This is a genomic window from Rhizobium sp. P1_C7 (assembly GCF_056406295.1).
Map to the genome: position 1 here is coordinate 57,672 of NZ_JBFUAL010000014.1, position 100,527 is coordinate 158,198.

94 protein-coding genes and 4 pseudogenes (1 of these 98 cut by a window edge) are annotated in these 100,527 nt (G+C 58.9%); 39 read left to right on the forward strand and 59 right to left on the reverse strand.

Features of this window, described 5'->3' with window-relative positions; genetic code table 11:
* From AC1D2R_RS21170 to AC1D2R_RS21200, 7 genes are all read right to left on the reverse strand, one after another.
* Positions 1-90, reverse strand: the beginning of a protein-coding gene (locus AC1D2R_RS21170; RefSeq protein WP_477970140.1) for a FadR/GntR family transcriptional regulator. 678 nt of this gene lie to the left of the window's left edge; only the first 90 of its 768 coding nucleotides appear in the window; the start codon lies at positions 88-90; the stop codon falls past the left edge of the window.
* 25 nt (positions 91-115) lie between these two features.
* Positions 116-1,177 (reverse strand): four-carbon acid sugar kinase family protein, encoded by a 1,062-nt coding sequence (locus tag AC1D2R_RS21175; RefSeq protein WP_477970142.1) that lies wholly within the window; start codon positions 1,175-1,177, stop codon positions 116-118.
* Positions 1,174-2,166: an ABC transporter ATP-binding protein gene (locus tag AC1D2R_RS21180; RefSeq protein ID WP_477970144.1), complete on the reverse strand. Its 993-nt coding sequence runs from the start codon at positions 2,164-2,166 to the stop codon at positions 1,174-1,176. The genes AC1D2R_RS21175 and AC1D2R_RS21180 overlap by 4 nt, the downstream gene beginning before the upstream one ends.
* Entirely contained in the window at positions 2,166-3,173 is a 1,008-nt protein-coding gene (locus tag AC1D2R_RS21185; protein ID WP_477970146.1) for an ABC transporter ATP-binding protein, read from the reverse strand. The genes AC1D2R_RS21180 and AC1D2R_RS21185 overlap by 1 nt, the downstream gene beginning before the upstream one ends.
* A complete protein-coding gene (locus AC1D2R_RS21190; RefSeq protein WP_477970148.1) occupies positions 3,173-4,132 on the reverse strand; it encodes an ABC transporter permease in 960 nt (319 codons plus the stop codon). The genes AC1D2R_RS21185 and AC1D2R_RS21190 overlap by 1 nt, the downstream gene beginning before the upstream one ends.
* A 2-nt stretch (positions 4,133-4,134) precedes the next feature.
* Positions 4,135-5,091, reverse strand: coding sequence for an ABC transporter permease (locus AC1D2R_RS21195; RefSeq protein WP_477970150.1), 957 nt, complete (start codon positions 5,089-5,091; stop codon positions 4,135-4,137).
* A gap of 140 nt (positions 5,092-5,231) precedes the next feature.
* Positions 5,232-6,881: an ABC transporter substrate-binding protein gene (locus tag AC1D2R_RS21200; protein ID WP_477970152.1), complete on the reverse strand. Its 1,650-nt coding sequence runs from the start codon at positions 6,879-6,881 to the stop codon at positions 5,232-5,234.
* Between the two features lie 303 nt (positions 6,882-7,184).
* On the opposite strand from AC1D2R_RS21200, the gene AC1D2R_RS21205 reads away from it, so the two are divergent.
* From AC1D2R_RS21205 to AC1D2R_RS21240, 8 genes are all read left to right on the forward strand, one after another.
* Entirely contained in the window at positions 7,185-8,087 is a 903-nt protein-coding gene (locus AC1D2R_RS21205; RefSeq protein ID WP_477970154.1) for a dihydrodipicolinate synthase family protein, read from the forward strand.
* Between the two features lie 11 nt (positions 8,088-8,098).
* Positions 8,099-9,286 carry a sialidase family protein gene (locus AC1D2R_RS21210; RefSeq protein WP_477970156.1) on the forward strand — a complete coding sequence of 396 codons (1,188 nt, stop codon included), beginning with the start codon at positions 8,099-8,101 and terminating at the stop codon, positions 9,284-9,286.
* A 359-nt stretch (positions 9,287-9,645) separates the two neighbouring features.
* A complete protein-coding gene (locus AC1D2R_RS21215) occupies positions 9,646-10,779 on the forward strand; it encodes an iron-containing alcohol dehydrogenase (protein WP_477970158.1) in 1,134 nt (377 codons plus the stop codon).
* A gap of 30 nt (positions 10,780-10,809) precedes the next feature.
* On the forward strand, positions 10,810-11,799 hold the full coding sequence (pdxA, locus tag AC1D2R_RS21220; protein WP_477970160.1) for a 4-hydroxythreonine-4-phosphate dehydrogenase PdxA: 990 nt from the start codon (positions 10,810-10,812) through the stop codon (positions 11,797-11,799).
* Between the two features lie 93 nt (positions 11,800-11,892).
* A complete protein-coding gene (locus AC1D2R_RS21225) occupies positions 11,893-12,858 on the forward strand; it encodes a hydroxyacid dehydrogenase (protein WP_477970162.1) in 966 nt (321 codons plus the stop codon).
* 34 nt (positions 12,859-12,892) lie between these two features.
* Positions 12,893-13,951 carry an Ldh family oxidoreductase gene (locus tag AC1D2R_RS21230; RefSeq protein WP_477970164.1) on the forward strand — a complete coding sequence of 353 codons (1,059 nt, stop codon included), beginning with the start codon at positions 12,893-12,895 and terminating at the stop codon, positions 13,949-13,951.
* Between the two features lie 112 nt (positions 13,952-14,063).
* Positions 14,064-14,864, forward strand: a complete 801-nt coding sequence (locus AC1D2R_RS21235) for a potassium channel family protein (RefSeq protein ID WP_477970166.1) — start codon at positions 14,064-14,066, stop codon at positions 14,862-14,864.
* 140 nt (positions 14,865-15,004) lie between these two features.
* Entirely contained in the window at positions 15,005-16,216 is a 1,212-nt protein-coding gene (locus AC1D2R_RS21240; RefSeq protein WP_477970168.1) for an ROK family transcriptional regulator, read from the forward strand.
* On the opposite strand, the gene AC1D2R_RS21245 is transcribed toward AC1D2R_RS21240, so the two are convergent.
* From AC1D2R_RS21245 to AC1D2R_RS21280, 8 genes are all read right to left on the reverse strand, one after another.
* Positions 16,207-18,228: a beta-N-acetylhexosaminidase gene (locus AC1D2R_RS21245; protein WP_477970170.1), complete on the reverse strand. Its 2,022-nt coding sequence runs from the start codon at positions 18,226-18,228 to the stop codon at positions 16,207-16,209. The genes AC1D2R_RS21240 and AC1D2R_RS21245 overlap by 10 nt on opposite strands.
* 21 nt (positions 18,229-18,249) lie before the next feature.
* Entirely contained in the window at positions 18,250-18,720 is a 471-nt protein-coding gene (locus AC1D2R_RS21250; RefSeq protein ID WP_477970172.1) for a GNAT family N-acetyltransferase, read from the reverse strand.
* Positions 18,721-18,733: 13 nt separating this feature from the next.
* Entirely contained in the window at positions 18,734-19,666 is a 933-nt protein-coding gene (locus AC1D2R_RS21255; protein ID WP_477970174.1) for an ABC transporter ATP-binding protein, read from the reverse strand.
* A complete protein-coding gene (locus tag AC1D2R_RS21260) occupies positions 19,663-20,478 on the reverse strand; it encodes an ABC transporter ATP-binding protein (protein WP_477970176.1) in 816 nt (271 codons plus the stop codon). Before AC1D2R_RS21260 ends, AC1D2R_RS21255 begins: the two co-directional genes overlap by 4 nt.
* Positions 20,475-21,377 (reverse strand): ABC transporter permease, encoded by a 903-nt coding sequence (locus AC1D2R_RS21265; protein WP_477970178.1) that lies wholly within the window; start codon positions 21,375-21,377, stop codon positions 20,475-20,477. The genes AC1D2R_RS21260 and AC1D2R_RS21265 overlap by 4 nt, the downstream gene beginning before the upstream one ends.
* Positions 21,374-22,357, reverse strand: coding sequence for an ABC transporter permease (locus tag AC1D2R_RS21270; protein WP_477970180.1), 984 nt, complete (start codon positions 22,355-22,357; stop codon positions 21,374-21,376). Before AC1D2R_RS21270 ends, AC1D2R_RS21265 begins: the two co-directional genes overlap by 4 nt.
* Before the next feature lie 25 nt (positions 22,358-22,382).
* Positions 22,383-24,068, reverse strand: a complete 1,686-nt coding sequence (locus AC1D2R_RS21275) for an ABC transporter substrate-binding protein (RefSeq protein WP_477970182.1) — start codon at positions 24,066-24,068, stop codon at positions 22,383-22,385.
* Positions 24,069-24,239: 171 nt separating this feature from the next.
* Positions 24,240-25,148 (reverse strand): LysR family transcriptional regulator, encoded by a 909-nt coding sequence (locus tag AC1D2R_RS21280; RefSeq protein WP_477970184.1) that lies wholly within the window; start codon positions 25,146-25,148, stop codon positions 24,240-24,242.
* Positions 25,149-25,260: 112 nt separating this feature from the next.
* Between AC1D2R_RS21280 and hglS the strand changes: the two genes are divergently transcribed.
* The 6 genes from hglS to AC1D2R_RS21310 all read left to right on the forward strand — a co-directional run bounded on the left by hglS (position 25,261) and on the right by AC1D2R_RS21310 (position 32,099).
* The gene (gene hglS / locus AC1D2R_RS21285) at positions 25,261-26,661 is read left to right on the forward strand and encodes a 2-oxoadipate dioxygenase/decarboxylase HglS (RefSeq protein ID WP_477970186.1); all 1,401 of its coding nucleotides are present in this window, start codon (positions 25,261-25,263) and stop codon (positions 26,659-26,661) included.
* Between the two features lie 103 nt (positions 26,662-26,764).
* Positions 26,765-28,297: an L-piperidine-6-carboxylate dehydrogenase gene (gene amaB / locus AC1D2R_RS21290; RefSeq protein ID WP_477970188.1), complete on the forward strand. Its 1,533-nt coding sequence runs from the start codon at positions 26,765-26,767 to the stop codon at positions 28,295-28,297.
* Between the two features lie 8 nt (positions 28,298-28,305).
* Positions 28,306-29,538 (forward strand): pyridoxal phosphate-dependent aminotransferase, encoded by a 1,233-nt coding sequence (locus AC1D2R_RS21295; protein ID WP_477970190.1) that lies wholly within the window; start codon positions 28,306-28,308, stop codon positions 29,536-29,538.
* 207 nt (positions 29,539-29,745) lie between these two features.
* Entirely contained in the window at positions 29,746-30,096 is a 351-nt protein-coding gene (locus AC1D2R_RS21300) for a hypothetical protein (protein WP_477970192.1), read from the forward strand.
* Positions 30,093-31,229, forward strand: a complete 1,137-nt coding sequence (locus AC1D2R_RS21305) for a calcium:cation antiporter (protein WP_477970194.1) — start codon at positions 30,093-30,095, stop codon at positions 31,227-31,229. The genes AC1D2R_RS21300 and AC1D2R_RS21305 overlap by 4 nt, the downstream gene beginning before the upstream one ends.
* Positions 31,230-31,337: 108 nt before the next feature.
* Positions 31,338-32,099 carry a bestrophin-like domain gene (locus AC1D2R_RS21310; RefSeq protein WP_477970322.1) on the forward strand — a complete coding sequence of 254 codons (762 nt, stop codon included), beginning with the start codon at positions 31,338-31,340 and terminating at the stop codon, positions 32,097-32,099.
* A gap of 211 nt (positions 32,100-32,310) precedes the next feature.
* Here the strand turns inward: AC1D2R_RS21310 and AC1D2R_RS21315 are convergent, their stop codons facing one another.
* The 10 genes from AC1D2R_RS21315 to AC1D2R_RS21360 form a co-directional block, all read right to left on the reverse strand.
* A complete protein-coding gene (locus tag AC1D2R_RS21315; RefSeq protein WP_477970196.1) occupies positions 32,311-33,240 on the reverse strand; it encodes a DMT family transporter in 930 nt (309 codons plus the stop codon).
* 342 nt (positions 33,241-33,582) lie between these two features.
* On the reverse strand, positions 33,583-34,641 hold the full coding sequence (locus AC1D2R_RS21320; protein WP_477970198.1) for an ABC transporter ATP-binding protein: 1,059 nt from the start codon (positions 34,639-34,641) through the stop codon (positions 33,583-33,585).
* Between the two features lie 4 nt (positions 34,642-34,645).
* Positions 34,646-35,476 (reverse strand): carbohydrate ABC transporter permease, encoded by an 831-nt coding sequence (locus tag AC1D2R_RS21325; RefSeq protein WP_477970200.1) that lies wholly within the window; start codon positions 35,474-35,476, stop codon positions 34,646-34,648.
* Positions 35,477-35,480: 4 nt separating this feature from the next.
* On the reverse strand, positions 35,481-36,416 hold the full coding sequence (locus tag AC1D2R_RS21330; RefSeq protein WP_477970202.1) for a carbohydrate ABC transporter permease: 936 nt from the start codon (positions 36,414-36,416) through the stop codon (positions 35,481-35,483).
* Between the two features lie 91 nt (positions 36,417-36,507).
* Positions 36,508-37,767: an ABC transporter substrate-binding protein gene (locus AC1D2R_RS21335; protein ID WP_477970204.1), complete on the reverse strand. Its 1,260-nt coding sequence runs from the start codon at positions 37,765-37,767 to the stop codon at positions 36,508-36,510.
* 41 nt (positions 37,768-37,808) lie between these two features.
* Positions 37,809-38,975 (reverse strand): PLP-dependent transferase, encoded by a 1,167-nt coding sequence (locus AC1D2R_RS21340; protein WP_477970206.1) that lies wholly within the window; start codon positions 38,973-38,975, stop codon positions 37,809-37,811.
* The gene (locus AC1D2R_RS21345; protein ID WP_477970208.1) at positions 38,972-39,694 is read right to left on the reverse strand and encodes a FadR/GntR family transcriptional regulator; all 723 of its coding nucleotides are present in this window, start codon (positions 39,692-39,694) and stop codon (positions 38,972-38,974) included. Before AC1D2R_RS21345 ends, AC1D2R_RS21340 begins: the two co-directional genes overlap by 4 nt.
* A 1,151-nt stretch (positions 39,695-40,845) precedes the next feature.
* Entirely contained in the window at positions 40,846-41,295 is a 450-nt protein-coding gene (locus AC1D2R_RS21350; protein WP_477970210.1) for a hypothetical protein, read from the reverse strand.
* Between the two features lie 170 nt (positions 41,296-41,465).
* The gene (locus AC1D2R_RS21355; RefSeq protein WP_477970212.1) at positions 41,466-42,542 is read right to left on the reverse strand and encodes a Fic family protein; all 1,077 of its coding nucleotides are present in this window, start codon (positions 42,540-42,542) and stop codon (positions 41,466-41,468) included.
* Positions 42,543-44,014: 1,472 nt separating this feature from the next.
* A complete protein-coding gene (locus tag AC1D2R_RS21360) occupies positions 44,015-44,194 on the reverse strand; it encodes a hypothetical protein (RefSeq protein ID WP_477970214.1) in 180 nt (59 codons plus the stop codon).
* Positions 44,195-44,830: 636 nt separating this feature from the next.
* Between AC1D2R_RS21360 and AC1D2R_RS21365 the strand changes: the two genes are divergently transcribed.
* Positions 44,831-45,688 (forward strand): hypothetical protein, encoded by an 858-nt coding sequence (locus tag AC1D2R_RS21365; protein WP_477970215.1) that lies wholly within the window; start codon positions 44,831-44,833, stop codon positions 45,686-45,688.
* Between the two features lies 1 nt (position 45,689).
* Positions 45,690-48,749, forward strand: coding sequence for a hypothetical protein (locus AC1D2R_RS21370; protein ID WP_477970217.1), 3,060 nt, complete (start codon positions 45,690-45,692; stop codon positions 48,747-48,749).
* A 208-nt stretch (positions 48,750-48,957) separates the two neighbouring features.
* On the opposite strand, the gene AC1D2R_RS21375 is transcribed toward AC1D2R_RS21370, so the two are convergent.
* Together AC1D2R_RS21375 and AC1D2R_RS21380 are read right to left on the reverse strand one after the other, a co-directional pair.
* Positions 48,958-49,389: a metallophosphoesterase gene (locus tag AC1D2R_RS21375; protein WP_477970219.1), complete on the reverse strand. Its 432-nt coding sequence runs from the start codon at positions 49,387-49,389 to the stop codon at positions 48,958-48,960.
* Positions 49,386-49,616 (reverse strand): hypothetical protein, encoded by a 231-nt coding sequence (locus AC1D2R_RS21380; RefSeq protein WP_477970221.1) that lies wholly within the window; start codon positions 49,614-49,616, stop codon positions 49,386-49,388. The genes AC1D2R_RS21375 and AC1D2R_RS21380 overlap by 4 nt, the downstream gene beginning before the upstream one ends.
* Positions 49,617-50,048: 432 nt before the next feature.
* Here AC1D2R_RS21380 and AC1D2R_RS21385 point away from each other — a divergent pair, with 432 nt between their 5' ends.
* Positions 50,049-51,245: a M14 family metallopeptidase gene (locus tag AC1D2R_RS21385; RefSeq protein ID WP_477970223.1), complete on the forward strand. Its 1,197-nt coding sequence runs from the start codon at positions 50,049-50,051 to the stop codon at positions 51,243-51,245.
* Positions 51,246-51,968: 723 nt separating this feature from the next.
* On the opposite strand, the gene AC1D2R_RS21390 is transcribed toward AC1D2R_RS21385, so the two are convergent.
* Entirely contained in the window at positions 51,969-52,169 is a 201-nt protein-coding gene (locus tag AC1D2R_RS21390; protein WP_477970225.1) for a hypothetical protein, read from the reverse strand.
* 127 nt (positions 52,170-52,296) lie between these two features.
* Positions 52,297-52,506: a cold-shock protein gene (locus AC1D2R_RS21395; protein ID WP_477970227.1), complete on the reverse strand. Its 210-nt coding sequence runs from the start codon at positions 52,504-52,506 to the stop codon at positions 52,297-52,299.
* A 297-nt stretch (positions 52,507-52,803) separates the two neighbouring features.
* On the opposite strand from AC1D2R_RS21395, the gene AC1D2R_RS21400 reads away from it, so the two are divergent.
* Positions 52,804-53,022 (forward strand): hypothetical protein, encoded by a 219-nt coding sequence (locus AC1D2R_RS21400; protein ID WP_477970229.1) that lies wholly within the window; start codon positions 52,804-52,806, stop codon positions 53,020-53,022.
* Between the two features lie 234 nt (positions 53,023-53,256).
* Here the strand turns inward: AC1D2R_RS21400 and AC1D2R_RS21405 are convergent, their stop codons facing one another.
* Together AC1D2R_RS21405 and AC1D2R_RS21410 are read right to left on the reverse strand one after the other, a co-directional pair.
* Entirely contained in the window at positions 53,257-53,502 is a 246-nt protein-coding gene (locus AC1D2R_RS21405; RefSeq protein WP_477970231.1) for a hypothetical protein, read from the reverse strand.
* 54 nt (positions 53,503-53,556) lie between these two features.
* Positions 53,557-53,829 (reverse strand): BON domain-containing protein, encoded by a 273-nt coding sequence (locus tag AC1D2R_RS21410; protein WP_477970233.1) that lies wholly within the window; start codon positions 53,827-53,829, stop codon positions 53,557-53,559.
* A gap of 850 nt (positions 53,830-54,679) precedes the next feature.
* On the opposite strand from AC1D2R_RS21410, the gene AC1D2R_RS21415 reads away from it, so the two are divergent.
* Entirely contained in the window at positions 54,680-54,880 is a 201-nt protein-coding gene (locus AC1D2R_RS21415) for a DUF2269 family protein (protein ID WP_477970235.1), read from the forward strand.
* On the opposite strand, the gene AC1D2R_RS21420 is transcribed toward AC1D2R_RS21415, so the two are convergent.
* The gene (locus AC1D2R_RS21420; RefSeq protein WP_477970237.1) at positions 54,877-55,527 is read right to left on the reverse strand and encodes a TetR/AcrR family transcriptional regulator; all 651 of its coding nucleotides are present in this window, start codon (positions 55,525-55,527) and stop codon (positions 54,877-54,879) included. The two genes, AC1D2R_RS21415 and AC1D2R_RS21420, sit on opposite strands and share 4 nt — an antisense overlap.
* 199 nt (positions 55,528-55,726) lie before the next feature.
* Between AC1D2R_RS21420 and AC1D2R_RS21425 the strand changes: the two genes are divergently transcribed.
* The gene (locus AC1D2R_RS21425; RefSeq protein ID WP_477970239.1) at positions 55,727-56,680 is read left to right on the forward strand and encodes a homocysteine S-methyltransferase family protein; all 954 of its coding nucleotides are present in this window, start codon (positions 55,727-55,729) and stop codon (positions 56,678-56,680) included.
* Positions 56,681-56,754: 74 nt separating this feature from the next.
* Here the strand turns inward: AC1D2R_RS21425 and AC1D2R_RS21430 are convergent, their stop codons facing one another.
* From AC1D2R_RS21430 to AC1D2R_RS21450, 5 genes and pseudogenes are all read right to left on the reverse strand, one after another.
* Positions 56,755-57,390, reverse strand: a complete 636-nt coding sequence (locus AC1D2R_RS21430; RefSeq protein ID WP_477970241.1) for a hypothetical protein — start codon at positions 57,388-57,390, stop codon at positions 56,755-56,757.
* A 271-nt stretch (positions 57,391-57,661) separates the two neighbouring features.
* A complete protein-coding gene (locus tag AC1D2R_RS21435) occupies positions 57,662-58,357 on the reverse strand; it encodes an SIP domain-containing protein (RefSeq protein ID WP_477970243.1) in 696 nt (231 codons plus the stop codon).
* Complete coding sequence (locus AC1D2R_RS21440; protein ID WP_477970245.1) at positions 58,312-58,803, reverse strand: SLAC1 family transporter; 492 nt, start codon at positions 58,801-58,803, stop codon at positions 58,312-58,314. The genes AC1D2R_RS21435 and AC1D2R_RS21440 overlap by 46 nt, the downstream gene beginning before the upstream one ends.
* 121 nt (positions 58,804-58,924) lie before the next feature.
* A pseudogene (locus AC1D2R_RS21445) lies at positions 58,925-59,323 on the reverse strand (SLAC1 family transporter); the annotation flags it as partial.
* A gap of 554 nt (positions 59,324-59,877) precedes the next feature.
* Positions 59,878-60,444 (reverse strand): hypothetical protein, encoded by a 567-nt coding sequence (locus AC1D2R_RS21450; RefSeq protein WP_477970247.1) that lies wholly within the window; start codon positions 60,442-60,444, stop codon positions 59,878-59,880.
* 581 nt (positions 60,445-61,025) lie between these two features.
* On the opposite strand from AC1D2R_RS21450, the gene AC1D2R_RS21455 reads away from it, so the two are divergent.
* Positions 61,026-62,144: an OpgC family protein gene (locus AC1D2R_RS21455; RefSeq protein WP_477970249.1), complete on the forward strand. Its 1,119-nt coding sequence runs from the start codon at positions 61,026-61,028 to the stop codon at positions 62,142-62,144.
* Between the two features lie 148 nt (positions 62,145-62,292).
* Here the strand turns inward: AC1D2R_RS21455 and AC1D2R_RS21460 are convergent, their stop codons facing one another.
* Together AC1D2R_RS21460 and AC1D2R_RS21465 are read right to left on the reverse strand one after the other, a co-directional pair.
* Positions 62,293-62,724 carry a hypothetical protein gene (locus AC1D2R_RS21460; RefSeq protein WP_477970251.1) on the reverse strand — a complete coding sequence of 144 codons (432 nt, stop codon included), beginning with the start codon at positions 62,722-62,724 and terminating at the stop codon, positions 62,293-62,295.
* 93 nt (positions 62,725-62,817) lie between these two features.
* On the reverse strand, positions 62,818-63,165 hold the full coding sequence (locus AC1D2R_RS21465) for a c-type cytochrome (protein ID WP_477970253.1): 348 nt from the start codon (positions 63,163-63,165) through the stop codon (positions 62,818-62,820).
* A gap of 79 nt (positions 63,166-63,244) precedes the next feature.
* Between AC1D2R_RS21465 and AC1D2R_RS21470 the strand changes: the two genes are divergently transcribed.
* Positions 63,245-63,454 (forward strand): hypothetical protein, encoded by a 210-nt coding sequence (locus AC1D2R_RS21470; RefSeq protein WP_477970255.1) that lies wholly within the window; start codon positions 63,245-63,247, stop codon positions 63,452-63,454.
* A gap of 30 nt (positions 63,455-63,484) precedes the next feature.
* Here the strand turns inward: AC1D2R_RS21470 and AC1D2R_RS21475 are convergent, their stop codons facing one another.
* Positions 63,485-64,417: an AraC family transcriptional regulator gene (locus AC1D2R_RS21475; protein WP_477970257.1), complete on the reverse strand. Its 933-nt coding sequence runs from the start codon at positions 64,415-64,417 to the stop codon at positions 63,485-63,487.
* 141 nt (positions 64,418-64,558) lie between these two features.
* Between AC1D2R_RS21475 and AC1D2R_RS21480 the strand changes: the two genes are divergently transcribed.
* Together AC1D2R_RS21480 and AC1D2R_RS21485 are read left to right on the forward strand one after the other, a co-directional pair.
* Positions 64,559-64,969, forward strand: a complete 411-nt coding sequence (locus AC1D2R_RS21480; RefSeq protein ID WP_477970259.1) for a nuclear transport factor 2 family protein — start codon at positions 64,559-64,561, stop codon at positions 64,967-64,969.
* A gap of 386 nt (positions 64,970-65,355) precedes the next feature.
* Complete coding sequence (locus AC1D2R_RS21485; RefSeq protein WP_477970261.1) at positions 65,356-65,637, forward strand: hypothetical protein; 282 nt, start codon at positions 65,356-65,358, stop codon at positions 65,635-65,637.
* Between the two features lie 84 nt (positions 65,638-65,721).
* Here AC1D2R_RS21485 and AC1D2R_RS21490 read toward each other — a convergent pair.
* Together AC1D2R_RS21490 and AC1D2R_RS21495 are read right to left on the reverse strand one after the other, a co-directional pair.
* Positions 65,722-67,318, reverse strand: a pseudogene (locus tag AC1D2R_RS21490) (DHA2 family efflux MFS transporter permease subunit).
* A 24-nt stretch (positions 67,319-67,342) separates the two neighbouring features.
* Entirely contained in the window at positions 67,343-68,509 is a 1,167-nt protein-coding gene (locus AC1D2R_RS21495) for an HlyD family secretion protein (RefSeq protein WP_477970324.1), read from the reverse strand.
* Positions 68,510-68,783: 274 nt separating this feature from the next.
* On the opposite strand from AC1D2R_RS21495, the gene AC1D2R_RS21500 reads away from it, so the two are divergent.
* Complete coding sequence (locus tag AC1D2R_RS21500) at positions 68,784-69,449, forward strand: TetR/AcrR family transcriptional regulator (protein ID WP_477970263.1); 666 nt, start codon at positions 68,784-68,786, stop codon at positions 69,447-69,449.
* 550 nt (positions 69,450-69,999) lie between these two features.
* On the opposite strand, the gene AC1D2R_RS21505 is transcribed toward AC1D2R_RS21500, so the two are convergent.
* Positions 70,000-70,521 (reverse strand): hypothetical protein, encoded by a 522-nt coding sequence (locus AC1D2R_RS21505; protein WP_477970265.1) that lies wholly within the window; start codon positions 70,519-70,521, stop codon positions 70,000-70,002.
* A gap of 423 nt (positions 70,522-70,944) precedes the next feature.
* Between AC1D2R_RS21505 and AC1D2R_RS21510 the strand changes: the two genes are divergently transcribed.
* Complete coding sequence (locus tag AC1D2R_RS21510) at positions 70,945-72,450, forward strand: L,D-transpeptidase family protein (protein ID WP_477970267.1); 1,506 nt, start codon at positions 70,945-70,947, stop codon at positions 72,448-72,450.
* A 182-nt stretch (positions 72,451-72,632) separates the two neighbouring features.
* Here AC1D2R_RS21510 and AC1D2R_RS21515 read toward each other — a convergent pair whose 3' ends face one another.
* From AC1D2R_RS21515 to AC1D2R_RS21545, 7 genes are all read right to left on the reverse strand, one after another.
* Positions 72,633-73,898 (reverse strand): NtaA/DmoA family FMN-dependent monooxygenase, encoded by a 1,266-nt coding sequence (locus AC1D2R_RS21515; RefSeq protein WP_477970269.1) that lies wholly within the window; start codon positions 73,896-73,898, stop codon positions 72,633-72,635.
* 45 nt (positions 73,899-73,943) lie between these two features.
* A complete protein-coding gene (locus tag AC1D2R_RS21520; protein WP_477970271.1) occupies positions 73,944-74,864 on the reverse strand; it encodes a hypothetical protein in 921 nt (306 codons plus the stop codon).
* Between the two features lie 12 nt (positions 74,865-74,876).
* Positions 74,877-76,127, reverse strand: a complete 1,251-nt coding sequence (locus AC1D2R_RS21525; protein WP_477970273.1) for an acyl-CoA dehydrogenase family protein — start codon at positions 76,125-76,127, stop codon at positions 74,877-74,879.
* A gap of 165 nt (positions 76,128-76,292) precedes the next feature.
* Positions 76,293-77,294: an ABC transporter permease gene (locus tag AC1D2R_RS21530; protein WP_477970275.1), complete on the reverse strand. Its 1,002-nt coding sequence runs from the start codon at positions 77,292-77,294 to the stop codon at positions 76,293-76,295.
* A 3-nt stretch (positions 77,295-77,297) separates the two neighbouring features.
* Positions 77,298-78,230, reverse strand: a complete 933-nt coding sequence (locus tag AC1D2R_RS21535) for an ABC transporter permease (RefSeq protein WP_477970277.1) — start codon at positions 78,228-78,230, stop codon at positions 77,298-77,300.
* Positions 78,220-79,833 (reverse strand): dipeptide ABC transporter ATP-binding protein, encoded by a 1,614-nt coding sequence (locus AC1D2R_RS21540; protein WP_477970279.1) that lies wholly within the window; start codon positions 79,831-79,833, stop codon positions 78,220-78,222. Before AC1D2R_RS21540 ends, AC1D2R_RS21535 begins: the two co-directional genes overlap by 11 nt.
* Before the next feature lie 5 nt (positions 79,834-79,838).
* On the reverse strand, positions 79,839-81,596 hold the full coding sequence (locus AC1D2R_RS21545) for an ABC transporter substrate-binding protein (protein WP_477970281.1): 1,758 nt from the start codon (positions 81,594-81,596) through the stop codon (positions 79,839-79,841).
* Between the two features lie 356 nt (positions 81,597-81,952).
* Between AC1D2R_RS21545 and AC1D2R_RS21550 the strand changes: the two are divergent.
* The 5 genes and pseudogenes from AC1D2R_RS21550 to AC1D2R_RS21570 all read left to right on the forward strand — a co-directional run.
* Positions 81,953-82,177 (forward strand): annotated as a pseudogene (locus AC1D2R_RS21550) (hypothetical protein); the annotation flags it as partial.
* Entirely contained in the window at positions 82,174-82,521 is a 348-nt protein-coding gene (locus AC1D2R_RS21555) for a hypothetical protein (RefSeq protein ID WP_477970283.1), read from the forward strand. The pseudogene AC1D2R_RS21550 and the gene AC1D2R_RS21555, both read left to right, overlap by 4 nt.
* Positions 82,518-83,651: an LLM class flavin-dependent oxidoreductase gene (locus AC1D2R_RS21560; protein WP_477970285.1), complete on the forward strand. Its 1,134-nt coding sequence runs from the start codon at positions 82,518-82,520 to the stop codon at positions 83,649-83,651. The genes AC1D2R_RS21555 and AC1D2R_RS21560 overlap by 4 nt, the downstream gene beginning before the upstream one ends.
* A gap of 18 nt (positions 83,652-83,669) precedes the next feature.
* On the forward strand, positions 83,670-83,987 hold the full coding sequence (locus AC1D2R_RS21565; protein ID WP_477970287.1) for a hypothetical protein: 318 nt from the start codon (positions 83,670-83,672) through the stop codon (positions 83,985-83,987).
* A complete protein-coding gene (locus tag AC1D2R_RS21570) occupies positions 83,984-85,210 on the forward strand; it encodes a GNAT family N-acetyltransferase (RefSeq protein WP_477970289.1) in 1,227 nt (408 codons plus the stop codon). The genes AC1D2R_RS21565 and AC1D2R_RS21570 overlap by 4 nt, the downstream gene beginning before the upstream one ends.
* 121 nt (positions 85,211-85,331) lie before the next feature.
* Here AC1D2R_RS21570 and AC1D2R_RS21575 read toward each other — a convergent pair whose 3' ends face one another.
* Positions 85,332-86,234: a LysR family transcriptional regulator gene (locus AC1D2R_RS21575; RefSeq protein ID WP_477970291.1), complete on the reverse strand. Its 903-nt coding sequence runs from the start codon at positions 86,232-86,234 to the stop codon at positions 85,332-85,334.
* A gap of 188 nt (positions 86,235-86,422) precedes the next feature.
* Here AC1D2R_RS21575 and AC1D2R_RS21580 point away from each other — a divergent pair, with 188 nt between their 5' ends.
* On the forward strand, positions 86,423-87,589 hold the full coding sequence (locus tag AC1D2R_RS21580; protein ID WP_477970293.1) for a serine hydrolase domain-containing protein: 1,167 nt from the start codon (positions 86,423-86,425) through the stop codon (positions 87,587-87,589).
* Between the two features lie 112 nt (positions 87,590-87,701).
* Here the strand turns inward: AC1D2R_RS21580 and AC1D2R_RS21585 are convergent.
* A pseudogene (locus tag AC1D2R_RS21585) lies at positions 87,702-87,849 on the reverse strand (IS6 family transposase); the annotation flags it as partial.
* 345 nt (positions 87,850-88,194) lie between these two features.
* Between AC1D2R_RS21585 and AC1D2R_RS21590 the strand changes: the two are divergent.
* Complete coding sequence (locus AC1D2R_RS21590) at positions 88,195-88,485, forward strand: hypothetical protein (RefSeq protein ID WP_477970295.1); 291 nt, start codon at positions 88,195-88,197, stop codon at positions 88,483-88,485.
* 503 nt (positions 88,486-88,988) lie between these two features.
* On the opposite strand, the gene AC1D2R_RS21595 is transcribed toward AC1D2R_RS21590, so the two are convergent.
* Both AC1D2R_RS21595 and AC1D2R_RS21600 read right to left on the reverse strand, forming a co-directional pair.
* Entirely contained in the window at positions 88,989-89,879 is an 891-nt protein-coding gene (locus AC1D2R_RS21595; protein ID WP_477970297.1) for an NAD-dependent epimerase/dehydratase family protein, read from the reverse strand.
* 250 nt (positions 89,880-90,129) lie between these two features.
* Positions 90,130-91,056 carry an alpha/beta hydrolase gene (locus tag AC1D2R_RS21600; protein WP_477970299.1) on the reverse strand — a complete coding sequence of 309 codons (927 nt, stop codon included), beginning with the start codon at positions 91,054-91,056 and terminating at the stop codon, positions 90,130-90,132.
* Between the two features lie 208 nt (positions 91,057-91,264).
* Here AC1D2R_RS21600 and AC1D2R_RS21605 point away from each other — a divergent pair, with 208 nt between their 5' ends.
* Positions 91,265-92,158 (forward strand): LysR family transcriptional regulator, encoded by an 894-nt coding sequence (locus tag AC1D2R_RS21605; protein WP_477970301.1) that lies wholly within the window; start codon positions 91,265-91,267, stop codon positions 92,156-92,158.
* A gap of 294 nt (positions 92,159-92,452) precedes the next feature.
* On the opposite strand, the gene AC1D2R_RS21610 is transcribed toward AC1D2R_RS21605, so the two are convergent.
* Positions 92,453-93,343 (reverse strand): haloalkane dehalogenase, encoded by an 891-nt coding sequence (locus tag AC1D2R_RS21610; protein ID WP_477970302.1) that lies wholly within the window; start codon positions 93,341-93,343, stop codon positions 92,453-92,455.
* 417 nt (positions 93,344-93,760) lie between these two features.
* Between AC1D2R_RS21610 and AC1D2R_RS21615 the strand changes: the two genes are divergently transcribed.
* Positions 93,761-94,237 carry a MarR family winged helix-turn-helix transcriptional regulator gene (locus tag AC1D2R_RS21615; RefSeq protein WP_477970304.1) on the forward strand — a complete coding sequence of 159 codons (477 nt, stop codon included), beginning with the start codon at positions 93,761-93,763 and terminating at the stop codon, positions 94,235-94,237.
* Positions 94,238-94,966: 729 nt separating this feature from the next.
* Here AC1D2R_RS21615 and AC1D2R_RS21620 read toward each other — a convergent pair.
* Positions 94,967-95,860 carry a LysR family transcriptional regulator gene (locus tag AC1D2R_RS21620; protein ID WP_477970306.1) on the reverse strand — a complete coding sequence of 298 codons (894 nt, stop codon included), beginning with the start codon at positions 95,858-95,860 and terminating at the stop codon, positions 94,967-94,969.
* Positions 95,861-95,963: 103 nt separating this feature from the next.
* Between AC1D2R_RS21620 and AC1D2R_RS21625 the strand changes: the two genes are divergently transcribed.
* Positions 95,964-96,875 carry an NmrA/HSCARG family protein gene (locus tag AC1D2R_RS21625; protein WP_477970308.1) on the forward strand — a complete coding sequence of 304 codons (912 nt, stop codon included), beginning with the start codon at positions 95,964-95,966 and terminating at the stop codon, positions 96,873-96,875.
* Positions 96,868-97,137, forward strand: coding sequence for a DUF2798 domain-containing protein (locus AC1D2R_RS21630; RefSeq protein WP_477970310.1), 270 nt, complete (start codon positions 96,868-96,870; stop codon positions 97,135-97,137). Before AC1D2R_RS21625 ends, AC1D2R_RS21630 begins: the two co-directional genes overlap by 8 nt.
* Before the next feature lie 82 nt (positions 97,138-97,219).
* Here AC1D2R_RS21630 and AC1D2R_RS21635 read toward each other — a convergent pair whose 3' ends face one another.
* Entirely contained in the window at positions 97,220-97,753 is a 534-nt protein-coding gene (locus AC1D2R_RS21635) for a zinc-binding dehydrogenase (protein ID WP_477970312.1), read from the reverse strand.
* Between the two features lie 34 nt (positions 97,754-97,787).
* Entirely contained in the window at positions 97,788-98,174 is a 387-nt protein-coding gene (locus AC1D2R_RS21640) for a hypothetical protein (RefSeq protein ID WP_477970329.1), read from the reverse strand.
* Between AC1D2R_RS21640 and AC1D2R_RS21645 the strand changes: the two genes are divergently transcribed.
* Together AC1D2R_RS21645 and AC1D2R_RS21650 are read left to right on the forward strand one after the other, a co-directional pair.
* Positions 98,118-98,636 (forward strand): helix-turn-helix domain-containing protein, encoded by a 519-nt coding sequence (locus AC1D2R_RS21645; protein ID WP_477970326.1) that lies wholly within the window; start codon positions 98,118-98,120, stop codon positions 98,634-98,636. The two genes, AC1D2R_RS21640 and AC1D2R_RS21645, sit on opposite strands and share 57 nt — an antisense overlap.
* A gap of 693 nt (positions 98,637-99,329) precedes the next feature.
* Complete coding sequence (locus AC1D2R_RS21650; protein ID WP_477970328.1) at positions 99,330-99,488, forward strand: hypothetical protein; 159 nt, start codon at positions 99,330-99,332, stop codon at positions 99,486-99,488.
* On the opposite strand, the gene AC1D2R_RS21655 is transcribed toward AC1D2R_RS21650, so the two are convergent.
* Positions 99,448-100,211, reverse strand: a protein-coding gene (locus AC1D2R_RS21655) for an IS5 family transposase (RefSeq protein WP_477970314.1) whose coding sequence is annotated in 2 segments (ribosomal slippage) — positions 99,448-99,896 and positions 99,896-100,211 — 765 coding nt in all. Because the reading frame shifts where the segments join, the coding sequence is not laid out codon by codon here. The two genes, AC1D2R_RS21650 and AC1D2R_RS21655, sit on opposite strands and share 41 nt — an antisense overlap.
* Between the last annotated feature and the right edge of the window lie 316 nt (positions 100,212-100,527).

The following is a 100,527-nucleotide window of genomic DNA, read 5'->3' on the forward strand; positions in this document are numbered from 1 at the left end:
ATCGACCAGCTTCACCGCCTTGCCGCGTTCCGGCTTGGCTGCTGCCGGGGCTGGTCGCCCGCTCGCCGATGCTCCGTTTGCTTCATCCACGTTCATTCTCCCCGCCGGCATCGTCTCACGCCAGCTGATTCTGCGGTATCACTCTTAGCAAACTATCCGAATTCCCAAAGCCCCCGGACTTGACGGCACAGCGCAAGGCGGCACCATCTGCCGCAATCACGTCGAACCAGGGAACGCCCGCCTCGATCTCACCCTTGGGTCTCAGAACGAAAATTCCCAGTTCCCGGAAAACGGCGAGTGCCGTATCGCCACCGCCGACCATCACCATGTCCGGCCGCGTGTCCTCTATCACCGATTTCACCCCTTGCGCAAAGCGACCTGCAACAGCCGCCCCCTCGCCCGAGATCTCTCCTGTACAATGCAAGAGCACCGGCAACGCCAGGCCTTCGCCGTGTTCTATCGCTCCCATCGGAGCCTCGATGCTCGCGCCCAGCATGCCTGAAGCCTCGAGCCTTGCCATCTGCGCCGCGGTGATCGGGTCGCGGGAGCCGAACGCGAAGACGGTCTTCAGCGTCGCCTCGAACTGTCCCGAGGGCTTGTTCGCCTTGCCGATGCTGCGGGCAAACGCGCTGCCGATGCCACGTGCGCCGACGGCGAGCGTCGTTTTCCAGTCGTGCTCCTTGATCAGTCGGTCGAGATCACTGTCACTCTCGGCATCGACGATGAGAACCGCCTCGCGACGCGGCTTGAAGAGATCAGCGATCGGCAGTGGCTCGTCCACGCCGCGCCCGACGACATGCGCGTTGCGGGTGAAGCGTTCCTGATCGGGAATGGCAGGGGCAAGGACGATCTCCTGGTGACCGAAAACGGCGGCGAGTGCCGCACTTTCCGCGGCCACATTGCCCTTCAGTCGCGAATCGATCTTCTTCAGGACGATTTCAGGTGAGGCGGCAAGAAGTGCGCTGGCCGCAAGGCCGACCCTTCTTGCCGCTTCCTCCTCCGGGAGAGCTCTTGAGGCCGTGTTGACCACGACGACGTCAGCGCCTGATGCCAGCGCCTTGGATATCGCTTCGATCTCGATCGCGACGACGACGGAAAGACCGGCATCGACGAAGGGCGTACCCGTGTCGAGGGCGCCGGTCAGATCGTCGGCGATGATCGCGACCTTCAACGTCATGCGGTCTGGCCCGTATTGACGGCATGGCATGCGACGAGATGGCCGGGTTTGGCTTCCTTCCAATCGGGCACGACCTTGCTGCAGACGTCCATCGCGATCGGGCACCTTGTGTGGAAGCGGCAGCCGCTCGGCGGATTGAGCGGGCTTGGCACGTCGCCCTGCAGGATCTGCCGGGTACGGGTGCGCTCAAGCTCCGGATCAGTCTCGGGCACTGCAGACAGCAGCGCCTTGGTATAGGGATGCAGCGGGTTTTCGAACAGCTCCTCACGGGTCGCAAGCTCCGCCAGGCGACCGAGATACATGACGCCGACGCGCGTGCTGATATGGCGCACGACCGCCAGATCGTGGGCAATGAAAAGATAGGTCAGGCCGTATTTTTCCTGCAGGTCGAGCAGCAGGTTGATGATCTGCGCCTGGATCGATACGTCGAGCGCCGAAATCGCTTCGTCGCAGACGATGAACTTCGGCTGGCATGCCAGTGCCCGGGCGATCACCACGCGCTGGCGCTGACCGCCGGAGAGTTCGTGTGGATAGCGTTGCGCAAAGCGTGTCGGCAGACCGACGTCGGTGAGCAGCGTTGCGATCTTGTCCTTGAGCTCTGCTTTGGTGCAAAGCTTGTGGAACAGGATCGGCTCTCCGATCGCCTCGCCGATCGTCATGCGCGGATTGAGCGTCGAATAGGGATCCTGGAAGACGATCTGCAGGTCGCGGCGGAAGGGCCGCATCTGCTTCTCGTCCAAGGTCGCCAGATCCTGGCCCTTGTAGACGACCTTGCCACTGGTCGCTTTGTAAAGGTTGAGGATGGTGAAGCCGGTGGTCGACTTGCCGCAGCCGGATTCGCCGACAAGGCTCAGCGTTTCGCCTTCCATGATATCAAGATTGACGTTGTCGAGCGCATAGACGGTGGCCTGGCGCTCGCCGAAGGCGCCCAGCTTGACATGGAAATGCTTGACGAGGTTTTCGATCTTCAGCAGCGGTTGGGCACCCATCACGCGGCCTCCTGCATTTTCTGGACGACGAAACAGGCGGTGCGGTGGTTGCCGGCGCCGCTCAACGGCTCCAGCTTCGGCACGCTCTCGTGGCAGATGGCTTCGGCCAGCGGACAGCGCGGCGCAAACGGACATCCCTTCGGGCGGCGGCCGGGTTCGGGCGGCGTACCGCCGATCGAGCTCAGCCGGCTTGCCGGTGCATCCGAGAGCTTCGGGATCGAGGCAAGCAGGCCCCGCGTATAGGGGTGGCTCGGGTGAGCATAGAGTTCATCGACCGGTGCGTCCTCGACCACGGTGCCGGCATAGAGCACTGCCACCCGATCGACGAGACCGGCGATCAGGGCCAGATCGTGGGTGATCCAGACGACCGACATGCCGAGCTTGGCGCGCAGATCCTTCACGAGATCGACGATCTGCGCCTGAATCGTGACGTCGAGTGCCGTCGTCGGCTCGTCGGCGATCAGAAGCTTCGGATTGCACGCAAGACCCATAGCGATCATCACACGCTGGCGCATGCCGCCGGACAGTTCGTGCGGATAGGCCTGCAGGCGCTCTTCCGGGCCGGGAATGCCGACAAGGCGCAACAATTCGACCGCCCGGATGCGTGCCTCGGATTTCTTCATGTTGCGGTGGTAGATCAGCGGCTCGCAGATCTGGTCGCCGACCCGCATCACCGGGTTCAGCGAGGTCATCGGATCCTGGAAGACGAAGCCAATATCGCCGCCGCGCACCTTGCGCAGCTCGCGGTTCGACATCTTCTGCAGATCCTTTCCGTCGAAAATCGCCGTTCCCTTCGTCACCTTGATCTTGTTCGGCAGGAGCCGCATCAGGCTCAGCATCGTCAGGCTCTTGCCGCAGCCGGATTCGCCGACGACCCCAAGCGTTTCGCCCTTGTTGACGTAGAGGTCGATGCCGTCGACCACGACCGCCGGACCATTCCGGCCGTCGATCTCGACCGTCAGGTCGCGAACATCAAGCAGTCGTTCGTTGGATTTGGTGATGGTCATCACTTGTTCCCCCGAGGATTGAGTGCGTCGTTGAGGCCATCACCGAGGAAGCTGAAGGCGACCGAGGCAAGCCCGAGAACCGCTGCCGGGGCAGCAAGCAGGTGGGGATAGTGCTGCCAGACGCGCAGGCCGTCCGAGATCATGTTGCCCCAGCTGGGGGTCGGCGGGTTGACGCCGACGCCGAGGAAGCTGAAGGCGCTTTCCAGGACCATAGCGGTACCGAGGCCGGCGCTGACGGAAACGATCAGCGGGCCGAGTGCGTTCGGAATGACGTAGCGCTTCATGATGATCCAGTTGGAAAGACCGAGCGCCTGGGCCGCCGTGATATAGGGCCGGCCGCGGATCGACAGCACCTGGGCGCGAACGAGACGCGCATAGGGCGGCCAGGAGATCAGCGCCATCGAGCCGAAGACAAGCATGAAGTCGACCCAGATCGTCTGGCGATAGAACGGATTGAGCGTCGCCAGATACTGCGCTTCCATCCATTTCGTGATCGGCGACTTCAAGGACGCGTTGATGACGACGACGAGCAGCAGGTTGGGCACCGACATCGTCATGTCTGTCAGCCACATGATGATGCGGTCGAACGGATTGCCGAAGAAACCCGCAATGGCACCGAGCACGACGCCGATAAGAACCGCAATGACGGTGACGACGACGGCGACCAGAAAGGCAGTGCGGGTGCCGAAGACAACGCGGCTGAAGACATCGCGGCCGAGATCATCGGTCCCGAACAGGTGATGCAGCGAGGGTGCTGCATTTCGGGCCTGAAGGTCCTGGCTCAGATAGTCATAGGGCGTGAGGTAGGGCCCGAATATCGCAGCAAAGGCGAGGATGAGCACGACGATCAGGCCGAAGACGGCGAGCCTGTTGCGCTTCAGGCGATACCAGGCATCGCGCCACAGGCTGACCGGTGCTTCGTCCGGGGTCGCGGTCGGTGAGAGAGGGATGGCGGACATGGTCAGCGGCTCCTTCTTGCATCATTGGCGCGTGGATCAAGCAGCGGATAGAGGACGTCGACCAGAAGGTTCGACAGCATGACTAGGAAGGATCCGATAAGCGTGATCGCCAGAATGACGGGATAGTCAGAGTTGATCAGCGCCTGGACCGTCAGGCGACCGAGACCGGGCAGACCGAAGACCAGTTCGACGAAGATCGCGCCGTTGACGATCGTGATCATGATCAGGCCAAGCTGGGTAACGACGGGCGTCAGCACCGGGCGCAGGATGTGTCGCAGCGCAACGACGATCTCCGGCACGCCCTTGGCCCGGGCCGTGCGGACGAAGTCTTCAGACAGAACCTCGATGACGGCGGCGCGCGTCTGGCGCACGATCAGCGCGATCGGCTGGAAGGAAAGGACAAGAAGCGGCAAAATGATGCGCACGTCGAATACGCCACCCCAGCCGTAAGGCACATTGGCATGCGGCAGGAGCACGATCAGACCGACCATCAGAAGCGGGCCGGCGACATAGGCCGGGATCGCCCAGAGAAACAGCGCCGAGCCGAGAATGGCATAGTCAATGCGGCTGTTCTGGTTCATGGCGGCAATCATGCCGAGCGGAATGGCGACAACAGTCGTCAGGATGATGGAACAGAGCGCAAGCTTGAAGGAGACAGGTGCGGCAGCAGACACCATCGCCCAGACCGAGCGGCCCGAGGTCAGCGAATTGCCAAACTGACCATGCAGCAGGTTCCAGATGTAAAGGCCGAACTGCTCGATGAACGGTTTGTTCAGGCCCGCGCTTTCGCGAATGGCTTCGATACGCTGCGGATTATAGGCGACATCGCCGGGCGCACGCAGAAAGATCAGCTTAATCGGATCGCCGGCGCCGTAGAAGGCCAGCGCGTAAACGGCCAGCATCACGATCAGAACGGACGGAATCCAGATGGCAAACCGGGTTAGCACGTAGCGTAACAAGGTCACCTCCCACCGGTTGGTAGACACGTTTCCGCGTCAACGCGGACATGCGATGTCTTCTTGAAATTTGCGCGAAGGCCTTGCGGTCTTCGCGCGGTTGTCAAAATGCCCAAGGGCTATCTTTGGAACGCTTGACCGGCTCAGCCGATCGAAATGTCCCAGGGCGCCACGACCTGCCAGTCGAGGTTCTTGTCCATACCCTTGACCTCCTTGGTGGCCCAGCGCGACATCGCCTGAGAGTACCACGGAATGAAGGCCCAATCCTCGCGGAATGCCTTCTGGGCTTCCTGCGCGAGCTTGATGCGCTCGGGATCGTCGGCAGCCTTGGTCGCGGCTGCGGCGAGCGCCGCATCCACCTTCTCGTTCTTGTATCCACCGAGCTTGTTCTGCGCGTTCGACGACGTCGAAGCGATGCAGCCAGCAAGGTAGGAAACGGCATCGGGAACGCGCGTGCCGACGTCGTCGCGGAAGATCTGGACCGCGTTCTGGTCGGGACCGGCATAAGCGTCCTGCTGAGGCTTCATGTCGACGGCCGTGATGCCAAGATTCTGGCGCCATTGCTCGGCGATGAACTGGGCTGCCGCCTGGATTGCCGGCGCCGAAATGCCGACGAACAGGATCTTCGGCAGACGGTCCGGGCCACCGTAGGTGGATTCGGCAAGCAGCTTCTTGGCGGCTGCCGGATCGTAGGGATAGGGTTCGAAGCCCGAGTTCTCGGCGCCGGGTACCGAGTTCAGGATCTGGTCGGCCTTCTTGTGCGGACCATCCGGATAGGAGGCCTTGAAGAGACCGTCGCGGTCGATTGCCATGATGAGCGCCTGGCGAACCTTCGGATCGTCCATCGGCGCACGCGTGACGTTGAACCAGAAATGCTGGCTCGTCGGAATGATCGGGCCGGCGGAAAATTCAGGCCCGAGGTCCTGGATGATCGTCGAGGTGACCAATTCGGTGTGAGCATTGAATTCACCCGACTTGATCAACGACGTCGCGGTGACGTTGTCTTCGATCGAGGTGATTTCGATGCGCGCCAGCTTCGGCTTGGGGCCAAAGAAATTCTCGTTCGGCTCGAACACCAGCTTGCCGGCGTCGATATCGAGGCTGGTCAGCTTGAACGGACCGGAAAACACAGCGCCGCTCTCGGGCTTGTACCAGTCGGCGATTTCCTGGCCGTCGCTGCCGCGCGACTGTGCCGCCTTGGTGATCGGAGCGATGTGGTTGGCAAGACGCATGAAGAAGATCGGATCGACGTCCGCCAGCGTGACGACAACGGTACCCTCGTCAGGCGTTGCGACGCCTGCAAGTTCGGTTGCGGAGCCACCGCTGATCTCCTTGTAACCCTGGACCTTGCCGAGCACCTGGTCGGCGCGCTGGCTCTTGGTGTTGGGCATGGACGCCACTTCCCAGGATCCCTTGACGTCGGCCGCGGTGATCTTGCTGCCGTCGGAGAACACGGCCTTGGGGTCAATCTTGAAGGTCCAGACCTTGTTGTCGGGCGATTCCCAGCTGGTGAAGACGTAGGGCTTGATCTTGCCTTCGCTGTCGAAATACATCGGCGAGGCCCACCAGATCGAGTTCCAGCGGAAGGGCACGCCACCGCCGCGCAACGGCGACCAATCCTGGTTGAAGGCCGGGTTGGCAACCTTCAGGACCTGGCCTTCGTCGGCAAGCACGATGCGGGCATTCATCCCGAAAACCGTAAGGCCGACGCCGGCCGCAAGGCCGAGCTTCAGCGCATCGCGGCGCGACATCTGCGTCTTTTGCGCAGCATTCTGTTCATTCCGATCAGTCATCTTTTCCTCCCATGACAATATCCGTGACGCCCTCACCTTCACTCTATCCCGAAGCGCGTCATGTATGCAGCAGACAGTCGCGCGATAATGTAAATATGTCAACAAAAATTAATCTGGCGCCGGCGGTCCTCTGGCATCAAAATATTTTATATATATTTTTCAATGCCTTAAAAAATCGATGCCCGGCTTCCGCCTATTGTCATATTGACAACACGCCTTGCGAGGATGAAGAAAACGGCACCCTGCGGGCCAGACGTCCCGCCCTTGCCGCCCGGTGCGCGGCCTTCATCCGAGGAGGACGACATGAACGATCACAAGATTACTGGCGTATTCAGTGCTGCCGCAACGCCGCTCAACGCCGATGGCAGCCCGGATCTCGGACTGTTTACGGCCCATTGCCGCACGCTTCTTGATGAGGGTTGTCATGGCGTGGCACTTCTCGGCACCACGGGCGAAGCCAATTCCTTCTCGTCGAGCGAGCGCCGCGCCATCCTCGAAGCGGCACTGAAGGCGGGAATTCCGGCCGACGCGCTGCTTCCGGGCACCGGCGTGGTGGCCATTCCTGAAACGGTCGAACTCACCAGGCACGCGCTTTCCCTTGGCGTGACCAAGGTCGTCATGCTGCCGCCGTTCTACTACAAGGGCGTGTCCGATGACGGCCTGTTTGCCGCCTATTCGCAGGTCCTGGAAAAGGTTGCCGATAGTCGCCTGCAGGTCATTCTCTATCATATTCCGCAGGTTTCTGGCGTGCCGCTTTCTGTGCCGCTGATCGGCCGGTTGATCGAATCCTTCCCCGAAACCGTCGTCGGCATCAAGGAATCTGCCGGTTATTTCAATAACATGCAGGCGATCATCGCCGCCTATCCCGGCTTCTCCGTTCTTGCTGGCGCCGACCCACTGCTCTTGCCGCTCTTAAAAGCAGGCGGGGCCGGCTGCATCACGGCCACGTCCAATCTTGTCGCGGGGTCGCTGCGCGCCGTCTACGACCACGTCCATGACGAAGCGCGGACCGCCGACGTCGACGCCGCCCAGGCCAGGATCAATGCCTTCCGTACTCTGTCCAATTCCTATGTGCAGATCCCGACGATCAAGGCGATGGTGGGGCTGAAGACCGGCAACCCGTCGTGGAAGCGCACCCGCGCGCCACTGATGCCGATCAGCGAGGCAGATTATGCCGCGCTCTCCGAGGCCTATGCCAAGCTGTAAGGAGGATGACAATGACCTTCACGGGCTTGCAGCCGGACGCGGTTCCGGCACTGATGACCGGCGAAATTGTCGCCAACAAGAGTGAAAAGGGACGCGAAGACGCCTATCTGCCGTCCCCATGCATCCAGAACCACGCCGCCAACCTTGCCTTTCTGCCGGATGGCACACTCACCTGCGTCTGGTTTGGCGGCACCATGGAGGGGATGGGCGACATCTCGATTTACATGTCGCGCCTCGCGCCTGGCGCCACCGGCTGGTCGCAGGCAGAAAAAATGTCCGACGATCCCGCAAAATCCGAGCAGAACCCATTGATTTTCAAGGCTCCTGACGGAACCGTGTGGCTGCTCTACACGTCCCAGACCTCCGGAAACCAGGATGGTTCTATTGTCAAATACCGGAAATCGGCCGACGGCGGGAAGACATTCGGAGATGTCGGTGTTCTCTGCGATCTTCCCGGTACCTTCGTCCGTCAGCCGATCATCGTGAACGGCAGCGGAGACTGGCTTCTTCCGGTCTTTCGCTGTGTCGGATTGCCCGGGGAACGCTGGACCGGAGATGCAGATACGGCTGGCGTCCTGATCTCCGGCGACCAGGGCAAGACCTGGACGATGACAGACGTGCCGGACAGTCTGGGCGCCGTTCACATGAACATCGTGCCGCTTGCCGGTGACAGTCTCGTCGCCTTCTACCGCAACCGTTTTTCGCAATCCGTATTGTCCAGCCGGTCTTCGGATGGCGGCAGGCACTGGAGCGCGCCAGAGCCGATCGACCTGCCCAACAACAATTCTTCGATCCAGGCAGTCAAGCTAAAAAATGGCGTTATCGCAATGGTTTACAACCATTCCAATGCGCTGACATCCGATGCCAGAAGGCAGTCGCTCTACGACGAAATCGAGGGCGAGGAAGACGTCGAAGCAGCGCCGGTAACGTCGACTACGCGGCAGAAGGCGGTCTGGGGCGTTCCCCGTGCCCCCCTCAGCCTTGCCTTCTCCAGCGATGGCGGCCAAAGCTTCCCGCGCCATGTCGACCTCGACACAGGAGATGGGTTCTGCCTCAGCAACAACTCGAAGGACGCGGTCAATCGCGAATTTTCCTACCCTTCGATCGTCGAAGGGGCCGATGGTGTCGTGCACATCGCCTATACCTATTATCGCCGGGCCATCAAATATGTGCGTCTCTCACAAGCCGCACTCAAGTGACCTGACAGCTTGTCAGTTGTGAATAGTGTGAGGCTGACGCGTCATCTTTTGACAGATTCTCGCGTCGGCCAGCCGATCTGCCGCTTCAGATTTGACAAATAGGCGCTGTGATCCCGGGTCTCCGGTGACAGCCCCTCCCGCGATAGCAGCGATGGCAATTTATCATTGAAAATATACGCAATAACAAAGAACTAGTACCGGAATCCTCACCTTTACCACGTTGCCACGCCGACTGATCGGTATGAATTCTTCGACAAATTCGCTGTGAAAGCTTGCCAAGCCAATCAGCATTGTATAACAACTTTACATCTTGGCGGCAGCATCATATGCCGCACGATCTTGCAGGGAGGAGTGGTCCAGTGGTCAGCTTGGATTCGCCTATCACGATAGTCCGGCCGCATTTGATCGAGTTCGGCGTCGGCACCGCCGATCGGCTCGGAAAGTGGGCGAGCGAAAAAGGCTATGCCCGCATTCTTGTCATCTCCGACGCGTTCAATGCGAAGCGGGTCGATCTCTTGGCGCTCAAGGGCGACGTCACGGTCTTTGCCGACGTGACACCGGAGCCGGATACGGCCAATCTCGACAAGGTTCTTGCCGCGGCCAACGCTGCCGATGCGCAGCTGGTGGTCGGGTTCGGCGGTGGCAGCGCCATGGATCTTGCAAAGCTTGCCGCCGTGCTTGCGGGCTCGTCGCAAACGCTGCATGAGGTTATCGGCCCCAACAAGGTCAATGGCCCCCGTCGCGTCGCGCTGGCGCAGGTGCCGACCACGTCAGGCACCGGCAGCGAAGCCGGTATCCGCGCGCTCGTCACGGATCCGAAGACGATGGCCAAACTGGCTGTCGAAAGCATTCACATGCTCGCCGACATCGCCGTCGTCGATCCCGCACTGACCTTCACCGTTCCGGCCGGCACGACCGCTGCAACGGGTGTCGATGCCATGGCGCACTGTGTCGAGGCCTTCACCAATCGCAAGGCGCACCCGATGATCGACCTCTATGCGATCGAAGGAGCCCGGCTGGTCGGCAAGTACCTGGCGCGAGCGGTGAGTGACGGTTCCGACGCCGAGGCGCGCGCCGGCCTGTCGCTCGCATCTCTCTATGGCGGTTTCTGCCTCGGTCCGGTCAACACCGCGGGCGGCCACGCGCTAGCCTACCCGCTCGGCACGCGCTGGCATGTGGCGCATGGCGCGGCAAACGCGCTGATCTTTCCGCATGTGCTTGCGTTCAACACGCCGTCGGTTCCTGAAAAGACGCGCGCCATCATGGATGCGCTCGGCCGCAAGGCTTCGCAGGATATTCGGTCGGTCTTTGACGCGGCCTATTCCTTCTGCGCCGAGCTCGGCATTGAAATGAAGCTCTCGGGGCTCGGCGTACCGCAAAGCGATCTCGACGCCATGGCCGACGATGCCTTTGCCATCCGGCGCCTGCTCGACAATAATCCGCGCGATCTGTCGCGCGCCGATATCCGCTCGATCTATGAGGCCGCCTACTAGGCGCGTGCCACGCGAAAAGGAATGTGACTGATGGACAGGAATGCGAAAGTCGCCGTGACGCTGGGCGATCCGGCAGGCGTCGGGCCTGAGGTGATCGTCAAGGCGCTGGCAGCCATGCCCGAGGTAGAGCGCCGCGATTTCGTGATCGTCGGCAACACCGAGGCCCTGGAGCGGGCCAATCGTGCCGCTGCCACCGGATTGTCGTTCGCGCCCGTCGATGCTCCCGGCGCTGGCAGGATTGCCGTCGATGAGGTGGACCTTGGTGCACCACTGCCAGAAATCGGCAAGGTCAGCCCGGTGGCTGGCGACGCCTCCGTGCGGTACATCACGCGTGCAGTCGACCTCGCCATGTCCGGCGCGGCCGACGTGATCGTGACCGCACCGATCAACAAGGAAGCGATGAACCTCGCCGGCCATCATTTCGACGGTCATACCGGACTTTTGGCGCATCTGACGGGATCGAAGAGCTCGTTCATGCTGCTCGCCTCCGAGCGGCTGAACACCATCCACGTCTCGACGCATATCTCGCTGAAGGGTGCGATCGAGCGCGCCAAGACAGAGCGCGTGCTGGCCACCATCGAGGCCGGGCACAATCATTTCATGCGGCTCGGCCAGAAGGCGCGCATTGCCGTTGCCGGTCTCAATCCACATTGCGGCGAAAATGGACTGTTTGGCACTGAGGATATGGAATTCCTGGCGCCCGCCGTCGAGCAGGCACAGGCCAAGGGCATCGACGTCGTCGGTCCGATCTCGGCAGATACCGTGTTTGCCCGCGCCTATAACGGCGCATTCGACCTGGTGATCGCGCAGTATCACGACCAGGGCCACATCCCGATCAAGCTCGTGGCCTTCGAGACTGCCGTCAACGTATCGCTTGGTCTGCCGATCGACCGTGTCTCCGTCGACCACGGCACCGCCTTCGACATCGCCGGAACCGGCAAGGCCAATCACGTCAACATGCTGTCTGCCATCGCCTATGCGCGGCTGATGGCTCGATCGCCGCGCCGCCAGGCGGCCTGAGCGCTTCGTCAAGCGCTTCGTCAGGGGAACCTTATCCCTTCGCCATTGTGCGTCGCACCGGCGATGATCTGTGGCTCAATGAGGAGATGCGCGATGGACAAGACAGTTGTCATACTCGGCGGAGACCTCGCACCCGAGGGGCGCACGCTCCTTCAGGCAGCCGGCGTCACAGTCGTGTCAACGCCCCCCTATATCGACCGGCAGGCCGTCATCGAGGTGATGAACGCCAACCGGCCGGATGCCGTGATTGTGCGTCTCATCACTGACATCCTGGGGCCTGAGGAAATGCAGGCCGGAGGGAGGCTTCGCCACATTGCCAAGCACGGTGTCGGCACCAACGACATCGACGTTGCCGCCGCGATCGGTCTTGGAATTGCCGTGTCGATGACGACAGGCAGCAACGGGCATTCCGTTGCCGAGCACGCACTCGCTCTCATCATGGCGCTCGTCAAGGAGCTTCCGAAACAGGATGCGCTGATCCGCGACGGCATCTGGGACAAGGGCCAGTACGGGGGACGAGAGTTGCGCGGCCAGCACCTCGGTCTGGTCGGCTTCGGCTTCATCGGCCAGACGCTTGGTAAAATGGCGGGCGCGATCGGAATGATCGTATCCGCCTTCGACCCCCATACCCCAGACAGCGCATTTTCCGATGTTGTCAGCCGGACCGATGATCTGGACACACTCCTTGCAGGTTCCGACATCGTCAGCCTGCACTGTCCACTGACCCCTGAAACACACAGGCTGATCGATGCCCGCCGCATCCGGCTGATGAAGCCCGGCGCGTTCCTGATCAATACCGCGCGCGGCGAAGTCGTCGACGAGAACGCACTCGTCTTGGCACTGGAGGAAGGCCATCTCGCAGGCGCCGGACTGGACAGCTTCGCGCTCGAGCCGCCTGGTATTGGAAACCCGTTATTTCAGCTCTCCAACACGCTTGTGTCGCCGCATGTGGCAGGCGTCACACTGGATGCCAAGCGGGCGGTTTCCGTGATGTCAGCGCAGAACGTTCTGGCTGCGCTCAGCGGCCAAACCCTCGCGCCGCGGTTCCTTGCGCGCTGACCATGCCACGGTCGACATAACCACGGAGAGATCGATGCCTGACGCCCCTGATATCCGCTATTCGCCTGAAGCGCTGCGCGACTTTGCAATCGCGCTCTTTGTCGCCGCCGGCCTCGAAAGCGAAAAGGCCGCCGCGGTGGCCTACTATCTCGTCGAAGCCGATTTGATGGGCCACACCACACACGGTCTGGCTCTGGCGGGCTGGTATCTTCAGAGCATTGCCGACGGTGTGATGACGCGCGAGGGACGGCCTGTCGTTGTCTCCGATCGCGGTCCATCGGTCGCCTGGCGCGGACAGCGTCTCCCGGGTGCCTGGCTGACGTCCGAAGCCGTCAAACTTGCCTGCGACCGTGCAGCGGTTTACGGGACGGCGACGATTGCAATTGCCGACAGTCATCACATCGGCTGTCTCGCCGCATATCTGCCAATCGCCACAGAGCGTGGTTACATGGTCAGCATCGCATCCTCCAGTCCATCCGGTGCACAGGTTGCGCCCTTTTGCGGACGTAAGGGCGTCTACACGCCCAATCCCGTCGCCCACGGCATTCCGACATCAGGAGATCCGATCCTGATCGATATCAGTGCATCGATCACCACCGTCAACATGGCGCAGCGGCTGATCCGCGAGGGGCGGCAATATGATCACGACTGGCTGCTTGACGAGGACGGCAAGCCGAGCCGCGATCCTCGGGTGATCGAGCGCGGTGGCACGCTGCTGCCAACGGGAGGGGTGGATCACGGGCAAAAGGGCTACGGGATGGCGCTCCATGTCGAGGCGTTCACACAGGGCCTTGCAGGCTACGGGCGCGCGGACGCTCCCAAAGGAACCAATGCGGCCGTGACCGTGCAGGTCTTTGACCCCGATGCATTTGGCGGCCGTGAAGCATTCGCGCGCCAGACCGACTGGCTGGTCGACGCCTGCCATGACAATCCGCCTCGCGAAGGCGTCGAGCGCGTCCGTTTGCCTGGCGAAAATGGCCTGGCGCGCAAGCGTCAGGCGCAGGCCAGTGGTCTCGTGCTGTTTCCCGGCATACTTCAGCCATTGCTGCAGCACGCAGAAAAGCTGGGCGTCGAACCTCCGAAGGCGCTTTGAGGAAAGGCCGCGGGCACTCCATTGATGGCGGGCCGGCGCGATCTTGCATCGCGCAGCCATGAATTGCGCGTGTCCTCATTGCATCGCGGACTGCGGCTGCTAGTTTTGCCGGATGAGCAACACGCGCCTCGATCAAAACCCCGAGCCCGATCGACTGAAGGACCTCAGGAACAGTCTGCGTTGGCTGCAGGGCGGACAGGATGTCCGTTCCCTTCGCCTGCAAGGCGTGCTTGCAGCCGTCGATCTGGCGATCCTGGCCTTCTTCCTGTTCGGCCCCTATCTCAGAGGAAGTTCCTATCTGGTTCTCGACTATACGATCGCCGTCTGGATCGGTCTCGAACTTGTCGCGCAAGCCATCATCGCCGGAGATGCAAAGGCCTTCGCAAAAAGGTTCATGACATGGGTCGATGTTTTCATACTGGCGACTTTGCTGTTTCCGGACCTCCTGTTCAATTTTGCTTTCCTGCGTGCCATCCGTATCTGGGCGATCGGCAACAACATCCTTTTGAAAGAGGGATTGCGCAGGCTGGGTTACAATCAATGGCTCGACGTCGTCCGCGCCTGCCTTAACCTCGTTGTCTTCCTGTTTATCGTCACCGGTTTCGTCTACACGAGCTTCTTCTACAACGAGGAAGGCGCCGAAGGCTTCGTTGATGCGCTCTATTTTACAGTGGCCACTGTGACCACGACAGGGTTTGGCGATATCACACTGCCTGGGATACCGGGAAAGCTGACCTCGATCGTGACAATGATCATCGGCATCTCGCTCTTCGTGCGCCTCGCCCAGGCAGTCGTGCGTCCATACAAGGTACGCTTTGCCTGTCCCCAGTGCGGGCTACAGCGTCACGACGTGGACGCGGTTCACTGCAAGGCGTGCGGACACCTTCTCAACATTCCGGACGAAGGTCGGTGATCCCTGCCGCGGCATAGCGGATCCCTGCCGTCGCAATGCAATCCACTGGATATCCTCGCGCTAACCCCGTATGCGGTAAGCACAAGGGCGACGGCCTCCACATTCCCGTGTAAATTCGCCCGGCGCTGCAAGTTGAAGACATGAAGGCAATTTCAGGTACAAATCTCGAGCAGGCAAAGTCGCACAATCGGCGTGTGGTGATCGAGGCGATCAGGACGAACGGCCCGCTGTCGCGCGCAGCGCTGGCGCGTCTGACGGCGTTGAGCACGCAGACCGTCTCCAACATTGTCGAAGAGCTCGAGGGTTCGAAGCTTCTGAAGGCGGGAACTCCGCTGAAGGCGACGCGTGGGCAACCGATCACGCCATACTCCATCAATCCGAACGGTGCCTATTCGGTCGGCCTGGAACTGGAACGCCACCACGCGGTAGGGGTCCTGACGGACCTGTCGGGAAGCGTCCGGGCAAGGATCGAGCGTGCCGTCGACCGGCCGACGCCGAGCGAGGCGATCCCCATCCTGGCCGGTATAGCGCAGGATCTGCAAACAAGCTTCCGGTTCGACCGAAGCCGCCTTCTGGGTGTCGGTATCGCCATGCCCGGTCGCTATGCCTCCGAAGGGGTCACGTCGCTGAGCCCCGTCACGCTTCCCGGATGGCAGAATTTTCCAGTCGCTTCAGAACTTCACCGCCTCGTCGGGGTCCCGGTTCTCGTCGAAAACGATGCAACCGCTGCAGCTATCGGTGAGCGACTGTATGGCGTTGCACGCGGCCTGAGCAGCTTTGTCTATCTCTTCCTCGGTGGCGGCATCGGCGCCGGGATGTTTCTGGACGGCCACCTCTACAAGGGCAGCCGGAACAATGCCGGAGAGATCGGCCACATGATTGCGGTTCCAAACGGGGACCTTTGCACATGCGGCAAGCGCGGCTGCCTGGACCGGTACGTGTCGCTCGGAACGGCCTACGAGCATCTCGGAATTCACAACCCCGACAGCTCTTCGCTCGAAGAGCTGGACACCCTGATCGACAATGCGGGGTCATCGCTCGACGCATGGCTCGACGCGGCAGTCGAGCCGATGCGTCAGACGATCGACTTTCTGGAACTTGCCTTCGACCCGCAGACCATCGTCCTTGGCGGGTCCATGCCCCCTTCCCTGTTGAAGCGGCTCGCCCTTCGGCTGGAACCGCTGCATGTGCCCGTCAATCCGACCGCCGAGCGCGCCATTCCCCGCATCATGGTGGGCGCGACCGGCAGGGACACGGCGATCCTGGGCGCCGCGGCACTGCCGATCTTTTCGGAGACCAACCCCCGGTTCGACGTCCTGCAGAAGCCTCTGGCCCGATCCCGTCACGGATAGTCGTAGAGGACCGGCATCAGTCCGGCGACGGCCTTGAAGCGGTCCCACGACTTGTCTGAGGGCTTCGTCCAGCCGCTTTCGGCAAGCGCCGAGATGCGCGGGAAAACCAGACGATCGAACACGGCACGGTCGGTCATCGGCTCGGACCAGATGCAGGCCTGGATGCCGCGCAGCCTTTTCTTCTGTTCGTCGGTCCAGCCTTCCACCGGATCGAAGTTATAGAGCTTCTCGGGCTCGGACCAGCCTGCCCAGCTCGCGCCCGGCTCATCCCAGTCGGGGCTATTGGCCATGTCGAGATAGTAGACCTGCCCAGGGCAGACGACCATCTCGTAACCCTCCCCGGCAAGAGCTGCCGAGACTTCGACACTGCGCCAGCCGCAGAGATAGCTTTTCGTCTTGTCGATGACATTGCCATGGGCCGCTTCTTCCCATCCGCCGGTGATGCAGCCCTGCTCGGCCAGGAACTTCTGGACGCGCGCCAGAAATACGGCTTGCAGAATGGCGGCGCCGGATCCGTCGATGTCGTCGGCGCCGTGGGTGTTGGTGATTACATTCAGGCGCTTGGCATGTGCCTCGGCCGTCGCATCGCCAGCGATGTCGCGCAACCGGGCAAGCGCTTCCGGCGAGCCCGACCAAGCCCCGAGCGGAACCTCGTCGGCACCGATATGGATCGTCTTGAACGGGAACAGCTCGATCAGTTCGCGCAAGATCGTCTCAAGGACCTCGTAGGTCTTTTCACGGACAGGATTGATGCAATTGTCGGGGAAACCCTGGACCGAGAAATAGCTGCCGATCTCGGCCGGATCGCGCAGTTCCGGGATTGCCTGCTGCATGGCAAAGCAGTGCCCGGGCACGTCGAGCTCAGGCACGACCTCGATGCCGAGCTCCTTGGCATGCGTGACGATCTCGCGGACGGCTGCCTTGGTGTAGTAGCCTCCGGTACGCGCCGGGCCCGATCCGAGAAGCGGCGGAACTGCCAGCCCATGTCCACGCCATGCGCCGATCTCCGTCAATGCGGGATAGGCGTCGATCTCGACGCGCCAGGCTTCGTCGTCCGACAGATGCCAGTGGAAGCGATTGACCTTGTTCCAGGCCAGGATGCTCAGAAGCTTCTTGATCTCCGCCTTGCCGTAGAACTGACGCGCGACGTCGAGATGCAGTCCACGCCATCCCATCGAGGGCTCGTCTGATATGTTGCCATCAATCGGGAACTTGAAAGCATGCGGGTAAAGATGGGCGCCGCGCCAGATCTGCCCGAGCGTGATCAGACCGTAGAGCAGCCCCGTCTGCGTCGCCGCCGAAATCCGCACGAGGTCGCCCGAAAACGCGATTGAATAGGCTTCTGGCGCAACCCCCTCGACTACGTCCAGCATGACCGGCATACCGCCTTCGGATGCCTGACGCACGATACCCTCGACGGCAAAGAGATCGTCAACGAGGGCTGTGAAAGCCTCCGCGGCCGCAAGCGCGCTCGGATCGCTCGCATTGAGCGCAAAGCCCGGCGGCAGGGAACGCCTGCCCGACACAGACACATGGTTTGGCCACGGCACGATGGAAACCGATACCGGAGGGTTGACGGGCACCGGATAGATTTCGGCACCACGCTTCAGCGGCGCATTGTTGGCAAGGGAGCGCGTCGGCTCCACCGAAAGCGACAGGGTGCTGCCGTCGGCAAATGCGAGGTAGGCGCCAGTCGCTCCATCCGTCCAATGGTGAAATGGCCAGCTCAGGGCCGAAATCGAGATCGTCCAGGTCTTGCCCGCCTCCAGCACGAAGTTTTCGGGGGGCAGAAACTGCGTGAAATTCGACAGTCTCTGGCCGATCGTTCCACCTTCGATCTGAACGGCAGGGTCGACGCGGCCCGGGCCGCTGATGCAGAGCGTAAAGTCGGAAATCGTCTTCGAGGAGAGGTTCTTGAGGCTGAGTGTATAGGCCTGGGCTCTCTCATCCGAGGCGGGGAGCCATGAGGTTTCGAGCCGCAAGGCGGGTTGGCGTTGTGTCGACATGATCATCTCTTGATTGCGTTTATGGGATCAGACCTTGAGCATCCCGGCGTAGACGCCGGGTGCTGAATTGGGGATCGGCATGGCGCCGACCGCTTTCTCGTAGAAGGCTGCCGGTCCGACATCTCCGATGATGGCGTAACCATAGCCCATGGTTTTGAGATCGACGAGGCAGGCGGCGAGCAGCGCATGGCCAATTCCCAGCCCGCGCGCTTCTGTCTGTACGCCCGTCGGCCCGAAAAAGCCGCGCGCGATGGATTCATGGCAGGCAAAGCCTACGAGCTCTTGATTGCGGGTTGCGATGAAGCATGTCGGCGGCTGACGCGAAAGTGCCACGGCGGCTTCGCTTGCCCAACCGTCGCCGAATTCTTCGGCGACCCATCTGGTGACGGCTCTTGCTTCCGGCGCAAGCGCGCGCCTGATCGTTACGCCGGCATCTTTCATCCTGGCTTCACGCACGGTGTTCGGTTCCAGGACCGAGAGATTGACGAGATAGTCCAAAGGCTGGCCTCCTTCAGTTCGGTGCCGCAAGCGCGCGGACAAAATGGTTTGGTCCGACCTGCTCGACGGTAGCCGAGGGCGGTCGGCTGAGCGCGCGGACCCTTTCGGCCCGCTCCAGAAACCGCGCGCTGCCACCTGTGACAAACGGACGGCTGCCATCGGGAACCGCCGACAGGAGCAGCTGCGTATAGGGGTGCCGGGGCTCGCCGATGACGGCGTTGGTCTCACCCCATTCGACCATCTGGCCGGCAAACATGACGACGATCTCCTCCGCCACATGGGCAGCGGTCGCGATATCGTGGGTGATGTAGAGCAGCGCCAGGTTCTTTTCACGCTTGATGCGCGCAAGCAGCTCGAGAATGCCCATGCGTATCGAGACATCGAGCATCGATGTCGGTTCGTCTGCCACGAGCACGCTCGGCTGTACGGCGAGTGCACGGGCAATATTCACGCGCTGTCGCTGTCCGCCCGAAAGTTCATGCGGAAACTTGTGTTTCGTGACTGAAGGATCGAGCCCGACATCGGCAAGGAGTTGCCAAACCGCGCTCGAGAGCGCTGCCTTGCCGGCCGCATGTCCGTGCAAAATGAGTGGTCTCGACAGGTGGTGGTCGATCGAGAATACCGGGTTGAGCGACGAAAACGGGTCCTGAAACACCATCTGGACCTCGCGGCGATAGGCCCGTTCGTCCTGTGCTGTGCCGATGGTGGTGACATCGCGCTCCCGAAAGCGGAGCTTGCCGGCGGTAGGCTGATCCATGCGTGCAATGATACGGGCACAGGTCGTCTTGCCGCAGCCCGATTCTCCGACCAGAGCGAGCGCCCTGCCCGGATTGAGGGAGAGCGAGATACCGCGCAATGCATGAACAGGGCCGAAACGGCGTTCGATGTCGTCAAGCCGGATAACCGCTTCGGATGGTGCCGGGGAAGGCTGAGGATGAATGTTCATGCGGTCTCTCCCGCCAGATGGCGATGGCCGGGAAGCTGCGGTATGGCGTTCCAAAGTTTGCGCGTGTAGGCGTGCTCCGGCATTTGGCTCACCTGGCTGACGTCGCCGACCTCCACGAGCTCCCCCTTCAGCATGACGCCGATCCGGTGGCAGAGCTGAGCCATCAGATGCAGGTCGTGGGTGATGAACAGCACCGAGAACCCATAGGTCCGCTGCAGATCGATCACCTGCTCGAGGATCTCGCGTTGCACCACGACGTCGAGCGCCGTCGTGGGCTCGTCCATGATGATGAGTTCCGGCCGAAGTGCCAGGCAGATGGCAATCACGATCCGCTGCCGCATGCCGCCGCTGAACTGGTGCGGGTAGTCGGTGATCCGGCTGACGGGAATTCCGACCAGCTTGAACATCGCCTCGGCCTGTTCGCGCGACTGGCTCTTCGAGCAGCCGGTATGCCTGTAGAGCACGTCGTGAAACTGTGCGTCGATGCGCATAAGCGGATTGAGCGAGTTCATGGCGCTCTGGAAGACCATGCCGACCCGCTTCCAGCGGATCTTCTGCATGTCGCCTTCCGGCAATTTCAAAAGGTCCTGTCCGTCCAGGATGATCTCGCCGCCGGCGACCCAGGCCGGCACCTTCGAGAGACGCGTGATTGCGTAGGCAATCGTGCTCTTCCCGCAACCTGATTCGCCGGCGAGACCGAACAGTTCGCCGCGGCCGATGTTGAACGAGACATTCTTGACCGCTCTGAACTCACCCTTGTCGAGGAGATAATCGACGTCGAGATTACGGATCTGAAGCAGATCATGGCTCATCGGGCGGCCTCCAGCTTGCGATTGCGCGCACGATTGAGGCGGAGCCAGCGGCTGAGCGCCGGGCCGGATCTCAGCTGCGGATTGGCGATTTCGTCGAAGGTGAAGTTGACCAGTGCCAGCCCCAACCCGATCAGCGCGATACCGGCTGCCGGTGTGGCAATGTCCCACCAGGCACCGACGATGATGGCCGAGGAATTCTGCGCATTGTAGAGCATCGTTCCCCAGCTCACCTGAAGAGGATCGCCGAAACCCAGATATTCGAGCGTCGTCTGGGCAACGATCGAATAGATGATGCTGCCGACGAGGTTGATGCCGATCAGCGGCAGGAGGTTGGGCAGCAACTCGACGAAGATGATCCGCCAGCGCGGCTCGCCGATCATCCTGGCGGCGGTGACGAAATCGCGGCTGCGCAGCGCAAGCGTCTGAGAACGCGTCATGCGCGCGCCCCACGGCCACGAGGTCAGCGTGATGATGGTCATGATCGCCATCGGTCCGACCGTACCCGCAAACGAAGCGAGCAGGATCAGCAACGGGATATTCGGTATGACAAGCACGGCATTGGTCGCAAGATCAAGCACTGCATCCGTCTTGCCGCCGACATAGCCGGCGATCAGGCCGATCACCGTGCCGACCACGGTGATCGCGATACCCGTTGCAAAACCGACCGCGATCGAGGTGCGGGCACCCCAGACGAACTGGGTATAGACGTCGCGCCCCATCTTCGTGGTGCCGAGGACGTGCTCGAGGCTGGGCGGTTGGTGCGAGCGGCCGACGCGTGCGCTGGGCGCGCCCGGCGCAATGATCGGGGCGAAGATGGCCATGAGGCATAGTGTGCAGATGATCACCAGCCCGAAGAGCGCCTTCTTCTGCTGTCGGATGAGTTTCAGAGCGGCATTCATTCGGCAGCCTCCCTCAGTCTGGGGTCGACCAGACCATAGATCATGTCGACGAGAAGATTTGCGCCCAGCGTGGCGAGGGTCATCAGGAGGAGCTGGCCCTGGATGACCGGGTAGTCGCGCGCGACGCTCGCCGTGAACAGTGTCAGGCCGAGGCCCGGATAGTTGAAGACGATCTCGGTAACGATCGAGCCGCCGAAGACGGCGCCGAGCATCAGCGCCAAGTTGGTCAAGACAGGCAGCATCGCGTTTCGTGCGCCGTAGCCGAACATGACGGTTGTGGATCGCAGGCCCTTTGCCCGGCCCATCGTCACGTAGTCTTCGCCGAGCACCGAAATCATGGAGGATCGCATCGTCGTCTGGAATTCGCCGATGAGGTATGGCGACAAGGTAAGGACGGGCATGATCGCATGAAAAAACACGCTGCCGGCGAACGCGAAGTTCAGTCCGGGGTCGAGGCTCGGATCATAGGCATAGCCGACAGGAAACCAGCGCAGAGACACGCCGAAGATGAACAGCGTGGTCAGTGCGACGATGACAGGCGGTACCGCGATCATGACGACGGAAAGAGGCGAAACGACCGTGTCGAAGCGACCGCCGCGCCGCCAGGCAGCGATCGCACCAAGCGTCACGCCTGCAAACAGCGAGAAGGTGATGGCGGTGATGACCAGAAACGCCGTCCATAGCGTCGATCGGCCAAGCACCTCGACCACTGTTTGCGGATAGTATTTCACCGAGACGCCGAGATCGAGCGTCGCCAGTCCCTTCAGGTAGTCGATGAACTGGGTCGAGATGGGCGCATCGACTGCGCCGAAACGGGCCTTGATCGCCTCGATCGCCGCCGGTGTCGCGCGCGATCCAAGTTGCGCGATCATCGCGTCAACGGGGGTCCCCGGCATGAGCCGGGGAACGGTGAAGTTCATGACGATCGCAAAGAGCAACGCGACCGCATAGACGCCGAGGCGTCGGGAGGAGATACGCATTCTGTCGTTTCCTTCGGCCTTTGTGCTATTGCACGGGCTTCAGACGAAGAAGGTGCATCAACCGCATGCGGTTGTTGTCGTGGTTTTCGGGGTTCATCACCGGCTCCTTGTCGGTCACCCAACCCGTGAAGCGCTTTGTCGAGAACTGGTACCAGGTCGGTCCATTGAACACCGGGATCATGGGGAAATCGTCGGCGACGATGACCTGGACCTCGTCGAACAGCTTCCGGCGGTCTTCGTCGGTGGTTGCCTTGCGATAGGCATTGAAGGCCTCGTCGAGCTTGGGATTGGAATAACGCGTCGCGGCACTGGTGATGCGGCCGGCAAAGGCCGTCGACATCGCCTGGTAGTAGCCGCGGAACGGCGTCGAGCCGTCTGCACGCGAATTCAGGGCAACGTCGAAGCTGCCGTCGAGAAGCTGCTTCTGCCACTGCTCGTATTCCGGCGTTGCCACCGAGACGTTGAGGCCGCCGGCGCGCAGTCCTTCAGCCGCGATCTGCGCGTCGTCGATCCAGTCGGTCCAGCCGTTCGGAATGATGATTGTAAACTTGATCGGCTCTCCGGCGGCGTTTGCCCTGAAACCGTCGTCAGCCTTCTTGTAGCCGGCATCGTCGAGGATCCTGTTGGCCTTGTCGACGTCATAGGCCATCCATTCGTCGGCCGCCCCTTCTGCCGCCTTGTTGCGCCAGGCCTCAAACCGTGGCGGCAGGCCGCTCGCATGCTGGCTTGCCACCGGGTAGCCGAAGCCTGCGACATCGACCATGGCCGTGCGGTCCATCGCAAGGCTGAAGGCGCGGCGAAATTTGAGGTCGTTGAAGGCCTTTGCGTTGGCGGCATTCTCCGTCTTCAGGTTCATCTGGAACGCGACGGTTTCAGCCGGCGGCTGCCAGTAGCCGTTGTTGGCAGGGTCGAGCGCCACAAACGTCTTGTCGATCTGCGGCAGGAACGAGCCGATCCAGTCCATCGTCCCCTCTGGCAACAGAGCGAGCATCTGGTCGTTGCCCGATATCTGCGGCAGTTTCAGGCAGTCGACGTGCAGGGATGCCGCGTCCCAATAGTTCGGATTGCGGCACTGCTCGTAGACCTGTGGTGTGAACCGGCGGATCTCGGTCATCGGCCCCGAGCCGACGGGATTTTCGTTCTTGAATGCCACCGGATCGGCAACGCCCTTCCAGATGTGCTCTGGCACGACAGCCAGATCGGCAAGCGATTCGGGGAATTCGGTATTGACGTCCTTTAGGTTGATCTTGACCTCGCTTGGTGATGGCGCCTCGACGGAAGCGATCGTGTCGCCGACACCGGCGGTGTCGACCGCGGGGTTCTTGAGCATCAGCTCCAGCGTGTACTTGACGTCCGCCGACGTCAGCGGCTCGCCGTCCGACCACTTGACGCCGTCACGCAACACGTAGGTGATCGATTTCAGGTCATCGGAGAACTTGTAGCTCGTGGCCAGCCGGAAGATCGGCTTGCCCGCATCATCGGCATTGAAGATGACCAGCGGCTCGTAAATGAAATCCATCGTGCTCTGGCGACGCCCGGCAAGATCGAAGGGGTTGAAATTGCGCACCCAGCTCGTCTGCTCCTCGATGTGCATCGAGAGCGTTGCTTCCGCCCTTGCCGCCGTGGCGAAGGCGCCATCATAGGCCAGAGACGCCGCAACGCCCGTGGCCGCCAAAAGCAGATTGCGACGCGTAATCGTAGCATAACGCATTGTTTTCATGTCACTATGTTCCCGTCTTGCGTTTGATTTGATTTAGTCAATCAATTTGATTTAATCAAACTACGATTTTCGGACGCGGTCAATCGGGCTTTCCAAAAAATTCGGGGGACAGTGGGAAGGGATGGGAAAGAGCGTCGCGAGGCTCAACCCGCGCGTTGCCAATCAGGCAGATTTTCCCCTGGAGACCTGCGACAAAAGCCAGGCCGTGAAGGAGAGCCCAAGCGTATGCTCGCGCTTGCCGTCAGGCGTCACAACGTAATAGCTGTTTTCGGTCGGCATCGGCTGATCGAACACGATCTGCAGCGCGCCCGAGCTCAGCTCCTCCTCGATCAGATAGAGCGGAAGAAGCGCAAAGCCGATGGCCGCGACGGAGGCTTGGATGATCATCGAGAACTGGTCGAAGCGGTTCCCGCGATAAGAGGGCGCTGTGTCGATACCTGTGGTTTCGAACCATTTCGGCCAGAGGCGTGGGCGCGTGGCCAGATGCAGGAGCGGTCTGCCAGCGAGTTCAGCCGGCTCCAGAACCGGCATCGCCTGCAGCAATCGCGGGCTGGCAACGGGAACCACGACCTCTCCACACAGAAACGTACAGGTTGCCCGGGCCCAGATCGGTTGGCCATAGTGGATCGCAAGGTCGAAGCTCTCCTGCTCGAAATCGAATGGCTCGGACCGTGACGATATGTCGAGAAGTGTGCCGGGATTGGCCAACAGGAAATCCGGCAAACGGGGCGTCAGCCATCGGCTCCCGAACGTCGGGAGCGTCGCCACCGACAGTGTGGCGATGGCGTCCGCGCCGGAAGCCGCCCGGATCATCATCTCCTCGGTATGGTGCAGCAAGCGCCTTGCCTGGGGCAGCAAGCGTTTGCCGGCGTCCGACAGGATCGCCCGCTGGCGTACGCGCTCGAACAGAAGAACGCCCAGCTGGCCCTCAAGCTCCTTGATCTGGCGACTGATGGCGCTCTGCGTCAGATTGAGCTCAACGGCCGCGCGCGTGAAGCTGCCGTGGCGCGCGGCGGATTCAAACGACTGCAATGTCGTCAGGTCAGGCATCAGTCGTCGGGGTATGGTCATTCCAAAACCGCATCATGTCAGCTTCATTCGTCGCTATTTCTCTCTACTCCAGGCGCGATATGATCGCAATCAAGAATGAACTCCAGGAACAACCTTGAAATCGAGAGAAGATATGTCGACCAGCAGTTTTGTCTCCTCCTGCTCCATCCGCTCGGCGTTTTCGGCCGCAATGTCTGCGATGTACCGGACCGAAGTCCCGGCATATGGGACCTTGATGGAAATCGTCGCCAAGGTGAACGCGGAGACCCTGGCGGCAGATCCCGCACTGCACGCCAGACTGGAGGAGACAGACACGCTGGAGCGCGTCTCGCAGGAGCGCCACGGTGCGATCCGCCTTGGCACGGCCGGCGAGCTCTCGATGATGCGACGCGTCTTCGCTGTCATGGGAATGTTCCCGGTCGGTTATTATGATCTCAGCGAGGCCGGCGTGCCGGTTCATTCCACCGCCTTCCGGCCGGTCGGCGATGCGGCGTTGAATCGCAATCCGTTTCGGGTGTTCACCTCTCTTCTGCGCCTCGATCTGATCACCGACGAGGCGCTGCGCGCTGAGGCTCAGGCAATCCTGCAGAGCCGGACGATTTTCACAACGCCTGCCGTCGAGCTGACCGACAAAGCCGAGCGGCAGGGCGGTTTGGACCAGGACGACGCACAGCGCTTCGTTTCGGAAGTTCTGGAAACCTTTCGCTGGCATGATCATGCCAATGTGGATCTCGCCATGTACGGCCGCCTGCATGATGCCCATCGGCTGATTGCCGACGTCGTCTCGTTCAAGGGACCGCACATCAACCACCTGACGCCCCGTACCCTCGATATAGACAGGGTGCAGCACCTCATGACCGCATACGGCATCGCGCCGAAGGCAGTTGTGGAGGGTCCGCCGACGCGAGCCTGCCCGATCCTGCTCCGGCAGACATCGTTCAAGGCGCTGGAGGAGGCCGTGTCCTTCAGGGATGCCGACGGCAATTGGCAGAAGGGCACGCATACCGCGCGCTTCGGCGAGATCGAAAGCCGCGGTATCGCGCTGACGCCCAAGGGCCGGGCGCTCTACGACGCACTGCTTTCGGATTCGCGAAAGCGCGTCCGCCCCGCCGCGGACGGATCCAATGCCGCCGCATACGAAAAGGCGCTCGCCGATGCGTTCGCCCCCTTCCCCGACAGCTGGACCGGCATCCGCGACGAGGGGCTCGGTTATTTCCGCTACTCCCTGACCCAGAAGGGCTTGATTTCAACTGCGTCGGAGGATGCCAGCATCGAGGGTCTGATCGAGGATGGCTTCGTCCGCTTCGATCCCATCGTCTACGAAGATTTCCTGCCCGTCAGTGCGGCCGGCATCTTCCAGTCCAATCTCGGCGGCGAGACCGCCCAGGAGTTCGCCGCAAGTCCGAACCAGCAACGCTTCGAACGCGACCTCGGCGCGGCGGTTCTCAACGAATTCGATCACTACGCCGGTATCGAGGCTGCATCGATCGACGATTGCCGTGGCCGCCTCTTGCGGGCGCAGGCCGCTGAATGACTGACAGGCCGTTGATCGGCACGGGTATCGTCCCTCTGCGAGGGTGCTGACGAGACCCTTGCTGCTTGACTGACGTTTCAACACAACAGGAAAGGGTCGTGACATGACCATAACGACAAGAACAATCAACGTTGTCCAGGAAGCCGCCGCACTCCTTGAAAAGATGGGCGTCGACAAGGCGCTCTATAGCGGCGGCGACATGGCTTCCTGTAGCCCGGTGACCGGCCAACAGCTCGCCAGCCTGCCGAGTGACAGCCCGCAGGCGGCCGTGGCCAAGATCGAGAAGGCGGATCTTGCCTTCCAGAGCTGGCGCCTTGTGCCTGCACCCAAGCGCGGCGAACTCGTCCGGCTGCTGGGCGAGGAACTGCGCGCCTTCAAGCCCGAGCTCGGTCGTCTCGTATCAATTGAAGCTGGTAAGATTCCCTCCGAAGGTCTTGGCGAAGTCCAGGAAATGATCGACATCTGCGACTTTGCAGTCGGCCTCTCGCGCCAGCTCTACGGCCTGACCATCGCAACCGAACGCCCTGGGCACCGGATGATGGAAACCTGGCATCCTCTTGGCGTCGTCGGCGTCATCTCCGCCTTCAACTTCCCGGTCGCCGTCTGGGCCTGGAATGCGGCTCTCGCACTTGTCTGCGGCAATGCCGTCGTCTGGAAGCCGTCCGAGAAGACGCCGCTGACTGCGTTGGCCTGCCAGGCCATCCTTGATCGCGCGATCGCGCGTTTCGGTGATGCACCGGAAGGCGTGAGCCAGGTACTGATCGGCGATCGCGTCGTCGGCGAGGCGCTTGTCGATCACCCGAAGGTTCCGGTCGTCTCGGCCACGGGGTCGACGCGCATGGGAAGAGACGTCGGACCACGACTTGCGCGCCGCTTTGCCCGCGCCATTCTGGAACTCGGCGGGAACAATGCCGGTATCGTCTGCCCCTCGGCCGATCTCGACATGGCCCTTCGCGCCATCGCCTTCGGCGCCATGGGAACCGCCGGCCAGCGCTGCACGACGCTTCGCCGCCTCTTCGTGCACGAGAGCGTCTACGACCAACTCGTGCCGCGCCTGAAAAAGGCCTATGCCAACGTGTCGGTCGGCAATCCACTGGAAAGCACGGCGCTGGTCGGTCCGCTGATCGACAAAGCCGCCTTCGACGCCATGCAGAAGGCGCTTGGTGAGGCTCGCGCCCACGGCGGTGTGGTCGCAGGCGGCGAGCGCATCGATCTCAGCCATGACAGAGCCTATTATGCCAAGCCTGCCCTGGTCGAGATGCCGGCACAGGTGGGTCCGGTGTTCGAAGAGACCTTCGCGCCGATCCTCTATGTGATGAAGTACAGCGATTTCGATCAGGTCTTAAGCCATCACAACGCCGTCGGCGCCGGCCTGTCGTCATCGATCTTCACGCTTGACCTGCGCGAAGCGGAACGCTTCCTTGCCGCCGATGGCTCCGACTGCGGCATTGCCAACGTCAATATCGGCACCTCAGGCGCCGAAATCGGCGGTGCGTTCGGCGGCGAGAAGGAAACCGGCGGCGGCCGTGAATCCGGCTCGGATGCCTGGAAGGCCTATATGCGCCGCTCCACCAACACCATCAACTATTCCCGGGCGCTGCCGCTTGCGCAGGGCGTGTCCTTCGAGATCGAATAGGATCGGCCATGACCATCAACACACGGGTCGAGGAGGCAGGCTTCAGGCCCGCCTCCAGACTGTCCTCCATCGGCGTCTCGCAAATCCTGCAAATCGGCGCGCGCGCTGCCGCCATGAAGCGGGACGGCAAGCCTGTCATCATTCTCGGCGCTGGCGAGCCCGATTTCGAAACGCCCGAGCATGTCAAAGAGGCCGCCTGGGAGGCGATGCAACGCGGCGATACCAGGTACACCGCACTTGACGGCACGCCGGCGCTGAAAGAGGCGATCCGCGCCAAGTTCGCGCGGGAAAACGAACTGTCCTACGGTGTTGACGAGATTACCGTCGCAACCGGCGCCAAGCAGATACTTTTCAATGCCATGATGGCAACTGTCGACCCGGGTGACGAGGTGATCATCCCGACGCCTTACTGGACCTCCTATTCCGACATCGTGGAGATCTGTGGTGGAAAGCCCGTGCTTGTTGCCTGCGACGCAGCCAACGGGTTTCGTCTGAAGGCGGAGCAACTGGAAGCAGCAATCACGCCACAGACGCGCTGGCTGATGCTGAATTCGCCGTCCAACCCATCGGGGGCTGCCTACAGCGCCGAAGATTACAGGCCGATCCTCGCGGTTCTGCTCAGGCACCCGCATGTGTGGCTGATGGTCGACGACATGTACGAACACATCGTCTATGACGGCTTCCGGTTCGTGACCCCGGTGCAGCTGGAGCCGCAGCTTCGCGAACGGACGCTCACCGTCAACGGTGTGTCCAAGGCCTATGCCATGACGGGGTGGCGCATTGGCTATGCCGGCGGTCCGAAAGCCCTCATCAAGGCAATGTCAGTGGTGCAAAGCCAATCCACATCCTGCCCCTCCTCCATCAGTCAGGCTGCGGCGGTAGCGGCCCTCAACGGTCCGCAGGATTTTCTGGTGGAACGAACGGAGAGCTTCCGGCGCCGGCGCGATCTCGTCGTGTCCGGGCTGAATGCCATCGACGGTCTCGACTGCCGCGTTCCGGACGGCGCCTTCTACACGTTCTGCGGATGTGGCGGCATTCTCGGTCGCATGACACCTTACGGCCGCATGATAGAGACCGACAGCGACTTCTGTGCCTACCTCCTGGAAGAGGCGCATGTCGCCGTCGTGCCGGGCTCGGCGTTCGGCCTCTCGCCGTTTTTCCGGATCTCCTATGCTTCCGCCGAGAGCGATCTGAAGGAAGCACTTCGTCTGATTGGCGTGGCGTGCGACAAACTTGTCTGACACGATCGAGACGCGAGGCCGGATATCGGTCTCGCGTCGACAAGTCCGGGCGGATGCCCCCCGACTGGAGCAGGTGGCAAACGGCAGCCCGAAGTAAGTAGGCAAACCGTCGATATTTCACATAGCCTGATCAAGTGGCCAAGTGTATCAATACACTCTCATAATTCGCTCCGCCTGGGGGGCTGAGAGGATTCCAAGGGTCAACAGATGGGCCGCAAGACAACGGTTTGCGCAGTATCGGTTCTGGTGGCTCTCGCACCGATGACGGCCTTTTCGAAAGGCGCCCAATATAGCTGCGCCGATGGTTTGCGCATGACGGATGACGTCAGCCCGCCTGACCGCCCTTCAGGCACGGTATTTGCAACCCCGGCTAGGACGACGCGCGGATCGACGATCCATCCACCCCTTACCCCGACAGTCATTCCCGGCGACATGGAATTTCGAACCCACGAAGGTCCTGAATTCAAGGTGCGTGAAGCCGTCACCTGGAGGGCTCATCCGGTTGCGGGCCGTGTTGTCCGTCCCGTTCCCGACAACTGCGGAAGTGCGGCAGCGTGACGGCGGGGCCAGGCATGTCACGACACGCAGGCGTTGGAGGATTGGCGCGCCGGGAGTGGTTTCTTGCCATCAGCCTGCTGACGAGTATCGTCTTCCTTGGCTACGGCGAGTTCCTTTTCAGATTGCTTCAAAATCCCGTCTGGCTGACGGCAATCTTCCTGTGGCTGTTTTCTGTCGTGCTCGGCTCGGCACTGTCGGTGGTTCGCCACGCCGACCACCTTGCGGCGCGGCTGGGAGAACCCTACGGGACGCTTATACTGACCTTGGCCATCACCTCGATCGAGGTCATGGCCATTTCCGCCGTCATGTCCCATGGTGAAAACAACCCAACGCTTGTTCGCGACACTCTGTTTGCCGTGGTGATGATCATTCTCAACGGAATGGTTGGCCTGTCGCTGCTCGTCGGAGCCTGGAGACGTCACGAGCAGCGCCACAATCTGCAGGGCGCCAATGCCTATCTTGGGGTCATCGTGCCTCTGGCGGTGCTCAGCATGATCATGCCGAACTTCACCCACGAACCGGACGGACCCGCCTACTCCACCATCCAGCAAACGGTCCTGGCCTTCATCTCCGTCGGGCTCTACAGTGTGTTCCTCATCCTGCAAACGGGCCGTCACCGCGGCTTCTTCATTGATGATGGCGAGGAAGGCTTGTCGCCCGCACATGCAGCCACGCACGCAGGTCCCCTGTGGCCCTCCGTGGTGCTGCTGTTTGCCTACATGGCGCTGGTAGTCTTCCTGGTGGAACAGCTTGCACCGCCAATCGACTATTTCATCGAGACGCTGCACGCGCCTGCAGCCCTCGGCGGCGTCGTGATGGCCGTGCTCGTTGCCACACCGGAAGCCATCAGCGCCGTGCGCGCTTCGGTCGCAAACCACCTGCAGCGTTCGGTGAACATCTTCCTGGGTTCCGTTCTCTCGACCATCGGATTGACCGTTCCGGCGATGCTGATGATCAGCCACCTCAGCGGCAATCCGATCGTGCTGGGACTGGACCACAGCAATCCCGTGATGTTGATATTGACGCTTGCGCTCAGCGTGATCACGTTTGCCAGCGGGCGCACGCATCTCATGCAGGGCGCAGTCCATCTTGTGTTGTTCGTTGCCTATTTTCTGCTGATTTTCGAAACCTGAGGAATGGGATCAGATGCTTTCCTTTGCCTTCAGCCCCCGTGGCGACCGAAAATGCACGATCCGAACTCGATGGAAGTCGATCACGGCCGGTATTGGCGCGGGTTCAAGATGATGGCGCTGGCGACCGGATGTGTCATCGCGCTTCTTTTGTCAGTAGCCACCATGCTCGGTGCCTGGATCAGCGGGCGTCTTCCAGACCACCATCTTTCGACAGAATCGAAGGACGCGATCAAGCTTGCGACGGCGGTTGTCGGTACGCTGTCTGCGCTTGCGATTGGCTTCCTGGTTGCGTCCGCCAAGACGACATTCGACGATGCTGAAACGGAACTCAAGACATCAGCTGCTCGCCTCGTGCTGCTCGACCGGGTGCTGGCGCAATACGGCCCCGAAACGGCTGAAGCGCGCGATTGGCTTGCCGACCTCGTCAAGGTGCGCATCAATGACACGTGGGGCAGCGACGCTGGAGAGGTCCCGAAAAGCGCCCTTCAGGATGATCTGGGGATCGAGCCCGTCCAGAAGCTGCTAAGGGCGATTGCGCCCCAGGACGAGGTGCACAGGCTTTTGAAGGCCCGGGCGCTGGAGGTGAGCAGCGCGATTGCGGAGGGCCACTGGCTGGTGCTCGAAAGCGATAATGAAGGTCTGCCCACCGCCTTCCTTGTCGTCCTCACCTTCTGGCTGACGGTGATCTTCCTGACGTTCGGGCTCCTGTCGCCCCACAATGCGACTGTGATATCCATCATCATTATCTGTGCGGTGTCGGTCGGCGGAGCTATTTTCATCATCAACGACATGGCACACCCCTACGCCGGTCTGATCCACGTATCAGACGGGCCACTGCACGCTGCGCTATCCAAGATGGGCCTTCCGTAGCGTCCGGGACGACATCACCAGTGCCGGATCAACTGGCGGCGTCTTCATTCGGTTCGCGTATCATTGGTCATCGTGGATATCATAACCCCACTCTACGAAGCAGCACGTTCTCCTAGACGAGGCTGCCGACACCTCTTTGGTGAAGCCGCCATCCGCGGTTTCCGTGCGGAGGCGATCGGCCGCCACCGGCCATCGCGTCCATGGGAATACCTTAGGAAGACACACCGGATCTGCCAGCCGGGCGGTTCTTGGAATGCGCCCGAGGCTCGCGCCACATTGTAAACAAACCCGCGCCGACGACAATCGCCGTACCAAGCAACATGTTCCAGCTCAGCGTTTCACCGAAGAACACCACTGCAATGACAGCACCGACCACGAGCTGCAGATAGGTCAAGGGTTGGACCTCGGACGCCTGCAGGAAATCGTAAGCGCGGATTAGGCAATAGTGACTAACCGAGCCGCTGACGCCGAGTGCTGCAACGAACAGCCAGTCCGATTGAGCAATTGGTGCCCAATAGAAGGGACCAACAATCGAAATGGCAACCGCCCCACCGACCGCCGTGTAAAATAGGCTCGTGAATGCCTGATCGTGGCGACTGACAGCCCGTGTCGCAACGCTATAGGTGGCGAACATGAAGGCACATATCAGTGGCACCAAGAGATAGGCGCTGAATTGGCCACCCGTGGGATTGATGATCAGAAGCACGCCAGACAGGCCGGCCAGAACCGCTAACCACCTCCGCCAGCCGACGTGCTCACCGAGAAATGGTATCGACAGCACCGTGACGATCAAGGGTGAAGCCTGAAAGATGGCCTGGGTGACCGCAAGTCCCGTATGAGCGAGTCCGAAAACGAAAATCGCAATCTCGGCGACCAGCAAAACGCCGCGCATGATCTGGAGTGCCGGACGTTTGGTTGCAGCGACCGCTCGAAGCCCGCCCAGGCGCCTGGATGAAAAAAGAATGACGAATGCAGCGAAAACCCAATAGCGGATCATCGTGATGAAAATGGGCGAGTATCGTTCGCCAAGATATTTGGAGAAACTGTCCTGGATGGCGAAGATGAACACAGCAAGGAGCGTGAACGCATACCCACTTGCCTTTTTACTGTCCTTGAAGATCGCACTGCCTCCCGCTTTCACCTCGCGAGAAGACTCGCGTCCGGAGGACCACCTACTGCTGCTTCTCTCTTGTCCTCAAGCCCATAACGGGCGCATCCAGTACATTCCGAAGGTTTTTCGGGCGAGAGGAGGGAATGCAACCGCGCCCGCAGGGGGAGCCGCAATTTGACCCATGACTGACCCATTTTGGATCCGACGGCTGTTCACTATGCTTCGGCGGGATCGACAGCCGTCTGGTGTCCATCGGTCCTGCCTTGATCGGGAAGGCGGCGTTTGCGTGTGCAAGCGCAAAGCGCGGCCGCGCGCCGATCCTCGGCGGGGCGAACCCATGCTCGCCCCGCCCTTACTTTGCGGCCTCGCGCTTTAGTCAGCCCGGTTTCCTTTTCCGTCGAATACATGCAGATGCTGGGCTGGGAAGGCGACCGTAACTTGCGGTCCGGCAGTAAGGGCATCGCGATTCTGCGTGAATATCTTGAATGGCAGGCCGTGGAGCGACAGGTGCAGAATGATGCCGAAGCCCGTCGGCTCGATCAGTTCGACCGTGGCCGTCATGCCGGTTCCGTCGGAGGTCATGGTCACATGTTCGGGTCGGATGCCGATCGTGATCTGGTCACCGTCCGAAAGGGCAAACGGCTGAGAAAGCCCAATGATCGTGCCGTCCTTCAACCGCGCACTGCCATTGCCGTAGGTGGCCTCGAGAAAGTTCATGCCCGGTGAGCCGATGAAGCCTGCGACAAAGAGATTAGCAGGGCGATCGTAAAGCTCGAGCGGACTGCCGACTTGCTGGACAACGCCGCCATGCATGGCAACGATCCGGTCCGCCAGCGTCATGGCCTCGATCTGGTCGTGGGTCACATAGACCGAGGTCGCCTTGAGTTCGGCATGCAGTTTCTTGATCTCGGCGCGCATCTGCTCGCGCAGGCGCGCGTCAAGGTTCGACAGCGGCTCGTCGAAGAGGAAGGCCTTCGGCTGTCGCACGATGGCACGGCCCATCGCCACGCGCTGGCGCTGTCCGCCCGAAAGCGCCTTTGGACGGCGTTCAAGCAAGGGGTCGAGGCCGAGCTTGGAGGCAGCCGCACCGACGGCACTTGCGATCTTTTCCTTCGCCGTTTTCCTCAGCTTCAAGCTGTAGCTCATGTTGCCGGCGACGTTCATATGCGGATAGAGCGCGTAGGACTGGAACACCATGGCAATGTCACGGTCCTTCGGATGCAACTCGTTGACGCGGTTTCCGGCAATGCGGATCTCACCGCCAGTCACGTCCTCGAGGCCGGCGATCATGCGCAGCAGCGTCGACTTGCCGCAGCCCGAGGGGCCGACGAGGACGACGAACTCGCCGTCCTTGATGCGCAGGTCGACGTCGTGCAGCACCTGCACGTGGCCGTAAGCCTTCTTGACGTTCTGGATATCGATCGATGCCATGTGATTAACCCTTGACCGCGCCGGCCGTCAGGCCCTGGACGAGATAACGCTGGATGAGCAGGAAGAAGAGACCGGCCGGGATGAGCGCGAGAACGCCCGCCGCCATCATCTGCCCGAAATCCACCGAGAATTTGGATACGAAGGTGAGAAGCCCGACGGGGAAGGTTGCCGCATCGTTGCCGTTGATCAGCATCAGGGCGAATAGCAACTCGCTCCACGCAGCCGTGAAGACGAAGCCGAGCGTTGCCGCAATGCCCGGAAGCGTCAGCGGCAGGATGATCTGCCGGAAAGCCGTGAACTGCGTCGCGCCGTCAATCATCGCCGCTTCTTCGAGATCCCTTGGAATGCCGTCGAAGAAGGACTGCATCAGGAAGGTCGCAAACGGCACGTTGAAGGCTGTGTAGACGACGACGAGGCCGGTCAAGCTGTTGGTGAGATGCAATGGCGAGAGGATCTTGAAGATCGGCGCCACGAGCATGACCAGCGGGAACATCTGCGTCAGGAGCATCAGCGCCACGATCCAGTACTTCGCCCGGAAATTGAAGCGCGACAGCGCGTAGCCGGACAGCGAGGCGCAGATCGTGACGACGATGGCCGTCGATCCCGACACGATCAGGCTGTTCTTGAAGAACGTCGGAAATGCGCTGTGCTGAATGACGAAGGTGTAATGTTCCCAGGTCGTCCGCGACGGCCACATGCGCACGCCTTCGGAATAGAGCAGGTCGTTCGGCGTGACCGAGACCTTCAACAGCCAGAAAAGCGGAAACAGCGCAAAGGCGATGTAGCAGAGGATTGCCAGTCGGTGGGCGATGGTCGGAAGGATGGATCGTCTCATGGCCTCAATCCTTGTTCAGCAGTGTCTGCCGCAGCAGGATGATCAGCATCGAATAGGCAAGCAGCAGGCCGAGCAGCACCAGCGCGATCGCCGAGGCGTAGCCGAAGTCGAGCCGCTTGAAGGCCTGGGTGAAGATATAGCTGGCCACGATCTGCGTGCGATCGGCCGGCCCACCCCCGGTCATGACGACAATCAGGTCGGCAAAGTTCGAGACCCAGACGGTGCGCAGAAGCACCGTGATGGCAATCGTCGGCGCAAGGAAAGGGAGCGTGATCGATCGGAAACGCTGGAACCACGTGGCGCCGTCGATCGAAGCCGCTTCGTAGAGGTCGCGCGGGATCGCCTGCAACGCGGCGAGCAGCGTGATCGCAAAGAATGGAATGCCCCACCATACGTTGGCAATGATCGGACCCCACATCGCATAGTGCGGATCCGACAGGATGTTGGCCGGCTCGTTCATCAGCCCAAGTGCGTAGAGCCAGTGCGGGATCGGTCCGATCACCGGATTGAAGAGCCATGCCCAGTTGAGGCCGGCTAGAAAGGAGGGAACCGCCCAGGGCAGGAACACCAGTGCCTGTACGATGCCCCTGCCCCAGAACGGCTTGTCGAGCAGGAGTGCAAGGATGAGGCCGAAAACGAACTGCAGCACGACGGAAGCCCCGGTCCACCAGAGCGTATTTCTCAGTGCGCCGTAGAATGCGCCATCCTGGGAAAGCGCGCGAAAGTGGTCGAGACCGATAAACCCGCCTGAGAAAGGATTGAGCAACTGGATGTCGCGGAATGCGTAGGAGACACCGATCGCCAGCGGCACAAGCATCACCGCAATGATGAGGATCAACGATGGCGCGCTGTAGAGATATGGTTCCGAGGCGTCGGCGACGCGCTTCAGCCACGACCTTCGGTCACGGCGACTGTCGAGCGTATCGGCGGTCATGGTCATCAGGCAAAATTCCGTTTTCGCAGCGCCGGTGCGCTGTCGGCATCAGGGAGAAGGGCAGCGGCGGATCGCTCCGCCGCCGCGAGATCGCTGATTACTTCTTGGCGAGGTACTTCTGCTGCGCCTTGGTGAGATAGTCTGCCCACTGGTCGGCCAGTTCCTTCGGCGTGATATCGCCGAGCAGTGCCTGCTGTGTCGTCTTGATCGCAAGGGAATCCTTGAAGAAGGCGAATTCTTCGAGGTAGGTCGGCATTACGGTCGGGACGATGTTCGGATCTGCCAGCTCGTCGAACCAACCCTTGAACTGGTCGCTCGCATAGAAGGGATCCGTTGCTGCCGAGGTGTGGACCGGAAGAGCACCGGTGCGCTTGTTCCACTCGATGTTGCCTTCCGGCGCCTCAAGCGTTTCGATCAGCTTCCAGGAGAGGTCCTTGTTCTGGCTGGTGGTGAACATCGACCAGCCGGCAAAACCGATCGTCGTAAAGCCCTTGCCGCTCGGGCCGACCGGCATCTTGGTGACGCCGAAATCCTCCGGCTTCATGCGCTGGGCAACAGCGATCAGCGCGTCGGGATCCTGGTCGAGCATCGCACAGGTGCCGGAGTAGAAGCCGGCAACGGTCTCGTTGAAGCCCCAGTTGACACTGTCCTTCGGTGCCAGGCCCTTCTTGTAGAGATCGACGACCCATTCAAGACCCTTTGCCCAGCCTTCGCTGTTCATGGTGGAGGTGCCGTCGTCATTGAAGAACTTGTTGGAGCCGGCCATGGTCGCGCCGAACATCACCCAGCCGTTCAGGCCGCCCGGACCGCCGCGCAGGCAGTAACCGGATTTGCCCGGCAGCTTGGAGACCTTCTCTGAGGCGGCGACGAACTCGTCCATCGTCTTCGGAGGCGCAGAGACGCCGGCTTCCTTGAACAGATTCTTGTTGTAGAACAACGCCCGCAGATAAAAGCCGTAGGGCAGCATATAGGCGGTGTTCTTGATGTCGCGACCGAGTTCCAGTGCGCGCGGCGTCAGACCCTTGGTGTATTCCCACTTCGCAAGATACGGCTCAAGGCTCTCCAGCATGCCATTGTTGGCATAGAGCGAGAGCCAGGTGTCGGGCATTTCCATGACGTCAGGCGTGTCGCCGGCCGATACCATGGTCGCAAACTTCTGGAACGCTTCATTCCAGGGCAGCGAGATGATGTCGACCTTGGTGCCGGGATTGGCGGCCTCGAACTTGCCGACGATCGACTTCAGCGTCTCGGTACGCTCCGGGCTGGTGATGACCTCGACGAGTTTCAGCGTGGTATCGGCAAGTGCCGTTCCAGCCATCATCGTGGCAAGCAGGGTTGCGGTTATCAGTCTTTTCATAGTCAGTTCCCCCTTCCAGGTTTTTCCTCAGGTTTTTAGTTTCACGAAGCGACGGCAAGCGCCTCTTCGATATCTCTCCACAGGGCTTCGGTTCCTTCGAGGCCGACATGGAGGCGTACGGACCGCGCATGGATTCCGAACGTATGCGCGGAATTCGGTTGTGCCTTTTGCTGGAGCACGACCTCGCCTGGTACGATCAGGCTTTCATGCCCACCCCAGCTCACACCCAGTTTGAAGAGCTTGAGGTGATCGGCAAAGGCGCGGATATCGACGCCTTCGCGGAATATGAATGAGAACAGGCCGGACGTGCCGTTAAGGCCGGCAGGCAGTCGGTTGGCAAGACCGGGGTGGCAGACGGTTTCGACGACATCCAGCTCCTGCAGGCGCCTGGCGACCGTCAGCGCGGCGGTCTCGTGCGCCTTCATGCGGATCGGCAGCGTGCGCAGGCCACGGATCAGGAGCCATGCATCGAACGGCGAAAGCTTGCCGCCGAGATAGGGATAGGCCTCGGCCTTGATGCGGGCAATCATCTCCCTGGAGCCGGCAACGACGCCGGCAACGACGTCGCTATGGCCGCCAAGATACTTGGAGGCCGAGTGGATGACGAGGTCGACACCCAATGTCAGCGGCCGCTGGAAGAACGGACTGGCCCAGCTGTTGTCGATCATGGTGACGACGCCGTGCTGCCTGGCAAGTGCGGCCAGCGCCCCGACGTCGTGTGCCTCCATCACCCAGCTCGTCGGACTCTCCAGGTAGAAGACCTTCGCACCCGGCAGTGCCTTGGCCACGGCCTCTTCATCACGACCGTCGACATAGGTGACCTCCACCTTCATCCGCTTCAGGATCGTGCCGAACAGGCGGAAGGCGTCGGGGTAGACATGCTTGACCGCTACGATGCGGTCGCCGGGTTCAACGAAACTCAAGACTGCAGACGAAATCGCCGCCATGCCGCTTGCAAAGCCGAGTGCGTCTTCTGCACCTTCGAGCTTCGCCAGCATTTCCTCGAACATGCGCACGGTCGGATTGAGACCACGCGTGTAGATCGGCCGAACCTTCTCGCCGCGATAGGAGGCGATCATGTCGTCGTAGTCGGAGAAGGTAAAAAGTGACGTCTGGAAAATCGGCGGCACCACTGCTTCGGCAAAGTGTCCTTCGTCGTGCGCGGTGATGAGGGAGGCAAGTTCGAACGGGTCTGCACCGTTGCTCATTGGGACATTTCCTTGATGTCTTCCTCGACGACTGCGAGGATTTTCAGTGTCTCTTCCCGCGCGGCCTCCGGGCTCCGGGCAGCAATCGCGTTGAAGAGGGTGCGGTGGAATGGAAAGGAGCGCCGGGCAAAATCCTGACGCTCGAACGGGTGTTCCCAGAACTGCCAGAACGTCTCGCGCATCTGCTCGAGAAGCTGACGGAAGAGCGGATTGTGGGTGGCGTCGTAGATAGCGAGGTGGAAGGCAAGATCCTCCGGACCCGAAGTGCCCTTCTCGATATGGACGCGCTCCATCTCGTCCAGGTTTTGCTCGATGAAAACCAAATCCTGCTCAGTTCTCTTCGAGGCTGCGACCATGCAGGCCTCGCACTCGATGCCCCGGCGAACCTCCAACGTCTGCAACAGAGCATCGCGCATATGCGCGGTGTCGAGCGATAGCGGCATATGGATGGTGGCCTTGGAAACCGGCTTCAGCAGGTAGGTGCCGCTGCCTTTGCGGGTCTCGGTGACACCCAACGCCTGGAAATGCCGGATGGCCTCACGGATCGTGGAACGACCAACAGCCAAGGCAGCCATCAGCTCGCGCTCGGCCGGCAGGCGATCGCCTGCTTTCAATCGGGCACGCTCGACGTAGTCGGCGAGCGCGTCTGTTACCTGACGTGCCCTGTCCATCGCCGGAAGCGGCCGAATGACCGGCCTATCGCTGGTTGGTGCCTTCATGGTTCCCCAAATTTTATAGGCAGCGAGACCATTTAAATTGGTCTGACATCCTAGCATTTATCAAAGATTCCGAGACGTCAAGGGCTCGATGTATGTAGAGGACGCCTCCATTTTCCGAAAAACGGGGTCCACTTTCCGAAAAGTGGCCATAAGAGTTTCCGAAACTGCGAAATCGACGCATTTTAGGATAATACTCCTATTTTTAGCGTCCCTCGGAAGTGCGGAGCCGGTTCGGGCTAGGTGGAATCGGGGGCGGCACGCCGGACGCGCTCATATCTCGTCGAAACTTTTGAAGTGGCGCATAGTTTGTTGAAGACGTGGAGCGACCTGGAAGCCATCCATGGCCCTGGCGCACTTCTCGACTATCAGTATCGCCTGAAAAGCTCACCGCCTGACATTGTAGGGGTAGGCGCGATTGCCAATGCTATCCGATTCCAGGAGATCAACCGCCGGGTGTCCGGAGACCGATACTGGTCTCTGCAGTTTGGTGAGAAAGCGCAGTCACAAGTTCCTCTACGTCTCCACCGTCGAAAACTAGATATGGTCTCGATTGGCATTTCATTTTATCGTTTCGCGGACCTTTTCGACCGCGTCGTCGCGGGAATATCACCTAGCTGGCGATGATTTGTAGAAATAGTCGAATGTTAGTCTGTTTGCCGCCGACGGTTTCGTGCCTGAAGATTCAGTAGCGAAGTTTCAACAGGTGCAATTAAATGCTCGAGCCCCTTCATCCCGGACACCCTTATTCAGCGTTTGAGAAGATCGTCGAGAACGGCGATGAGAGAAACGTACCCCGCCCACCACAAGGTGAAAGATGGGAAATGGAACGGGCTTTGTATATCTTCGAACATGCCCTTGAAGACGAGACCACTGCCAGACGAAGGGGCGTGGTCATGATTGATTGGTGGGCACCGCGTTTTACATTGTGCGACGCCCCCGAACTTCGGCAGAGATTTGCGAAGGTTCTAGCCAGATCTTACGAGTGGAGATACCTCGTTCCCCTGCGCGAAGATTTTATCTCATAAGACCCGTGGAAGGTGGTTTCAAGCCGTTCGCATGATCCTCTGCCGGAGCTTCAGTGATAAAGGAAATGTTCTCGACCAATTTGTCTTCATCGTCGTAGAGGTAGAACTGACCATCATCCCACCGGATCACGGTGTAACCACTTTCGAGCGTTCGACCTGCCTGCGACAGCTTATTGGGCCTTCGACATGCAATTCGGGGCCATTGATTCCATCAACGACCGTAGCTTCCGGACGATAGGCGTAATGGTAGCTATATTTGTACTCGGCTTGCTTCCATACGTGTCCGTTTTCGAATTGGAACACGCTATCCCCATTGAAGCCTTTGAAGTCCGAGACAACTACGCCTTCTTCCAAACAGCCAACCTTGGCAACTGGAACTGCCCCTTGCACACCCTCGACCTCTAACATTAACCCCGAGCCGTTGTGGAAAATCCGCACGCGTGGCCGAAAGGCGTAGTGATAATGATAGTGATGTGCTGTCCGTTGATAGACTTGGCCATTCTCTAGGCAATACACATTCGCCTCGTCGAAGCCGTTGAATTCCCCTTCTATGCAACTGCGAATCTCGTTGGACATTGGAAGCTCGCTGAACGTTTGTCCGGTGTTCTCTACTGTTCGGTGAATTTTTGGCGCTCGCAATGCCTGTGGATTTGAGTCCACCATTTATTAAACTCTCGCTCAACGGCCCCAACCAACTGAAGAGCAATCGTAGCCCGTCGATCTCAGAATCTTATTCTGACGCACGCTCACATTCCTGGTCCCGTTGACTCGTACGTTTCGCCAAATGGTCTGTTCAGCAACTTAACGGCTTCCGGTGCTGAGAAGATGCGGTTTCGCGAATAGCCAGTTTTTTCCTCAAGGATGCCCGCTTCAACGAGTTTTCCAACAGCACCGGCCGCAGACGGGAACGAAACCCCCAAGAGGGATGAGAGGCGGCCAACGGTCAACACCGGGTATTCATGCAGAATCGCCAGCGCGGCCAGCCCCGCCGATCCCTCTCGGAATTTTGCTCGCGTGCGCCATTCATCCGCCAACTCAGCTAGATCGTTTTTGAGCCGTTTGAATTCGTAGACGGATTCGCGAACCGCATTTGCAAGAAAAATGGTCAGCGGACTGTAGTCTAGCCGTGCCTGAGCCGCCTGAAGACCGTCATAATATCGCTGTTTGTTTTCCTCGATGAAGGGCGACAAATACACCGGCTCGTGCCCCTCGGCCGCCATCATGACAGCCAAAAGCAAACGACCAACACGGCCGTTTCCGTCCCGGAATGGATGGATCGCTTCGAAGTGGGCATGCGCAATCGCCATGCGCGTGATGAAATCCTGGTTCATAGTCTGCATGCCGTCGGCTTTAAGGTAGCCTATGTGTTCTTCCATGCACCCCTGCACAAATTGCGGCGGCGGGGGATTGAAGGTCGATTGACTGATGTCGCCGCCGCCTATCCAAACCACCCGATCACGAAATTTTCCCGGTTCATCCCGGTAGCCGCTATCGGATTTCATGGTGGCTGCGTGAAGCTTCGCGATCAGATCAAGCGAGAAGATATCCCGGCGTTGCGCTCTAGCTTCCGGAAGCGCCTGCTCCAACGCTAGCGCATAGTCACGAACCTGAGATGCGGCTTCCGTTGCTTTTTCATCATCCTCTTCAACGAGGAGTAGTTCGTCCAAGGTGCTGTTGGTTCCTTCAATCGAGGAACTGCTCAATGCCTCCTTGCGCATCGGTATACGAGACAACATATAATGGTCAGCAAGTTTGGGGGCGAGAACCGCTGCTTCTTTCAGTGCGGCGTGGGCCTCTGCCAGGGGTACAGAGACCTTTTCCAAGGCAACGCTTTCCTCGCTCGGTGCAGAGGGCACAACCCCGTAATGAGCATGATGTTGCCCATCGAATCTCTGGAGCGTCTGTCGGACCTGTTCGGATAGGTTGTCTCGGTTCAACTCGATTTATCCCTTAATATGCATCCCCAAATGCCACCCATATTAAAGGTTAAGCACATAACCTTTAATATGGGAAGAGAATTCACCGCTGTATCAAAGGTTATGGTGCAAGCCAATATGGTTTGGTTGCAAGCAGCAAGCGAGGAAACGGGCCGACGCTATCGTGAATAAATTCTGCTTTGTCGACCAACAAGGAATGCCGGTCGTCGCGCCCTCCGAAGCCGACTCAAAAAAATCAATTGACAACACATCATTCTGTTCTGTATTTGTTCGCGCCATGGTACACGCCTCGCACATCGCTACGAATTACCCTATGAGCCGTTCCGCTTAGGCGGGACCGACCGGTGTTGTTCTTTTGCGAGTGTTTCTGATGAGCGTCTCTCTTTCATCCCAAACCGGGTGCCGACGGTAGCGGCACAGACCTTTTATCCTCTCGGCACTGTTCGCTGCACCGGGCCAGCCGTATTCCGCAGCCAGCTCGCACGGGATGTTGGCTGCATTCTTGACGTCGATGATGACATCGTCGGGTGGTCATGCATGTCAATCTCCCTCACCGAGGGTGAAGCTTTCACAGGCCGGACTTCGTCGTCGAGCGTAGCGACATCACGTTCCTTGTAGCGTGACATCCGAGGGCTCCTTACCGTCGTGGACTCGCCAGGCCGCCAAGCTTGCCGGGTATCATCACGAGACAATCTCGCGGTCGGCGTTGCCCCAAATTCGCGTGAAGAACGCCAAAGACCTTCTCCGATACGCGAAGTTTGAGGCGGCCCTTTCCGACCGCATCCGGCTCCTTGCTGCTCTCGATGAGCACGGCAGCCTCAGCGTCGCTGAATGCCTCAATGCCTTTCAGGAAACCAATAGCCGGGCTCGCCAGCCTCGTCCTCCATCGCTTTATCACGATGGACCTAGACGAGACCCTAATCGGCCCTGAGGCGCAAGTTCGTCGCAAGCGCGACTGAGCCCCCTTTTTCTGTAATGGTGGGCTGTGGATCGAGAAGCCACCGAGCAGTTCCATCGTGACTACATCACGCTTTCGGAATGCAGCGGACTCTCCAAGCGTTTGCAGAACTGGCTCAGTTCGAACGCCAAGCGTCAGGGTTGAGCCGGCATTTCCGACGTCGGCAGTGGGACAGGCGATCTTCGAGCGGAGGTTTGCCGATGCGATCATGACGGATTCGCGAGACTGATCACACTTGTCTTCCGACAAACAGGAAAACATTTCCATCCGAAAAGCTAAGCAGCGTACGAGATGTAGGGTCAGCATGGCAAATCGTCCGCTGCGGTCTGCTGCACTGCGAAAGAGGCGTGGTCATCGCGAGCTGCCACCAGCCTCCGAACACGGGCTAGAGACGACTGGATCAGCTTTTCCCGAACTCTGAACGGGTCTCGTCGATAGCACGTTGAGCGGCGGCAACCGTTTCGATGAGCCCAGCGAGGAGTGCATAATCGAGCACCTCGATCTCTGCTTGGATCGCGGAAATCTTCTCGTTGGCGTGCTTCAGTATTTCCGTCACGGCTCTCCTTCGGGCAGTGTGCATTTAGCGTGCTCCGTGGCTTTTCGACCGTCAAGGTCCCCTGAACAGCTCGCCGGATGAAGGGTCGCGTCAGCAGCAACTGACTGCGTTTTGCTCACAGTCAGAACTCTCCTTCTTGGGACAGTAGGTCGCCCTGTCCTCACCATTGACCGACGGCCGTGAGATTGTTGTTCTCCGATTTTAGCGAGGACTTAAAGACAAGTCTCGCAAGCGTTTTCAGGCTTTGCCCCTTTGCCAAAGCGGGAAAGAAGGGTGCAGCGGTACCGATCGCCGGAACGTCTGAAACGTTTCGTCTCTGTCTTCTCAGCCCCGCCGGGGCGGAAGTTAAAGTGACATCGCCAATTGAACGCATAATCGTTCCGTATTGCTCAAGTTAAATAAAAAAATAGAACATCTCTTAACCTATTCATGGCGGAGAGATTGGCCAGCTTATTCTCCTATTGCGCGAGTTTTCACGCTCTCCTATAGCTTGTGTTCAGAGGCTCGTTCCAGCACGGACCCGAGCGACATCAGAACGGCAAATCCCTGTCTCGTCGGCCGGCGATGGCGTAGGTTTGGTCGCCATCGTATCGAAGCTTTTTTAGTCAGCACTGAAACGAATGATCCCGCGGTTCCCCGAAACGCGGCAAAGGAGACGCTATGCCGACGATACACAACAGGCAGATCGATCAATTCCGGCGGGAGCGAGAGACCCACGAGCGCAGATGTGACGAGATCCGTCACGACCTGGATGAGATGCGTCAACGACGTGACGGCACCCCGGAAAGAGAGGCTCGTGAACGTATCGATCACGAGATCGCAGAAGCCGAGCGGAGCCTGAACGAGCATGAGAAGCTCGCAAGGGCTCATGGCGAGATGGAAGGCGCGCTCACCGCCGCCGCTCTGGCTGACCCCACGAGCCGGCAGGAGGTCATGCCAGATCTGGCGCAGGCGCTTCCTTTTCTTAGGTTGCCATTAGAGCTTCGTGTGGAAACGATCGGCTACATGAGGCCTCAAGATGTCGCGAATCTGCGGGCGGCAAACCAGGAGGCGAAGACGGCTGTCGATGCTGCCATAATTTTGATGGCTGACTGGAGAGGTTTTGTAGATGCCGAAGAACGGGTATTCGATCCTCGAAGTGTCCAACGAGATCCCGGGAGGATCGTGGGACTCTGGGTTGCTGATCGCATCAAGGTCACCAGCGGCCCGCAACTGGAGGCGTATGACGAGCATTTGCAGGAGGCGCGCTTCGTTGAGACCTACACGGGTCTGATGGACAGCGTCCTGCAAGCCGGACAACTCAACGTCTTTCCAGATGTTATGGGCGGGCCGATTGAAGTCGCAAAGGTCATCTCGCCGTTTAGTGTCGCCCATATCCACTACCTGCGCAACGAGGAGCGGTTGGATTGGATGGTAAATGGTAGCTGGTCGACATTGCGTTCCAATACCGATATCGACGCTTGGCAAGTAATCACGCGTATCGCGAATGGTGACATTCGACGCAAAGCGAGAGGCTAATATGATAGCCGCCGATGAAAGCTTCCTCATCAGAACAGTAAAACAATCAGATTCCGAGGCTAAAACGGAGACGATAATTGCCACGCAGGTTCTTGCCACCAAACCCCTGATCATTACGCAGTCGACGAGCCTACAGGGTGACGGGGTTCTCAATATAACACCCACGTCGGACCTCGATGTCCATGCGAACACCGTCGAGATATCGGGTCCGCTCGTCCTGCCGGGGCGCAGCGTAAGAATCTTTGCAAGACTCCTCGTTTTCACATCTGGGGAAGATGCCGTTATCGACGTGACGGCCGGGGCAAAGGAGATTGGCAATCGACTCCCGGCTGCCGACGTCTCTCCTGCCAAGGCAGGATTGGGACTGCTTGACGTAGACCTGAACCGCGTGGGAGCCGACGGAGGGCAGGGTCTAACGGGAGCCGTTGGAGACCACGGCGACGACGCAGGATCAATCAGCGTTGTGGCCGGGACTGTCACTGTTGCTGGCGGTACCCTGAAACTGTTGGCAGACGGTGGCCCTGGAGGTCCGGGTCAAAAGGGTGGCAAGGGCCAGGAGGGTGGTGAGGGTGACAGACGCAAAATGCAAATGACCGGTCAGGTCGGCCCCCGCGGCGGGAACGGTGGTCCCGGGGGTGTTGGCGGCGTCGGGGGCAAAGGCGGAAAAGCCGGTCCGATCAAGTTTCTCTATCAACAATACTTGGAAACACCGCAACACGCTTCGTCGAACCCGAGGCCTTGGCTCAAGGTCAGTACCTTGCCAGGCCCGGATGGAGCGCCAGGCAAGGGTGGCGATGGCGGTGGTGCCGGGCTTGGGGGAATAAACCGGGGAGGTAAAGGCAGAGGTGAGAGCGGCGCGCCAGGTCCAGTGGGGCCGGAAGGTGGATTTCAGCAGTTTGACCGGGCGACGCTTCTTGAGCCTCAATTTCTCCAGACGATATGTCTTGCCCACAAACCGGATGCATTCGCTCCGTTCGCTCGTCTGGAATTCCTGTCGCAGCTGCTCGGCTATGCCGAAAGGCTCTATATCTCGTCGGATTTCGCGGCGGCTTCCGATCTCTTATTGGAGGCCAGAGAGATCTACGCATGGATCTGCGATGTCTTGCGCCCATATTCCGTGCCCGCGACGGAAATCGGCGCGGTGGGCGACTATTGGGGCGGTAGCTTCCCCTTGGATCGTGGCAATGACAAAACCTACGATCTCTCAGTTGTAGATGTCGGCCGACGTGTGGCAGCAAGAGATCCTATTGAAAAGCAACAGCTGACGGCGATCTACTACAGGGCTCTCGCTGCACTGACCAACATGGCGCAGCTTCGGGACTACTTCGGTTACTCAAGGACATATGTTCCAAGAGCTTCGAGAAGCATCTTCGAGTCGATAGTGCCTGCGCTCCTCGATCATTTGACGGCAATCGAGCCTCTGTATCAGAGATACTTCGAGAAGCAGGAGGCAACCGCTCTTCATAAGGCCGACGTACAAACCCTCATTTCCTTGTCGCAGGAAAACCTGCAGTTGCTCGCCAGCGAGACGGACGAGGTGCGAAAGCAACTTTCTTCCACTCTGGATGATATCCGCATCGCGGAGCGCATCGTCGCTGACGCAAAATCTTGGCTGCTTGCGGTCATGGACGACTTCAAGAGCCAGGTGGAAACAGCCTTCAGCTTGGACCTCGCACAGATCTTCGGTATTCTGGAACAACTTACATTCACGCCGACCGGGGCGTCGGGCATCGATAAGATCCTACGCGCGTCAATGCTAGCGGCACAAGGCGGCCGAGGGCTTGACGCATTCCGCTCAGCGTTTGACGAAATCTCCGATGCACAGGGCATCAAGCGGACTAAGCGATACATCGTGCGGGCGATCAGCCATCTCGAGGAGACCATCACCAAGTTGAAGGACGGCGCACAGTTTCTCGGCGGGTCGGTGACGGTGGACGAAGACGCGATGTCGCTTGTCTTCACGTCGGAAAACCAGTTGTCCACTTTGCTGGATCAATGCGCGGACTTCCCAGCTGCCGACGAGGTCCGAAAACGTCTGGACACTTATACCAGCGCCATCATCACGCGGAACCAACATGTCCTGGAGTTTAACGGCCGGGCATCGCAATTTGTGGCGCTGATCAAACGCACACAATCGCAAACCGAGCAGCAAAACGACCTGAAGTCGTCACTCGAGCGAACCAATGCAGAAACGATCGAATTATTCTCCGAACTTGGATTTTTGGCGAGATTGTACAGCGACACCAAGTTCCTGACGGTAAAGTACATCAATCTGCTGTCCCGGTGCTATCGGGCAGCCTACCTCTGCGAGGCTCCCAGCAATCTACCACGATCATTCGCCGGCCTGTCGGGTCGCATCTCAACGGAGTTACTGAGACAGGAGTTGTTGAAGCTTTACGCCGCTTTGCCGAGAGAACTGGAACGAGCCTCGACAGAACCGGCGACATGGCCGAGGAATGGCTCCGACGGTCGACCGACCTATCGCTACTTCTACCGCTTCGAGGAGCCAGCCGCCCTTTCCGCCTTGAAGGCTTGTGGAAAGGCCCAGTTTAAGATCCCCCTCGTCACCCGCGTGACACGGGAGAGGCAATCCCCGCTCGCCGGGAAGGCAAATGTGAAGGTAACGCACATTCGGGCCTGGATAAAAGGCATCGCGACGAAATCTGGCCACGTCGCTACGCGCCTGACGCACCTCGGTCCAGAGCAATCCCAGTCAATCGAGAACACGACATTTGAATTTGTCCACGCACCGGTAACGATCGAGTTCAAATATGACGCGACCCATGCAGATACAGCGGCATGGGCGTCTACCATGTCACCACCGGACCTGCCCGCGGACGCGATCCAGAACGTCACCCCTTTGGTTCCCTCCGAGGATTCAATACTCGACGGAGACACCAGCCTCTGGCGACCAAACTCCGATTTGACCCCCATCAGCCCTTTTGCTGTATGGGATATTGAAATTGTCCGAGAACATGCGGAAGGGATCGATCTTAGTGGACTGACAGCCTTGTGGATTGAACTGGCGGGGACCTGCCTTCCGTTCAAGGAGCGATCTTAGAGGCTGCCACCCGTTCTCGGGGAAGTCTCGCAGGAGCTTGGCCTCATGCTTGACGAGCAGAAGCTCGCCGGATGAAGAGTGGCGTCAGCAGCGACTGACCGCGTTTTGCTCACCGTCTGATCCCTCCTTCTTAGGACAGAAGGTCGCCCTGTGCTCACCATCTCACCGACGGCCGTGAGATTGTTGTTCTCCGATTTTTAGCGACGGCTTAAAGACGCGTCTCGCAAGCGCTTTCAGGCTTTACCCCCGCCGCAAAAGTTCGGCGCTCTTCGAGCGGAAGGTCTCCTGCGTCGTGCGCCCTAACGGCGAAATCCGTCCACAACGTTGCACCTACCACACGTAGGTCTTTCTTTTCAAAGACCTGGTTTTCGAGAATGTGAACATTGGTTCCCGCTGTCCACTTGCGAACATACTGAATAGCAAGGTCGATGGACGTGCCGTAGTAATCGTGATTTCCCAGCGTCGCGACCACAGGCATGTGCGGCGCAATTTCGGCAAACAAGAAATCCACAGATCGCTCGATGTTGTTTGCGATGTCCCCTGCGCAGATGCAGATATCCGCCTCAGGAACATCAAGCCGTCGCCCGATAAGGAGTTCCATCGGCGAAGAATGGACCTCGCTGATGATCCACGCTCTCATGGCTGACCTCCCTTATGACTAGGGGCTGCACTGGCGCGGGCTTGAACAGCGCGTTTGGCGGTACCGACTTGCTTGCCTTTCACATTTTTGGTCGCGCCGCGATTGAGGTTAGAGCGCTGCAACTCCTCGAGGCGCTGCGGTGAAATAAAGCCGACCGCCGCCAACTCCTTCGTCAGAGAATCGAGAAGCGTCCGCTCGCGCTGTAAAATCTCCTGCGCACGGGCCAATTCCTCGCCAAGAATTCATGGATGGGCGCTGCTTGCCTTACGCCTCCCCGAAATAAGAGCGTTTTCCGGAGTTGCGCACCATTTCGCTGAACTGTATGAATCCTACAGCTTCGCTATCCTCTGGATTGATAAGCTTCACCGAGAGCGCGCGGATGACCCCGCGATCGAAGAGTATGAGGAATTGCGCCGCCCCATCGAGCAAGAGGTAGGTTACTATCTTCCGCGGTTCAGCAGGCTAGCCGGTTAAATCTGAACCAACCTCAAAGGAGTCAAAAAAGGTTTCTGCGTCCCGTCGTGGGTTGTTTGCCTTTGTTGCTGCATTGGACCCCTCAGCCGTCGTGCCGATGGGCGTTGTGGGTGAGACAATTCACGCTTGCATTCGCCGCGCATTGACGGTCTTTTTCCTCCATAATTCTGGGAGATGATCTCGACATGATGGAAGAACCTAAGGCCGGCCTAGATCGCCGAGACTTCATAATCGCAGCCATCGCTTCAGTCGGAGCGACGTCGGCGCTTGCCGGCAATGCGAATGCTGAGGTTACACCGTCTGCTGATTCTGCCGCTCCTGTGGCAGGTGCACCACAAGGAACGGTCTATACGGGCGACGTGATCCAGGGGAAGAAGGTTATCAGCGCGCTTGATATCAATGATCTAGAACCCGGCGTGCACCGCTTCTATTTCCAGGGAGTGCAGATGCCGACCGGTCAGCATTGGTATGTGTCCGTGACGGTCGCAAAGGGGATGAGGCCCGGCAAGCGCGTAGTCCTTGTCAGCGGTGTGCACGGCGATGAAATAAGCCCGGTCCACACCATACAAACCGTGATGAGCCAACTCGATCCCGCAGAAATGTCGGGTACCGTGGTGGCGGTACCAGATGTGTCGCGTCCGGCGTTGGAATCCATGGCCCGTCGTTGGCCCAACTCGGGTAGAGGGATCGACCTAATCGACATAAATCGCGAGTGGCCCGGGAACGAAGACGGTGCCAGCGCCCCAAGCCGACACTCGGCGTTACTGTTCAATCGACTGTTTAAGCCGAACGCCGACTATGCAATCGATTTTCATACAGGGGCGACGGGAATGGAAATCACGGCGTTCCATCTTGCCCGAATGGACCTCCCAGAGGTCAAGGCAATGGCCGAGTTGTTCCCTATTGATCAGATCTTCGACAACCCTGCCTATCCAACTCTCCTGGCAAACGCGTTCATCGATGCCGGAATACCGGCCTTCACCCCCGAGATTGGTGCTGCGCGCATCCTCGATCGCGAGTTAATCCCACTGTTTGTGGAAGGCACGATAAATGTGCTCAAGCATCACGGGATTATAGCCGGACCGATAGGCCGCACTGGGCGGGACAGCGACATCTTCATTGCAAACAGCGGACATACTGTGCTTGCAACGCATGGCGGATTTGTCGAGATTCTCGTTCAACTGAACGAGAAGGTTGAGATCGGTCGCAAGGTTGCCATTCAGCGCAACGCATTTGGAGAGGTCGTGGCAGAATACGCGAGCGCTGTGGAAGGAGAGGTCTCCGGATATCGCTCGGACGCGACGGCCGAGCCGGGGACACCACTGGTTTTCGTCTTCTACAATGCTGTGACTCAGGAGATCCCAGTAGATTACGCTGAATGAAAATCCGGATCGACCGAGTACTCCGAAGCCGCCAAGAATGTGGAATTCGAACTACGGCGCTTATCGATCGGTCGCGTCGCTAAGATTAAGCCAGGTCGGACTAGTGCTTTTGCGTCTACCCGCGCCGTGCATCGCGCTCTGATCCCAATCAGAAGGAGCACAACGACGGAGAGGCCACCGACATACGATCAAATGAGTGGGGGTACTGCGAGCGATACATCGCCGCGGTGATGTTCCGCTCTGCTAAATAGTCTGTTGCGGGAGAGTGCCGACGCGGTCCGTAGTGCGGAGCTTCCGCCCGATCCAGATGAATTTGTAGATCACATCGCTGCCATCTGGTACTACGACGGCCGCGCAGCACACTCGATTATCGCGGTGAGCGCACCCGCATTGGCGGCAATGCACCTCGAGTGGAACGAGACCAAGACAAGACGGCAGTATCTCATCGAGTTTGCTTCGGTCTGGGTAGTAGTAGTTGCATTGGCGTTCCTCCCAGTTTGGTGGCTAGTCCAGGGAAACACCTTCTAGTTCAATTGCATCGAAAACTCTCTGCGTGTGGCCCGTCGCTCAATGGTTAGAGCCGTCGACCCATACCGAATGGTTGCATGTTCAAATCCTGCCAGGCCCATCATTTCTTCTCTATCGTGAAGCGACGGCTATCGGGGGGACTTATTCTGGCGGCGCAACTGGTTGTCGATTACTGTGGCACCGGCTAACGGACCATCAGCCCTGGATCGAAACGGCGGCCTCGCGTTCGGCTTCTTTCGCTAGCCTCGCTTCTCGGAGCCGTGCGGTCTTAGTCTGCCGGGCCTGCTCAACGAAGTCGATTTCCTCGCCCGCGTGATTGCGCGCGAAGAACTGCGATTGAAGATTGCCGAAGGCTGTTTCGGCCTTCTGCCTAGACTTGCTATAGGTCTCGGTCATGTGATTTCCTAAAAACAGCTCGGTCGAATGCGGAGCAAAAAGGCCGGACAGTGCCCGGCCTCTCAGATAAACGCGCCTCACCCAGTGCCAGTACATCCGTGGTCAAAGGGGAAGCAGGTTTTGATTGTTAAGCAGCCTGGAGATTGCAGGCCGACATCTTGCCCGACTTGTTGTCGCGCTCGAGGTCGTAGCCGATTTTCTGGCCTTCGACGATTTCGCGCATTCCGGCGCGTTCGACGGCCGAAATGTGGACAAAGGCGTCAGAGCCGCCGTTGTCAGGCTGAATGAAGCCAAAGCCCTTGGTGGAATTGAACCATTTTACTGTGCCTGTGGTCATGATGAACCCTTTCAAAGCATAGAGTAAGGAACCGCGGAAGCGATGCTTCGCGGACGGTGGTAACGACTATTTTTGAAAGGAAGTTCGTTTAGAGCGCAGCGCCAATCGCGCGGTAGACAAAGCTCGGCAAGCAAAAGATCGATAAACCATTAATAGTGACATGCGCTGGAATGTCAACCGATGGTTTTGGCTGCGGGTTTCGCTCCTCCTTCGACCCCCACACCGGGTGTTCACCAATGAGGCAGTCTAACTACGCACTCCAGGATAAATTCGCTGAAGCCCATCCAGATTGCATCCGTGATCATCGACGCGCCGGCACTTGGTTTTGCGGGCATGGGTTTTGGTCTCTGTCATCCCTGGCGCAATATCGCAGTCTTGGTCCCGACCCCCGATCACTCTCTCGTGCTGCCACAAAAGTTCGCCGACAATTTCGCGTTTTGGGGAATTCGTCTGCCAATGCCGGTGCTTGCGGCCAGGCAACCCGGTCATAAATATTCGGAAGGCTGGTTCATTTGATACAGCATCGGCTCCTACAGATCGGGCGATTTCCTGGACTACTACGCGATGCATCGCACCTGTGAGCATCACACCAGAATCCGCGAGGAAGGCCGTGACGAGTACCTACCGGGAATGTCTAATTTGTTCCTACAAGCAGTGACCCCGTTGAAGCTGAAAGAATGAAGATCGAACATTTCGCATGCAACCGAGAAATCGAACTCATGCTGCGTGATAAGGGTTTTGATTTCGGCTTTAAGTGGTCTGATGAAGATTGACGGCCATTCCATCCGCCTTGGTGAGCCTCGGCCGCTCCTTCAGCGGGGCATTGCGCTCCCTCGAAGCGAGGCAATCCGCAGAATGCCCGCCCTCTGCATGGCTGACGGATGAAGTTGCAAACCATTGGTAGCCGACGTCCATAAAGCTCACGCCGGGCCAGACAAGAACGGCAACTAAGGTGCTCGCAACCGCAAACCCAGCGAGCGGAAGCCAGCGTCTCATGGCATGTCCTTTGTCCGGGTCACTGCCGCCCCGACGTCCTTTGCGCTCGTGAAATCAGTGGTCAATAACCCGGCCGAGCATTCGGTCCTGGACGTTTTCAGGCCCAACGAATAAGGCGGCGATCGAGATGGCACGCTCCCTGTCAGCGTAGCTATTAATATAGCCCTCAAGCAGCATCACGGGACCAAGCATTCTCATCGAAATCCCTGAACTATCGAGATCCGGGTTGGCGGACATTGCCGCTCCGACGGATGCAATGGTGGAAGCCGAGCTGTGCCCGCTTGTGCAGTACTGCTCGTGGCTAATGCTGTCTGGTCCGAACGTCATGATCATTCTCCTCTCCGTTCCTCTATGAGGTAACAGCCGAACGACCTTTAAGTTCTCGTGTGGGACTTAGGTCTGATTGACCTGCGCCGATGCAGACTGGGCTCCCTGTCGACCCAACCTGGACGGATGTGGGCGGTTTGGAGAGGCGGCCAGCTTGCCAACGCAGCTGGAGTTGGCTATTTTGAAACTCACAGTCACAACCATAGGAGGCGTGCAATGGCAGAATTTATCATCTTGCACGCCACTGTGGCCTGAGATTTCTTAGTGTTCCTGGCATTGAAGCCTGACTAATCTCCCAAGCTAAAATCTCAAGCGGATTGGCGTTTTCGCGCAGCGTGCAGCATCGCGGACATACCGCCCTTGCGCCGCTCATTTCGCATGCTTGAAAGAAGGCGCGGCTAGTCTAGAACTGCCGTGATCCACCATGGGAAAAAATAGAACAAAGGGCGGCGGACTGCCGTCGCTCGCAAACCCACCACGTTTGGCGAGCATCGGGTCTGTGCCTGCCGGTTTCGCCATCATCGCCAAGATTCTTGGCTTGAAGTGCCCCGTTGACCAGGTGACGAACCTTTCGGACTGGCTAAAGAGAGACGTTGGACTGGGCGACCCCTGATTGTGACGACGTCGAGCGACCTCGGAAACAAAACCCGGGGTCGCTTACGCGCTGCTAAGTGCGGGCGCGCAAAAGGGCCTCTCCTGCCCACCAACCTTGGCATAACTAGGAACGCCGCTATGGCTTTGATCTCGCGCGCACGACTTGATGCACTCCCGCGAACCGCCTGTCTATAAGGGCATATGTCACCAACAAGAGGACTCAGCATGTTCGGATTGTTAAAACCGCACGCCCATCATGGACCTCGACCTCTTCGTTCGCTGGCTTCACATCCTCGGCGCTTGCGTCCTATTTGGGACCGGTTCCGGTATAGCGTTCTTCATGGTCATGGCGCACAGGACCCGGAACCCGCTCGTCATTGCCCAACGGGCGGCATCGTGGTTCACCGCGGTGCGCAAGCTCGCCGAGATGGCTGCCGCCATGGAGGATGGCGGCTAGGGCGCGTCACTACCGGTGGCCACCTCTGGGCGGACGATCGGGGGCTGGAACAGCAGCTTCACAAAGCTGCGCAACACGAGTACCTGATCTGCCAACCCATGCGGCTCCTTCAACGCCTTCGACAGCACGATGCCGCCCTCCAGCACCGTCGAGACCATATCGGCCAGCTGATCGATCTCGATCGGTTCGCGCGGCCTATAGACCAGCATGATCTCCTCGAACATGCCGCGGAAACGCCTCCGCCAGGCAAGCACCGCCTGTTTGTTGGTTTCCTGGATATCCCGATCGAACAGGCGCTCGTAGTAACATACCGTGGCGACGAGGCAGCCGGGATGGCCGTTCGGCAGGTCTGACAGGACTTCTGCAAGAAGCTTCAGGCCGAGCAGGAAGGATTGCAGCGGATCCTCGGTAAGCTCGCGGGCGCGGGTGAATATCTCGTCGTAGATCCGTTCGTCGTTTTCGATGTAGCGCTCGAGCAGAGCCTTGGCGAGCGCGTTCTTGTCTCGGAAATGGTAGAAGAAGCCGCTCTTGGTGATGCCGGTCTCGGCGATCAGCTCGTCGATCGAGGTGCCGCCGAAGCCCTTCTGCAGGACGGCAGCTTCGGCCACGTCCAGGATGCGGGTTCTGGTCTCCTCGCCCTTGCGCATCAAATCCCCTGTACCGCCGGTACGGTTTTCATCCGCACGCCGTGCTGTGTGTGAAGGCCCCTTCTCATCCGCCCTGTGGAAGCGGTTGAAATCAAAGGCAAACGTCGTCAGATGCCGAACTATACCGCAAGTCGCCTAGTTTCGAAGCCCAAAAGCGGACAATCTGTTCGCCTGAATTGCTCGGGAAAGAGAGATTGTCATGGCCAAGTACAGACATAGCCTGCCGCAACTCAAGGGCGCCACATTCGTCACCGACGGCGGTATGGAAACGACCTTCATCTTTCACGACGGCCTGCAGCTTCCGCACTTCGCGTCCTTCGTGATGATCGCCTCAGAAGAAGGCCGCGACCGACTGCGGGCCTACTATCGCCGCTATCTCGACATCGCCCGCAAGCATGGCGCGGGCTTCATTCTGGACAGCCCGACATGGCGGGCTAGCCCGGATTGGGCAGAAAAGCTAGGCTATACGCCGGAGGCACTGCACAACGCCAATGTGGAAAGCATTGCCCTACTTGCACGCTTGCGCGAACAACACGAGGAACCGAGCCGGCCGATCGTGCTTAGCGGCACGATTGGACCGCGCGGCGACGGATACAAGGCCGGCCACATGAACGCGCGCGAGGCTGAGGACTATCACAGCGTCCAGATCGGCAGCTTCGCCGACAGCGATGCGGACATGGTCGCGGCCGTCACTCTGAACAATATCGACGAGGCGATCGGCGTTGCACGGGCTGCCGCGGCTCATGGCATGCCCAACGCGATCTCCTTTACGGTCGAAACGGACGGCAAGTTGGTTACCGGGCGCATCATGCAGGACGCGATCGAGACGACGGATGCGGCGACCGGCGGCTCACCGGCCTACTACATGATCAATTGCGCGCATCCGACGCATTTCGCACAAGCACTCGATCCTGGTGCAGACTGGACGAAACGCATCCATGGGCTGCGGGCCAACGCTTCACGCATGAGCCATGCGGAACTCGACGAGAGCGAGACGCTCGATGCAGGCGATCCCGTCGATCTCGGACAACGGTACAGGGATCTGATGCAGAGAATGCCGCAGGTCAGGATCGTCGGGGGTTGCTGCGGCACTGATCACCGGCACGTTGCAGCGATCTGCGAGGCGTGTATGCCGGAACCTGCCCGGGCCTGACGGGTTCAGTGCTCAGCGGCGTGCGCTGCCTTGCCGTTGCCGGAAGGGCGGCCGGTTGAATCTGCCTGGCGAGATCACTCGCCCTCGTCGGGCAACCCTGTTTGCTGCTGGAAGTTGCTAAGGCATGCATCGTTGTGGGCAAATCGGAAGATGCTGTAGACTGCCAATCCCCAGTCATCGCTTCCGGAAATTGTGACACTGGCCGACTGAGCATTTTGAAATCTGCCACTCAGATTGTCCCACTGCTCGAATACCTGCCGCTCTTGGGCGATGACCGCCTGCCGGAACATTCCGTCCTTTCCGAATTTGGACATTGAGACATGGTCAACCTTCTCGTCGGCCGGACCAAATTGCGACGCCAGCAGGGACGCAGCCTCCTTGTACACCTCACGTGTTGTCGTGCCGCGCTGGTCGTCGTCGATGTAACGCGACACGGCTACGACATTGCATATCCCCATCCCCCGAACATAAGCGAGAACATACTGGTCAAAGAGGTCACTTCCGCCGGGCAGGCTGGTGCATGCGTATTGGCCCGTCGTGTCGGTCTGATCGCCGTAGACAGGCTTGCAGCCCAAAGCCGAGGGCAGGGAATCCTGCGAGACGCCAAACGGCCGGAAGGGCGGTGCTGCGGTCTCTGCCGGCGAAATGGAAACAGTGACAGTTGAGGCAGCTGCCAGGGCCACGGATGTCAAAATGTCGATCAAGGCCATCGAATCTCTCCCGAGTAAGATCGGGCAATAACACCGCAGCACCGATCAGAAACCCGGCACATGCGCCAAGCACGCGGCTGTACCATAATTTCCACAGACTTTCGCTCCGCGCAGCCATTCTCGCACGGGAAAAGGCGGTCACGCGGCAAATGGTTCCATCACACCTTCGTTGAGGTGGGGAGACGCGGGTGAATTATCAACACCGAATAAGGCGAAGGTACTCAAGGACGCCACCCGTTGCGGGCAGGCCCTTGAATGTCTTGGTCATATGTTATGCTCCTTTACCCTCCTCAACCATGATTGGAAGGTTGAGATCGATCAGCCTCGCTTGCAACAGCGACACTGCGAGCCTGCCGCCTGCCCCGACCCAGCGACAATTGTCTCCTTGATACGCGCCTTCCTCGAAAGCCAGATGCAGCCCTTCTCGCCGAGAGTTGAGATCGGGACTAAGGTCGACATTGTCGAGCAGGCGGTAAGCCTTGGCGCACGGACTGCCCTGTAGGTCGAACCAGTCATACCAGTAGCGGGCCTCTACCGGCTCGTCGTAGTGCTCGGGCCAGATGAGGTGGTCTTCCCATATGAGCCGGGCCTCGTCCTCCGTGGCGTGCGGGATGCCTTCGCTGTTGAGCTGTCGGATATGCGCGGTGATATCCTTGACCGCTTCAAGCTCTCCGGCAACCCAAACGAAGGTTTCCGCTGTGATCTCCGAGTCGCGTAGGTTCTCTGCGAACTTTGCGCTCGAGGGGGTGAGAGCGTTCGAACGGTGTATCCAGCTGATGTCTATGGCGGCGTCGGTCCTCATCTCCTGATGTTCAGAAGAACCCGTCACCGCGATGACGGCGACAGCGCTGCATCTCTTGTCTAGCTCCGCCAGTCTCCGTTTTATCGATGGGAGTGCGGCCTGCCGGCGTAGATGGCAGGCTACGGACCAGCTATGCGTCCAGCATCTCTGCGAGGTGCTTGCCACCAGTGCGCCCAGGCAAATTGAACAAACCGTACGGTCACGTAGGCAATGACTGCGGTCGCAATGAGCAATTCAAAGACCGCCAGTCCGCGGCTCTGGTCGATTAGCTTCTGACGGATTTGCCAGGCTTCCATCTGTGCTGCCGCCTTGAAAAGTCCCGTTGCCCCGATGGCCAACGGGAAAGTATACGCCGAATACGCTGGCGAGAATGGCAACATGAGCAATCGCAGGAAAGCGACATAGACAATGGCCGTCATCAGCACTGCAATGCCCATCAGCAGAATAACGGGCAACGGTTGCGGGTCTGCGGCCAAAGACAAATAACCAGTCAGGGACAGACTGGCCGGGGCCGCGAGGATAGCGAGCGTCGGCATTGCGGTCACAGGGACGTTCTCCGCAAAAATGAACCGGTAGAACATCACCGGCAACATCAGCGCATAGGCCAGCATCCCGAAGTACAATGCAATGACCCGCTAAAAGATACAACGGTCCCTCGTGCGGGCCGCGATAGGACACGGCGGCGACAACAATGCCGACCGGGGGTACGAACCAGCTCGGCACCATGTGCAGAAGCTCGAATCGGACCCCCATTCTATTTTTGACGAATAGCGACAGGAAGATCACATGCAAGCCCAGTCCGAACAACCAGAGCAACGCCCAGGCCATGTGACTGATTTGCCAGAGACTTATCGAAATAAGCATCCAAGCCATCGCATATGTCGCGACCACACCGCCCACCACTGGATTGGCGAGGTCGCGTGAGAGCGTTTCAGGGTGGAGAGCAAATCGCACGCTCAAGAGAATGAGCAATAGCGCGGCTATGACGGCGGCAGTTTCGGCAAGTCCTGCGACGGGAAGGAGGTTTTCCCAGGACAACCCAAGGCTCGCGATACCGAGCGCCAGCCCTGCTACCGGCGTGGGAAAGCTGCGCATTCGTTCAGGCAGGCTTCTAAGTCCGTTCGCGGCCATGCCGCCGACCCTTGGTTGGATTAGGGTTTATGTGTCCACCGTAACGGCCCAACCCATATTCGACAAGATGCGGTTGGGACGGGTGACCCGCCGGCCCAGTTCGAAACAGGGCCGGGACGCCCCTGCCCTTGCCTTGTCCGACGACGTTTGAACGAGCTCACTATCGCCATATCTTACAATGCGTTGGACCGCCAATTATCAACCATTAAATGAAGCTGTTCGGTCGCGGTGAAGAGCGGCAGGACCCGCGAATGGTTAGGTAGCAAACACCACCAAACTCCAATTGAATTCCTAAATCCAAACACAATCTTCAACATCGAATAGATCGGATTGGCATAGATAGCGCTGATAGGTCGGCTGGTGGCTGCGACACAGCCGACGTCGGGCAGAACGATTGAAGTATAGCGAGGTAGGGTGCGTGGGAGCCGTTTGAGCGAATGCTTCATTCAAAGAGTTCGGCGTGTGTCCCAGCGGCTGCGAACAACTGGTTTAAGCGTACGCACGCCCCAAAGATCCGGGACCCACGGCTATCAGGGTTAAATTAGCACCAGCAATCAAACTGTGTTCATCTCGCGCAGCTCCGTGACGAATTGTTGAGGCCTCAGCCAGATGCTGGGTGTTTTGTAGCCCATGTGACGCGCGATTTCGCCGACCCAGTTGTTGCAATTGTCGACCGACGCTTGCCAGAAATGGGAGTTCGCTTGCTGTTTGCGGATAAAAGCGACAACTGAATTGTATTCTTCATCCGTGAGCATCACGCGCCAGCTTGCCGACCTGTACTCCTCTTCCAGGTCACCATCGGTCTGCCCGGTCGTGGCGGGAACCGGTATGAAATGCCCCATGACATAGGGCGCTGCGTCCGGCGAGGCCGGGGCAAGGCCAGCAACCTCGGGATCGATCATGTTTCCCTGAGCGTCCACACGCCCAAAAACGACGTAAGTATGCCCGTAGGTCAGTGCGTAACGCGAGCGAAACTCGATGAAGTGATTGTTAGCATTGGGCTGGACCGGGCCGGCAACTGAAAGGCCGTGGCTGTTGCTTGTGAAACGCGGCTGCTGACTTTTATCGTCCGTCTGGCACGAGGATAAAGAAAATGCCATCAAAACCAAAAGCGACGTCATTACTATCTTCATAGGCTAGCCTCGGCAAGATTCGCGACGACTACAAGTGGAACTCTGCTCATCAACAAGTCCTTTGCCACAGACGCCCAACCTTGGTGGGTGACGAATCATATGGTAGCGATGGAATACATGAGCGCCTAGGGCCTGCAATGAAAATCGCGTTCACATTTCAGCACGATTCTGTAGTGGGACGAGTGACTTCTCGATCCTGATCATGGCAAGCGCATTCGCGTCCATCGGACCTCGTTCCCAATCGGATCAGACTGATTGGCGGCATGTTCTACGGCCTCAACTTCGCAATAGGTGGAATTGCCGCGGGATTCTTTGGCGGCCTGACCGAAAGGATCGGGATAGAGGGCGTCTATCAAATATGCTCGTTCATACCAATTGCTGGCTGTCTGGCGGGGTTCCTGCCTCGCCTTGAAGGCAGGCGATAGGGCCCGGCTGTGGCGGACCGGATGGGCTTGTGACTGGAGTTTCGGATGTCGGAAACGTGAACTGCTCGTTCATGTGGGCTTCATCGCACGATTGCTACCTTGGGTGCGTCATCAACAGCAATGAATCATCAGGACAGTTTAGCAATGCAGCACCCTGCCGCTTCATCGGCCGGCCGAGACCCGCGCCTTGATTTCTTCCGTGGCTTAGCTCTGGTTATGATCTTCATCAACCACGTGCCGGGCAACGTGATGGAAGGATTCACGTCGAAGAATTTCGGTTTCTCGGATGCAGCCGAAGCGTTCGTTCTGATGTCTGGTATGTCGGCAGGTCTCGCCTATGCCAACGTGTATGCTGGCGATCGTATCCACGCAATTGCCCGCATATTGCGTCGCGCTGGCCGGCTCTACAGCGTTCATCTACTAACTACAGTGCTGGCCGTCGTCATCCTTATGGCCGGCCATAATCTTCTTGGCACAACGGCGCTCTCCGAACGCGTCAACATGGTGTCATATCTCGAAGCTCCGTGGACGACCGCCCTGGGTGTGCTCGGCATGACGCATCAGCTGGGCTACTTCAACATTCTACCGCTCTACATGTTGCTGCTGGCAGCGACCCCATTTTTCCTCGCTCTTGCATCACGCAGCTGGGTTCTTTTGCTGGCAGTGTCGGTTTCGATTTGGGCCATTGCCGGGTGGAACAACATCAATCTCCCGACCTTTCCCACCGAAGGGTCCTGGTTCCTGAATCCGTTCTCATGGCAGCTGATCTACTGCGTTGGACTGTGCGCTGGCATCTCGTCAAAAAAGGGTGAGGCCCTCGTCGGTTACAGTCCGGTGCTGATGGCGGCTGCGATTGGCTATCTTGCCTTTGCAATGTTCATCATTCAGGGTCAACATTACGACCTTACGAGTTGGGGTGATCATCCAGCCCTCCTGGTCGGGTTCGACAAGGGGATACTGCCGCTTCCGAGACTGATGCACATTTTGGCGCTCGCCTACGTGATCTCGCAGATCACAGCGTTCCGTGCGCTTGCGGGAAGTGCCAAGCTGGCGGCTGTGTCGCTGCTTGGAAAGCAAGGCCTTGCTGTGTTCGCCTGGGGATCGCTTGCCTGCATTTCGCTACAGGTTCTGAGAGAAGCGTATGTGTTCTCACCTGCCCTTGAGTGCGCGACGCTCGCGGTGGGCTTGGCAATTCAGTATGGCGTAGCACTACGCCTCCAGACGGAAAAACTTGCCATAAGTGCCCGTTCGCAGATGGCTTAGCGGCTCATACGACGACAACGTCGGGCTGGCGGTCGCGTGAGAGGAGGAACACCCGCGACATGGGGCTGCGTTGGCTGCTCGCAGAGTCTTGTCCACGAAGAGCTTGGAAGAGCGCGTCGAAGGGCGTCTTGCGGACGCCCAAGAGGCGTTAGCCAATCATCGCTATCTCTTGTTCGAATGCTCGAATACCCTCATAGCCTTGCTGAGCAGGCATACGACCTGAACCTATCATCCTCTCCGTGCACACTTTGAACAGCTTGAGGTATGCCTTGCCCTTGTCAGTAAGAATGCCTCGGTAGCTATGCATTTGCCCGGACAGGATTTCGGCCGAAACATATTCGGCGATCATCATGCTTGTCGCATCAGGCGCAGACCAATCGCGCTTCAAGATCAGGTCTGTCGCAAAAGTACCCTGAGTTGTTAGTACTCTAAAAATCTCATGCGCAACTGCATCAAAGGCTTTTTCATTGGGCGCACCACTACCACGATAACGGATGCGGAATTTCTCCACTTCGGTCCAAAGAAGTTGGACTTCGGGTGAAAACGGAGCGTGTCTCTTTCGCTTGAAGAAGCCGAACATTCCCACCCCTCTCGTCTCTCGTCCCTCGAGCAATCGCTTCCACATTAGCGAATGCTAAGCTGATTCACCAGCATTCGTCCATCGCACCGCCGCCTATGGATTTGCCTCAAGATAGCCAACTAGGTCGTTGATTTCGAAACCCCAGAGGCCCGAAAAGCGCATCGTGTTTCCAGGCACCTTCCCGCTCGGCTTTGATAGGAATTCCGACAGGTCGTTCGCTGTCCAGACCAAGCCACCCTCTCCCGCCTTCCGCATTGCCGGGGAATAGTTGTAACCCTTGATGCTGCCGGCCTTCCTTCCGACCACACCCTTGAGCGATGGCCCGAATGTACTGCGCTCGCTATCGATCACGTGGCAGCTTGAGCAGGATCTGAAAACCCTCTCGCCCCGCTCTAGGTCCGCGGACGAGCCCTGTTCGGCGAAGGCTGCCGACCACACCATCGCTATCATCCATCGGATTGGCCACCGGCGGGACCGGGAAACGAAATTCGCCATTGAGGCAGCCCCAAGATGAGTTTCTGTGGCGCCCTTCTATCCCAATGTTGACTCCATAACAAAAGGGGACGACGGCCATGCTACACAGCCGATCGCACATATCGGTTTGCCACACGCGCTCCCCTTGCCAGCTGTCCGTTGGAAACTCCTCAATCTGCAAAAACTCAAGAACGACAACCCGGTGAAACACGCCGAACAACGCGGTGAGATCGAGCGGCTTTTCACGATAAAATGAGCCACTCGCCGACTTCCTGAAAATCCGCCGTCATTCAAGGCGTCCAGCGTGGCTTTTCCGATACTGGCCGGGCGACCGGCCCGCAATCCGGTGGAAAGCCTGAGAGAACGAGGGCGTGGATTCGTAGCCGACCCTGTGGGCGATCTGCTCCACGGTGTCTCTCGTTTCAGCCAGCGCACGGGCGGCGATATTCATACGCCAGCGAGCGACGTAGGCCAGCGGCGGTTCTCCCATGATCTTCGCAAAGCGCCGCGCGAAGGTCGCGCGGGATTGCCCTACGCTGCTTGCGAGAGCCTCGACGGTCCATGGCCTTTCCGGAGCGGCATGAACGAGACGAAGGGCGCGGGCGACGCCGGGGTCGCGTAGCGCGCCGAACCAGCCCGTCGTCTGGACGGGCTGGCTTTCCAGCCAGGCGCGCAGCAGAAACACCAGTGCGCTGTCCAGAAGGCGGGGCGCCACGATATCGTGACCGGTGTTCGAACCGCCGGCTTCGACCCGAAGAAGCTCGCCGATCAGCCGCAGGGATGCATCTGCGTCCACCTGGGCGCGCGTCAGGTGTATCAGCGGCGGTAGCAGCGGCACCAGCGGATTGGGCACTCTTTCCCGCATGGAAATTTTGGCGCAGAGCAGGGTTGTTCCATCCTCGCTGCCGGCATCGCGATCTCCGGTTTGCGAGCGCGCGAATACCGTCTGCATCGGCATGACTGGCGCATCTGGCGGGTTGCTGATCTGGTGGGCGACGCCACCGGCGACCAGCAGCATGTCGCCCTGGCCGAGATGGATCGGTTCCGCCATTCCCTCAAATCGCAACCAGCATTCTCCGGCCTGGACAACGTGAACCGCCGCATTGCGCATCGGTTCGACGGCAATGCCCCAGGGCGTTCGCATGCGGGCGAAGCTGATCTGCGAGGCTCCCAGCCGGGAAGCGGTGAGTACGTCCGACAACAGGTCCAACTCATGCATGATCGTTCCAGTCCTGAGACGATCGGATAAGAAATCGCGGTTTTCGACAATCGTTCGTCGAGCTTTAAACCGATAGTCCTCGTCCCGCAACCATCGGCAGTCTTTCGACTGCACGATGATCGAAGAAAGGAACCCAGACCCATGCATGATGATCGCGAAAACAATCAGGGCACGTCAACTACCGAGCGGAACAAGACGGTTGTGCTCGACTTCATCGAAAAGGCGGTCAACCTCGGCGATCTCGAGGCCGCCAGCGCGTATTTCGGCGAAGGCTACATTCAGCACAACCCTAACATTCCCGACGGCGTCGAAGGCTTCAAGACCTATGTGCGTCAGTTGCGCTTCACCTTTCCCGAGGTCCGCGGAGAGGTGAAGCGCATCGTCGCGGAGGGAGATTACGTCGTGGTGCATATGTTCGCCCGGCGCCACAAGGACGATGCGGGACTTGCAATCGTCGACTTCTTCCGGCTTTCGGAGGGAAAGCTCGTGGAACATTGGGAAGTTCGCCAACCCGTGCAGCGGAGTGAATTGCACGCCAACGGCATGTTTTGACTAGGCTCGGGGCCCATTGATCAAGCGCTTTCCAATTTCGCGCCGTGCTCTATCTCGAAGAACACGGCGCAACCACATGTGGCGCGTCAATCCGAAGTTTTAGTTTCATGGGCAGAACGCTGAAAAAGTATAAGGTGGAGGGCCTGCCTTTGCTTCGGCCGGCATGAAGAACTAGCGGACATTCCTGCAGCCCTGGGCCACTGGTCACAAAACGCAGCAACCAAGTCGCCTCAAAAGCTTGATGCTTCGTGCGCGCGCCCGTAACCAAACTCAGGTTTAGGGCAAGTGCGAAGCTGTCGGGCTATCAGTCCTTGGCCGGGTCGGCCGCGTAGGACCGGTGATAGGGAAATTGCGGCTTATGGAGCAACTGCCACAATGGGCCATCATTGCCTTTCTTTCGCTCTCCACTCTCGCAATGCGCCGTCGGCCCCGAGGCTGACAGCCTGAGGACCGTCTATTCACAGAACGCGGACGAGGCCGGCAATCCGTCAGCAGTCCGACGGCACGAGCTGTCCATCGCCGCCACCGTGGCCCAACGTCAGCGGCTCGAAGAACTCCGCGATGCGGATAAGATAGGTCCTACGCAGTATCTCGAGCTGCAAGAGGATCTCGACTGGCAGCAGCTGGCTGCGGAATCTGAAGACGATCGGCGCATCACCGAGAGCTGATCGAGATTACTCGGCAAGTGGGCGCGTCAATGGTCTTGCTGGCAGAGCTTGGACGAACACCGTGCTCGTGTGCCATCCTCTCCGCTAGTGAGCCCCCGCACCACCGCCCGCATTCGACTTCTTCGTGAGTAGCAAGGCCACGGCTGCGATCGCAAGCACGACACCAATGACGGCGAAGGTGTCGCTGAAGGCCATGATCAGCGCCTGGCGCTTCACCACCCGACCCAATGCGACAACGGCTTGGCTGGCGGCCTTTGCTTGATCCGAAACGCCATGAGCCATGAAGTAGTGCGTCAACTGATTGAGGCGTTCTGTGACCTGGTCGCGGCTCGCGGTTATCGACTGGCCAATGATGTTCGAGTGGAATTGCTCCCGCTTCGTCAAAACAGTCCCGAGCGTTGCCGTCCCGACCGCGCCGCCGAGATTGCGGAGCATGTTGGTGAGCCCTGAGGCTGCAGCCGCGTCGGACGGAGCGATGCCGCCTGTTGTGATGGCGGTGATCGGGGTGAGAACGAGTGCCTGGCCGATGGCACGGACGATGTTCGGAATCCAGAACTGGTCGCCGGCATTGTCGGCCGAAAGCATGACGTTCATGAAGCAGCTAAAGGCAAAGATGCTGATGCCGAGGAACCCGATGTAGCGAGCGTCGAAGCGCTTCATCATCATTGGCACGAGCGGAATAAGCAATAGCTGCGGCAGGCCTGTCCACGCCAGCACGTTGCCAATCTGCTCGGCGTTGTATCTTTGCACCTGGCCGAGATACTGCGGCAGGATATAGACAGTTCCGAAGAGCGCGACACCGACGAGGACGTTGACCAGAACGCCGATGCCGAAATTGCGCTGGGTCAGGAGACGGAGCTTGACCAGCGGCTTCTCGACCTTGAGCTCGATCCAGATGAACGCGCCAAGGAAAACAACCGCCACGATACTCAGCTTGACGATGAAGGGCGACGAGAACCAGTCGTCCTTGTTTCCTTCTTCCAGCACAGTCTGGAGCGCGGCCAATCCAACCGCCATCGTTGCGATACCTGCCCAGTCGCCCTCGCGCAGCAGCCCCAGCCGCATCGGCTGCTTGTCCAGCGTTGCTGCCAGCGCGATCGCCATGATCGCACTCGGGATCGTGTTGATGAAGAAGATCGTCTGCCAGCCGTAATTCTCGGTCAAGTAGCCGCCGATCGTGGGACCGATGGCCGGTGCAAACGTGACCGACAGTGCGAAGATTGCAAGGCCGATCGGCTGCTGGGATTTGGGCAGCTTTGTCAGCACCATCGTGAAGGCCATGGGGATCAAAATGCCGCCGGCGAAGCCTTGCAGACCACGGAGTACGATCATCGTATTCAGATCGTGTGCGAACGCGCACGCCATCGAAAAGAGCGGGAAGAGGATCGTGTTGACGATGATGTATTTCCGGAACGAGAAGACGTTGCTGAAATATGCGGTCAGCGGAATGACGATGATTTCGCCGATCAGATACGAGGTCGAGATCCAGGCCCCGTTGTCGACCCCCGTTCCGATGCCTCCCTCGATCTCCAGGAGCGAAGCGTTGGTGATCTGGATATTCAGGATTGCCATGAACGCACCGATCAATCCCGGCAAGGACGGCGATCCATTCCTTGGTGCCAGCCTTTTGTGCGGAGGCTGCCGGCAGAATCGCTGTCGGTGTCGAAGCTGTGGTGGACATGACCGGCCCTCCTGGCCCTCGCGATCAGAGACCGCGGTCTTCCTTCGTATCCTTGGTATCGATGCTCGGCTGCACGGACATACCGGGCCTCAGGTCACCGGACGCGACGCTGTCGGCGTCAAGAACGATCCTGACGGGAATCCTCTGCACGACTTTGGTAAAGTTTCCCGTCGCATTATCAGGCGGCAGCAGAGCGAATTCCTGCCCGCTCGCCGGCGCGATGCTTTCCACATGTCCGTGATAGACGTGCCCCGGAAACATATCGACGTCGACGTCTACGGGCTGGCCGGCGTGAACGTCGGTGAGCTGCGTTTCCTTGAAGTTGGCGACGATGTAGGCCGTGTCGGTTGGAACGACGGTCATCAACTGGGTTCCGGCCTGTACAAACTGGCCGACCCGCAGTGTGCGGTTGCCGACGACACCGTCGATGGGTGCCACGATGCTTGCGTAGGATAGATTGAGTTCGGCCTGGCGCTGAAGAGCGAGATCGCGCCCAAGCATTGCCTTCGCCTGCGCCAGTTCGGCCTTCAGTATATCGACCTGTCTGGTTGCGCCCTCGAGAGCTGCAGTATCGCGTGCAGTCGTGGCACGGTTGGCGGCGATCTGCGATGCAGCCTGTTGTGCGGTTTGGACCGGAGCGTAACCGCTGACGGCAAGGCGCGAATAGCGCTTGTCGTTCTGATCGGCAAAGGCTTCATTGGCGAGGTCGATGTCTATCGACGCCTGCGCCGCCGCTATCACGGACTTTTGGGTTTCAAGGGCAGCCTGCTTTCCGTCCACAGTAGCCCTCGCGGCTTCGACATCTGCGCGGGCCTGATCGAGCAAGGCCGCATAGTCCCGGTCGTCGATGGTGGCGAGCACCTGCCCTGCCTTGACGGGCTGGTTATCGGCGACGAGCACCTTTGCGAGATATCCCGAAACCTTCGGCGCAATGGCACTGCTGTCAGCCTTGATATAGGCGTCGTCGGTCGACACATGGAACCGGCCGACGGTCCAGTAATCATGGCCGTAGAACACCCCGGCTGCTACGATCGCCATGGCGGTGGCAGCTATAAGTCCCTTCTTGAAAGACGACGCTGTGTCAGGGGAGGCCTGCTCTGGCGGCTTGACCGGCGCCGAGATCTCCTTCGGAAGAGTTTCAGCTGCAGGTCTGTGATCTGCCTTCGACAGGCTGATGATGTTCTCGTCCATTGTGCTTGCTCCGGACACCTCGTCAGCGACGGATGTCATTAGGAAACTCTTTGATTTCCAAAATACGCTCATCTAAATCGATGTCAATGATAATTTGGAAAACTTTCATATTCCTAATTATGAATGCCTGGTAGCCTGTGGGGTTGGATAGCGGCGCAATGGCTCCGGATTGAATATGGAATAAGGTCTCGGTGGTATTTATTTTGGAAACTTGCTATTTTCCAAAGCGTCCTATAGTCTCGGTGGCGACCAGAAAGCAGGGAATCCGGATTCGATGCAGGAGATTTGTGCGGAGAAACGTGGCCGCGGGCGTCCGCAAGTTCGGTGCGACGAAGACACGAAAGCAATTATCATCGACGCAGCCAACGACCAGTTCAAGAAGGCCGGCTATGCGTCGGCGAACATTGGCACGATCGCGCAGACAGCGGGCGTCTCGACCAAGACGCTGTACCGGCTGTTTCCCGCCAAGGCCGACCTGTTCTCCGAACTCATATCGGCCAAGATCGGCCAGTATTTTCTTGGCCTTGACGAGAAAAGCTTGAAAAGTATGGGCGTGCGCGATGGACTGGAGCGGCTCCTGCTCGCCTATGGTCGCCTCACTTTGTCCTCCGACACGATCGCGATCACGCGCCTGGTTCTCAGTGAATCTGACCGGTTCCCGGAGATTGCAAAGGTCTTCTACGAGCAAGCCATAACGCGCACGAGCGTGGTCATGGAAAAGTGGCTGTCGCTCCAATCCGAACGAGGACTGATAACATTGCAGGACCCCGCCATGGCGACGGGAATGTTGCGTGGAATGATGGTCATGGAACCCCAGCGTGCTGTGATGCTGGGACAACTCCCCGGTATCGCAGACGAGCATATCGTCGAGCGGTCACAGATCTGCGCATCGCTCTTTCTCAACGGCTGCATGGCCAAAGCGGATGCTGTTGGTTCCTAGGGAGGCTTTCTTAGTCACCGTAGAGGACGCGATCCGCCGACGCGTCCTCTGATCGCAATAACATTAGTGTCAGCGCATCCGTCAGCCGCGGCGTTGTTAAGCAGCGGCGCTCACTCAACGGCGGCATTGGGAAGCATGGCCGTTCGCCAAGACAAATGAGGGCGAGAGCTCTAGCGCCGGATCAAGCCCCGCTAGGCATCACTTGCTGATCGATAATCATCGGGCGCCTACTGCACTATTCGCTTCTGGCTGTCGCCAAGTGCCGCTGCACTCGCGCCAGTTTTGACAAACCGCCGTTTCACTTGATTGAAGAATGCCGGCGCAGAGGGCCAAAATAGGCCGTGTCGCTGTCGATCGGACGAACATCCGGTCCCGGCTAGACACTCATTTCGGCAGGCCGTGTTCGTCTCATGATCGCCAGGCTGGCTTTCGGCTTTTGCCAGTCCAGTAAGAATTGCAGTTGCAGTGCGGCCAAGATCGAACCTTGGCGGCGGAGCTGACGGTCTTCTAACGCAGATTGCGTTGATTCCGCCAAACGTACTGCATAAATTCAGCTCGACTGATTTTCCGGCGTGATGCTGCGGCCAAACAGAGGCGTAATGTTTGAGGGCTCTGCGGGGACCTGCCGAGCGCTTTGAGCCCGTCGCCTCCAGAATTCGGCCATTTCCCCTATTTTGGCGGAGAAATCTTTTCGAGGATCGTAGTAGTCTGGGCGCTCGGGCAAGGGTAATTGATAAGCCGCGCAAAGGCGATCGATCAAATCCATCGCCCGCAGCCCAAGTCGAGCGAATTCGTCCTGTCTATGCTCGAACAGGTCGTTGAACTCTGGCGGTTCTATCTCGATCGACTCGAGGGCATCGACCACATTGCGCAAACGATTGGGGAGCCATCTTATTTCTTCAGACAATTCCCGCGCGAAGAGCGACCAATTTGCATCCTTGGGAAGAAGGAGAACGGGATCGTCCGCGTGGAGGAAGAAATTCTCGGGCTCGTCGACGTCGAATTCGGGGAAGTCGTGGGCGGCGGTGTAGCAGGTCCCGACGAAGTCATCGAGTGCCAGAACCAATCGCATCGCAAGGTCGCGTGCATCGTCGGTGTTTACCCCGGCACGTCGCCGGTCCAAAACTCGACGCACCCATAGTATGGCAACGATTGACAGTGACCCGATGGCTAGCCCCGCTACGAGCATGAGAGCAGCAATATCAAATGGGCTCACGAGGGCATCCTTCTGAGACGGTTAGCTGCGATCGTGAGTGATATCATCACGATTCTCGAAAACAGCAAAAGACCAAATCCGGTCACCAGGGCCGTCGCGCTCACCTTCATGGCCTGAGAGGGGCCTTTCCTCAAATGTTTCGTGATAGTGATCATGCCTAGCTTCTGCCTGAATGTTGCCGCCTTAGTCCTTCATGGGCAGATACAGTTCGTGCCCTGAAGACGGATATGGTCGTCGCGCCGACACAAGTTTGCACTCGTCAGATGTTGAGGGTATCGAATGACAGCTAGATCAGCTCTCGTTTTTAAGGCCAGTCTAGTCAGCCTATTGGTTCTTGCCGGGAGTGAAATCGCAGCGCAAGCGAAGCAGCAGCCTGCACTGCCGGCCCCGCAGATCGCCGTCGAGAAGGGCTATCCGGTACCGGGGCGCCGGGAGGCTCACATTTCTCGACAGGGTGGAGAATCTGTATTTTCCACGCTCTTCGACGGAGGTTCCGGCAGCCCAGTCAAGGTCCTGCGCGAGATGGGCAGTCTATCCCTGTCGATGAACGCTGACATCGCCTCCGCGGTCGAGGCCTACTATAGCCAACCGAAAGCAAAGCTCATCTGGGTCGACGGCAAGGGTCCGAACGGAAAAGCCCGGCAGGCATCGGCGTTGCTGCATCAGGCCGACGATTGGGGATTGAATGCCGGTGACTATGCCGTCGCTGCGACTTTGGATGCGCTTCCGCAAAGATCCCCTGAACGAACAAAAGCATTGGCGCAGTTCGAGCTCTCTCTCTCAAACAAGATGCTGATGTTTCTTCAGGACAATGTCCGGGGACGCATCGATCCCAACAAATTGTCCAACTACTATGATTTCAAGCGCAAATCCGTCGATTTGAACGCGACCCTCAACCAGCTGTCTCTCGCTGCTGACATGTCGGTAGTCGATCGCTTCATGCCTAGCAGCCCAAAGTTCTCCCAGCTCGCTGCTGAGCTTCACTGGCTTCGAACATCCGGTCAAGGTAGTGGGGACGCTTCGGTGAACGCCAACAAGGTGATCGTCGCAATGGAGGAACTGCGGTGGTTGCCACAGGAATTCCCCGACAGATACGTCTTTATCAACCAACCTGCTTACATGGCCTACTACACCGAGAACGGCGAACTTGCGCTTTCAATGAAAGCCGTGATCGGTCAGCAGGATCATCAGACAAATTTCTTCGATGCTTCAATCAAGACGGTCGAGTTCAATCCTGACTGGGGTGTGCCGCAATCAATCATCCAGAATGAGATGCTGCCGCATCTGAAGCGTGACCCCTCCTACTTGGACCGAGAAGGCTACATGGTGGCGGTGAACGGGAAACCCATGTCCTCGGCCAAGGTTGATTGGACCCAGCCCCTTGAGAATATCGCTGTTGTCCAGCCGCCAGGACCGGATAATGCTCTTGGGCAGTTGAAGATCCTGTTTCCCAATCCGCATGCCATCTACATGCACGACACCCCCGCACGAGGAAAGTTCGCGTCACAAGACCGGATGTTCAGCCACGGATGCGTCCGTCTGGAGAACCCCCGCGCCATGGCAGCTGCAGTCCTGAAAACGTCCGTCGAGTCTGTTAATCAGGAGATTGCCGGGGGCGCGAAGAAGGAGGTGCCGGTTCCGGAGGAAGTTCCTGTCTATGTCGCCTATTTCACAGCATGGCCGACCGCCGACGGCATAGTTCACTACTACGACGACATCTACAATCGCGATGCGCAAACGCTCAGTGCAATAGCCGCTACAACCGCGAGCCGCTCTGGGCCATAGAATCTGTTCAGCCAGACGGTGACGGTCGAAACTCGAAACCAACCACAATGACGCCGGCATAGGCGCCCCCGCCCTGTTGTCCTTGTCTAGCCAGATGCGCTACCCGGACGCGCGGATTTGAGAAATCTGGCGTCGCAGGTGTCAATTGTTCCGCCCAGGAACACACAGAGTTCCGAAGGCCCTTAGGAACGGGGCGAGGGCGAGGCCGCCTGGAAGTGCTCGCGCAGTGTCTCTGTCTTGTACTCGTGACGGTACAGGCCGCGCTTGCGCAGAATCGGTACGAGTTCGTCGACGATCACCGCGAGCCCATCGATCAAGCGATCGGGCTGCAGGTTGAAACCGTCGATGGCTCCAGCGTGGAACCAATCCTCGATGTGATCGGCGAGCTGCTCGGGCGTGCCGACGAATCCGGCATGGCCCGACCCGGTATACCGCGTCTGCTTGAGGTACTCGCGCACGGTGGGATTGGTCTTGCGGATCTGTGTAATGATCGATTCGCGGAAACCGATACTTCCCAGGAACGTCTGCGTATCCTTCAAGGGGACCAGGACGGCCTCCGGAAAGGGCTCATCGAGTTCGAGTTTCGACGCGTCGTAGCCGATTGCCTGTGATAGCCACGCGATGGAATAGGACGCCGGGCCTGCGTCATGGATCTCATCGCTGCGGCGACGCGCTTCTTCCTCGGTACTGCCCAAGCTCAGCAACAAGCCGGGAAGGATTTTGATGTCGTCAGGCGAGCGGCCATTGCTCCGTGCGAAGCCTTTGACCAGGCGGTAGTGCTCGATGGCTTGGTGCTTGGTCAGTTCAGCCGCGAAGACACCTTCAGCCACGCGCCCCGCCAGCGCGCGACCCTGCGGCGAACCACCCGCTTGAAAAATGATCGGATGGCCTTGTCTCGATGGCGGCACGCGCAAACGACCGTCGATATCAAAGAACTCGCCATGGTGATGCACGTCGCGGCCCGTGGCCGCTGATTCCCACAGAGCCCGCACAACGTCGACGAACTCGCCCGCACGTTCGTAGCGGTCGTCGCGAAACGGAATTTCGGGGATACCGAAATTGCGCGCCGCAGGCACGCCGCGCGTCGTCACAACATTCCACGCCGCACGACCACCCGTTTGGTGGTCCCAAGACAGGAAGCGTTCGGCAAGTTCGAAGGGGTCATTGAAGGTCGATGAGGCCGTGGCGACCAGGCCCACACGTGAGGTCGCGGCGGCCACATGACCCCAGTTCACCGTCGGCTCAAGGCGGATCGGATTGGCGTCGTAGGCTGGGTCGCCCAGAAGCGGACCATCGGCCAGGAAGAGGGCATCGAGGGTGCCGCGCTCCGCAGTCCTGCCGATGTTCGTCCAATAATCCGGGTCAATGAAAGAGTTTTTCTCAAGCAGAGGCGTCTTCCAGGCCGCCGGCAAGTAGCCCAGAACCAACACGTTGATCCCGAGGAGCACGTGGCCAGATCGCTTGTTTGTCATTAGGGATGTCTCCGTTGCCGTCTATAGAGAGACGTGCGGTTGCGGCACAGGGAAAGCGGCGCGCGCGGTGGCCGGCAGCGGCGCTGGTGCCGAAAGGTTGAGCGCAAGACGTAGGGACCCGCCGAGCGGGATGGGAGCGAAGCCGTCGGCAAGCCAGCGCTCGGCAGTGTCGAGCAGGTCGCCCACCGACTGCTCGGGGCCTGCGCGCAGCACAACGCCCGCCGCACCGGCTGGTGGCTCCTCACCTAGCGCTACCACCGGCACAGAGCCCGAAGCACCGAGGACGAGCTCGATCGGGTCGTTGGCCCTTACCGGCGGGATGTCCGCCACCGTTGCTGCGTACCAGGCGATCACCGACGCGCCTGTTTCCGGCTCGGGTGCGTTCAACGGCCCGGCGATTGAGAAGCTGTTGTCGATATCGACATGCACGATGCGGTTCGACTCCACCAGGATTCCGGTCTCACGGTTACCGATGATAGAGTCATGCGGCCAGCTCTGCTCAAGAGCGCGCACCGCGAGGGCTGCGTCGTAGGCGGTCTGAGCGTTGAGTGGCGCACCACCGCCAAGCCCTGCGCCACCCCAGGCGGGCGCTTCCCTTGGACCTTCAGGTGCATAAGCATCGCGAACCCCGATCAGCAGGCCGCTGCGCCCACGCGAAAGATGGGCAAGCGATGCGACTCGGCGCGCAAGGTTGTACGGGTGGTCGCGCTGCGGCGTCGCGGTGATGAAGAAGCGACCGTACTTCGTGGCGCCCCCCAAGGTCGCGCCGACAGCACTGCTCGTAAGCGTGACCGGTGCTGGCGCGCTGCCGTCGACGCGGTCGATTCCTAGCACGCTGAACGCTACTGGCAATGTATCCCACCGCGACAGCAGCGCGCGGCTTGCGGTGAGCTCCACCAGGTGTGGCCCGGAAAGGCCAAGCGCAAGGTAGGGTATGGTCATCGTGGCGTCTCCTTAGTTTCCCTGGCCACCGCGGCCGAGCCGAGCGATGCTCGAGACGGGCGAATTGTCGTTGACCAGGTAGTCCCCGAGGATGCGTGCCTTGTAGGCGACCGGGTTATGGGATGCGAGCGTGCGCGCATTGCGCCAATGGCGGTCGAGCGCCGTCTCCTCGGAGGTCCCGGACGCACCAAGGGCGCCGAACACATGCGTGGCCGCGTACAGGACGCCGTCGATGATCGCGAGTTGTGCCTGCGATACAGCCACTTCTCCGGCGATGGCGCGCTTGTCGCGCAAAGCGACGTCGCCGGCCGCGTGGGCAGCGGCAATGAGGTCGAGCGAGATTGCGGCACGGCGCAACGCGGCCTCTGTCGAGAAGACCCGCACCGATACCTCGCCGATCACTTGCAGCAGTTGCGGGTCGCGCGCCGGTACCGGATCGAGACCTTGCGGGTAGTTGCGCCCACGCGACTTGAGCGCCGTGATACCATCCCGCAGGATCGCGCGCGTAATGCCAGTGAGCACGGCCAGCAGCGCCGTTTGGTAGAAGTGCCCTTGGTAGACCACACGCTCGCTGGCCGGGAAGACGTCACCCTGGTGCGCGATGGCGTCCTGATAGATGGCGCTGCCGCTTGCCGTGGTACGCTGGCCAAAACCTGGCCAGTCGTCAGTAAGAACGACGCCAGGTTGGTGACGGCTCACCAGGGTGGTGATGAGGGAGCCGTCTTCGCCCTTGCCGATCACATCGAGCCAGTCGGCATAGAGGCTGCCGGTGGCATAGAACTTCGCGCCGGTGACCTTGTAGGAATCGCCTTCGCGAGAAACCGTTGTCTTTATGGTGGCGTACGTGCCGTTGTTGGCTTCCGTCCAGCCGCCGCCAACGAACTCGCGGTCACGGAAGCGCTGGAACCAGCGGTCGTTGGTCGGCGACGGCTGCGCGTTGAGACGGTCTTCGATGAAGGCGAGGTGATTGCGCCATACGTGAGCGACATTTGCGTCAGCCTCCGCAAGCAAGGCCAGGAGGAAGTACGTCTGTTCGAGCGAGGCGCCCCACCCGCCAAACTCCTCAGGCACGCGCACCAGAGCGAAATCGGCGTCCTTGAGCCACTGCACCTGGTCGACGGGAAAGGTGCGATTGCGCTCGCGCTCAACGTTGCCCTCTGCGATACGGTCGAAGATCGGCTGGAAGCGGTCCACGAGGGCTTCTTCTGTCGCCGTGGCGCGGCGCAAGTAGGTCAGCGAAGCCGGGGCATCCACTGTGGTCATCTTTGTTCTCCTTCGTAGTGGTGCTGCGTCAAGAATTGGGGGTGGCGGGGTGTGATGTCGGGCTTGCTCGATGGCGGACGCGCATTTTGCTCATGCCTGGAATTTGCTCTGATGTGGAGTTGGAGAACGGGATCCGATGCAACGGCGCTGGAATAAGGCAAGACTTCAGCCACGCCCGTTTGATTGGCTGGGATCCCGCCATTGCGCGACGAGATCGACCACCAGGGTACACGCAACGAATACCGACGCCGCAAAGATCGTCGTTCCGATCACGAGTGGAAAATCCCCGTCCAGGGCGGCCGTAATTGCCATTCGCCCAACGCCGTCGAGGCCGAAAATCGTCTCGGTAACGATTGCGCCACCCATGATGACAGCAAGTTCAAGTCCGCCCAGTGTGATGATCGGGTTCAAAGCCGATTTCAGAGCGTGCGAAAGATAGATTCTGCTCTCACGGAGCCCCTTGGCGCGCGCTGTTCGGATGTAATCCTGGCCGAGCACATCGAGCATCCCGGCCCTCACGATCCGTTGAAAGATCCCGATTTCGGCTATCGCCAACGTCGCCCATGGCAAAGCGAGATGTCGCGTCCATTCGAGCGGATCCTCCGATAGCGGGACGTACCCGCTGCTTGGAAACCAGGCAAACCCATGATTCGTAAGCTGAAAGAAAAAGAAGTAGGATATCAGGATGCCGCTCAGAAAGGTTGGGACGGACAAACCGACATAGGCAAAGGCCGCGAGCACATGGTCAACGAAGCGCCCATGCCATCGCGCCGCCACGACCCCGGAAACGATCGCTATCGTCATCCATATGACCATCGCGCCGAGCGCAAGCGAGATCGTTACCGGAGCCTTGGAAAGAATAAGGTCTGTGACTGGAGCCTGCTTTCTGAACGAATAGCCAAGAGCCGGGGGCCAATGCAACAGTCCCATCGGCGCGCCTTGGATATCCGGCCCCCGATACAGGTAATACCACAGCTGATCGTACCATGGCTCATTGAGACGCAACGCACGTGCCACGCCGTCTATCGTTTCCTGTGTGGCATTGCGGGGAGCGAGCATCGCCGCAGGGTTGCGATAGGCAATCCTCGTGATGAAGAACGATAAAACAAGGACGATGAGCAGGGTCGACGCCGATCGAAATACGGTTGAGACGAGGTTTTTTGTCATGGCCTACGACCGCCTCTGATGCGGATCGAGCACAGTCCGCAATCCCGAACTCAAAGTGTTGAATCCGACCACTGTAAGGAATAATGCAAGACCTGGGCCGGCCAGAAACCAGGGCTGATCCTGATAGAGGGAGGTCCGCTGCGCTTCTGCGATCATGTTGCCCCAGCTCGGCACTGGCGCCTGGATGCCGACGCCCAGAAACGAAAGGGTCGCCTCGGCTACAATGTTCGCTGGAAGCTGCACCGCCCAGTACACGAGCAATGTCGGAAGGATGTTCGGAAGAATATCGAGGAGGATGATGCGCGTTTTCGAAGCACCGACGACCATTGATGCCTCGACCATCGGACTTGATCGCAGCTCAAGCACGAGACCTCGTGTCAGGCGAGCGAAATAGGTCCAGGAGAACAATGCAATCACAAGAATAACGACGAGCACTGGCGAGATAAGTGGCAGGCCCTGATCTCCTCTATTGAGCGACAGCAGGCTTAGCGCGGTCACCACGAACGGAAACGACATCGCCACGTCGATAGCTTGGCTGACGATCCGGTCCACGCGGCCCGCGATGAACCCACTTATCGTCCCAATGAGCGTGCCAATGATCATTGCGGCCGTCGTCGCGGGAATACCCACCAGCAGCGAGATTTGTGCCCCGTAAAGGGTGCGCACAAAGACGTCCCGCCCATTTCCATCGGCGCCAAGCAGGAACGCCCATGAAGGCCCCACTGGCAGGCCCATCTCGTCGAGCGCCACGTCCGGGAATTGGTCGGTGGGTCCATGCCCCAGAACGAAGGCGGCGAGCGGCGCAAGGAAGGCGGCACAGAGCATGAAAATAACGATGCACGCCCCGACGCGCACGCTGCGCTCCCGCCAGAGCGGCGCAAGAAAATCGGCAGCCCAGCGGCGGGTCGCTGCCTCCTCGAATGTGTCAACTGCCATAGGAGGCCGCCTTGGAGATGACGCTCTCGGTTTGCCGCCTGCGCCCTGGCATCGAGGCCAGCAAGCGTTTGGTATATTCGTGTTCCGGGCGTTCGAAGATCCGTTTTGCCGCACCGGTTTCCACTATTCTTCCCTTTTCCAGCACGATCACACGATCGCACAATTCGCCGACCACGCCGAGGTCATGGGAGATGAACAGGAACGAAGTTCCGAGCCGGTCGCGGAGCCGGCGGAGCAGTTCGACAATTCTGGCCTGGGTCGTGATGTCGAGCGCTGAGACCGCTTCGTCGGCAACGACAAGCGAGGGTCTGGATGCGATCGCTCTAGCAATCGCGATGCGTTGCCGCTGGCCGCCGGACAGTTGTGAGGGAAAGCGAGAGATTACCATTTCAGGAAGCTCGACATCGGCTAGCAGTTGTCGGACCTTTTGCCTCAGCCGTGTGCGGTCCTGTTCACCAGCGACGACGAAGGGGTCCGAGAGGATGGCTTCGACGGATCGCCGGGGGTTGAGGCTTGCGTATGGATCTTGGAAGATAACCTGAATTGCTCTGCGCAAATCGCCGGTCAACGGGCCAGTTCGTCCCGGTTCCGAATACTCGATGCCGCCGAGCGAGATCGTCCCGCCGTCGGGCCGATCCAGGCCGGCGATCAGGCGACCGATGGTTGATTTTCCCGAACCGGATTCCCCGACCAGGCCGAGTATTTCGCCCTTTGCTATAGAGAACGACACGTCCTCGAGAACCGGCTGGTGAGCAACGAACGAGCGGCCCAGTCTATTGACATTAAGAAGTGTCTGCTGAGAAGCGGCGACAACTGTCTCTGTATAGTTTCTTGGGCCGTCCAGCCGCGCGGCGCCAAGCAATTCGCGCGTATAGGAGTGTCTCGGACCGGAATAGATCGCGTCGGCAGAGGCTCGCTCGACCACCAGCCCGTCGCGCATCACGGCGACTTCGTCGGCAATGTCCGAGACGACGGCAAGGTCGTGGCTGACAAAAACGAGCGCAGTCCCGTGCCGCTCCTGCAGGCGTCTCAAAAGCTCGAGAATGGAGGCCTGCACGGTGACGTCCAACGCGGTCGTCGGCTCGTCTGCGATAATGAGACCAGGGTTTAGTGCAATCGCCATCGCGATCATGACGCGCTGTCGCATTCCGCCGGAAAGGTGGCGCGGATAATCGCTCAGGCGTTTTGCAGGATTGGCGATTTCAACGTCGTCGAGAAGCGCGAGTACCTGCTCGCGCTTCTCCCTTCGGCCAATGGAGCGATGAGCCGAGATCGCCTCGCCGATCTGGTCGCCGATCGTCTTTAGCGGATGTAGATTGCTCAAAGGATCCTGAAAGACGAAGCCAATCTGCGCGCCCCAGATCTTCCGCAGGGCACCCGACGGCGCTCCGAGGATCTCTCGGCCCTGGTAGAGCACACTGCCCCTAACCGAGGCCGAGCCTGGCAAGAGCCCGGCCGCGCCCAGAAGGCTGGCACTCTTGCCCGATCCGGATTCACCGACGATCGCCAGCGTCCTACCCGCTTCGACATCAAACGAGACGCCACGAACCGCTTTCACGGCACCAAAGCGAACCTGCAAATCGTGAACGGAGAAGACGCTCATTGCGCTCAGTTCTTTACAGCGATGTTGGTGATATCTGCCTGCACCGCCAGCGACGACCATGCCCAATGAGTGATGCGGTCGGATGTGATCGCGATCTTTCGCTTCTCGAACAGCGGTATCCAAGGCAGGTCTGCCGAGACGATCTTGTCAGCTTTGGCCCAGATCGGTCCCGGCTCGTCCGAAGGGAACGCCTCGGCAGCAAGCTTGTTGAGCAATGGATTGCTGTAGCAAATCGAATTCACGTTCCCGGTGCCGCAGGGCGATGCATCGGAGTTCAGCCAACCTCCGAGAAGCATACGAGTGCTCGGTCCTTGCCAGTCGGGGGCGAACTGCCCACCGAGCGAGATATCCCATCTGCTTTTTGCGTCCTGGATGAACGCATACCACTGCGTGGGCGGAATAGGGATGAGATTGAGTTCGATCCCGGCGGCTGCCACATCTTCCTTTACGGCAACTGCAATTGCCTCAAACTGCGCCGTTGTTCGGTAGATGGCGTCGAGTTTCAAGCCGTTGGGATAGCCACCTTTGGCAAGAAGCTCCTTTGCTTTTGCCTTGTCGCCCTTGCTGCCCTCCGTCGGATAGGGATCGAACGGTTCGTAGCCAAGGATCGTCGAGGTGATGATCTGGGACAGCGGCACGGCGGCAATCGGACCGCCCTGGACCTGGACCAGATGCGCACGGTTGACGGCATAGGCCAGAGCCTGGCGCACCTCCGGCTTGCGAAGAGCATTCGCGCCGTCGCTCTGGGCTTCGGGACGCGCATTGAAGGTAATGAAGTTCGCTGCACCGCTGTTGGACGAATGCAGTTGCTCCGCCTTCTGGGTCTGGAATCGGCGGATGGCGCTGCGCGGCGGCGTGTCGAGATAGAGCGACAGGTCGGCTTCGCCGGCCTCGATCTTCTGAACGATGCTGTCCTCGCTGTTCGCGGTGAAATCGACTACAATTTCATCGACATAGGCTTTCCGTGCCTCGTCGCTTTCCGGCTTGAAGTTCTTGGCCTTCTTCAGGACCAACTTCTGTCCATCCTGATAGGAACCGACGTAGTACGGCCCGCTTGACGGGAAGTTTTTACGGAACTCTGCAGAATCGGGAAAATACTTCGACGCGATTTCCGCCGGCAGGGGCGACACAAAGTTCATCGAAAGTATGTTGAGAAAGTCGTAATTCTTTGTGTCTGACCGGATGACGAGCGTTTTATCGTCAGGGGCGCTTACGCCGGCGATCTCATGGCTCTCGATAAAAGCCCTGGTTGCGGCAAGATCGCCAGTCGGAACCTTGGCGAATTCTTGGCAGTATGGCTTGAAACCGGAAATGGCCAGATTGAAATAATTGATCGCGGCGACCTGTTTGTTTGGATCGCAGAAGCGCTTGATGTTGTAAACGAAATCGCTTGCGACGATCTTCCGGTCGATAGGACCGGAATAGTAGACGTCGTCCTTCAAATGGAAGGTGTAGGTCTTGCCGTCATCACTGACGTCCCACGACTTCGCGAGGTCCGGAACCAATTTCGTGTCGTCCTTGATGTCCTTCGGCGAGCCTGGGTAGGTAACGAGCTGCCGGGTGACCGCGCGAAGGATTTCCCAGGAGTCAGTGCTGTAACCCGTCAACGGATCGAACGCGTCGAGATCCGCTTGCAAGGAGGCAATCCGCAAGGTGCCCCCGTACTTTGGATCGCTTGCCGAAGCCTGCGACGAAAGCGCTGCGCTTATCGCAAGGGCGGAGACTGCGAGTCGCTTCGCAGAGCGGGAAAAGAATTGCTTCATTGGCGTAACCTTTATTGATAATATCTATAAGGTTTATAGATTTTTCTCGTAACAAAAACGGCGGAAACTTCCAAAGATCGACGGTGTGAGAAAAATATTCGGCTGTTCCATACGCCTGCCGCGGAATAACGCTTCTACCAGGAAGCTCTGGCCATTGCGCGACCGTCCATTTGAGAAGGCGACGCCAGACAGCCTGGAAAACGGAAATCGTCTCGAACAGCCGTCTTGCGATAGAGGATTTCCCCCAACCGCAGTGAATTTAGAACGTACGTGCTGCGCTTCCGGGCTTCATTTATAGCATATCTATAAAATCTGTAGACTGATTAGGGATTCGACGGTGGCGAGACAGACCTGGAGGCCTCTCGATGCTTTTCATCACCCACGACCTGCGAGTTGCGGTCACCGTCGCCGACACGATTGCTGTTATGCAACGCGGGAAGATCGTTGAAGTGGCCACAGCCAGTGACCTCATCCACGCGCCGAAATCCGAATACGCCCGTGCCCCTATCGCTTCAGTGCCCGGTAGAACCGGTGATGCCGATAGGCGGGCTTCTCTCCTCCATCAAAGAGACATAGCATGAGTGACACCGACGCTTTGGACGCTCCCCGCAAACCACTGTTTCTCAACGCATTTACTATGGATGCAGGGAACAATGTTCCCTACGGCCCGGGGCGCTATCCCCCAGGCCAGCACCACAGGAACACGGAACTCGAATATCGGCAGGAGCTCGGCTTCGTCCGTCACGTGATGCAGGAGCTCAAGGGACATGGCCGTTTTACACCTGGCGGCAAAGGCCGGACGCGGCGGGGCCGCCTTGTCAGGACGAGCCACCCAGGCGCCTCCTTCCGCTCTCTTCACCAAGGGTCATCCGTATTCGATCAGGACGACCGTGCTGCATGCGCCGATGCGGAGAAGCGCGCATGACCGGCAATATCCATTTGCACTGGTATCTGCCAACCAATGGCGACAGCCGCGGACTGACTGGCTCCGGCAACGACAGCCATGTCATCGAATTTGCCGGCGGCTACCGGCAGCCGACCCTCTCCTATCTCGGCGAGGTCGCACGAGCTGCAGAAGCTCAGCCCTTCCACGCGGTTTTAACGCCCACCGGGACGTGGTGTGAAGATGCATGGATCGCAACAGCGGCATTGTCTCGCGAGACGACGCGGTTGAAGTTTCTCGTCGCCTTCCGTCCGGGGTTGATTTCTCCTACCCTCGTCGCGCACCAGGCAGCGACGTTCCAGCGGGTGACGCAAGGCCGATTGCTGCTCAACGTCGTCACAGGTGGTGACCGCTTCGAACAGGCGCGCTTCGGCGATCATCTTGACCACGATGCGCGCTACGAACGGACGGCGGAGTTCATCCAGGTGCTTCGGGGCGTCACCGACGAACGCAGGCAGGAGCCGTTTTCCTTCAAGGGAAAGCACTATGACATCCGTGAGGCACGCATCAATTCCGATCCGTACGGCCTACCCGACATCTTTTTTGGCGGGGCAAGCAGCGCTGCAACCGAGGTCGCGACATCTCATGCAGATGTCTATCTCGTCTGGGGCCGCCAGCCAGACCTCGAGGCCGAGAACATCAAAAAGCTGCTGGCCCAGGCCACCGCAAAGGGCCGTCGATTAAGGTTCGGCGTCCGCCTGCACGTGATCTCCAGAGACACCGAGAGCGAGGCTTGGTCTGTCGCAGATAAACTTCTTGGCTGGGTCTCCCCAGAGCAAGTCGAGAAGGCGCGCGATCTTGCCTCCAGGTCGGAGGCAGTCGGTCAGGGCAACATGTCGGCGCTCCACGCAGGCCGCGACAGTTTGCCCACCTCGGCGCGTGAACTTCAGATCCATCCAGGAGTGTGGTCGGGCTACGGCCTCGTGCGTGGTGGTGCAGGAACGGCTCTCGTCGGCAGTCATGCCCAGGTCGCGGACCTCATCGAAACCTACCACAGCGCAGGCTTCGATCACTTCATCTTCTCAGGCCAACCGCATCTCGAAGAGGCATGGCATTTTGGCGAGGGAGCAGCCGCCCTTCTCAAATCCCGTGGCCTTCTCGCTCCCGTTTGAAATCTCAAGGACCATTCGATGCCATTCATCGCCCTCGCGCCGGCCGCCGCCGATCTTTACGCGGGCATCCCGGAAGCGGAATTTGAGGTTCGGCCTGACAAGGCGCGGAAGGTCGCCGCCGAACTGGCCGGCACTGTCATCGACCGCGACAACGCCAACAAGGATACACATGAGGGCGTTGGACCGCTCCGAACCGCAGGATCGCTCGGTCTTGCCATACCCAAGGCTTTGGGCGACGCCGGTGCGACCTTGCTTAGAGACGCTCGAAATCATCCACTTCATCTCCGAAGCCGACGGTCACTATTCAGCACCGAACTGCAGAAGGCGTCCAAATGACCGACCAAATCGCCACCGTCGAGGTTCGGTCACTTGCCAATAGCGAAGGACGTCGCCAAGCCTTCGCCATGTTTCGGCAGTCCATGCTCGGCATAGCCGATATCGGGCGTTCAAGCGTCGAGGCGGAAACCTTATACCTCGCGAGCGGCGCGCCTCTCGGCGGATTCACCAATGGTGAGCTTCAGGGCGTGGTCAATGGCTACGACACATCGGTTGCGCTGCCGGGTGGCAATGTCGTCAGTCATCTTGCCGTGACGCACGTTGGCGTCGCCCCCACGCACACGCGGATTGGCGTTGCTCGCCGTCTCTTGACCGAGCAATTGCGCCGTGCGCACGCACAAGGCTTCGTTGTCGCAGGTCTACGCGCCTCGGACGCCCGAATATATGGCCGCTACGGCTATGGCATTGCCTCTTGGTCGGTTCGCCAGGAAGTCGACCTATCCAATGGTGGACGCTTCAGTTTGGAGCGACGCGGCGATGTACGACGCGTTGAGGCCTTGGAGAGTTTCGGCCTGTTTCGCCGGGTTGCCAATGATGCCCCGGCGCCACGTGCGGCAACGCTCGTGCGCTGGGATGCTTGGTGGAAGATCCAAGAGTTCCGCACGAAACAGGCTTCGGTCCCACATCATGCAGTCGTCGTTGGACCTGAGGGAGCAGAACGCGGATTTTTAAGATTCCACGTCCAGCCATCCGACAACTGGTTTACTTCACCCCAAAGGACAGTGATTGTCGACGATCTCGTAGCGCATGACGGCGACGCCTGGCGCGCGTTGATGGGACATATCCTGTCGCAAGATATTCTCCACAAAGTGATACTGCCATCACGTCCAGTTGACGATCCGCTGCCGATGATCGTCGACAATCCACGCGCAATTCAGACCTCGGAGCTCCGCGACGAGAGTTGGATACGGCCTTTGGACCTGGAAAAATTCCTAAATGCTCGAAGATTTCACGGCGCTGGTCGGGTCGTGATCCAGGTGGACGATCCGCTAATCCCGACAAACAGCGGCGTATGGTCAATCGGAGCAGATGGGGCCGCCCGATCCGATGAGAAACCGTCGTTAAGTCTTACCGTCGGGACGCTTGCGGAGCTTACCTTTGGGGCTCAGTCGCCGACATCCCTCGCTGACGCAGGTCGAGTGAAAGGAGACCGATCGACAATCGATGCGCTCAGCCAAATCTTTGCGACGGACTTGAAACCACACGCTGGAATCTCCTTCTAGGAAAGGATGTCCGTCAGCTTCGTCAGCGCCTGCTTGGGGTATAGACTCCGTGCTCTCTCGTCGTATTGTCCTGTTTATCTTTCGACAGGGCGGCTGGGCGCCGGGCCCGGTCTTGGGCAGTTCAGGCGCGTGCCGAGAACGATAGGGCTCTGGATTTGAGCAGGTTGATCATCCCCTGCAGCTTCAATGTCGCGTTTCCGGGCGGCCTCAACGCATAGATTCCACTTCCGTCGGGTTGGGCCTTAAGGTCTGAGAAGAGCCGTACAAGTCGGCCATCCCTGAGTGGTTCTGAGACGAGCCAGGTCTGGAGGTGGATGACGCCGATGCCGGCGATGCCGCTTGCCAAGAGGCTATCCATGTCATTGCACACAAAAGTGCCTGACACGGCTAGCCGTTCTGAATCCTTTCCACCGAACTGCCACATGCCAGCCTTCATCGGTTTCGGTGTCGTCAGGCAAACGTGGTCGTAGAGATCAGCGGGACGCAATGGGGTTCCGTTCCTCGCAAGATACGAAGGAGCCGCGCAAACTGCGCTTTCGGTTGTCGCGAGCTTGGTCGCCAGTAGCTCGGAGTCCTGAAGCTTTCCGATGCGGATTGCGAGATCGATTCCTTCCGCCAAAGGATCGACCGTTCGATCCTCCAGTAGAATCTCGAGATGCACTTTGGGAAACTGCTCAAGGTAGGGTGACACCAACGGGACAACGTGCCGTTGCCCGAAACACACCGGTGCCGAGATCGTCAACCAGCCTTGCGGTTCGCTCGCCAAGGCGGCGATTGCACTTCGGGTCTCATCAAGCTGACCGAGAGCGTGTCTGGCACGGCCACGAAGCATCTCGCCCGCCGGCGTCAGCGATAAGCGACGCGTGGAGCGATAAAAAAGATCGACACCAAGTTCCGCCTCGAGCGCATCCAGTTGGCGAGAGACGGATGATGCCTGGACACCCAGCTCTCGGCCGGCAGCTGAAAAACTGCCGTTTGCGACGATCTTCAGAAAGACTTCCAACCTGTCAGCGAAACCATTCATCTTTGCGCTCCATGCAAAGCCCTTTGCCACATAGACACAATTATCATCAGGTTGCGCAAGCATTATGATCCCTGTGACGCGACCTCATGCCACGGCGAGAAGCCGTGGCCGCCTCGATCTCAACGGAAACAAAGATGCAATCATGACCGGGTGACCCGCTCAGGTTTTGCCGAAATGAGGGAATTCCCATGTTGAAATCATGCCTTAACGCTGGCTTTGCTGCGAAACTCAAACCGCTGATCGATCGGGCAATTTCTTCCGCACTGGCAGAGAACAGAATCGTCGGCGGCGTTGCGGCTGTGGCGAGCGAAGGAAACCTGGTCTACTGGCGGGCGGCAGGCATGGCCGACCGTGAAAATAAGGTTCCGATGCGCACGGACACGATCTTTCGCCTGTCATCGGTTACCAAGCCTATCGTCGCGATCGCGGCCATGCGGCTTGTCGAGTGCGGGCGATTTGGCCTTGAAGATGAGGTCACGAAATGGCTTCCCTATTTTCGCCCAATTCTGGCTGATGGCCGAATGCCGGTCATCACGATCCGTCATCTGCTTGCGCATACCGCCGGACTTGGCTCCAGTTTTATTGCAAGCGACGATGGCCCGAACGCCCGGCTCGCGCTCTCTGCCAAAGGCGGCCAGCGTGGCGAATCACTCGATGAAGACCTACGGAGGTTGTCGGGCGCGCCCTTGCTTTACGAGCCCGGCCGCGGTTGGGGCTATTCAATCTCTATGGACGTTCTGGGCGGCGTCATAGAGAAAGAAATGGGCAGTTCTTTGGGAGATGCAGTTGCATGCCTCGTTACGCAGCCACTCGGCCTGCAGGATACGGCCTTCCACCTCAGCGATCGTCGAAGAGTGGCCGTGCCGTACAAGAGCGGTAGTGATAATCCAGAACGGATGCAGGCGGAGGACTTCGTCGAGAGCCCTACGGGTATGATCCGCTTTGCCAACGAGCGGATATTCGATCCGCTTTCCTATCATTCTGGTGGAGGGGGCATGGCAGGCACCGCAGGCGATATCCTCGCGATCTTGGAAGTTATCCGCAAAGGAGGCGCACCGCTTCTGCATCGGGAGACCGTTGAAGTGATGATACAGGACCAGTCGCATGGTTTGATGAGCGCGGAGCGGCCGGGACAAGGGTTCGGGATCGGGTGGGCTGTCGTCACAGATCCTGTGAAAGCCGCCCTCCCCTACTCCCGTGGTACGATCCAATGGGGCGGCGTCTACGGTCATTCATGGTTCGTCGATCGGGAGAAGGCAATCACAGTCGTCATGCTGACAAACACGGCGCCTGAAGGCCTGTTCGGAAGGTATGCGACGGACGTTCGTGACGCGGTATATGCCGCTCTGGATTAGACCAGGCGAACGGGGCGCCGATCGCCTAGACCAATAGTTCCGGATGACAACCGAGCCTTTTTTTTGCGATCAAGGCGTTGGCTATGAAGCTGGCTTGTGCCTGGGCCGTTTTCGCACCAACCGAGCGTAGCGTGTCGTTTTTGATCCGCTTTTGGGGAAGACCTTGCTTCTTTAGCAACCAGATCAGCAATCGCTTGGCGACCGCGGCGGATCTGGACGATTTCATCGAGAACCTTGCCCCTCTGATCGACCAAACGCCAAGGTGCTTTCAGCAACGTCAGGTGTCTCGCGACGCTTCTTCCGGCTAAGCCGCTTTGCGTAGGCCTCCGAATTAGCGGCCCTAGGGCCGAATCCTGTTCTTGTTAAGCCGAGACCTGATTTTTCGGACACTTCTCGACTGGCCAGAGTTAAGGAGCATTGGCTCCGCACAAACAGAACAAGGTTTCGACCCAGGAAATCCAGTCTTTCTTCTCAAGAAAGTGGGAAATGAGGAGAAGATTCGAGGTTCATATGGCGCGCGAGGGACTTTACCGGCGAAATCGAATATGCTCGAAGCGCCGGCGACCACATGGGAGAATGTCACTGATGAACTGCGAGGCCAGAGGATGATCCAGAAAATAGCAGCCGCGGTCGTGACAGGGGTGCTTCTCGCAAGCTGCACGGCTATTTCGGGATCCTATTCGTCGGAAGGGTACGCGCCGATTCCCGGCAGCATCACCTATGGCGGTCAGCCTCGAACGAAGCTCAAGAACTCGCCCATCGGCTCTTCGTTTCCTCATACGTTCATTGATCAGAGGGGGCGCGAGGTCGAGGAGATCTATATCATCCAACCAGATCGCACTCTGCTAATCGCCCAGCGACACTACCGGCCTTTCCTTGCCTGGAGCAGAGACTAGCAGCGGCAATTTGCCCGCTCTGGGCTCGATCGCGAGCTGTCAACCCACCCAGCGCTTGGCACACGATTTCATCGCACGTTGGCAATACACTCGTCCTCGCTTCCCTTCCAGCGAAAGCCCTTCTTGAGGGATGTTTGCGCGGCAACCTGCCCAGCGGGCACACTCTGTCACAAAAGAGCTATCTGGGCACGACGTCATGCAACTAGGACATGATGCTTCGCATTGAGCTAAGTACGTTTTCACTACTACGACATCGATCGCGACGGCTGGAAACAGGCAGCCCAGCCCAACGCACTTCTTCGCGAAGGTGATGTTGGTCGTCAGAATGCCGACTGGCTTTTGGGCCTCGGCAACAGAGCCAGGGAAACCAGCGTCCGCCCGGTTTGCGCGATGCTCCCCGCGGGCCGTCGTCTCGATCTTCGCCGACGACCGTCCGGCACATCCTGCGGCTCGTTGATGTTCGGCAGAAGCACCACATCTGGGATTGAGCAGTATAGGGTGCTTCAGTGATGCTCACGTAGTGTATCCGCCAGCATCGTGTCTAAGCTGTCCGCTCTCACGCCGAGACTCTCCTCTGTCTCGGTCGAGTCCACGATCAGAGGGTCGGTGAAGAGATATCGCATCTCCACAAGTTCGTTCATGCCCAAGAGCTTCATTTCTACAACCGAGAGCGTGCGGATTTCAGGGACGTCTTTCCCAAGCATCTTTGCAGCCTGCTGGATTAGCTTGCGCGGCGATGCATATCGCGACGGCACATGGAACGCTCGCCCCCATTCGCCCGAGTACATTGCAGCTGCAACAAGTGTCCTGGCAACGTCCTTCGTGTATGACCAGGCATGATTGGCGTCCAGGTCCCCTAAGAAGCTGATAGGCTTACCTTCGAAAAGGGGCGGGAGTGCGAGAAGTGAGAAGTAGGTCACGGCGCCAAAACCGAGATAGTCGCTCGCGCGTACTTCGATCGCGGGCACCGAAGACCGAACGGCGCGTTGCCACATGATCGTTCGTGCAGTTCCTTTGTTCGACGTAGGGTTCGGTGCAAGGTCAGGTTTTAGCGGGCTTTCAGCACCTTCCCCGTATCCATAAAGGTTGCCGAGAACGATAATTTTTGCGCCGACAGTTTCGGCTGCACGCACGCATCCGTCTATTATCGGGAAGAAATCGGTCGGCCAACGATGATAGGCGGCCATAGCGCACATGAAAATGGCTTCTGCCCCACGACTGATGCGTGCCAGTTCATTCGCGTCCGTTGCGTCTGCTTGGATTGTGCGCACTCCCGTAATTTCAATCGAATTCACGGTCCTGCTTGTAAGCAAAACCTCATGCCCTTCAATTGCTAAAAGCCGCGCGGTCTCAGTTCCAACTGGCCCTGCCCCAACTACAACATAGAAACTCATTCCGATTCCTTTGCTCAAAAAAACAGAGAAATCGCAGACTAGGAGGTTTCTTCATTTTAGGTCGCGCAGGAACCGCCAAAACTTGAGCAGATTTTGTCTCCCAAGGGGCACGGATGCGTTGTTCTCGCAATTCGATCTGTACTGTCCGTGCTGGGCAGGAAAGCAGATGAACTGCGCGACCAACACCTGTACGCCGAGGCCTGGTTTCAGATGCTTGCGTGCATTCAAGGACGTCAGGCGCGAGCGGCGCTCAAAGTGCCTCTTGGTTCAAGTCCCGGTTGAACAGCATGTTTGATGCGATGAATTGCCCGATGTTGTCGAGCGCTGAGTCGGCAGCGTCGAGAATGCCCGCGTTCGCTGGGAAAACGTGCAACATGCCCTCCCATATATGGACTTCGACGTCTTTGACCCCCTCTGCGTAGCGCAACGCGTCGTCGAGCAGTATTTCGGAGGCTCCGACATGAATAAGCAGAGGAGGCAAGCCCACGCGATCAGCGTAGACGGGCGACGCTTGCGGATTGCGAGAATCGGCATTGCCGAGATATAGCTGCGCCATCTCAGCTAGCGCTGCCGCACTCCAGATAGGGTCCGCAGCATCCCGCGTCAACATAGAAGGGCTGGTGAGCGCAAGATCGGTCCAGGGCGAAAGAGCGACCACCAAGCGAGGCGCAGGGTCAGCATTCTTGACCTGCGAAAGCAGCGCCAAGACCAATCCGCCGCCAGCTGAATCGCCCGCCAGTGCGATCTGCCGGGCGCCTTGCGCTACAAGACCGGTGTAAGCGCGAACAGCATCTTCAATCGCAGCAGGGAATGGACGTTCGGGCGCCAAGGCATAGTCGGCAACAAAGGCTGCTATACCGCTGCGTGACACTATCTGGCTGACGAAGTTCACATAGGCTCGCGGCGATCCGATGACATACGCACCGCCATGCAAATAGAGGATCGCGCGATCGGTCGAGCGGCCGGATCGTGGCCGAACCCATATTCCCGGTACGCCGCCGACAATCCCTTCCTCGTTGTCAATATCGTGCGCCGGCTCGAAGCCGTTCATGATGTGGTCGAACACCGGTCTTTTGTCAGGACCGGTAAACGTTCCTTTGACACCATTCAGCGCCTCTAGCATCTCCGCCATGACGGCGGCGTCCTTTTCGGACAGTGCATGCGTTTCGATTGTCATTCTGTTCGTCCTTCGAAAGTCTGATCCAATCGCCCCAACGGCGAACCTGTCCTTGCCCAACATCGGCCATTGGAAACCGGACCTGAGGAAAAACTAGGCAGAGATCCGTTCGTGCCCTTACGACGCTACGGCGACACTCGAAAAATATTGATCCACGAGCGCGGCGATAGGTGTTATATTTGGACAGATCGTCTCTCTGGTGGAACATATGGACTTCGTTGCGCTTGTTGACTTCAACCTTGTCGCTCGCCACGGCGGCATTGGACGGGCGGCGCGCGCGACTGCCCGCCCGAAAGCGACCCTCTCACGGCGAGTTGCAGACTTGGAGCACAGCCTCGGGTTGCGCCTGTTCGAACGGGGTGGGCATACGCTCAAGCTCACCGAGGAGGGACGAGCGCTTTACGAGCGAACGAGTGCATTGCTTACCGAGATCGACGAGACGGCAGCAGCGATCGCTTCGCGAGGAGAAACGCCGCGCGGCAAATTGCGCATCAGCGCACCATTGTTGTTCTCCCAGACCGCGATGGGGAAACTAGCTGCGGGATTCGCGCGAAAATATCCGGACGTTCGGCTCGAGGTAACTGCCGAAGATCGTGCAATCGATATGGTGCAGGAACGCTATGACCTGGTAATCCGGGTAAATCCAGATCCGGACGAAACCCTTGTCGGACGTATCTTTGTGCACGACCGGTTGGTAGTTGTGGCTAGCCCTGACTTGGTCAGACCATCCGGCAATTCGGTCGTTCCCGTAGTGCTGCGTGGGGCCTCAGAGCAACCTATCGCCTGGGAATTGACCGAGACGGCCGCAAAATCACGCCTCGCTATCGATCCGGTGCTACGTGTGTCGTCTCTCATCATGGTCCGCGACGCCGTTTTGGCGGGGATTGGCGCAGGACGCCTCCCCGCGTCCCTTGTGAGCGCCGATCTAGCCACGGGCAGGCTGGTACATTGGGGCGACGTGGATGGGCCAAGTATCGCCCTATGGGCGCTCTATCCGTCTCGTCGATTGCTGAGCGCGCGCGTATCTGCCTTCCTCGCTTATTTGGCGGAGTCCTTTCCGACCGGAACATCGGACGAGTTTGCAGCCTTTATGCAAAGCTGACAGACCGTTTCGGGCGTTAGCGCAAACTCTGGCACCCGTTGATGTGAATTGTTGGCGACGTTTGCCATGACTGGCTGGGTACATCCGCAGCCATTGGCATCCGTAGCATCCTCCTATCGCATTGCAGCGAGAGATACGCGCGCCTCTTCATTGATGGCGGATCCAACGACTGATCCGGCAACAACGCCTGGGTTTGGATGCCGCAATGTTCATCCCAGAGGCCGCGTCAATCACTTGCGGCATGTCGACCGTCAAACATTGAAATGCGGGACTGCACGGGCAGGTTCACGAACATCATCTTGGAGATTGCTTTTCCTCGCTTAATTTCCCAAGCCATTGCGCCATCGCCTTTCCGATTTCGTCAGGAGCGTCCTCCTGTGGGTAGTGAATCCCCGCAACAGCAATCTCCTCCTGGTTCGGCCAGCTCCTCGCCTGCGCCATGATCTTCTCACTGTGCGTACCCGGTTCAGCGCGAATGTAGAGCTTTGGAAGGCCGCTTTCCGCAAGCCACGTCCCATAGTTCTCGAACACTTCGGCAACATCTGCGGGTTCTCCTCCGATCGGTAGCTGACGCGGCCATGTTAACATTGGTCGACGCCCTTCACCTGGCTCAAGGAACGGCCGGCGGTATTCGGCCATTTCGGCGTGTGTGAAGGGCCTCAAGGTCCCGTTGACGATGCTTTGTTCAATGAAGATATTCTGTTGCAGGACGAGTTCTTCACCCAGCTCGGAACGCACGCTGCGGAACCGGGGTTGGGCCGCAGCGGGCATATCATCCCATTCGATCGGAGATATCAGTGCCTCCATGTGGACGATGCCCTTTATGGCGTCGGGGTGGCGCCGCGCCCAGTCAAAACCCAACGCGGATCCCCAGTCGTGAACGACCAGCGTCACGCGCTCCTCCAGCGCGAGCGCGTCGAAAAAGGCGTCGAGATAGCACCGGTTTTGGGCAAAGGTATAGGAGCTTGCGTTTGAATCAGGCAGCCTATCTGAATCGCCCATGCCTATTAAATCCGGCGCGATGCACCGGCCATATGGCAGTGCATAGGGAATGATATTCCGCCAAAGGAACGACGACGTCGGATTGCCGTGAAGAAAAACGATAGGATCTCCGGTGCCAACATCCAGATAGGCGATAGAGAGGCCGTCGATCTCAATGCGTTTTTTGTCTGTTGGGCTGGTCATAAAAGCCTCCAGGGCTGGTTGATTGAGTTGGTGTTGCGCTCAATGCTCAAGCGGAGTGATAGACGACGGGGATACCGGTTCCGAATTCCGCCTTGATTTTGGACCGCTCGAACATCGCCTGCGGGTTCAGTTCTATTCGCGCTTGCCCGGCGGCAGCGGCGTCGAGGGCTTCTTTATTGAAGCCTCGGATTCGCACTCGCCGATCATACTGAAATTGTTTTCAGCCTAATGCGCCCTGTTCATCACGAGGCGCTGCGGACGCGTGATGCGGAAAATTCGCGAGCCGTAACTGTTGGTGCCCATATCTCTGTTCCTCAAAATCTGCGGATATTGTCGCGCAGTTATCGACCGCTCGTTCTTGATGTGCTATATGCAGCATATTCGACAACATGATGTCAATATGGGAATCCACAGCGCATGAAAAATGATGACTTGAGAACGGACGCAGGTGAAGCCGTAAGCGAACTGATCGTTACCATTTTTCGTCTGAACGGCCGATTGCTTGCCGCCGGCGACCGTCTAGTGGAGACGCTCGGACTGACCAGCGCTCGCTGGCAGGTTCTGGGCGCAGTCGCACTCTCCTCTGTTCCCGAGCCAGTCGCGCGGCTAGCGCGCAATATGGGGCTCAATCGGCAAGGCGTGCAGCGAATTGTCGGTGATCTGGTAGCCGATGGGTTCATTGAGCTGAGGGAGAATCCGCATCATCGAAGCGCCAAGCTTGTCATGATGTCGAGCAAGGGTAGAGCTGCCTACGAAGCCGCACTTCTGATGCAAGCACCGTGGGTGAACATACTGGGTGAAGGCATTGACGCGGAGCAGATCCGCAATGCGAAAAATGTCCTCAATCTGTTGAAACGCCGCCTCGACCAACCTCACGATACCAACGATGATTGAAACACGGCACGGGGCCGTACGCATATGCTGTGAGGCTGCCCGGGCCTTTAGAAGATTTCGCGACCCTCGACTTGGTTTCGGAAGGGAGAGCTGAACTAATCGCCGGTGGGGGGGCGTGGAGGCATTCTCTCACTTTGACCTACCCTTCAAGACTATGACGAGTATTTCAAAGAACCTGATTTTCTCACGCGGCCGCGACGCGGTGGGCCGAGCGACTGGGAAGGGCAACGACGCTCGCGACTAACTGGACAACATGTCAACCTCGACCATTGCAGTTGGAACCGCCAGTATGGCTTGGGGCAACCGGCTCACCAAATTCCTTCGTGCGCCCAGAGCGCGCGGCCTCCATCACAAAGCAGGGCACGAGGCAGGCGAGCCTCCGCAAACTCTCCGTATCGGCCTTCATGCACTCGGCCATGTCGCTGAGAATATCGAACGGGCGCGTTGGAAGAGTTTTTCCCACCCTACCGAGCAGTCTTTGAAGAGATTGCGATGAAGAGTGGGCGACCAAGCCCAACTCGTCAGTCCTTCCAATTGCTAACGCACCCCCCCCGCGCTTGTTGGTGGGGGACCAGATTGGCGCGCAATATCCGCTATGTCGACCACGCTTTAGGCCGTGTGTCGCGTGTCTGGCTGCAGATCAGCGTAAGGCCCGTTCCGAGGGGCGCGTGCTTGCGGTCAATTGGGGTCGAAGTCCACGAAAGACTAGCGAGACCGGCCACGAGCTTTCTAAAGCCCATCCAGTTTCAAACGTAGAGCTAGCAAATCTATGAAAGCCCGCACCTTTGCCGGAGCGAGTCTATTCTCCTGCCAGAGAGCCTGTATTGGAACGGGGTTGGGTTCGAAATCTTCTAGAACCAACTCGACCTCTGATGCCGCAACCAAATGTTTTACCTGCCAGAGCGGAGAATACCCGAGCCCCAGACCGCTCCTAGCCGCGGAATAGATAGCCGTCATTGTATTCGATCGAAATGTCCCTTGAACTCTAATGACGCGGGTTCTCCCGTCTATTTGAAACGACCATTGCCCGGCCTGTCTATCGATGGTCCTAACAAGACAATTGTGAAGCCGCAAATCTCGAGGATGCTCTGGCCGACCGCATCGCTTGAAATAGGACGGCGCACCGAAAACAACACGCCGTAGCGCGCCCAACTGCCTGCTCTGCAGTCCGGAATCCGGGAGATCGGCAATGCGGATCACCAAATCGAGCTTCTCAGTCGGGAGATCACTGAAACCGTCCGAAAGTTGAAGATCAATCTCCGTTTGGGGAAACGATGTCATGTATTCCGCAATGATCGGCACCAGGAAATTCGGTCCGAACAGAATGGGAGCCCCAATGCGCAATACCCCCGAAGGCTCGGACCGGCGATTGGCCGCTTGCTCCCTGGCTTCCCTGATCTCCGCAATTGCTGGCTTGATCCGCTCATAAAAAGCTGCACCCGCCTCGCTTGGTTGAGAGTGTCGCGTCGTCCTGTGAATAAGGACCACGCCAATATCTCCTTCCAAGGAAGCCAAGGAGCGGCTCACCCCTTGCAGTGATCGACCGAGATGGAGTGCTGCCTCAGTCAGGCTGCCGTAGTCAACCACGGACAGGAACGCTTCCAAGTCTTCCAAACGATTCATGACTATCTCGCAAATCAAGAGAGAGAATCAATTCTAGCGCGGATTGTTACAATATGCGTGAAAATATAAATTCAGTCCCGAAAACGAATGAAGGATGAATGGCATGACAGACACGATACCCACCGTTCTTGTCGTAGGGGCCGCGGGCAAATTTGCGCGGCTAGTGATCCCTGAACTTCTCCGACGGAATTCCGTCGTTCGCGGGCTGGTCAGAAACACCGAACGCGGCGAGGTCGCACGAGCCTGGGGCGCAACACAAATCGCAATCGGCGATCTGCGAAACTCGGATAGCTTGAACAGAGCTGTCGAGGGCGTTGATGGCATCTTCCACATCGGTCCGGCTTTTGCTTCGGACGAGGCGGCAATGGGGATCGCGCTGGTTGAGGCTGCAACGCGCGCTGGTGTCCATAAGTTCGTATTCTCCTCGGTAATCCAGCCGACGAACACGCGCCTCAAGAACCACGCCAGCAAAATTCCAGTAGAAGAAGCTCTCTATTCCTCTAACCTCAACTACACGATTCTGCACCCCGCGAATTTTATGCAAAACATTGGTTTGAGTTGGCCGGCTATCCTACGTGACGGAGAATTTGCAGAACCGTTTCCGAAGGCAACCAAGATCGCAAGGGTCGATTATCGCGATGTCGCCGAGGTTGCCGCAATCGCCTTAACGACGGCAAAACTCGACTACGCTACATTGGAGCTTTGCGCCGGAATGTTCAATCGTCTCGAGATAGTCGAGATTATCACGAGAGAACTCGGGCGTCCCATCGCCACTCGCGAGCCCGGCTTTGAACAATGGGTAAAAGATACGCCCCTTCCGTACGACGATCATCAGATTCATCTTCTGTCGAAGGTCCATGACCACTACCGAGAATTTGGGCTGGGAGGAAACAGTCTTTCATTAGCGGCTGCGCTTGGTCGTGAGCCACGTTCAATGTCTCAATATATCGGCGAGCTCGCGTTCCAATCGCTAGCTGAAAACGGTACCAGGCTAAAGGACAACCGCAATGCATAGAGAACCCCATCAGCGTCAAAGGTTGAGAAAGCTCCCGCCGGCCTCCGGCCGTTTTGTTACGCCGTTCGTTTTGTCTGTGTTCATGTCGGGGATTGTCTCGGCTGTCGTCACTGTCAAAGGCGTTGGGCTCGGATCGGAATTTCTAGGCAATTGGCCCGGCGCTTGGGGGGCGTCGTGGATCATCGCGTTCCCGAGTCTCTTGCTCATTCTTCCGATCGTTCGACGAATTGTAAACGCGATCGTGGAACAGCCTGCCGGCTAACCCGGGCACAATCGGCGAAGTTTAAGCACTGATCGCCTCCGAGCCCGACAAAAAGCGGGCGGCCTATTCCGACGCCTCCCGCTCAATAGGTGAGCAAACTATTCATCGGAGACCCGTAGCCGTCCGCTTTCTCCAAGTTGATGCACACCCCCCGCTTGCGATAAGTCGTAAGGGCAGATTGAAGTGGCCTCACTAGTCCAGAATCTATCAAACGGTCGATTGTCGCCAGGATTTCACCGCTCGGCTGCGTGAATACGACCTTAGCTCTGGCACGATAGGCTTCAGCCCGTTTTTGTGAAGGCGGCTGCGCCAGCGCAACCAGACTTCTGCCCCGCATGATCGTCTTCGACGATGCCTCCTGCACATCGCCGCCGATGGTGTCGATCACAGCATCCATGTTGCCTATATGCGATGAGAAGTCGGTCGTCCAATAGTCGATCACAGCGTGCGCGCCGATTTCCTCGACCAGCGTCGTGTCCTGCGTGGAGACAGGCGTCGTGACGTGGGCACCTAGCGGCTTGGCGAGCTGAATCGCTAGCGATCCGACACCGCCGGCACCCACTGGGCTCGGTTTCGCAAAGCGGAGATCTTTGGCGGCCTGATCCGCTTTGCCCATTGAACAGGCCCTCAGCAATCATCAAATAATATTCCTATTGAAACTGCCATCCGAGGTTGATTTTGTGAATCCACAACCCGCCTTTATTGAGCCGCTGAATAGAGTATCGGTGGTAAGTCGGCATTTCGAAGCTGGCAATTTCAGGCTTCCGCCCGCTGAGCATCATCGCATCATGATCCATGCTAGCAGGTCCACTCGTTCGTATTGCAACGAGGTCGGTCGCTACTTTGAACGGCGGAATGGTGACATTGATCTGGTGCCCGCTGGCAAAGGAGCGGGCTTTGAATCCGAATCCCCGTTCGAGGCTCTTGAAGTTCGACTGGCAACGAGTGTCGTTGAACGCGCTGCTGAACTGGGCCAGCGTATGAACGCACGTCAATTCGAAACCCGACATCTCCTGCGTGATGAGCGCATCGAACATCTTGTCCGAGCGCTTGATATCGATGGCAACGCTGCCTACCCTGCTGGGGCATTCTTTGCGGACAGTGTTGCAATTGCCCTAGCAATACGCTTGCTCGGCCTCAACGAAGCAGAGGAAGAACGACCCGCTCGACTATCGAACGAGCAACTGAGACGAGTAACTGAATATATCGACGCGCACCTTCACCAGCCGCTCACACTTGACGTACTCAGCCGTATCGCAGGGGCTAGTAGTTCGCATTTAAGATCTTGGTTCAAAGCCTCAACTGGTTCGACAGTACACCGGTACGTCCTTTTGCGCCGCGTTGAGCGAGCTCGATCACTTCTGATACAAGGAAAGCTCAGCACCGACGAGATAGCTCATCAAACGGGCTTTGCACATCAGTCTCATCTTGCCCACTGGATCCGCCGCGAGACTGGCCAGACACCGCGCAGTCTGCGACGCTCGCACCTCCCGAGGTGAACCGACCGAATATAACCGATGCGACTGCGGCTGGAGACATCGGTCAGCGGAACATCTGGAGAGGAAGACCCCAGCAAGATAAGCAAGTGCCGATCCTCGACACCCGCGCAGCTTGAACTACGCACCTCTTTCTTGGTCAACGAAGTGTGAGGCCTCCTGCTCGCATGGTTGGTACTGCCCAACATCGCCTGAAAATAGTGCATCCGACCGGTTGCGGAAGAATGGCGTTGGTTCTCGCTATCACCCAGGGCGACATCGCGGGCAACCAGTCTAACAACGGCTGGATGCTGTTGAGTGAGCGTCGCCGTGTCCATAGACAGAGAAACAACGAGAATGCAATCGGAGCACACCCTGCGTCCCGGAGCGGGATTTTTATACCTGGGACTGCCGCACCGGACCGCACGTTGCGGGAAGGAAGCTCCGAATTTTTGTCATGTACCACTCAGGAAACCCGAGATGTTCTCCAGCTTCTAGCAATGGCGCGATGTGACTAACGTCTGCTTGAGAAGGCGGCATTGCTGGAACCATATAACACAGAGATGGTACGAGGCGCCCCTTTTCCATTTCGTTCGCGAGAACCGGAAACGGATGGTAGCGCGCCTTCAATTGCCCATAAACATGCCCGAGTTGCTCGTGCTTTGTCTCCAACCGGGCCTGCCACATTGTGAAGGATATGAAGTCGCGCAAAAACAAATGGCAGGTGGCTTCGGCGGCATAGTGTCGTTCACTGTGAAAGGGGGAAACGACGCTGCGATGCGAGTGGCGGCCAATGTCCGCCTGTTTACGCGAGCGTCTTCCCTAGGGCGTCGACTCATAAACTCTGACACCAGATCCTCACCGCAACCAATTTGACAGCAGCGAGATAGTTTTCTGGACGTTTGTCGTAGCGTGTAGCGATGCCTCGAAACTGTTTGATGTTGTTGAAGAAACGCTCCACGAGATTTCGCTGCCGATACACCCAGCGCGAGAATGAGAAGGAACCCTTGCGGTTTGTCTTGAGTGGAATGTTGGCCCAGGCCTTGCGCTCGGCGGCCTTGGCTCGGATGGCGTTGGTATCATAGCCCTTATCGGCAAGCAGGATATCCCCTTCGCCAAGGCCGTCCGTCAGCGCATCGGCTTCAGTGCAATCGGCAACCTGGCCGCCGGTCAGGCGGAGCGTCACTGGCCGACCTTCGGCATCGACGAGCGCATGGATTTTGCTCGTAAGACCGCCGCGGGAACGTCCCATGCCACCATCGTCTCGATCCCCCTTTTTCCCGTGGCAGCGTGCTGGTGAACGCGAACACAGGTTGAGTCGATCATGACGATGTCGCCATCATAAGCTTCTGAAACCGCTTCCAGAAGTCGATCCCACACACCGGCCTTCCGCCAGCGGACGAAGCGGTTATAGCAGGTTGTTGGCGGACCATAACGTTCAGGAACTTCCGCCCAAGGCGAGCCCGTCCGGAAGCGCCAAAGGATGCCATTCAAGACTCGCCGGTCGTCGACACGAGGAACGCCGCGCGGCTTGTTCGGCAAGAGTGGCGAAATAATTGACCATTCGTGGTCCGTGAGTTCGTAACGGCGGCGTGTCATCTTGGCTCCACATTCGGAAGCCTTGAATCACGACGCGCGTAAAACGCCAAGAAAATTTATGAGTTTAGGCCCTAGCACTACTTTGGCAGAATGTATTTTGGCGGTCTGAAGCGGATTCTGCAGTGAGGACATCGTTCTGGGGCTGACGCTGATAGGAGGGTGTTTATGACCGCGCGTCGGATGGCTGGCAGTGTCGGTTTAGGCGGACCGTGCCTCTTCCTTTTTTTCCCGCTTTGCCTTGTGTAGGCGCTGATGTTGCAGGAAGGCGTAAGCGATCATTGTCATCAGCGCGTGTCGATGCAGACCTTGCCATGAT

What these genes read in the sequence shown, in the direction of transcription:
- AC1D2R_RS21175 (WP_477970142.1), bottom strand. Translation starts at nt 1,177, where the DNA reads ATGACGTTGAAGGTCGCGATCATCGCCGACGATCTGACCGGCGCCCTC.
- AC1D2R_RS21180 (WP_477970144.1), bottom strand. Translation starts at nt 2,166, where the DNA reads ATGGGTGCCCAACCGCTGCTGAAGATCGAAAACCTCGTCAAGCATTTC.
- AC1D2R_RS21185 (WP_477970146.1), bottom strand. Translation starts at nt 3,173, where the DNA reads ATGACCATCACCAAATCCAACGAACGACTGCTTGATGTTCGCGACCTG.
- AC1D2R_RS21190 (WP_477970148.1), bottom strand. Translation starts at nt 4,132, where the DNA reads ATGTCCGCCATCCCTCTCTCACCGACCGCGACCCCGGACGAAGCACCG.
- AC1D2R_RS21200 (WP_477970152.1), bottom strand. Translation starts at nt 6,881, where the DNA reads ATGACTGATCGGAATGAACAGAATGCTGCGCAAAAGACGCAGATGTCG.
- AC1D2R_RS21205 (WP_477970154.1), top strand. Translation starts at nt 7,185, where the DNA reads ATGAACGATCACAAGATTACTGGCGTATTCAGTGCTGCCGCAACGCCG.
- AC1D2R_RS21210 (WP_477970156.1), top strand. Translation starts at nt 8,099, where the DNA reads ATGACCTTCACGGGCTTGCAGCCGGACGCGGTTCCGGCACTGATGACC.
- pdxA (WP_477970160.1), top strand. Translation starts at nt 10,810, where the DNA reads ATGGACAGGAATGCGAAAGTCGCCGTGACGCTGGGCGATCCGGCAGGC.
- AC1D2R_RS21225 (WP_477970162.1), top strand. Translation starts at nt 11,893, where the DNA reads ATGGACAAGACAGTTGTCATACTCGGCGGAGACCTCGCACCCGAGGGG.
- AC1D2R_RS21230 (WP_477970164.1), top strand. Translation starts at nt 12,893, where the DNA reads ATGCCTGACGCCCCTGATATCCGCTATTCGCCTGAAGCGCTGCGCGAC.
- AC1D2R_RS21235 (WP_477970166.1), top strand. Translation starts at nt 14,064, where the DNA reads ATGAGCAACACGCGCCTCGATCAAAACCCCGAGCCCGATCGACTGAAG.
- AC1D2R_RS21240 (WP_477970168.1), top strand. Translation starts at nt 15,005, where the DNA reads ATGAAGGCAATTTCAGGTACAAATCTCGAGCAGGCAAAGTCGCACAAT.
- AC1D2R_RS21245 (WP_477970170.1), bottom strand. Translation starts at nt 18,228, where the DNA reads ATGATCATGTCGACACAACGCCAACCCGCCTTGCGGCTCGAAACCTCA.
- AC1D2R_RS21255 (WP_477970174.1), bottom strand. Translation starts at nt 19,666, where the DNA reads ATGAACATTCATCCTCAGCCTTCCCCGGCACCATCCGAAGCGGTTATC.
- AC1D2R_RS21260 (WP_477970176.1), bottom strand. Translation starts at nt 20,478, where the DNA reads ATGAGCCATGATCTGCTTCAGATCCGTAATCTCGACGTCGATTATCTC.
- AC1D2R_RS21265 (WP_477970178.1), bottom strand. Translation starts at nt 21,377, where the DNA reads ATGAATGCCGCTCTGAAACTCATCCGACAGCAGAAGAAGGCGCTCTTC.
- AC1D2R_RS21270 (WP_477970180.1), bottom strand. Translation starts at nt 22,357, where the DNA reads ATGCGTATCTCCTCCCGACGCCTCGGCGTCTATGCGGTCGCGTTGCTC.
- AC1D2R_RS21275 (WP_477970182.1), bottom strand. Translation starts at nt 24,068, where the DNA reads ATGCGTTATGCTACGATTACGCGTCGCAATCTGCTTTTGGCGGCCACG.
- AC1D2R_RS21280 (WP_477970184.1), bottom strand. Translation starts at nt 25,148, where the DNA reads ATGACCATACCCCGACGACTGATGCCTGACCTGACGACATTGCAGTCG.
- hglS (WP_477970186.1), top strand. Translation starts at nt 25,261, where the DNA reads ATGTCGACCAGCAGTTTTGTCTCCTCCTGCTCCATCCGCTCGGCGTTT.
- amaB (WP_477970188.1), top strand. Translation starts at nt 26,765, where the DNA reads ATGACCATAACGACAAGAACAATCAACGTTGTCCAGGAAGCCGCCGCA.
- AC1D2R_RS21295 (WP_477970190.1), top strand. Translation starts at nt 28,306, where the DNA reads ATGACCATCAACACACGGGTCGAGGAGGCAGGCTTCAGGCCCGCCTCC.
- AC1D2R_RS21300 (WP_477970192.1), top strand. Translation starts at nt 29,746, where the DNA reads ATGGGCCGCAAGACAACGGTTTGCGCAGTATCGGTTCTGGTGGCTCTC.
- AC1D2R_RS21310 (WP_477970322.1), top strand. Translation starts at nt 31,338, where the DNA reads ATGATGGCGCTGGCGACCGGATGTGTCATCGCGCTTCTTTTGTCAGTA.
- AC1D2R_RS21320 (WP_477970198.1), bottom strand. Translation starts at nt 34,641, where the DNA reads ATGGCATCGATCGATATCCAGAACGTCAAGAAGGCTTACGGCCACGTG.
- AC1D2R_RS21325 (WP_477970200.1), bottom strand. Translation starts at nt 35,476, where the DNA reads ATGAGACGATCCATCCTTCCGACCATCGCCCACCGACTGGCAATCCTC.
- AC1D2R_RS21330 (WP_477970202.1), bottom strand. Translation starts at nt 36,416, where the DNA reads ATGACCATGACCGCCGATACGCTCGACAGTCGCCGTGACCGAAGGTCG.
- AC1D2R_RS21335 (WP_477970204.1), bottom strand. Translation starts at nt 37,767, where the DNA reads ATGAAAAGACTGATAACCGCAACCCTGCTTGCCACGATGATGGCTGGA.
- AC1D2R_RS21340 (WP_477970206.1), bottom strand. Translation starts at nt 38,975, where the DNA reads ATGAGCAACGGTGCAGACCCGTTCGAACTTGCCTCCCTCATCACCGCG.
- AC1D2R_RS21345 (WP_477970208.1), bottom strand. Translation starts at nt 39,694, where the DNA reads ATGAAGGCACCAACCAGCGATAGGCCGGTCATTCGGCCGCTTCCGGCG.
- AC1D2R_RS21350 (WP_477970210.1), bottom strand. Translation starts at nt 41,295, where the DNA reads ATGTCCAACGAGATTCGCAGTTGCATAGAAGGGGAATTCAACGGCTTC.
- AC1D2R_RS21360 (WP_477970214.1), bottom strand. Translation starts at nt 44,194, where the DNA reads ATGCACACTGCCCGAAGGAGAGCCGTGACGGAAATACTGAAGCACGCC.
- AC1D2R_RS21365 (WP_477970215.1), top strand. Translation starts at nt 44,831, where the DNA reads ATGCCGACGATACACAACAGGCAGATCGATCAATTCCGGCGGGAGCGA.
- AC1D2R_RS21370 (WP_477970217.1), top strand. Translation starts at nt 45,690, where the DNA reads ATGATAGCCGCCGATGAAAGCTTCCTCATCAGAACAGTAAAACAATCA.
- AC1D2R_RS21375 (WP_477970219.1), bottom strand. Translation starts at nt 49,389, where the DNA reads ATGAGAGCGTGGATCATCAGCGAGGTCCATTCTTCGCCGATGGAACTC.
- AC1D2R_RS21385 (WP_477970223.1), top strand. Translation starts at nt 50,049, where the DNA reads ATGATGGAAGAACCTAAGGCCGGCCTAGATCGCCGAGACTTCATAATC.
- AC1D2R_RS21390 (WP_477970225.1), bottom strand. Translation starts at nt 52,169, where the DNA reads ATGACCGAGACCTATAGCAAGTCTAGGCAGAAGGCCGAAACAGCCTTC.
- AC1D2R_RS21395 (WP_477970227.1), bottom strand. Translation starts at nt 52,506, where the DNA reads ATGACCACAGGCACAGTAAAATGGTTCAATTCCACCAAGGGCTTTGGC.
- AC1D2R_RS21405 (WP_477970231.1), bottom strand. Translation starts at nt 53,502, where the DNA reads ATGAGACGCTGGCTTCCGCTCGCTGGGTTTGCGGTTGCGAGCACCTTA.
- AC1D2R_RS21410 (WP_477970233.1), bottom strand. Translation starts at nt 53,829, where the DNA reads ATGACGTTCGGACCAGACAGCATTAGCCACGAGCAGTACTGCACAAGC.
- AC1D2R_RS21415 (WP_477970235.1), top strand. Translation starts at nt 54,680, where the DNA reads ATGGACCTCGACCTCTTCGTTCGCTGGCTTCACATCCTCGGCGCTTGC.
- AC1D2R_RS21420 (WP_477970237.1), bottom strand. Translation starts at nt 55,527, where the DNA reads ATGCGCAAGGGCGAGGAGACCAGAACCCGCATCCTGGACGTGGCCGAA.
- AC1D2R_RS21425 (WP_477970239.1), top strand. Translation starts at nt 55,727, where the DNA reads ATGGCCAAGTACAGACATAGCCTGCCGCAACTCAAGGGCGCCACATTC.
- AC1D2R_RS21430 (WP_477970241.1), bottom strand. Translation starts at nt 57,390, where the DNA reads ATGGCCTTGATCGACATTTTGACATCCGTGGCCCTGGCAGCTGCCTCA.
- AC1D2R_RS21440 (WP_477970245.1), bottom strand. Translation starts at nt 58,803, where the DNA reads ATGCTGGCCTATGCGCTGATGTTGCCGGTGATGTTCTACCGGTTCATT.
- AC1D2R_RS21450 (WP_477970247.1), bottom strand. Translation starts at nt 60,444, where the DNA reads ATGACGTCGCTTTTGGTTTTGATGGCATTTTCTTTATCCTCGTGCCAG.
- AC1D2R_RS21455 (WP_477970249.1), top strand. Translation starts at nt 61,026, where the DNA reads ATGCAGCACCCTGCCGCTTCATCGGCCGGCCGAGACCCGCGCCTTGAT.
- AC1D2R_RS21460 (WP_477970251.1), bottom strand. Translation starts at nt 62,724, where the DNA reads ATGTTCGGCTTCTTCAAGCGAAAGAGACACGCTCCGTTTTCACCCGAA.
- AC1D2R_RS21465 (WP_477970253.1), bottom strand. Translation starts at nt 63,165, where the DNA reads ATGGTGTGGTCGGCAGCCTTCGCCGAACAGGGCTCGTCCGCGGACCTA.
- AC1D2R_RS21475 (WP_477970257.1), bottom strand. Translation starts at nt 64,417, where the DNA reads ATGCATGAGTTGGACCTGTTGTCGGACGTACTCACCGCTTCCCGGCTG.
- AC1D2R_RS21480 (WP_477970259.1), top strand. Translation starts at nt 64,559, where the DNA reads ATGCATGATGATCGCGAAAACAATCAGGGCACGTCAACTACCGAGCGG.
- AC1D2R_RS21495 (WP_477970324.1), bottom strand. Translation starts at nt 68,509, where the DNA reads ATGGACGAGAACATCATCAGCCTGTCGAAGGCAGATCACAGACCTGCA.
- AC1D2R_RS21500 (WP_477970263.1), top strand. Translation starts at nt 68,784, where the DNA reads ATGCAGGAGATTTGTGCGGAGAAACGTGGCCGCGGGCGTCCGCAAGTT.
- AC1D2R_RS21505 (WP_477970265.1), bottom strand. Translation starts at nt 70,521, where the DNA reads ATGCGATTGGTTCTGGCACTCGATGACTTCGTCGGGACCTGCTACACC.
- AC1D2R_RS21510 (WP_477970267.1), top strand. Translation starts at nt 70,945, where the DNA reads ATGACAGCTAGATCAGCTCTCGTTTTTAAGGCCAGTCTAGTCAGCCTA.
- AC1D2R_RS21520 (WP_477970271.1), bottom strand. Translation starts at nt 74,864, where the DNA reads ATGACCATACCCTACCTTGCGCTTGGCCTTTCCGGGCCACACCTGGTG.
- AC1D2R_RS21525 (WP_477970273.1), bottom strand. Translation starts at nt 76,127, where the DNA reads ATGACCACAGTGGATGCCCCGGCTTCGCTGACCTACTTGCGCCGCGCC.
- AC1D2R_RS21530 (WP_477970275.1), bottom strand. Translation starts at nt 77,294, where the DNA reads ATGACAAAAAACCTCGTCTCAACCGTATTTCGATCGGCGTCGACCCTG.
- AC1D2R_RS21535 (WP_477970277.1), bottom strand. Translation starts at nt 78,230, where the DNA reads ATGGCAGTTGACACATTCGAGGAGGCAGCGACCCGCCGCTGGGCTGCC.
- AC1D2R_RS21540 (WP_477970279.1), bottom strand. Translation starts at nt 79,833, where the DNA reads ATGAGCGTCTTCTCCGTTCACGATTTGCAGGTTCGCTTTGGTGCCGTG.
- AC1D2R_RS21545 (WP_477970281.1), bottom strand. Translation starts at nt 81,596, where the DNA reads ATGAAGCAATTCTTTTCCCGCTCTGCGAAGCGACTCGCAGTCTCCGCC.
- AC1D2R_RS21555 (WP_477970283.1), top strand. Translation starts at nt 82,174, where the DNA reads ATGAGTGACACCGACGCTTTGGACGCTCCCCGCAAACCACTGTTTCTC.
- AC1D2R_RS21560 (WP_477970285.1), top strand. Translation starts at nt 82,518, where the DNA reads ATGACCGGCAATATCCATTTGCACTGGTATCTGCCAACCAATGGCGAC.
- AC1D2R_RS21565 (WP_477970287.1), top strand. Translation starts at nt 83,670, where the DNA reads ATGCCATTCATCGCCCTCGCGCCGGCCGCCGCCGATCTTTACGCGGGC.
- AC1D2R_RS21570 (WP_477970289.1), top strand. Translation starts at nt 83,984, where the DNA reads ATGACCGACCAAATCGCCACCGTCGAGGTTCGGTCACTTGCCAATAGC.
- AC1D2R_RS21575 (WP_477970291.1), bottom strand. Translation starts at nt 86,234, where the DNA reads ATGAATGGTTTCGCTGACAGGTTGGAAGTCTTTCTGAAGATCGTCGCA.
- AC1D2R_RS21580 (WP_477970293.1), top strand. Translation starts at nt 86,423, where the DNA reads ATGTTGAAATCATGCCTTAACGCTGGCTTTGCTGCGAAACTCAAACCG.
- AC1D2R_RS21590 (WP_477970295.1), top strand. Translation starts at nt 88,195, where the DNA reads ATGATCCAGAAAATAGCAGCCGCGGTCGTGACAGGGGTGCTTCTCGCA.
- AC1D2R_RS21595 (WP_477970297.1), bottom strand. Translation starts at nt 89,879, where the DNA reads ATGAGTTTCTATGTTGTAGTTGGGGCAGGGCCAGTTGGAACTGAGACC.
- AC1D2R_RS21600 (WP_477970299.1), bottom strand. Translation starts at nt 91,056, where the DNA reads ATGACAATCGAAACGCATGCACTGTCCGAAAAGGACGCCGCCGTCATG.
- AC1D2R_RS21605 (WP_477970301.1), top strand. Translation starts at nt 91,265, where the DNA reads ATGGACTTCGTTGCGCTTGTTGACTTCAACCTTGTCGCTCGCCACGGC.
- AC1D2R_RS21610 (WP_477970302.1), bottom strand. Translation starts at nt 93,343, where the DNA reads ATGACCAGCCCAACAGACAAAAAACGCATTGAGATCGACGGCCTCTCT.
- AC1D2R_RS21615 (WP_477970304.1), top strand. Translation starts at nt 93,761, where the DNA reads ATGAAAAATGATGACTTGAGAACGGACGCAGGTGAAGCCGTAAGCGAA.
- AC1D2R_RS21620 (WP_477970306.1), bottom strand. Translation starts at nt 95,860, where the DNA reads ATGAATCGTTTGGAAGACTTGGAAGCGTTCCTGTCCGTGGTTGACTAC.
- AC1D2R_RS21625 (WP_477970308.1), top strand. Translation starts at nt 95,964, where the DNA reads ATGACAGACACGATACCCACCGTTCTTGTCGTAGGGGCCGCGGGCAAA.
- AC1D2R_RS21630 (WP_477970310.1), top strand. Translation starts at nt 96,868, where the DNA reads ATGCATAGAGAACCCCATCAGCGTCAAAGGTTGAGAAAGCTCCCGCCG.
- AC1D2R_RS21635 (WP_477970312.1), bottom strand. Translation starts at nt 97,753, where the DNA reads ATGGGCAAAGCGGATCAGGCCGCCAAAGATCTCCGCTTTGCGAAACCG.
- AC1D2R_RS21645 (WP_477970326.1), top strand. Translation starts at nt 98,118, where the DNA reads ATGAACGCACGTCAATTCGAAACCCGACATCTCCTGCGTGATGAGCGC.
- AC1D2R_RS21640 (WP_477970329.1), bottom strand. Translation starts at nt 98,174, where the DNA reads ATGTTCGATGCGCTCATCACGCAGGAGATGTCGGGTTTCGAATTGACG.
- AC1D2R_RS21650 (WP_477970328.1), top strand. Translation starts at nt 99,330, where the DNA reads ATGGCAGGTGGCTTCGGCGGCATAGTGTCGTTCACTGTGAAAGGGGGA.